This is a genomic window from Hydrogenophaga sp. (assembly GCF_051858985.1).
GTDB lineage: Bacteria > Pseudomonadota > Gammaproteobacteria > Burkholderiales > Burkholderiaceae_C > Hydrogenophaga.
In genome coordinates this window covers 1176522-1282822 of record NZ_JBHYGM010000002.1, presented here as the reverse complement: position 1 = coordinate 1282822, position 106301 = coordinate 1176522, and the positions used below count along the sequence as shown (strand labels likewise).

General features: G+C 66.5%; 100 protein-coding genes and 2 tRNA genes (1 of these 102 only partly in view). 57 read left to right on the top strand and 45 right to left on the bottom strand.

Going from position 1 to position 106301, the window contains the following annotated elements; translation table 11 throughout:
- From ACTIEY_RS12450 to ACTIEY_RS12435, 4 genes are all read right to left on the bottom strand, one after another.
- On the bottom strand, positions 1–1748 hold a 1748-nt coding region (locus ACTIEY_RS12450; RefSeq protein WP_439519412.1), incomplete at its 3' end, for a sigma-70 family RNA polymerase sigma factor.
- A 291-nt stretch (positions 1749–2039) separates the two neighbouring features.
- Positions 2040–3935, bottom strand: a complete 1896-nt coding sequence (dnaG, locus tag ACTIEY_RS12445; protein ID WP_439519411.1) for a DNA primase — start codon at positions 3933–3935, stop codon at positions 2040–2042.
- A 39-nt stretch (positions 3936–3974) separates the two neighbouring features.
- Positions 3975–5756, bottom strand: a complete 1782-nt coding sequence (locus ACTIEY_RS12440) for a gamma-glutamyltransferase family protein (RefSeq protein ID WP_439519410.1) — start codon at positions 5754–5756, stop codon at positions 3975–3977.
- 13 nt (positions 5757–5769) lie between these two features.
- Complete coding sequence (locus ACTIEY_RS12435) at positions 5770–6528, bottom strand: 3-hydroxyacyl-CoA dehydrogenase (protein WP_439519409.1); 759 nt, start codon at positions 6526–6528, stop codon at positions 5770–5772.
- A gap of 139 nt (positions 6529–6667) precedes the next feature.
- On the opposite strand from ACTIEY_RS12435, the gene ppk2 reads away from it, so the two are divergent.
- Positions 6668–7564, top strand: a complete 897-nt coding sequence (gene ppk2 / locus ACTIEY_RS12430) for a polyphosphate kinase 2 (RefSeq protein WP_439519408.1) — start codon at positions 6668–6670, stop codon at positions 7562–7564.
- Positions 7565–7686: 122 nt separating this feature from the next.
- Here ppk2 and ACTIEY_RS12425 read toward each other — a convergent pair whose 3' ends face one another.
- The gene (locus tag ACTIEY_RS12425; protein ID WP_439519450.1) at positions 7687–8736 is read right to left on the bottom strand and encodes an extracellular solute-binding protein; all 1050 of its coding nucleotides are present in this window, start codon (positions 8734–8736) and stop codon (positions 7687–7689) included.
- A gap of 140 nt (positions 8737–8876) precedes the next feature.
- Between ACTIEY_RS12425 and ACTIEY_RS12420 the strand changes: the two genes are divergently transcribed.
- A complete protein-coding gene (locus tag ACTIEY_RS12420) occupies positions 8877–9785 on the top strand; it encodes a patatin-like phospholipase family protein (protein WP_439519407.1) in 909 nt (302 codons plus the stop codon).
- Between the two features lie 133 nt (positions 9786–9918).
- Here the strand turns inward: ACTIEY_RS12420 and ACTIEY_RS12415 are convergent, their stop codons facing one another.
- Positions 9919–10461, bottom strand: coding sequence for a phasin family protein (locus tag ACTIEY_RS12415; protein WP_439519406.1), 543 nt, complete (start codon positions 10459–10461; stop codon positions 9919–9921).
- 265 nt (positions 10462–10726) lie between these two features.
- On the opposite strand from ACTIEY_RS12415, the gene ACTIEY_RS12410 reads away from it, so the two are divergent.
- The 8 genes from ACTIEY_RS12410 to ACTIEY_RS12375 are packed head-to-tail and all read left to right on the top strand — an operon-like array spanning position 10727 to position 18234.
- A complete protein-coding gene (locus ACTIEY_RS12410; protein WP_439519405.1) occupies positions 10727–11704 on the top strand; it encodes a histone deacetylase family protein in 978 nt (325 codons plus the stop codon).
- Complete coding sequence (locus ACTIEY_RS12405) at positions 11701–12156, top strand: acyl-CoA thioesterase (protein ID WP_439519404.1); 456 nt, start codon at positions 11701–11703, stop codon at positions 12154–12156. The genes ACTIEY_RS12410 and ACTIEY_RS12405 overlap by 4 nt, the downstream gene beginning before the upstream one ends.
- On the top strand, positions 12153–12881 hold the full coding sequence (locus ACTIEY_RS12400; protein WP_439519403.1) for a nitroreductase: 729 nt from the start codon (positions 12153–12155) through the stop codon (positions 12879–12881). Before ACTIEY_RS12405 ends, ACTIEY_RS12400 begins: the two co-directional genes overlap by 4 nt.
- Positions 12882–12918: 37 nt before the next feature.
- Entirely contained in the window at positions 12919–13266 is a 348-nt protein-coding gene (locus tag ACTIEY_RS12395; RefSeq protein ID WP_439519402.1) for an FKBP-type peptidyl-prolyl cis-trans isomerase, read from the top strand.
- Between the two features lies 1 nt (position 13267).
- Positions 13268–14665 (top strand): sodium:proton antiporter, encoded by a 1398-nt coding sequence (locus ACTIEY_RS12390; protein ID WP_439519401.1) that lies wholly within the window; start codon positions 13268–13270, stop codon positions 14663–14665.
- A gap of 23 nt (positions 14666–14688) precedes the next feature.
- Positions 14689–15666, top strand: a complete 978-nt coding sequence (locus tag ACTIEY_RS12385) for a 2-hydroxyacid dehydrogenase (protein WP_439519400.1) — start codon at positions 14689–14691, stop codon at positions 15664–15666.
- A 13-nt stretch (positions 15667–15679) separates the two neighbouring features.
- On the top strand, positions 15680–17053 hold the full coding sequence (locus ACTIEY_RS12380) for a DNA recombination protein RmuC (protein WP_439519399.1): 1374 nt from the start codon (positions 15680–15682) through the stop codon (positions 17051–17053).
- Positions 17050–18234 carry an MFS transporter gene (locus ACTIEY_RS12375; protein ID WP_439519398.1) on the top strand — a complete coding sequence of 395 codons (1185 nt, stop codon included), beginning with the start codon at positions 17050–17052 and terminating at the stop codon, positions 18232–18234. The genes ACTIEY_RS12380 and ACTIEY_RS12375 overlap by 4 nt, the downstream gene beginning before the upstream one ends.
- Positions 18235–18240: 6 nt before the next feature.
- Here ACTIEY_RS12375 and ACTIEY_RS12370 read toward each other — a convergent pair whose 3' ends face one another.
- Positions 18241–18894 (bottom strand): TetR family transcriptional regulator, encoded by a 654-nt coding sequence (locus tag ACTIEY_RS12370; RefSeq protein ID WP_439519397.1) that lies wholly within the window; start codon positions 18892–18894, stop codon positions 18241–18243.
- Between the two features lie 170 nt (positions 18895–19064).
- Here ACTIEY_RS12370 and ACTIEY_RS12365 point away from each other — a divergent pair, with 170 nt between their 5' ends.
- The 3 genes from ACTIEY_RS12365 to ACTIEY_RS12355 are packed head-to-tail and all read left to right on the top strand — an operon-like array spanning position 19065 to position 24973.
- A complete protein-coding gene (locus tag ACTIEY_RS12365) occupies positions 19065–20327 on the top strand; it encodes an efflux RND transporter periplasmic adaptor subunit (RefSeq protein WP_439519396.1) in 1263 nt (420 codons plus the stop codon).
- A 13-nt stretch (positions 20328–20340) separates the two neighbouring features.
- Entirely contained in the window at positions 20341–23490 is a 3150-nt protein-coding gene (locus ACTIEY_RS12360) for an efflux RND transporter permease subunit (RefSeq protein ID WP_439519395.1), read from the top strand.
- Positions 23491–23494: 4 nt separating this feature from the next.
- Positions 23495–24973, top strand: coding sequence for an efflux transporter outer membrane subunit (locus tag ACTIEY_RS12355; protein WP_439519394.1), 1479 nt, complete (start codon positions 23495–23497; stop codon positions 24971–24973).
- Here ACTIEY_RS12355 and ACTIEY_RS12350 read toward each other — a convergent pair.
- The 4 genes from ACTIEY_RS12350 to earP form a co-directional block, all read right to left on the bottom strand.
- Positions 24970–25839 (bottom strand): TIGR00730 family Rossman fold protein, encoded by an 870-nt coding sequence (locus tag ACTIEY_RS12350; RefSeq protein WP_439519393.1) that lies wholly within the window; start codon positions 25837–25839, stop codon positions 24970–24972. The two genes, ACTIEY_RS12355 and ACTIEY_RS12350, sit on opposite strands and share 4 nt — an antisense overlap.
- A 27-nt stretch (positions 25840–25866) precedes the next feature.
- Positions 25867–26745: an AEC family transporter gene (locus ACTIEY_RS12345; protein WP_439519392.1), complete on the bottom strand. Its 879-nt coding sequence runs from the start codon at positions 26743–26745 to the stop codon at positions 25867–25869.
- Positions 26746–26834: 89 nt separating this feature from the next.
- Positions 26835–27389 carry an elongation factor P gene (gene efp / locus ACTIEY_RS12340; protein WP_428289644.1) on the bottom strand — a complete coding sequence of 185 codons (555 nt, stop codon included), beginning with the start codon at positions 27387–27389 and terminating at the stop codon, positions 26835–26837.
- 76 nt (positions 27390–27465) lie between these two features.
- Positions 27466–28560 carry an elongation factor P maturation arginine rhamnosyltransferase EarP gene (earP, locus tag ACTIEY_RS12335; RefSeq protein ID WP_439519391.1) on the bottom strand — a complete coding sequence of 365 codons (1095 nt, stop codon included), beginning with the start codon at positions 28558–28560 and terminating at the stop codon, positions 27466–27468.
- A 50-nt stretch (positions 28561–28610) separates the two neighbouring features.
- Here earP and uvrC point away from each other — a divergent pair, with 50 nt between their 5' ends.
- From uvrC to ACTIEY_RS12320, 3 genes are read left to right on the top strand one after another with little or no spacing between them, the layout of a single operon-like run.
- Positions 28611–30668, top strand: coding sequence for an excinuclease ABC subunit UvrC (uvrC, locus tag ACTIEY_RS12330; protein ID WP_439519390.1), 2058 nt, complete (start codon positions 28611–28613; stop codon positions 30666–30668).
- A gap of 23 nt (positions 30669–30691) precedes the next feature.
- The gene (pgsA, locus tag ACTIEY_RS12325) at positions 30692–31261 is read left to right on the top strand and encodes a CDP-diacylglycerol--glycerol-3-phosphate 3-phosphatidyltransferase (RefSeq protein ID WP_439519389.1); all 570 of its coding nucleotides are present in this window, start codon (positions 30692–30694) and stop codon (positions 31259–31261) included.
- A 10-nt stretch (positions 31262–31271) separates the two neighbouring features.
- Positions 31272–32162, top strand: a complete 891-nt coding sequence (locus ACTIEY_RS12320) for a DMT family transporter (RefSeq protein WP_439519388.1) — start codon at positions 31272–31274, stop codon at positions 32160–32162.
- On the opposite strand, the gene ACTIEY_RS12315 is transcribed toward ACTIEY_RS12320, so the two are convergent.
- Positions 32119–33087 carry a LysR family transcriptional regulator gene (locus tag ACTIEY_RS12315; protein ID WP_439519387.1) on the bottom strand — a complete coding sequence of 323 codons (969 nt, stop codon included), beginning with the start codon at positions 33085–33087 and terminating at the stop codon, positions 32119–32121. The two genes, ACTIEY_RS12320 and ACTIEY_RS12315, sit on opposite strands and share 44 nt — an antisense overlap.
- A 65-nt stretch (positions 33088–33152) precedes the next feature.
- Here ACTIEY_RS12315 and ACTIEY_RS12310 point away from each other — a divergent pair, with 65 nt between their 5' ends.
- The 7 genes from ACTIEY_RS12310 (at position 33153) to ACTIEY_RS12280 (ending at position 39333) form a co-directional block, all read left to right on the top strand.
- A complete protein-coding gene (locus ACTIEY_RS12310) occupies positions 33153–34049 on the top strand; it encodes an alpha/beta fold hydrolase (protein ID WP_439519386.1) in 897 nt (298 codons plus the stop codon).
- Complete coding sequence (locus tag ACTIEY_RS12305; protein ID WP_439519385.1) at positions 34046–35137, top strand: tartrate dehydrogenase; 1092 nt, start codon at positions 34046–34048, stop codon at positions 35135–35137. The genes ACTIEY_RS12310 and ACTIEY_RS12305 overlap by 4 nt, the downstream gene beginning before the upstream one ends.
- A gap of 287 nt (positions 35138–35424) precedes the next feature.
- On the top strand, positions 35425–35697 hold the full coding sequence (locus ACTIEY_RS12300; protein ID WP_066158910.1) for an HU family DNA-binding protein: 273 nt from the start codon (positions 35425–35427) through the stop codon (positions 35695–35697).
- A 23-nt stretch (positions 35698–35720) separates the two neighbouring features.
- Positions 35721–35796, top strand: a tRNA-Val gene (locus ACTIEY_RS12295).
- Positions 35797–35888: 92 nt separating this feature from the next.
- A complete protein-coding gene (locus ACTIEY_RS12290) occupies positions 35889–37811 on the top strand; it encodes a SurA N-terminal domain-containing protein (protein ID WP_439519384.1) in 1923 nt (640 codons plus the stop codon).
- A 42-nt stretch (positions 37812–37853) separates the two neighbouring features.
- Positions 37854–37929, top strand: a tRNA-His gene (locus tag ACTIEY_RS12285).
- 72 nt (positions 37930–38001) lie between these two features.
- Positions 38002–39333, top strand: coding sequence for a DUF2254 domain-containing protein (locus tag ACTIEY_RS12280; protein ID WP_439519383.1), 1332 nt, complete (start codon positions 38002–38004; stop codon positions 39331–39333).
- A gap of 14 nt (positions 39334–39347) precedes the next feature.
- Here ACTIEY_RS12280 and ACTIEY_RS12275 read toward each other — a convergent pair whose 3' ends face one another.
- Together ACTIEY_RS12275 and ACTIEY_RS12270 are read right to left on the bottom strand one after the other, a co-directional pair.
- A complete protein-coding gene (locus tag ACTIEY_RS12275; RefSeq protein ID WP_439519382.1) occupies positions 39348–39566 on the bottom strand; it encodes a hypothetical protein in 219 nt (72 codons plus the stop codon).
- Positions 39567–39595: 29 nt separating this feature from the next.
- Positions 39596–40066, bottom strand: a complete 471-nt coding sequence (locus ACTIEY_RS12270; RefSeq protein ID WP_439519381.1) for a hypothetical protein — start codon at positions 40064–40066, stop codon at positions 39596–39598.
- Positions 40067–40078: 12 nt separating this feature from the next.
- On the opposite strand from ACTIEY_RS12270, the gene ACTIEY_RS12265 reads away from it, so the two are divergent.
- Positions 40079–41185 carry a PQQ-dependent sugar dehydrogenase gene (locus ACTIEY_RS12265; protein ID WP_439519380.1) on the top strand — a complete coding sequence of 369 codons (1107 nt, stop codon included), beginning with the start codon at positions 40079–40081 and terminating at the stop codon, positions 41183–41185.
- A 21-nt stretch (positions 41186–41206) separates the two neighbouring features.
- Here the strand turns inward: ACTIEY_RS12265 and ACTIEY_RS12260 are convergent, their stop codons facing one another.
- Positions 41207–43408, bottom strand: a complete 2202-nt coding sequence (locus tag ACTIEY_RS12260; protein ID WP_439519379.1) for an SLC26A/SulP transporter family protein — start codon at positions 43406–43408, stop codon at positions 41207–41209.
- Between the two features lie 121 nt (positions 43409–43529).
- Here ACTIEY_RS12260 and ACTIEY_RS12255 point away from each other — a divergent pair, with 121 nt between their 5' ends.
- Genes ACTIEY_RS12255 through ACTIEY_RS12245 form a run of 3 tightly spaced genes read left to right on the top strand, consistent with a single transcriptional unit; the run spans position 43530 to position 45131 of the window.
- The gene (locus tag ACTIEY_RS12255) at positions 43530–43889 is read left to right on the top strand and encodes a hypothetical protein (RefSeq protein ID WP_439519378.1); all 360 of its coding nucleotides are present in this window, start codon (positions 43530–43532) and stop codon (positions 43887–43889) included.
- Between the two features lie 40 nt (positions 43890–43929).
- Complete coding sequence (locus tag ACTIEY_RS12250; RefSeq protein WP_439519377.1) at positions 43930–44703, top strand: alpha/beta hydrolase; 774 nt, start codon at positions 43930–43932, stop codon at positions 44701–44703.
- On the top strand, positions 44700–45131 hold the full coding sequence (locus ACTIEY_RS12245) for a VOC family protein (protein WP_439519376.1): 432 nt from the start codon (positions 44700–44702) through the stop codon (positions 45129–45131). Before ACTIEY_RS12250 ends, ACTIEY_RS12245 begins: the two co-directional genes overlap by 4 nt.
- Here ACTIEY_RS12245 and ACTIEY_RS12240 read toward each other — a convergent pair.
- The gene (locus ACTIEY_RS12240; protein WP_439519375.1) at positions 45128–45421 is read right to left on the bottom strand and encodes a DUF1330 domain-containing protein; all 294 of its coding nucleotides are present in this window, start codon (positions 45419–45421) and stop codon (positions 45128–45130) included. The genes ACTIEY_RS12245 and ACTIEY_RS12240 overlap by 4 nt on opposite strands.
- Before the next feature lie 119 nt (positions 45422–45540).
- Between ACTIEY_RS12240 and ACTIEY_RS12235 the strand changes: the two genes are divergently transcribed.
- Complete coding sequence (locus tag ACTIEY_RS12235; RefSeq protein ID WP_439519374.1) at positions 45541–45807, top strand: DUF2164 domain-containing protein; 267 nt, start codon at positions 45541–45543, stop codon at positions 45805–45807.
- Between the two features lie 31 nt (positions 45808–45838).
- On the opposite strand, the gene ACTIEY_RS12230 is transcribed toward ACTIEY_RS12235, so the two are convergent.
- From ACTIEY_RS12230 to ACTIEY_RS12170, 13 genes are all read right to left on the bottom strand, one after another.
- A complete protein-coding gene (locus ACTIEY_RS12230) occupies positions 45839–47107 on the bottom strand; it encodes an FCSD flavin-binding domain-containing protein (protein ID WP_439519449.1) in 1269 nt (422 codons plus the stop codon).
- Positions 47108–47134: 27 nt separating this feature from the next.
- Positions 47135–47434, bottom strand: a complete 300-nt coding sequence (locus ACTIEY_RS12225; RefSeq protein ID WP_439519373.1) for a c-type cytochrome — start codon at positions 47432–47434, stop codon at positions 47135–47137.
- A 13-nt stretch (positions 47435–47447) separates the two neighbouring features.
- The gene (locus ACTIEY_RS12220) at positions 47448–47663 is read right to left on the bottom strand and encodes a TOBE domain-containing protein (protein WP_439519372.1); all 216 of its coding nucleotides are present in this window, start codon (positions 47661–47663) and stop codon (positions 47448–47450) included.
- 37 nt (positions 47664–47700) lie between these two features.
- Positions 47701–48510, bottom strand: a complete 810-nt coding sequence (locus ACTIEY_RS12215; protein WP_439519371.1) for an ATP-binding cassette domain-containing protein — start codon at positions 48508–48510, stop codon at positions 47701–47703.
- The gene (gene ssuC, locus ACTIEY_RS12210) at positions 48507–49397 is read right to left on the bottom strand and encodes an aliphatic sulfonate ABC transporter permease SsuC (protein ID WP_439519370.1); all 891 of its coding nucleotides are present in this window, start codon (positions 49395–49397) and stop codon (positions 48507–48509) included. Before ssuC ends, ACTIEY_RS12215 begins: the two co-directional genes overlap by 4 nt.
- Before the next feature lie 13 nt (positions 49398–49410).
- Positions 49411–50574 (bottom strand): FMNH2-dependent alkanesulfonate monooxygenase, encoded by a 1164-nt coding sequence (gene ssuD, locus ACTIEY_RS12205; protein WP_439519369.1) that lies wholly within the window; start codon positions 50572–50574, stop codon positions 49411–49413.
- A complete protein-coding gene (locus ACTIEY_RS12200) occupies positions 50571–51572 on the bottom strand; it encodes a sulfonate ABC transporter substrate-binding protein (RefSeq protein ID WP_439519368.1) in 1002 nt (333 codons plus the stop codon). The genes ssuD and ACTIEY_RS12200 overlap by 4 nt, the downstream gene beginning before the upstream one ends.
- Positions 51573–51597: 25 nt before the next feature.
- Positions 51598–52635 carry a sulfonate ABC transporter substrate-binding protein gene (locus ACTIEY_RS12195; protein ID WP_439519367.1) on the bottom strand — a complete coding sequence of 346 codons (1038 nt, stop codon included), beginning with the start codon at positions 52633–52635 and terminating at the stop codon, positions 51598–51600.
- Between the two features lie 126 nt (positions 52636–52761).
- Positions 52762–53346, bottom strand: coding sequence for an NADPH-dependent FMN reductase (ssuE, locus tag ACTIEY_RS12190; RefSeq protein ID WP_439519366.1), 585 nt, complete (start codon positions 53344–53346; stop codon positions 52762–52764).
- A 21-nt stretch (positions 53347–53367) separates the two neighbouring features.
- Positions 53368–54393, bottom strand: coding sequence for a sulfate ABC transporter substrate-binding protein (locus ACTIEY_RS12185; RefSeq protein ID WP_439519365.1), 1026 nt, complete (start codon positions 54391–54393; stop codon positions 53368–53370).
- Between the two features lie 99 nt (positions 54394–54492).
- Complete coding sequence (locus tag ACTIEY_RS12180; RefSeq protein WP_439519364.1) at positions 54493–55068, bottom strand: retropepsin-like aspartic protease family protein; 576 nt, start codon at positions 55066–55068, stop codon at positions 54493–54495.
- 57 nt (positions 55069–55125) lie between these two features.
- Positions 55126–55767, bottom strand: a complete 642-nt coding sequence (locus tag ACTIEY_RS12175; RefSeq protein ID WP_439519363.1) for a 3-oxoacid CoA-transferase subunit B — start codon at positions 55765–55767, stop codon at positions 55126–55128.
- Positions 55768–55781: 14 nt separating this feature from the next.
- Entirely contained in the window at positions 55782–56498 is a 717-nt protein-coding gene (locus ACTIEY_RS12170; protein ID WP_439519362.1) for a 3-oxoacid CoA-transferase subunit A, read from the bottom strand.
- A 35-nt stretch (positions 56499–56533) separates the two neighbouring features.
- Here ACTIEY_RS12170 and ACTIEY_RS12165 point away from each other — a divergent pair, with 35 nt between their 5' ends.
- From ACTIEY_RS12165 to ligD, 7 genes are all read left to right on the top strand, one after another.
- Complete coding sequence (locus tag ACTIEY_RS12165) at positions 56534–57595, top strand: NAD(P)-dependent oxidoreductase (protein WP_439519448.1); 1062 nt, start codon at positions 56534–56536, stop codon at positions 57593–57595.
- Positions 57596–57605: 10 nt separating this feature from the next.
- On the top strand, positions 57606–58949 hold the full coding sequence (locus ACTIEY_RS12160) for an amidohydrolase family protein (RefSeq protein ID WP_439519361.1): 1344 nt from the start codon (positions 57606–57608) through the stop codon (positions 58947–58949).
- Positions 58950–58998: 49 nt separating this feature from the next.
- The gene (locus tag ACTIEY_RS12155; protein WP_439519360.1) at positions 58999–59988 is read left to right on the top strand and encodes a tripartite tricarboxylate transporter substrate binding protein; all 990 of its coding nucleotides are present in this window, start codon (positions 58999–59001) and stop codon (positions 59986–59988) included.
- Between the two features lie 2 nt (positions 59989–59990).
- Complete coding sequence (locus ACTIEY_RS12150) at positions 59991–60857, top strand: NAD(P)-dependent oxidoreductase (protein WP_439519359.1); 867 nt, start codon at positions 59991–59993, stop codon at positions 60855–60857.
- Positions 60854–61912, top strand: a complete 1059-nt coding sequence (locus tag ACTIEY_RS12145; protein ID WP_439519358.1) for a maleylacetate reductase — start codon at positions 60854–60856, stop codon at positions 61910–61912. The genes ACTIEY_RS12150 and ACTIEY_RS12145 overlap by 4 nt, the downstream gene beginning before the upstream one ends.
- Positions 61913–62002: 90 nt before the next feature.
- Positions 62003–63013, top strand: a complete 1011-nt coding sequence (locus tag ACTIEY_RS12140; protein WP_439519357.1) for a Ku protein — start codon at positions 62003–62005, stop codon at positions 63011–63013.
- 8 nt (positions 63014–63021) lie between these two features.
- On the top strand, positions 63022–65463 hold the full coding sequence (ligD, locus tag ACTIEY_RS12135) for a DNA ligase D (protein WP_439519356.1): 2442 nt from the start codon (positions 63022–63024) through the stop codon (positions 65461–65463).
- On the opposite strand, the gene ACTIEY_RS12130 is transcribed toward ligD, so the two are convergent.
- Positions 65450–66379: a LysR family transcriptional regulator gene (locus ACTIEY_RS12130; protein WP_439519355.1), complete on the bottom strand. Its 930-nt coding sequence runs from the start codon at positions 66377–66379 to the stop codon at positions 65450–65452. The two genes, ligD and ACTIEY_RS12130, sit on opposite strands and share 14 nt — an antisense overlap.
- 123 nt (positions 66380–66502) lie before the next feature.
- Here ACTIEY_RS12130 and ACTIEY_RS12125 point away from each other — a divergent pair, with 123 nt between their 5' ends.
- The 7 genes from ACTIEY_RS12125 to ACTIEY_RS12095 are packed head-to-tail and all read left to right on the top strand — an operon-like array spanning position 66503 to position 71604.
- Positions 66503–67336, top strand: coding sequence for an intradiol ring-cleavage dioxygenase (locus tag ACTIEY_RS12125; protein WP_439519354.1), 834 nt, complete (start codon positions 66503–66505; stop codon positions 67334–67336).
- Between the two features lie 22 nt (positions 67337–67358).
- Positions 67359–68471 (top strand): C4-dicarboxylate TRAP transporter substrate-binding protein, encoded by a 1113-nt coding sequence (locus ACTIEY_RS12120; RefSeq protein WP_439519353.1) that lies wholly within the window; start codon positions 67359–67361, stop codon positions 68469–68471.
- Positions 68472–68477: 6 nt separating this feature from the next.
- Positions 68478–69053 carry a TRAP transporter small permease subunit gene (locus ACTIEY_RS12115; RefSeq protein ID WP_439519352.1) on the top strand — a complete coding sequence of 192 codons (576 nt, stop codon included), beginning with the start codon at positions 68478–68480 and terminating at the stop codon, positions 69051–69053.
- Positions 69046–70368, top strand: coding sequence for a TRAP transporter large permease (locus tag ACTIEY_RS12110; protein WP_439519351.1), 1323 nt, complete (start codon positions 69046–69048; stop codon positions 70366–70368). The genes ACTIEY_RS12115 and ACTIEY_RS12110 overlap by 8 nt, the downstream gene beginning before the upstream one ends.
- Positions 70369–70378: 10 nt before the next feature.
- Entirely contained in the window at positions 70379–70681 is a 303-nt protein-coding gene (locus ACTIEY_RS12105) for a YciI family protein (protein WP_439519350.1), read from the top strand.
- Between the two features lie 11 nt (positions 70682–70692).
- Positions 70693–70995: a Dabb family protein gene (locus ACTIEY_RS12100; protein WP_439519349.1), complete on the top strand. Its 303-nt coding sequence runs from the start codon at positions 70693–70695 to the stop codon at positions 70993–70995.
- Positions 70996–71019: 24 nt separating this feature from the next.
- A complete protein-coding gene (locus tag ACTIEY_RS12095) occupies positions 71020–71604 on the top strand; it encodes a malonic semialdehyde reductase (protein WP_439519348.1) in 585 nt (194 codons plus the stop codon).
- A 91-nt stretch (positions 71605–71695) separates the two neighbouring features.
- Here ACTIEY_RS12095 and ACTIEY_RS12090 read toward each other — a convergent pair whose 3' ends face one another.
- Positions 71696–72571, bottom strand: a complete 876-nt coding sequence (locus ACTIEY_RS12090) for a LysR substrate-binding domain-containing protein (RefSeq protein ID WP_439519347.1) — start codon at positions 72569–72571, stop codon at positions 71696–71698.
- A gap of 110 nt (positions 72572–72681) precedes the next feature.
- Here ACTIEY_RS12090 and ACTIEY_RS12085 point away from each other — a divergent pair, with 110 nt between their 5' ends.
- The 5 genes from ACTIEY_RS12085 to ACTIEY_RS12065 are packed head-to-tail and all read left to right on the top strand — an operon-like array spanning position 72682 to position 77734.
- Positions 72682–73578, top strand: coding sequence for a dioxygenase (locus ACTIEY_RS12085; RefSeq protein ID WP_439519346.1), 897 nt, complete (start codon positions 72682–72684; stop codon positions 73576–73578).
- 39 nt (positions 73579–73617) lie between these two features.
- Positions 73618–74433 carry a citryl-CoA lyase gene (locus ACTIEY_RS12080; protein ID WP_439519345.1) on the top strand — a complete coding sequence of 272 codons (816 nt, stop codon included), beginning with the start codon at positions 73618–73620 and terminating at the stop codon, positions 74431–74433.
- Between the two features lie 10 nt (positions 74434–74443).
- Entirely contained in the window at positions 74444–75613 is a 1170-nt protein-coding gene (locus ACTIEY_RS12075; protein WP_439519344.1) for a CaiB/BaiF CoA transferase family protein, read from the top strand.
- Positions 75610–76605, top strand: coding sequence for a Bug family tripartite tricarboxylate transporter substrate binding protein (locus ACTIEY_RS12070; protein WP_439519343.1), 996 nt, complete (start codon positions 75610–75612; stop codon positions 76603–76605). The genes ACTIEY_RS12075 and ACTIEY_RS12070 overlap by 4 nt, the downstream gene beginning before the upstream one ends.
- A 43-nt stretch (positions 76606–76648) precedes the next feature.
- On the top strand, positions 76649–77734 hold the full coding sequence (locus ACTIEY_RS12065) for a C4-dicarboxylate TRAP transporter substrate-binding protein (protein WP_439519342.1): 1086 nt from the start codon (positions 76649–76651) through the stop codon (positions 77732–77734).
- Here the strand turns inward: ACTIEY_RS12065 and ACTIEY_RS12060 are convergent.
- Positions 77731–79059 carry a type II toxin-antitoxin system HipA family toxin gene (locus tag ACTIEY_RS12060; RefSeq protein WP_439519341.1) on the bottom strand — a complete coding sequence of 443 codons (1329 nt, stop codon included), beginning with the start codon at positions 79057–79059 and terminating at the stop codon, positions 77731–77733. The two genes, ACTIEY_RS12065 and ACTIEY_RS12060, sit on opposite strands and share 4 nt — an antisense overlap.
- Positions 79056–79373 (bottom strand): helix-turn-helix domain-containing protein, encoded by a 318-nt coding sequence (locus ACTIEY_RS12055; protein WP_439519340.1) that lies wholly within the window; start codon positions 79371–79373, stop codon positions 79056–79058. The genes ACTIEY_RS12060 and ACTIEY_RS12055 overlap by 4 nt, the downstream gene beginning before the upstream one ends.
- A gap of 226 nt (positions 79374–79599) precedes the next feature.
- On the opposite strand from ACTIEY_RS12055, the gene imuA reads away from it, so the two are divergent.
- Genes imuA through ACTIEY_RS12035 form a run of 4 tightly spaced genes read left to right on the top strand, consistent with a single transcriptional unit; the run spans position 79600 to position 85657 of the window.
- Complete coding sequence (gene imuA / locus ACTIEY_RS12050; protein ID WP_439519339.1) at positions 79600–80424, top strand: translesion DNA synthesis-associated protein ImuA; 825 nt, start codon at positions 79600–79602, stop codon at positions 80422–80424.
- Positions 80369–81667 (top strand): Y-family DNA polymerase, encoded by a 1299-nt coding sequence (locus ACTIEY_RS12045; protein ID WP_439519338.1) that lies wholly within the window; start codon positions 80369–80371, stop codon positions 81665–81667. The genes imuA and ACTIEY_RS12045 overlap by 56 nt, the downstream gene beginning before the upstream one ends.
- 9 nt (positions 81668–81676) lie before the next feature.
- A complete protein-coding gene (locus ACTIEY_RS12040) occupies positions 81677–84781 on the top strand; it encodes an error-prone DNA polymerase (RefSeq protein ID WP_439519337.1) in 3105 nt (1034 codons plus the stop codon).
- 45 nt (positions 84782–84826) lie between these two features.
- Complete coding sequence (locus tag ACTIEY_RS12035) at positions 84827–85657, top strand: peptidylprolyl isomerase (protein ID WP_439519336.1); 831 nt, start codon at positions 84827–84829, stop codon at positions 85655–85657.
- A 21-nt stretch (positions 85658–85678) separates the two neighbouring features.
- Here ACTIEY_RS12035 and ACTIEY_RS12030 read toward each other — a convergent pair whose 3' ends face one another.
- The 4 genes from ACTIEY_RS12030 to ACTIEY_RS12015 all read right to left on the bottom strand — a co-directional run bounded on the left by ACTIEY_RS12030 (position 85679) and on the right by ACTIEY_RS12015 (position 90313).
- Complete coding sequence (locus ACTIEY_RS12030; RefSeq protein WP_439519335.1) at positions 85679–88024, bottom strand: AI-2E family transporter; 2346 nt, start codon at positions 88022–88024, stop codon at positions 85679–85681.
- 125 nt (positions 88025–88149) lie between these two features.
- Complete coding sequence (locus ACTIEY_RS12025; protein ID WP_439519334.1) at positions 88150–89139, bottom strand: GNAT family N-acetyltransferase; 990 nt, start codon at positions 89137–89139, stop codon at positions 88150–88152.
- A gap of 65 nt (positions 89140–89204) precedes the next feature.
- Positions 89205–89987 (bottom strand): SDR family oxidoreductase, encoded by a 783-nt coding sequence (locus ACTIEY_RS12020; RefSeq protein ID WP_439519333.1) that lies wholly within the window; start codon positions 89985–89987, stop codon positions 89205–89207.
- Positions 89984–90313 carry a nuclear transport factor 2 family protein gene (locus tag ACTIEY_RS12015; protein WP_439519332.1) on the bottom strand — a complete coding sequence of 110 codons (330 nt, stop codon included), beginning with the start codon at positions 90311–90313 and terminating at the stop codon, positions 89984–89986. The genes ACTIEY_RS12020 and ACTIEY_RS12015 overlap by 4 nt, the downstream gene beginning before the upstream one ends.
- Before the next feature lie 100 nt (positions 90314–90413).
- On the opposite strand from ACTIEY_RS12015, the gene ACTIEY_RS12010 reads away from it, so the two are divergent.
- Positions 90414–91322 (top strand): LysR family transcriptional regulator, encoded by a 909-nt coding sequence (locus ACTIEY_RS12010; RefSeq protein WP_439519331.1) that lies wholly within the window; start codon positions 90414–90416, stop codon positions 91320–91322.
- Between the two features lie 216 nt (positions 91323–91538).
- Positions 91539–92990 (top strand): alpha/beta hydrolase, encoded by a 1452-nt coding sequence (locus tag ACTIEY_RS12005; RefSeq protein ID WP_439519330.1) that lies wholly within the window; start codon positions 91539–91541, stop codon positions 92988–92990.
- Between the two features lie 66 nt (positions 92991–93056).
- Here ACTIEY_RS12005 and ACTIEY_RS12000 read toward each other — a convergent pair whose 3' ends face one another.
- From ACTIEY_RS12000 to ACTIEY_RS11980, 5 genes are all read right to left on the bottom strand, one after another.
- A complete protein-coding gene (locus ACTIEY_RS12000; protein ID WP_439519329.1) occupies positions 93057–93527 on the bottom strand; it encodes an EVE domain-containing protein in 471 nt (156 codons plus the stop codon).
- A gap of 71 nt (positions 93528–93598) precedes the next feature.
- Entirely contained in the window at positions 93599–95362 is a 1764-nt protein-coding gene (locus ACTIEY_RS11995; RefSeq protein WP_439519328.1) for a methyl-accepting chemotaxis protein, read from the bottom strand.
- Between the two features lie 19 nt (positions 95363–95381).
- The gene (locus tag ACTIEY_RS11990) at positions 95382–95903 is read right to left on the bottom strand and encodes a chemotaxis protein CheW (protein ID WP_439519327.1); all 522 of its coding nucleotides are present in this window, start codon (positions 95901–95903) and stop codon (positions 95382–95384) included.
- A gap of 63 nt (positions 95904–95966) precedes the next feature.
- Positions 95967–97202 (bottom strand): Fic family protein, encoded by a 1236-nt coding sequence (locus ACTIEY_RS11985; RefSeq protein ID WP_439519326.1) that lies wholly within the window; start codon positions 97200–97202, stop codon positions 95967–95969.
- A 111-nt stretch (positions 97203–97313) separates the two neighbouring features.
- Positions 97314–98612 carry an NAD(P)/FAD-dependent oxidoreductase gene (locus ACTIEY_RS11980; protein WP_439519325.1) on the bottom strand — a complete coding sequence of 433 codons (1299 nt, stop codon included), beginning with the start codon at positions 98610–98612 and terminating at the stop codon, positions 97314–97316.
- Between the two features lie 68 nt (positions 98613–98680).
- Here ACTIEY_RS11980 and ACTIEY_RS11975 point away from each other — a divergent pair, with 68 nt between their 5' ends.
- Positions 98681–99778, top strand: a complete 1098-nt coding sequence (locus ACTIEY_RS11975; protein WP_439519324.1) for a mechanosensitive ion channel family protein — start codon at positions 98681–98683, stop codon at positions 99776–99778.
- On the opposite strand, the gene ACTIEY_RS11970 is transcribed toward ACTIEY_RS11975, so the two are convergent.
- Both ACTIEY_RS11970 and ACTIEY_RS11965 read right to left on the bottom strand, forming a co-directional pair.
- The gene (locus ACTIEY_RS11970) at positions 99727–100548 is read right to left on the bottom strand and encodes a class I SAM-dependent methyltransferase (protein WP_439519323.1); all 822 of its coding nucleotides are present in this window, start codon (positions 100546–100548) and stop codon (positions 99727–99729) included. The two genes, ACTIEY_RS11975 and ACTIEY_RS11970, sit on opposite strands and share 52 nt — an antisense overlap.
- Positions 100549–100553: 5 nt before the next feature.
- Positions 100554–101366: a class I SAM-dependent methyltransferase gene (locus tag ACTIEY_RS11965; RefSeq protein ID WP_439519322.1), complete on the bottom strand. Its 813-nt coding sequence runs from the start codon at positions 101364–101366 to the stop codon at positions 100554–100556.
- Between the two features lie 257 nt (positions 101367–101623).
- Here ACTIEY_RS11965 and ACTIEY_RS11960 point away from each other — a divergent pair, with 257 nt between their 5' ends.
- Positions 101624–102151: an OsmC family protein gene (locus ACTIEY_RS11960; protein ID WP_439519321.1), complete on the top strand. Its 528-nt coding sequence runs from the start codon at positions 101624–101626 to the stop codon at positions 102149–102151.
- Positions 102152–103126 (top strand): AraC family transcriptional regulator, encoded by a 975-nt coding sequence (locus tag ACTIEY_RS11955; protein WP_439519320.1) that lies wholly within the window; start codon positions 102152–102154, stop codon positions 103124–103126. It abuts the gene before it with no gap.
- Here the strand turns inward: ACTIEY_RS11955 and ACTIEY_RS11950 are convergent, their stop codons facing one another.
- The gene (locus ACTIEY_RS11950) at positions 103127–105202 is read right to left on the bottom strand and encodes an AsmA family protein (RefSeq protein ID WP_439519319.1); all 2076 of its coding nucleotides are present in this window, start codon (positions 105200–105202) and stop codon (positions 103127–103129) included.
- Positions 105203–105427: 225 nt separating this feature from the next.
- On the opposite strand from ACTIEY_RS11950, the gene ACTIEY_RS11945 reads away from it, so the two are divergent.
- A protein-coding gene (locus ACTIEY_RS11945; RefSeq protein ID WP_439519318.1) for an MlaE family ABC transporter permease crosses the window boundary here: on the top strand, positions 105428–106301 show its 5' portion. It continues 188 nt past the right edge of the window; 874 of the gene's 1062 nt are visible here — the first part of the coding sequence; it begins with the start codon at positions 105428–105430; its stop codon lies beyond the right edge, outside the window.

The following is a 106301-nucleotide window of genomic DNA, read 5'->3' as shown; positions in this document are numbered from 1 at the left end:
CGATACTCGAACTTGTCCACCGCCTTCATCAGGCCGATGTTGCCTTCCTGGATCAGGTCCAGGAACTGCAGGCCCCGGTTGGTGTACTTCTTCGCGATGGAGATCACCAGGCGCAGGTTGGCCTCGATCATTTCCTTCTTGGCGTCGCGCGAGGTCGACTCGCCCTGGTTCATGCGCTTGTTGATGTCCTTCAGGTGCGCCAGCGGCACGACCACGCTGCTCTGGATGTTCATCAGGCCCTGCTGCAGTTCCTGGATCGGCGGGATGTTGCGCTCCATCACCACGCTCCAGGCCTTGCCGGACGCGGCCTGCTTCTCCACCCATTTCAGGTTGAGCAGGTTGGCCGGGAACTCGGCGATGAATTTCTCCTGCGGCATGCCGCACTTGTCCACGATGATGCGGCGCAGCTCGCGTTCCTTCTTGCGCACTTCATCGACCTGGTTGCGCATGGTGCTGCACAGCTTCTCGATCGCCTTGGCGGTGAAGCGGATCGACATCAGCGTCTCGGTGATGGACTTCTGCGTCTTCAGGTAGGCGGGCGTGCCGTAGCCTTCCTTGTCGTAGGTCTTGTGCAACTTCTCGAACAGCGAGCGCATGGTGTCGAAGCGGATGAGCGCCTCGCGTTTGAGTTCTTCCAGCTTGCGGGTGAGCGCCTTGGAACCGCCCTTGCCATCGTCGTCATCGGCTTCGTCGTAATCGTCAAAGTCTTCTTCGGCCACGTAGTCGTCGGCCTCGTCGGCGTCCGCAAAGCCATCGACCACGGTGGAGATGACCACCTTGCCTTCGCGGATGTCCTCCGCCATCACCAGAATCTCGGCGATGGTGGCGGGGCTCTCGCTGATGGCGGCCATCATGTCATTCAGGCCACCTTCGATGCGCTTGGCGATCTCGATTTCGCCTTCGCGCGTGAGCAGCTCCACCGTGCCCATTTCACGCATGTACATGCGCACCGGGTCGGTGGTGCGGCCGAACTCGCTGTCCACGGTGGAGAGCGCCGCTTCCGCTTCTTCCTCGGCTTCTTCTTCGGTGGCGGCGGTCGGGCCGGTGTTGTTGAGCAGCAGGGTCTCGGCGTCGGGCGTCTGTTCGTAGACGGCCACGCCCATGTCGTTGAGCAGCGACACCACCACTTCCAGCGTCTCGGCTTCCACCAGCTTGTCGGGCAGGTGGTCGTTGATCTCGCCGTGCGTGAGGTAGCCACGCGTCTTGCCCAGCTTGATCAGGGTCTTCAGGCGTTCGCGGCGGTTGCGCGCCTCTTCCTCGGACAGGATCGTCTCGTCCAGGCCGAATTCCTTCATCAGCGCGCGCTCTTTGGCCTTGCTGATCTTCATGCGCAGCGGCTTGACCTTTTCGGTCGTCTGCGCGGTGGTGTCGACCGCCTCGGCTTCGACTTCGCCGGTCAGGTCGTCCTCGATGTCGCTCAAGTCGGCATCGTCCAGGTCTGCATCGGCCTTGCCTTTGCCCTTGGCATCGGCCTTGGGCTTGCGACCTCGCTTGGCGGCGGGCGATTCGGCGACGTCGGCCTTGGCAGGGCGCCCGGCTTTCTTCTTCGCCGTGGTTTCTTCGATCGGATCGGCCTTGACGGCGGATTTCTTGGCGGGCGCGGTCTTGGCCGCAGCCTTGGCGGGGGTCTTCTGGGTCACAGCAGGGGCTTTCTTGGGAGGCGAAGCCGGGGCGGCAGCGCGCGGGCTGGCCTTCTTGGCGGTCTTGGTGCTGGACACGACGGGCGTACTGGATTTCTTCGCGGGCATGAGGACCTCAAAAAAATGTCGAACTGGAACCGGCAGATCACACAAAAACCGCCTGAAGGCCGCGCGACGCGGTCACCCCGGTGATTTTGTCGGGCACATCACCAGCTTCTTGCCGGAAGAAGCTGGGCTGCAAGCTGTGGGGGCGAACATTTGGTGTGCAGTCCTTGCGGGGTTCCGTCAGGACCGGGTGGGTCGCTGAGGTGGCCAGGAGGGTGTCCATATAGCCCCGTCGCTGGGGGCCGGGCCGATGCCGGAGGTGCTGCTGTCGCGCTTGCGGTGCAAAGCCGTGGATTATACCGCGGGATCGCCGATCCTGTGTTCCAGCGCCTTGCGAAGCGCCTGGATCTCCCGGTATCGGTCCAGTTGGCCGGGATCCTGCGCGGACAGGGCAATCGCCTCGCTTTCCATCGCCTTGAGGTGTTCGATGCGCAATCGCGTCATCACCTCCTGCAGTTCCTGCGCTTCCTGCATTTCTGCCTCGGGCTCGGTCGGCATCGCCACCTGATCGGCCTGCGCGCAGGCAAACACCTCGTGCTCGTGGCCGCGCAGAGCCTCGCGCAGCGCTGCCCAGGGCTGAGGACCGTGCTCGTGCAGCTGACCTTCGAGCCAGCTGAACAAGGGGCCGTGGGGAGCGTCCAGGTGGGCCAGCAGCGCATGATCGTCGGCGGAGAGGCTGTCCCAGGCGTGCGCGTTGGCCAGCAAGAGGCCCACGGCACGGTCGGCCCGGCTGGCCACACCCCGCCGGTGGCCGGGGGCGCGTCGGGTCGGGGGCGGCGATGCGTTCCGGCGGGGTGCGCCGGCGTCGGCACCCCGGTTGCGCGGCCGCTGGCTGCTTTCGGCCTGTGCACTGCGCGGCTGTCCGCGCTGGCCACCACCTTGCTGCCAGAGTTGCAGCAGGTCCTGGCTGTCCAGGGCAATGGCGTCGGCGAGTTCGCCGATGAGTTGGCGCTTGAGCGCGCCGTCGGGCAAGGCGCTCCACAGTGGGCGCGCCTGGCTCGCCATGCGCGCGCGACCTTCTGCCGTGGACAGGTCGCATTCGGCGCTGGCGGCTTCGATCAGGAAGCGCGAGAGCGGCACGGCTTCTTTGACGCACTGGGCAAAGGCGGCCTCGCCGTTGGCGCGGATGAAACTGTCCGGATCGTGCTCGGCGGGCAGGAACAGAAACTTCACGCTGCGTGTGTCGGTGGCCAGCGGCAGGGCGGCGTCGAGCGCCTTGCGGGCGGCGCGGCGCCCCGCGCCGTCGCCATCGAAGCTGAAGACCACCGAGTCGGTGAATCGAAACAGCTTTTGAACGTGGTCTGGCGTGCAGGCCGTACCCAGCGTGGCAACGGCATTGGCAAAGCCGAGCTGGGCCAGCGCGACCACGTCCATGTAGCCCTCGGTGACCAGCGCGTAGCCGGCCACGCGAATGGCGGTGCGGCCCTCGAACAGGCCGTAGAGCTCGCGACCCTTGCTGAACACCGGCGTCTCGGGGGAATTCAGGTACTTGGGCTCGCCCTTGTCCAGCACCCGACCGCCAAATCCGATGCACTCGCCCTTGACGTTGCGGATCGGGAACATGATGCGGTCGCGGAATCGGTCGTACCGTTTGGACTGGCCATCGGCGCCTTTCTCGTCCTCGTGCTCAATGACCATGCCGGACTCGACCAGCAGCGGGTCCTGGTAGTCGGGGAACACGCTGGCCAACGAACGCCAGCCTTCAGGCGCGTACCCCAGGCCGAAGGTCTTGGCGATCTGGCCCGAGAGACCGCGCCCCTTGAGGTAGTCCACCGCCCGGGGCGAGGCCTTGAGCTGCTTCGCATAGGCCTGCGCCGCTTTTTCCAGCACGTCGGTGAGCGTGGCCTGCTTCTGGCGTTGCTGCGCGGCCCGCTCGCGGTCCTGCGGCGAGGATTCTTCCTCGGGTACCTGCAGTCCGGTCTGTTGCGCCAGGTCCTTCACGGCCTCGATGAAGCTCATGCCCGCATGTTCCATGAGGAAGCCGATGGCATTGCCGTTGGCCCCGCAGCCGAAGCAGTGGTAGAACTGTTTGGTCGGGCTGACGCTGAAGGAGGGCGACTTCTCGCCATGGAACGGGCACAGGCCCATCAGGTTGGCGCCGCCCTTCTTGAGTTGCACGTAGCGACCCACCACGTCGACCACGTCCACGCGGTTGAGCAGTTCCTGGATGAAGGTCTGGGGGATCGCCACCCAGGTATTCTGACCCACGCCCGAGCCTGGCCGGGCAATCTAGTTGCCAGAGACGATGCCCTCACGTCGCGGGTCGGCGCCACCCAGCCAACGGTTGCCCTGGCGCACCAGCGCCTGTGCGCCGCTGGTCATTTCGATTTCCTGGATCGGGTGGCCCAGCTCACGCAACGCCCCCACCGTGGCCGCTGGAAACCTCTTTTGCTCCAGCAGCAACGGCCCGCCCAGGCTCCCGAAATTCGGGAGGTCCAGTGCCGCCTGCGGGTGCAGGCCCCACTGCAGCACCCCGTGCAGGGCCTTGGCCGTGTAGTGAATGATGAGCGCGCCACCCGGGCTGCCGGTGCTCATGAGCAGTTCTCCGCTGGTGCGGTCGAACACCAGGGTGGGCGCCATGGACGAGCGCGGCCGCTTGCCGGCTTCCACCCGGTTGGCCACCGGCAGGCCGCTGGCGTCGCGCGGGGTGAAGCTGAAATCGGTGAGCTGGTTGTTGAGGAGGAAGCCGCCCGGGCGCGAGGGATCCGTGGTCACCATGCGGCGCGCGCCAAATCCGGCCTCGATGGTGGTGGTCATGGCCACCGCCCGGCCCTGCGCATCGACGATGCTGATGTGGCTGGTGCCGTATTCGGCCTGTTCGGGCATGGGCGCGTAGGACACGGCATCCACGGCGGGTTGGCCGGCGGGCATCTGCTCGGCGCGGCGAGGGCCCATGAGCCGGGCGCGAGCGTCGAGGTAGCGCGGATCGAGCAGGCTGTTCCAGCGTCCGCCCGGCGCGGCGACGAAATCCGGGTCGGCCACGAAGCGGGCCCGATCGGCAAAAGCCAGCCGGGACGCTTCCGTGTAGGCGTGCAGCCAGCTGGCGGATGGCAGGCCTTCCTGCAGGGGCTGCCGGGCTTGCGGCGATCGCGCCAGCAGGCCGAGGATCTGGCCGACCGCCAGGCCTCCGGAACTCGGCGGCGGGAAGCCGCAGATGCGCAAGGCGCGACCCGCCGCCTGATGGTCGTGACACAAGGCATCGCGCTCCCGGGGCTGGTAGCTCTTCAGGTCTTCGGCATTCAGGCTGCCCGGCAGGGGCGGGCGCTGCGTGGCCGCCACGATGGCCTGCGCGACCGGGCCCTCGTGCAGGGCGAGCGGCCCAATGGCGGCGACCTGGCGCAACACCTGCGCGAGTTCCGGATTGCTCAGCAGGTGACCCACCGGACGGGCCGAACCATCGGCGCGGTAGAAGAGGGCGCGCGCGGCGGGGTCTTCCCGCAGCGCCGGGTCGGCCGAGAGCAAGGCGTGCAGGCGCGGGCTGACCGGAAAACCCTGTTCCGCAAGCTCAATGGCGGGCAGGAACAACCGCCCCCAGGGCAGGCGGCCGTGCTGGCGGTGCGCCAGCGCCAGCATCATCAGCGCGCCCGGCACCCCGACCGACCTGCCACTGGTAACCGCCGTGTTGAACGGCAGCGGCTGGCCCTGGGCATCGAGAAACATCGATTCGGTCGCGCCAGCGGGCGCCGTCTCGCGACCATCGAATGCCTGTACACGCCGGCCATCGTAGTGCAGCAGGAACGCACCGCCGCCGATGCCGCTGGACTGCGGCTCCACGAGCGTCAGCACCATCTGCACCGCGATGGCCGCGTCCACCGCGCTGCCACCTTCGCGCAGGATGCGCGCGCCCGCCTCGGTGGCCAGCGGATTGGCGGCCGCCACGGCCTGGCGCTGGAAGGACCACCCCGGTTTGGCCGAGAGACCCGAGGATGCTTCGGGTTGCGACGGCGGTGGAAGCGTCGGGGCGCAGGCGCCCAGCAACACCAGCGCAGCGATCGAGGCGAGCCCCTTCATGTCGAGCAGGCGCTTACTTGGGGGCGAGCCTGATGGCACCGTCCAGGCGAATCACTTCGCCGTTCAGCATGTCGTTCTCGAAGATGTGCCGCGCCAGTCTGGCGTAGTCCTCGGGCGTGCCCAGGCGGCTCGGGAACGGCACGCCGGCCGCAAGTGCGTCCTGCACTTCCTTGGGCATGCCGAACAGCATGGGTGTGCCGAAGATGCCGGGTGCGATCGTCATGTTGCGGATGCCATTGCGCGACAGGTCCCGCGCAATCGGCAGCGTCATGCCCACGATGCCACCCTTGGACGCGGCGTAGGCGGCCTGGCCGATCTGTCCGTCGTAGGCGGCCACGCTGGCGGTGGAAATCAGCACGCCGCGCTCTCCGGTGGCCTCGGGCTCGTTCTTGCTCATGGCCTCGGCCGCAAGGCGGATCATGTTAAAGCTGCCCACCAGGTTGACCATGATGGTCTTGGTGTAGACGCCCAGGTTGTGCGCGCCGTTCTTGCCCACGGTCTTCTCCGCCGGCGCAATGCCCGCGCAGTTCACCAGGCCCATGAGCTTGCCCATGGACACCGCCTTGGCGACGACCGCCTGGCCATCCGCCTCGCTGCTCACGTCGCACTTCACAAAAGCGCCCCCGATGGACGTTGCCACGGCTTCGCCTTTCTCAACCTGCATGTCGGCGATCACGACCTTGCCGCCTTGGGCCGCGAGCATGCGAGCCGTGCCCTCGCCCAGCCCCGACGCGCCGCCGGTGACGATGAAAACCTTGCCTTGAATGTCCATGGGTTGCTCCTGAATGAGGGACTGGATGTGACGTTGACGTAAACGTCAATTCAGCGCGGATTATGCGACACGCTCGCGTCACGACACTGTCATGTGCCGCTTCTAGCCTCGTTGCTTTGTTCCCCTCATTTGAACCGCCATGCTCGACAACGCAGACGACCTCATGCGCCGCATCCACGCCGACCTGATGGACGGCTTCGACGAAGAACTCGAGATGGAACTGGAGGACCGCGAAACCGATGCTGGGGATGCGTCGCAGGCGAAAGAAGCGCGCCGGGTCTACTTCCGTGAGCTGTTCCGCCTGCAGGCCGAACTGGTGAAACTGCAGGACTGGGTCGTGGCCACCGGTCACAAGGTCGTGATTCTTTTCGAGGGCCGTGATGCGGCCGGCAAGGGCGGCGCCATCAAGCGCATCACGCAACGACTGAACCCGCGCGTGTGCCGCGTGGCCGCACTGCCGGCACCCAACGACCGCGAGCGCACGCAGTGGTACTTTCAGCGCTATGCCGCGCACCTGCCCGCAGCCGGCGAGATGGTGCTGTTCGACCGCAGCTGGTACAACCGCGCCGGTGTCGAGCGGGTGATGGGCTTCTGCACCGACGAACAGTACGAGGAATTCTTCCGTTCCGTGCCGGAGTTCGAGCGCATGCTGGTGCGTTCCGGCATCCAGCTCATCAAGTACTGGTTCTCCATCTCGGACGAAGAGCAGCACCTGCGATTCCTCGGCCGCATCCACGACCCGCTCAAGCAGTGGAAGCTCAGCCCCATGGACCTGGAAAGCCGCCGCCGCTGGGAGCTCTACACGCAGGCCAAGGAAGTGATGCATGAACGCACCCACATTCCCGAATCACCCTGGTGGGTGGTGCAGGCCGACGACAAGAAAAAGGCGCGCCTCAACTGCATTCACCACCTGCTCCAGCAGATGCCCTACGGCGAAGTGGAGCGACCCACAATCACGCTGCCAGAGCGCGTGCGCCACGAAGGCTACCGGCGGCATCAGGTGCCCGGCGAGATCCACGTACCGCAAATCTATTGAGGCGCAAAAACCGAGGCCCGCGACAGCGGGCCTCGTTCATCCAGAGATGCCATGGAACCGGCTCCGCCGGGCCACAGGCATCGCCCCCTTGAGGGGGTCGCGCGGAGCGCGGCGGGGGTGTGTTACTTGTACCCAGCGCGGTCCATCATCTGCTGGACCTTGGTCATGTTCTTGGCCACCACGCCCAGCGGCACGGTCTCGGCCTTGAAGTTGTCGCCACCCATGGCCGAGATGGCGGGGTTGTCGATCTTCACGCCCTTGGCGGCCGGGAATTCGTTGTTGCCGTTGGCGAAGTAGTCCTGCGCGAATGGGCTGGCAAGGAATTCCATGAACTGCACCGCGTTGTCGCGGTTCTTGGCATGCTTGGCCACGGCAGCGCCCGCGATGTTCACATGCGTGCCGCTGGTGCCCTGGTTGGGGAACACCACGCGAACCTTTTCCATCACGGCGCGGTCTTCGGGCTTGCTGGATTTGATCAGCCGGGCGACGTAATACGTGTTAGTCAGCGCCACACCGCATTCTCCCGATGCGACGCCCTTGATCTGGTCGGTGTCGCCGCCCTTGGGATCGCGGGCCATGTTGGCCACCACGCCCTTGAGCCAGGCTTCGCCTTTTTCATCGCCCAGGCGTTCGACCACGGTGGCAAACAGGGACAGGTTGTACGGATGCGAGCCCGAACGCGTGCAGACCATGCCCTTGAGCTTGGGGTCGGCGAGCTGCTCATACGTCGCCACATCGGCGGCCTTCAGGCGCATCGGGTCGTACACGATCACGCGAGCCCGGGTGGAGAAGCCGGTCCAGGTCACGCCGTCGGGGGTGGCCGTGGCACGCAGGTTGGCTGGTATCGCGGCATCGAGCCTGGCCGACTTGATGGGCTGGAACAGACCCTGGGAATCCGCGACGGCGAGGCGGGCGGCATCCACGAGCATGATGACGTCGGCGGGCGAGGCAGCTCCTTCGGCGCGCAGGCGCGCAACAATCCCCGCGTCGTCTGCGTCCACGCGGTTGATCTTGATGCCGGTCGTCCTGGTGAAGTTTTCATACATCGCCTCGTCGGTCTGGTAGTGGCGGGCGGAGTACAGGTTGAGCACCTTGTCCTGCGCGTGGGCCGAAACACCCAGCGTGGCGGCAGCAGCGACCGTGGCGGTGATCATCGAGACTTTGGCGAGCATGGTCATGGCGGTCCTTTTTTTGAATGAATTTGCAAGAAGCGTGGGGAATGGAACAAGCCGTTTTTCCCGCTGGAGCGAAGCAGATAATCCAGCGCAAGATGCTAACAGAAACGCGAATGGTTCTTAATAAGTCCTTGCCTTTGAAAGGCCTGATCTTGGCGGTGGCGCTGCTGGCGGGCTGCTCCACCACACCACCGCCACCGCCTGATCCGCCGGTGGTCGTGCCTGTGCCCACGCCGCCCGAGCCTGCCACCCGCGCACCGCGTCTGGGCCTGGCGCTGGGTGGGGGTGCAGCCCGCGGTTTTGCGCACGTGGGCGTGATCCAGGTGCTGGAACAGAACGGTATTCGTCCGGACCTCGTGGTGGGGACGTCCGCCGGCAGCCTGGTTGCCGCGCTCTACGCCAGTGGCAAATCGGCCGCGCAACTGGAAGAGGCGGCGATGGGCATGGAGGAGGCGGCGCTCACCGACTGGGCGCTGCCCATCATGGGGCGCGGGCTCCTGCGCGGAGAGGCGCTCACCCGGTACGTGCGCAAACAAGTCGACGGCAAGTTGCTGGAGAACATGAGCCTGCCGCTGGGCGTGCTCGCCACCGACCTGTCCACCGGGCAGGGCGTGGTGTTTCGCCGTGGCGACACCGCGCAGGCCGTGCGCGCTTCCAGCGCGGTGCCGGGTGTCTTTGCGCCCGTGGCCATTTCCGGGCGTGAATACCTCGATGGCGGGCTGGTGGCACCGGTGCCGGTGCAGCAGGCACGCGACATGGGGGCCGAAGTGGTCCTGGCGGTGGACATTTCCAGCGCGCCGGAAGGCAATTCCGCGGTCGGCAGTCTGCAGGTCTTGCTGCAGACGTTTGCCATCATGGGCCAGAGCATCAACCGGCACGTGCTGGCCGGTGCCGAAGTGGTGGTGCGGCCCGCGCTGGTGGGCGTGGGCAGCGCAGACTTCGCATCGCGCAAGCGATCGATCGAAGCAGGGCGTGCTGCCATGCAGGCGGCCATGCCGATGCTTCGCACGCAACTGGCCAGAAAAAAAGCCCTCACTTCGCAGTGAGGGCTTAAGGGGTCCGATGAAATCGAATTTCGAAAAGGACCCGAGGAGACAACCAGAAAAACCAGTTTGATCCTAGAGGTGGTGCCAGGGCGCGTGACGGTTCAACCGATCAACGGCGCCCGTTCGGCGATGTTCAGCGCTTCTTGGCGGCCGTCTTCGTGGCGTTCACGGCCGAAGCGGTCACGGTGTTGAAGTTGGCTTCGGCCATTTCGGTGGCTTGCTTGACAGCCTTCTGAACGGACTCCATGGCGTTGTTGGCGGCGGACACGGCGCTCTTCATCACGGCCACGGCGGTTTCGGAACCGGCGGGTGCGTTCTTGGCGGCGTTGTCGACGACAGCCAGGAATTTCTTCTGGGTGTCGCTGCCTTGGGCTTCAGCGGCCTTGGCGAACTCGGCGCCGGTGCCCGAAGCGATGTCGTACAGGTGGCGGCTGTAGGCCACGGTCTTTTCGGCCAGGGGCTGCATCAGGTTGGCTTGCAACGTCAGCAGTTCCTGCGCGTCCTTCACGCTCAGCAGGGCCTGGGCGCTGTTGGCGGATTCGGACAGTGCGGCCTTGGTGGCTTGCACGTTCAGCTCGACCAGTTTTTCCATGCCTTCGAAGGCTTTCTGGGTCAGGCCAAAGATGGTTTCGATGTTGGCTTTCTGGGCGGCAACGATTTGTTCAGCGGTCAACATATTCATACTCCTGGAGTTGTCAAAAGATAAGGGCTTAGTTGAGGGCTGCTGGGAACACCGCGCTGTCTTGGACGCTGTTGTTCTCGTTCGCTTTGCTGCACTGCAACATGGGCTCGATTATAGGGAGCCGGAACGATCGCGCAAGCCCTTTTTGTTGCATTGCAGCATTCTAGGGAACCGCTTCTAGAAACCGCCGACCGTGCTGTGGATTGGCCAGCCGGACACAATGGAACACCTCTCACGTCGGCCCGCCGTTCCCACTCCCGTGCAAGCCTTCTACGCCGACCACTTCGTCCTTCCCTTGCCCGATGGCCACCGATTCCCCATGGCCAAGTACGCGCGCTTGCGGGAGCGGCTCGCCGCGGAATTGCCCCAGTTGCAACTGGGGCAGGCGCTGCCGGCCAGCGATGGTGAGCTCGCTCTGGTGCACACGCCGGCCTACATCTCGGCCATCACCACCGGCAGCCTGCCGGCCGCTGCTCAGCGCGAGATCGGCTTTCCCTGGAGCCCGGCCATGGCCGAGCGCGCGCGCCGCTCGGTGGGCGCCACGTTGCAGGCGTGTCGCAGCGCGATGGCGCGCGACGGCCTGGGGGCCAATCTGGCGGGCGGCACGCACCATGCGTATGCGGACAGGGGCAGTGGTTTCTGCGTCTTCAACGACTTCGCCGTCGCGGCACGCCTGATGCAGGCCGAGCACGCCCGGCTGCACCGGGCTCGCGGGCCGTTGCGAGTGGCCATCGTCGACCTTGATGTGCACCAGGGCAATGGCACGGCGCGCATCTTCGCCAGCGACCCTTCGGTCTTTACGCTGTCCCTGCACGGCGCCAGGAACTTTCCATTTCGCAAGGAGCCAAGCGACCTGGACGTGGAACTGCCCGACGGTTGCACCGACAGCCATTACATGGAGGCGCTCGAACTGGCGCTCGACGAGCTCGAACGACGCTTCGAACCGGGTCTGGTGCTGTACCTGGCCGGCGCAGATCCGCATGAGGGCGACAGGCTGGGGCGCCTGAAGCTCACGTTCGACGGGCTGGAAGCGCGTGACCGCCGGGTGATGGACTGGGCGTGGCAGCGGCGCCTGCCGCTGGCCATTGCCATGGGTGGCGGCTACGGCCACGACCTGGACGACACGGTGCAGGTGCAGATCAACACCTACCGCACGGCTTTGGAATACGCGGAACGCTGGCGGCAGCCAGGCGTGGCGGGGGGCGCCTTGCCTCACTGGCACAATGCCGCGGCATGAATACCGCCACCCGTTCACCTGCCGAGCGCCCGCAGGCCCTGCCCCGCAGCGCGTACCGCGTGTTCCGCCCGATCGGCACGCGCTGGAGCGACAACGACGTCTACGGACATGTGAACAACGTGGTGTACTACAGCTGGTTCGACACCGCGGTCAACGCCCATCTGATCGAGCAGGGCGCCCTGGACATCCACGCCGGCCCCGTCATTGGCCTGGTGATCGAGACCCAGTGCAACTACTTCGCCCCGCTGGCGTTTCCGCAGACGGTGTGGGCCGGACTTCGTGTGGCGCACCTGGGCAGTTCCAGCGTGCGTTACGAAGTCGGGCTGTTCGCCGACGGCGCCGATCTCGCCGCCGCCTGTGGTCATTTCGTGCACGTGTACGTCAACCGCGAAAACCGTCGTCCCGTGCCGCTCCCTGACACTCTCAAACGCCTGCTGGAGACCCTTCGATGACCCTCAATCCCCAGGCCGCGGTGGGCGGCATCGACGCCGCCAGCGTCGACGCCGCCATCACCAGCCGGATGTCCGTGCGCGCCTTCCTTCCCACCCCCGTGCCGCGCGAGGACATCGAACACCTGCTCACCCTGGCCAGCCGCGCGCCCTCGGGTACCAACACGCAACCCTGGAAAGCGTACGTGCTGCAGGGGGCCAGCCGCGATGCGCTGGTGGAGAAGGTCTGCGCCGCGCACGACGCGCTGCGCGCCGATCCCTCGCTGGCCAGCCAGTACAAGGAGGCCTATGACTACTACCCTGAAAAATGGGTCAGCCCCTTCATCGACCGGCGTCGTGAAAACGGCTGGGGCCTCTATGGCTTGCTGGGCATCACCAAGGGCGACAAGGACAAGATGCACGCGCAGCACCAGCGCAACTTCCGCTTCTTCGACGCACCGGTGGGCCTCATGTTCACGCTGGACCGCGTGATGGGGCGCGGCTCGCTGGTGGACTACGGCATGTTCATGCAGAACCTCATGATTGCTGCGCGCGGTCACGGGCTTCACACCTGCCCACAAGCAGCCTGGAACGGCTTTGCTCGCATCATCCTTCCCCACATCGGCGCCGGCGACAACGAAATGCTGGTGTGTGGCATGTCGCTGGGCTACGCCGACCCGGACCATGTGGTCAACGGTTTCTACACACCCAGAGAGCCGGCCGCGTCGTTCACGACGTGGCTGGAATAATCGGTCGCCTTTCATTCAATTCCAACAGGAGAACACCATGATCACCACCCCCAGCGGCCTGCAATACGAAGACACCGTGGTCGGCAATGGCGCGACCGCGCAGGCTGGCCGCCCCGTGCAGGTGCACTACACCGGCTGGCTCTACAACGATGGCGTGCAGGGCGCCAAGTTCGATTCGAGCAAGGACCGCGGGCAGCCATTCGAATTTCCTCTCGGTGCCGGTCACGTCATCAAGGGTTGGGACGAAGGCGTGCAGGGCATGGCCGTGGGTGGCACGCGCCGGCTGGTGATTCCGGCGGCGCTGGGCTATGGCGCTCGCGGTGCCGGTGGCGTCATCCCGCCCAACGCGACGCTGCTGTTCGAGGTTGATCTTCTGGCGGTCTGACATGCGCTGGCTCGCTTTCACACTGGCCCTGCTGCCCGGTCTGGCGCAAGCCGCCGACCTCGACGGCAGTCAGCTTTCCGTCTGGTGGGGTGTGCCTTTCGCGGGCGTGCTGCTGTCGATCGCGCTCGTTCCGCTGCTGGCGCCCATCTTCTGGCACCACCATTTCGGCAAGGTGTCGGCCGCGTGGGCGCTGGCGTTTCTGGTGCCGTTCGCCATGTTCGTGGGGCCGGGCGTGACCTGGACCGCCGTGGTGCATGCCATGGTGGCGGAGTACATACCCTTCATCATTCTGTTGACCGCGTTGTTCACGGTGGCCGGTGGCATCTTCCTGCGCGGCAACCTGCACGGGAGTGCCACGCTGAACACGGGTCTGCTCGCGATCGGCGCGGTGCTCGCCAGCTTCATGGGCACCACGGGTGCGTCGATGTTGTTGATCCGGCCGCTGATTCGCGCCAACGACAACCGCAAGCACCAGGTGCACGTGGTGGTCTTCTTCATCTTCATCGTCTCCAACGTGGGTGGCTCGCTGACGCCGTTAGGGGATCCGCCCCTGTTCCTGGGCTTCCTCAAGGGCATCGAGTTCTTCTGGACCTTCAACCACATCTGGGGCGAAACGCTGTTCATGCTGGTCTCGCTGCTGGGCATCTTCTTTGTGCTTGACTGGTGGCTCTACCGCAACCGGGAAGAAGTGCAGCCGAGGGATCCGACGCCGGACACCACACGCATCGGCTTCGACGGCGCCAAGAACTTCCTCCTGCTTGGTGTGGTGGTGGGGCTGGTGCTCATGAGTGGCCTGTGGAAGTCTTCGGTGGTGTTCAATGTGTGGGGCACCGAGGTGGGCCTGCCGGGCCTGCTGCGCGACGCCGGCCTGATCGTCGTCACGCTCATCTCGCTTCGCCTCACGCCTTCCAGCGTTCATGAAAGCAACCAGTTCTCCTGGGGACCGATGCAGGAGGTCGCCAAGCTGTTTGCCGCCATCTTCCTCACCATCATCCCTGTGATCGCCATGCTCAAGGCCGGCGTGGACGGCCCCTTCGGCGCGGTGGTGAGGGCAGTGACCAATGCCGACGGCACCCCCAATCCCGCGATGTACTTCTGGGCCACGGGTCTGTTGAGCTCGTTCCTGGACAACGCGCCGACCTACCTGGTGTTCTTCAACACGGCGGGCGGCGATCCGCAGGTGCTGATGAACGCGCTGGCGCCGACGCTGGCGGCGATTTCTGCCGGCGCCGTGTTCATGGGCGCCAACACGTACATCGGCAATGCGCCCAACCTGATGGTGAAGGCCATCGCCGAGGACCGTGGCGTGCGAATGCCCAGCTTCTTCGGCTACATGCTCTGGTCGGTCGGCATCCTGCTGCCGCTCTTCGCGCTGATCACCTGGATCTGGTTCATCTGACGTCTCCTCTCATCACTGCCCTCATGACCACACGCCCTGCCATCCTGATTGCCCGCAACATCTTTCCGGAGGTGGTCGAACGCCTGCGCGAACACTTCGAGGTCGAGGCCAACGGCACCGATGACGTCTTTTCCCCGCAGGAGCTCGCAGCGAGGCTGCAGGGGAAGGCCGGCGTGCTCACGACCGGCAGTGAAAAGATCGATGCGGCTTTGCTGGCAGCCTGCCCGCAACTCAAGGTGGTGGCCAACATCGCGGTGGGCTACAACAACTTCGACGTGCCTGCCATGACGGCGGCCGGCGTGGTGGCCACCAACACCCCCGATGTGCTGACCGAAACGACCGCCGACTTTGGCTTTGCCCTCTTGATGGCCACGGCGCGCCGCCTCACCGAAAGCGAGCATTTCCTGCGTGCCGGCCAGTGGAATCGATGGGCGCTGGACATGTTCGCCGGCGCCGAAGTCAACGGCAGCACGCTGGGCATCCTGGGCATGGGTCGCATCGGCCAGGCCATTGCGCGGCGCGGCGCGCATGGTTTCGGCATGAACGTGATCTACCACAACCGCTCCCGGCTCGACGCCGCGACCGAGGCCGAATGCAAGGCGCGCTACGTCGACAAGGCCGAGCTGCTGCGGACGGCGGATCACCTGATCCTGGTGTTGCCCTACAGCGCGGAAAGCCATCACGCCATTGGCGCGGCCGAGATCGCTCAGATGAAGCCCACAGCGACGCTGGTGAACATCGCGCGCGGCGGCATTGTGGACGACGCAGCGCTGGCCGCAGCCCTGCGCGAGAAGCGCATCGCCGCAGCGGGCCTGGACGTGTTCGAGGGCGAGCCCAAGGTGCATCCGGACTTGCTTTCCGCGACCAACGTGGTGCTCACGCCGCACATCGCCAGCGCCACCATCGCCACCCGCAAGGCCATGGCAAACCTGGCGGCCGACAACGTGATTGCCTTCCTCACCACCGGGCGTGCTGTCACGCCCATCAACGCCGTGGCGTGACGCTCGTTCAACGATGGTTGACTTCCTGCCCTGGGCACTGCTGATCCTGCTGATCGTCAACCTGTTGCTGGTCGCGTGGTTGTTGCTGCGCAGCCCGCCCGTGGACGCCGACGCCCTCGGACATCGGCAGCAGTTGCTGGGGCAGCTCCAGCAGCAAGGCCAGCGTGTCGAACGGGTGGAGAGCGAGCTGCGCCGTGAAATCAGTGAATCGTCGCGGGGCACTCGCCAGGACATCCAGCACACGCTGGCCACGTTCCAGGAGACGCTGACCGGCCAGGCGGCCGAGACCACGCGCACGCAGAATGCCCAGCTCGACGCGTTTGCGCAGCAGTTGGTCTTGTTGCGCGGCACGCTGGGCGACACGCTCACGAAGCAACTGCAGGACATGAGCGAAGGCAATGCCCGTCGCCTGGCCGAGATCCGCACCACGCTGGATGCGCAGTTGCAGCAACTCCAGCAGGGCAACGCGGCCAAACTCGACGAGATGCGCGCGACCGTCGACGAGAAGCTGCAGAGCACCCTGCAGGCGCGTCTGGGCGAGAGTTTCAAGCAGGTGGCCGACCGGCTGGAGCAGGTGCACAAAGGTCTGGGCGAGATGCAGACGCTGGCCCAGGGAGTGGGTGATCTCAAGCACCTGCTGACCAACGTGAAGACGCGCGGCATGTTCGGCGAGGCCCAGCTCGGCGCGTTGCTCGAGCAGGTGTTTGCGCCCGACCAGTACGCCACGCAGGTGACCACGCGCCCGGGCAGCCGCAACGCGGTGGACTTTGCGATCAAGCTGCCAGGGCGAGGGGACGACGGAGCACCGTGCTGGCTGCCCATCGACGCCAAGTTCCCGAACGAGGACTACGAACGACTGCTTGATGCGCAGCAGCGTGCGGACGTGGAAGGCGCCGAGCTCGCCGCACGCGGGCTCGAACAGCGCATCCGCCTGGAGGCCAGGTCCATGGCCGACAAATACCTGCAGCCGCCGCACACCACCGACTTCGCCATTCTCTTCCTGCCCACGGAAGGGCTCTACGCTGAAGTGCTGCGCCGGCCCGGCCTCATGGAAGTGCTGCAGCGCGAATACCGCGTCACGCTCGCCGGACCCACGACGCTCATGGCCATGCTCAATTCGCTCCAGATGGGCTTTCGCACGCTGGCGCTGGAGAAGCGTTCCAGCGAAGTCTGGCAGGTGCTGGGTGCCGTGAAGACCGAGTTCGGCAAGTTCGGCGACGTGCTCTCGCGCGTGAAGAGCCAGACCCAGACCGTGCTCAACACGCTGGACCAGGCCCAGACGCGGACGAACGTGATGACGAGGGCCCTGCGCAGCGTCGAAGCCCTGCCGCAGGATCAGGCCAGTGCGCTCCTGCCGCTGGATCCCACGGACAACGCCGACGCTTGAACCCGAATCTGCGCACCGACCTCGCGCGACTGATCGCGGCCCAGATCAGCCTGCATGCCTGCATGACGGGCTTTCGGCTCGCAGCGCCTCTCATGGCCCTGCGCGAAGGCTACAGCCCGGCGGCTGTGGGCATCTTGCTGGCCCTGTTTGCACTGGCGCCCGTGTTCATGGCCCTGCCCGCAGGGCGCTACGCCGACCGGCGCGGCCTGCGCAAGCCGGTGGCGATTTCGGTCGGTGTCGCATCGGCCGGCGCGGCACTCGCGGTGGTCTTCCCGGTCTTCATCGTCCTGTGCCTGACGGCGTTGACCTGTGGCGCGGCCACTGGGCTGGCCATGATCGCCCTGCAACGCCATGTGGGTCGGCTGGCGAACGGGCCTACCGAACTGCGGCAGGTCTTCAGCTGGATGTCCATCGGCCCGTCGATCTCCAACTTTCTCGGGCCGTTCCTGGCCGGCGTGATGATCGACAGCTTCGGGTTTCGCGCCGCTTTCCTGTTGCTGGCACTGTTCCCCTGCATGGCCTGGTACTGGGTGCGCCACACGGTGGAGCATGAACCCGTGGCCCCGGAACTGCGCCAGGCCAGCGGATCGTCCTGGAACCTGTTGAAGGACAAAGGCTTCAGGAAGCTCATGGCCATCAACTGGATGCTTTCATCTTGCTGGGACGTGCACACCTTCCTGGTGCCGGTCCTGGGGCATGAGCGGGGCTTGAGTGCCACCGTGATCGGCACGATCCTCGGGGCGTTCGCGCTGGCCGCCACGGCCATTCGCGTGCTCATGCCCTGGCTCGCATCGCGCCTGCGCGAGTCCATGGTGATCGGCTCGGCCATGGCGGCCACGGCCTTGCTGTTCGCGGTCTACCCGCTGGTGAACTCGGCACTGGCCATGGGCGTGTTGTCGGTGTTGCTGGGTTTCGCACTCGGCTCGGTGCAGCCGATGATCATGAGTTCCCTGCACCAGATGACGCCGCACCACCGGCACGGCGAAGCACTGGGCCTGCGTGCGATGGCCATCAATGGGTCGAGCGTGGTCATGCCGCTGCTGTTCGGTTCTGCGGGTGCCCTGGTCGGTGTGGGCGCGGTGTTCTGGCTGGTCGGCGGCGTGGTGGGACTGGGCTCACCGCTGGCCTGGTCGCTGCGCACCACCGCGGCGCCCGAAGCCCCCCAGCGCGTGGAGAGCTGAGGGCATTCAGGCAGGTACAGGGTGGGCGTGTGCGTGGCGAGGCAGCACCTCGAACCCCAGGCCTGCCAGGTAGGCGTCGACGGTTTCACTTCCACTGCGCACGAGATCGAACGCGTGGGGATCGAGCAGCCAGTTCTGGATCAGTCCGTCCATCATCACGTGAAGCCCCAGGGCGGCGGTGGACAGCGGCATGGGCAGTTCGATGTGTTCGCGCTTCACGGCATGGCGCAGCGCTTCTGCGGTCATGGTCATGCACTCGTTGCGAACCCGCAAGTGGCGGTCGCGCACAGCCTGCATCTCGCTGACGTACTCCACCTTGTGGGTAGCGACCTCGAACACGCGCCGGGTCTGCTCGTCGTTCGCGGTCTGACGGAGTGCACTGAGCATCGATTCGCGCAGTGCGAGCAGGGGATCGGCGGCGGCCTGCACAGTGGTGGCCAGCGAGCATTCCAGCGGCATGGTGACGCGTTCCATCATGGCGTTGAACAGGTCGGCCTTGTCCTTGAAGTGCCAGTAGATGGCGCCGCGCGTGGTGCCGGCTTCGGTGGCGATGTCGTTGAGCGAGGTGCGCGAAACGCCACGCGCCTGGAACAGGTGTTCGGCCGCATCCAGCAGGCTGTTGCGCGTTTCGAGCGCTTCGGTTTTGGTCCGTCGAACCATAATGTGTGTCTCCTGTTGGCAAGTCCACCAAGACCCTGGTGCGTCTCTGCCCAAGCACCGGACTATACATACATTCTTGTATGTATGTATACTCCACGGCTTTTGCGACGGGAGCTCCATGCGCTGCGATGCAGCCTCCCGCGCTGCCCCATCTTCACCCGAGGATTCCCATGTCCGCCTTGAGCCAGATCAAGTCCGCGCCCGCCGTGCGCCAGCGATTTCCCTCGATGTCACCCGCTCGCCTCGCGCAGGGGCTGACCGTTTTGTCGCTCGCGGTGCTGCTCAGCGCCTGCGGCAAGCCCGACGCGCCTGCGGCCGCTGCCCCAGGTGGCGGCATGCCGCCACCCGAAGTCGGCGTGGTCACCGTGGCTCCCGGCGACGTGGGTTTGATGACCGAATTGCCCGGACGCCTCGAAGCTTCGCGCGTGGCGCAGGTTCGTGCGCGTGCCGCCGGCATCCTGCAGGAGCGCCTCTTTCGCGAGGGCAGCGAGGTCAAGGCGGGACAGGCGCTGTTCCGCATCGACGCAGCGCCGTACACCGCGGCGGTGCAGAGTGCCCAGGCCAGCCTCGCGCGATCGCAGGCCAATCTGACGCAGGCCACGGCTCTGGCCGAGCGCTATGCGCCGCTGGTCAAGGAAAACGCCGTGAGCCAGCAGGAATTTGCCAGCGCCGTGGCGGCGCAGAAGCAGGCCGAGGCCGACGTGGCCGCTGGCCGCGCGGCGGTGCAGACCGCCAACATCAACCTGGGCTATGCCCGCGTGACCGCTCCCATCTCGGGCCGCATCGGCCGCGCGCTGGTGACCGAGGGTGCGCTGGTCGGTCAGGGCGAAGCCACGCAACTGGCCGTGATCCAGCAGATCAATCCGATGTACGTCAACTTCACGCAGTCGGCCGCCGAGGTCTACCAGCTTCGGAAGGCCATGGAGAGCGGACAGCTCAAGGGCGCGGGTACGGACGCCGCCAGTGTGCAGGTGGTGCTGGAAGACGGGAGCGTGTTCGAGCGACCCGGCCGCCTGCTGTTCTCCGATCTGACGGTCGACAGCACCACGGGCCAGATCACGCTGCGCGCTGAGGTCCCCAACCCCAAGGGCACGCTGTTGCCGGGTCTGTATGTGCGGGTGCGCCTGGAGCAGGCCACGGCAGGCAACGCGATCACGCTGCCGCAGCAGGCCGTGACACGCTCGGCGCAGGGTGACACGGTGTCGGTGGTGGGTGCCGATGGCAAGGTGGCCCAGCGCAAGGTGAAGGTGGGTGGCGAGCAGAACGGGCAGTGGGTCATTGTCGACGGCCTCAAGGCCGGTGAGCAGGTGATGGTCGATGGCTTCCAGAAGCTGCAGATGATGCCGCCCGGCACGCCGGTGAAGGCAGTGCCGTGGCAGAAGCCGGGCAGTACCGCGCCCACCCCGCCATCGGCGCCCGCCGCATCGAGCTGAGGAGCGCCCCGACATGGCGAAATTCTTCATCGACCGGCCCATTTTTGCGTGGGTGATTGCGCTCTTCATCATGGTGATGGGCGGCGTGGCCATCACGCAGTTGCCGATCGCGCAGTACCCGCCGGTGGCACCTCCGGCCATCGTCATCAACGCCACCTATCCGGGCGCGTCCGCTGCCACGCTCGAAGACAGCGTGCTTTCGGTGATCGAGCAGGAAATGAACGGCTCCCCCGGCCTGATCTACATGGAGTCGGTGGCGCAGGCCAACGGCACCGGCAGTATCACGCTGAGCTTCGAGACCGGTACCAACGCCGACCTGGCGCAGGTGGACGTGCAGAACCGGCTATCTCGCGCCTCGCCGCGCCTGCCCTCGGCGGTGACGCAGCAAGGCGTGCGCGTCGACAAGTCCCGCAGCAACTTCCTGCTGTTCACCATGCTGTCCAGCGACGATCCGGCATGGAACCCTGTTGCGCTGGGCGACTACGCCTCGCGCAGTGTGGTGCCCGAACTCCAGCGGGTAGCCGGCGTGGGCCAGGCGCAGCTGTTCGGTACCGAGCGCGCCATGCGCATCTGGATCGACCCTGCCAAGTTGCTGGGTTTCAACATGAGCTCCACCGATGTCACCAACGCCATCCGCGCGCAGAACGCGCAGGTGTCGGCCGGTGAAATCGGCGCGTTGCCCAACGTGGGTGGCCAGAGCATCTCGGCCACCGTGGTGGTCAATGGCCAGCTGGCCGACGTGGAACAGTTCGGCAACATCGTGCTGCGCGCGAGCCCCGACGGCGCCACGGTGCGACTCAAGGACGTGGCCCGCATCGAACTGGGCGCACAGGCCTACTCCACGTCGGCTCGACTGAATGGGCAGCCTGCGGTCGGTATTGGTGTGCAGCTCTCCCCGAGCGGCAACGCGCTGGCCACTGCGGAGGCGGTGCGCGAAAAGATGGCGCAGCTCGAAGCGTTCTTCCCCGCCGGCATGTCCTGGTCGATTCCCTACGACAGTTCGCGCTTCGTGAAGATTTCCATCCAGCAAGTGGCCGTCACACTGGGCGAAGCCATGCTGCTGGTGTTCCTGGTGATGTTCCTGTTCCTGCAGAACTTCCGCTACACCATCATTCCCACCATCGTGGTGCCGGTGGCGCTGCTCGGCACGTTTGCCACGCTGCTGGCGATGGGGTTCTCGATCAACGTGCTCACCATGTTCGGCATGGTCCTGGTAATCGGCATCGTGGTGGACGACGCCATTGTGGTGGTGGAGAACGTCGAACGCATCATGAGCGAAGAGGGCCTGCCGCCACTGGAGGCCACGCGCAAGGCCATGGGCCAGATTTCCGGCGCCATCATCGGCGTGACCGTGGTGCTGATCTCGGTCTTCGTGCCGCTGGCCTTCTTCAGCGGCTCCGTGGGCAACATCTACCGCCAGTTTGCGGCGGTCATGGGCGTGTCCATCGCGTTCTCGGCCTTCATGGCGCTTTCGCTCACGCCCGCGCTGTGCGCCACATTGCTCAAGCAGGTGGAGGCCGGGCACAACCACGAGAAGAAGGGCTTCTTCGGCTGGTTCAACCGGGGCTTCCGCCGCACCGCCAAGCGCTACGAAGGCGGCGTGGCCGCGCTGCTGCCGCGCGCCGGCCGCACGCTCATCATCTACGCCGCGATCGTGGCGGTGGCTGCGGTGGTCTACATGCGCCTGCCGACCTCGTTCCTGCCCAACGAGGACCAGGGCACGATGCTGGTGAACGTGCAGCTGCCGCCCGGCGCCACGCAGGAACGCACGCTGGACGTGATGAAGCAGGTGGAAGGTTTCATCCTCAAACAGCCGGAAGTGCAAGGCATGGTGAGCGTCCTGGGCTTCAGCTTCTCCGGGCAGGGACAGAATGCCGCACTGGCTTTCATCACGCTCAAGGACTGGTCGGAGCGCACCGAACCCAGTAGTTCCGCTTCGGACCTGGCCGGCCGTGCCTTCGGCGCGCTCTCCGGCATTCGCGATGCGTTCATCTTCCCGCTGAGCCCGCCGCCCATTCCCGAACTCGGTGCGTCGTCCGGCTTCAGCTTTCGCCTGCAGGACCGTTCCGGCCAGGGGCGTGAGGCCTTGCTGGCCGCGCGCAACCAGTTGCTGGGCCTTGCCGCGCAAAGCAAGGTCATCACGCAGGTGCGGCCTGACGGTCTGGAAGACGCGCCCCAGTTGCAGATCGATATCGACCGCGACAAGGCGAATGCGCTCGGCGTCGGCTTCGAAGCGATCAATGCGGCGATCGGCACCGCGCTGGGCTCCAGCTACGTGAACGATTTTCCCAATGCCGGGCGTCTGCAGCGCGTCGTCGTGCAGGCGGACGCGCCGGCCCGCATGCAGCCCGACGACCTGCTGCGCCTGAACGTGGTGAACAACCGGTCTCAGGCGGTGCCGCTGTCGGCGTTCGCCACCACGCGCTGGGTCACCGGTCCGATGCAGACCGTGCGCTACAACGGTTACCCCTCCATGCGCATCAGCGGCAGCGCCGCACCCGGTTCCAGCACCGGTGCTGCCATTGCCGAGATGGAGCGGCTTGCCAGCCAGTTGCCGCAGGGCTTCGGCTATGAGTGGACCGGGCAGACGCGCGAGGAAAAGCTGGCCGGCGCGCAGGCCCTGGTGCTCTACGGCTTTGCCATCCTGGCGGTGTTCCTGTGCCTGGCCGCGCTGTACGAGAGCTGGACCATCCCGCTTTCGGTGATCCTGGTGGTGCCGCTGGGCGTGCTCGGCGTGTTGCTGGCGACGTTGGGGCGAAGTTATTCCAACGACGTCTACTTCCAGGTGGGGCTGATCACCATCATCGGCCTCACCGCCAAGAACGCCATCCTGATCATCGAGTTCGCCAAGGACCTGCAGGCGCAGGGCAAGAGCGCGATCGAGGCGGCGCTGGGTGCGGCCCACATCCGGTTCCGACCCATCGTCATGACCTCGATGGCGTTCACGCTGGGTGTGTTGCCGCTGGCCCTGGCCTCGGGCGCGGGCTCGGCCAGTCAGCGCGCCATCGGCACCGGCGTGATCGGCGGCATGATCACCGGCACCGTGCTCGCGGTGATTTTCGTGCCCATCTTCTTCGTGGTGGTCCGCACGCTCTTCAAGGGCAGCAAGCGTCAGCAGATGCACGACGCCGAGCAGGCCCGACACCATGGACATGGAGCCTAAGCCAATGTTTGAGAAGCACCTCTCCCCGATGCGCACTGCGCTCACACTGGTGGCCGCGGCCGTGCTCGCAGGCTGCTCGATGATGCCGACCTACGAGCGCCCGGCGATGCCGGTGGCGCCCGAGTGGCCGGTCGCCACGCCTGCTGCCGCACCCAATGCCGTACCTGCGGCCGATATCGCCTGGAGCGATTTCGTGGGCGATGCGCGCCTGCGTGAACTGATTGCCCTCTCGCTCGCCAACAACCGCGACCTGCGTGTGGCCACGCTCAACATCGAGCAGGTGCGCGCGCAGTACCAGATCCGCAGCGCCGACCAGTTCCCCACCGTGAACCTGGCGGCCAGTGGCACACGCCAGCCTGCGGCCGACGGCAGCGGCGGCATCAGCAACGTCTACAGCGTGGGCCTGGCCCTCAGCGCCTGGGAGATCGATTTCTTCGGCCGCATCGCCAGCCTGAAAGAAGCCGCGCTGGCGCAATACCTGGCCAGCGAGGAAGCGCAGCGCGCGGCGCAGACCAGCCTCGTGGCCGCCGTGACCAGCACCTGGTTGAGCCTGCAGGCCAACGAGGAACTGCTGGCGCTCACCCAGCGCACGCTGGCCACGCGCGAAGATTCCTTGCGGCTGAGCAAGCTTCGCTTTGACAACGGCGCGTCGTCCGCGCTCGATCTGCGGCAGGCCGAATCGTTGACGGCCTCTGCGCAGGTGGCCCAGGCCCAGCAGCGGCGCCTGCGCCTGCTCGATGTGAACGCACTCACCCTGCTGGTGGGCCAGACACTCCCCGCGAACCTGCTGCCCACGGCGGCGCCTGCACCGGCTGCACCAGCCGCGCAAACTTCGCAAGCAGGCACGGCCGTGGCGGTTCCGGCCGCGCCCGCCATGGGGGCGTCCATGTTGCGCGATGTACCGGCCGGGCTGCCGTCAGACCTGCTGACGCGCCGCGCCGACATCCGGCAGGCCGAACAGCAGTTGATCGCCGCCAACGCCAACATCGGCGCCGCGCGCGCTGCGTTTTTCCCGCGCATCTCGCTCACCGCCAGTGCCGGCACCGCCAGCTCCGACCTGTCCGGTCTTTTCAAGAATGGCAGTTGGGGCTTCACGATCGCACCGCAGGCATTGCTGCCCATCTTCGATGCCGGACGCAACCGCGCCAACCTGGATTCCGCCTGGGCCGGCCGCGACATTGCGGTGGCCCAGTACGAGAAGGCCATCCAGACCGCGTTCCGCGAGGTGGCCGACGCCCTCGCGGGCAACGCCACCTGGGGAGACCAGCTCGCGGCCCAGCAGGTACAGGCCACGGCCGAGGCCGACCGCTTCAGGCTGGCCGAACTGCGCTACCGGAACGGCGTGTCGAGCTATCTCGACGTGCTGGATGCGCAGCGTTCCCTGTTTGCCACCCAGCAGGCGCTGGCGCAAACGCGGCTCGCGCAGCAGCAGAGCCAGGTGGCCCTGTACAAAGCCCTGGGCGGCGGCTGGACGCAGCCCTAGACCTTCAGGTCGTAGAACTGGACGATGTGTTCCCAGGCGCTCTGGGGATCGTCCACGTACTTGAACAACTCCAGGTCTTCGGGCGAGATCGTGCATTCCTCGACCAGGACCTCCAGGTTGAGCAGGCGTTTCCAGTAGTCGCTGCCGAAAAGAACGATTGGCACCGGCTTGGACTTCCGGCACTGGACGAGGGTGATGACTTCGAAGAGCTCGTCCAGCGTGCCGAAGCCGCCAGGAAAGGCGACCAGCGCCTTGGCGCGCATCATGAAGTGCATCTTGCGCAGCGCGAAGTAGTGGAACTTGAAGCTGAGCTCGGGTGATACGTACGGATTGGCCGATTGCTCGTGGGGCAGGGCGATGTTCAGGCCGACGTTGAGCGCGCCCTCGTCGTGCGCACCCCGGCTGGCCGCCTCCATGATGCCGGGGCCGCCGCCCGTGCAGATGAAGAGCTGGTCCGCCTGCGGGCACTGCTTGCTGTAGCGCGCCACGATGCGCGCGAATTCGCGGGCATGGTCGTAATAGTGGGCGTTGCGCACCATCGCCGTGGCGGCGCGAATGGCGTGTTCGTTTTCCGTGATCTCGGCCTTGGCGAGCAGTTCGCGCGCGTCGTTCGCCTCCCGGAAGCGTGCGCTGCCAAACACCACCACGGTGTTCTCGATGCCCAGTTCCCGCTGGGCCAGATCGGGCTTGAGCATTTCGAGCTGCAGACGGATACCGCGCGTTTCGCGGCGCAACAGGAATTCAGGATCGGCGAAGGCGAGCCGGTAGGCGTCCGCATGCAGCGCGTTGCCTTCGTTGGAATGGGCCTGCAGCTCGGCCCATGCATCGGCGAGGCGCCGTTCGTTGAGATCTTGGGTGGCTTCCATGTGAGGCTCCTTGTGGTGTGTGACGGCCTAGAGACCCAGTGCCAGCGCGATCGGCACGAAGACCACCGCCAGGGCATTGCCCAGCATGATCATGGCACCGACCTTCTCGGGTTCCTGGTGGTAGCGTTCGGCCAGCATGAACTGCATCACGGCTGGTGGCAGCGCGGCAAACAGCAGCAGTTGCGCGCGAGCAACCCCGTCCAGGCCCAATGCCCAGGCCAGTGGAATGCCGATGGCCAGGCCGAGCAGGGGACGCGCCAGCGCTCCCAGCAGGCCCATGGCCAGGCCGTCGCGCGTCAATGAGGTCAACCGCACGCCCAACGCAAACAGCATCATGGGAATGATGGCGTCGCCCAGCAGCTTGAGGCCGGAGAGCACGACGTCGGGCGGCCTGATGCCGCTCACCGCGCTCGCGAGGCCGAGCAGCGTCGCGATCATCAGCGGGCTTGTCATCAGGTCGCGTGTGCGCGCGATCCGGCTTGTGATGCGCGCACCCACCGAGAAGTGCAGCAGGTTGCTCACGGCAAACAGAGCCACCGCAGCGCCGAACTGTTCGGCGCCGAAGGCGAGCAGCGCCAGCGGAAGGCCGAGGTTGCCGCAGTTGTTGAACATGACCACCGGCACCAGCGTGCGCGGCTGGACGCCAAAGGCGCGCGCCAGCGGCCAGGCAAGCATGCCGCCGCCCAGGATCACCACGGCGCCGCCCAGCAGCAGGGGCAGGTGGTCGGTGATGACGAAGGCCTTTGACGCCATCACCGAGTACATCAGCATGGGCGCCAGCACATCCAGCGCGATGCGGTTGAAGGTGGAGAGATCCGGACGTGCGCGGCGGCCGTAGCCATAGCCGATGGCCACCACCAGGAAGACCGGGATGATGACGTCCGCGATGCGTGAGACCAGGTCCATGGTGGGCGCGCTGTGTGGGATTCGTTTCGATCAAAACGAAGAGGCTCCCGCAGGAGCCTCTTCAGACAAAGGACGCGTCGCGCGCGCCTTCAGACACGCTTGCGGTACTCGCCCGTGCGCGTGTCGATCTCGATGCGGTCGCCTTGTGCCACGAAGAGGGGCACGGACACTTCGAAACCGGTGGCGATCTTGGCAGGCTTGAGCACCTTGCCCGAGGTGTCGCCCTTGACGGCCGGCTCGGTCCAGGTGATCTCACGTTCCACGCTGGTGGGCAGTTCCACCGAGATGGCCTTGCCGTCGTAGAACACCACTTCGACGGTCATGCCGTCTTCGAGGTAGTTCAGGGCGTCGCCCATGTTCTCGGCTTCCACCTCGTACTGGTTGTAGTCGGCGTCCATGCACACGTACATCGGGTCGGCGAAGTAGGAGTAGGTGCACTCCTTCTTGTCCAGAATGATCTGGTCCATCTTGTCGTCGGCCTTGCAGACCACTTCGGTGGCCATGTTGTTGAGCAGGGCCTTGAGCTTGAGGCGCACGGTGGCGGCACCACGGCCACCACGGCTGTATTCGGTCTTGAGGACGATCATCGGGTCCTTGCCGTGCATGATGACGTTGCCGGCGCGGAGTTCTTGAGCGATTTTCATAAGGGTTCCAACGGTTGGTCCGCATGGTGCCGGCTTGGGCTGCGCACCCGACCGGTTTTCCACAAAGCCTCGAATTTTATCGCTTTTCCAGCACGAAGCCGGTCAGCTGGCTGGCCAGGTCTGCCTGGGCCAGCAGCCGCGCGCGCGCTTCGAGCGTGCAGGTGCGCCACTGCAGCAGGGTGGTGCCATCGGGCCAGATGGCAGGGGTGGCATCGATGCCGTTCCAGGCCTGGTGAAAGTCCCGCAGCGATCCCGGGGCCTGCAACCAGTCGAGAAAGGCCGCCAGTTTGGCGTGGTGGGCGCTGTCGTCCTGGGGGTAGATCTGCCACACGAAAGCCTGGCCCGCCCACAGCGCACGCACCAGCGAATCCTCGCCGCGCACGAAGTTGAGGTCGCACGACCACAGCAAATGGTCGAATTCGTGCTGAGTGAGGCGGGGCAGGGCGTGAAGGCGGCAAGCGGGTCCGATCACACCCGGCACGGCCCGCACCGCCTGCGCGGCCCGGCCCGGTGTCACCAGCCAGTCGCTGGCCGTGTCGGCCCGGCCAGCCTGCTGCAGGACGGAGGCCAGCGGCCCAGGTTCGTAGCAGAACAGCGAGACACGAAGCGATGCGCCATTGGCCGCGGGCGAGAGATCGAGCCCCTGCCGCCACGCCGATGCATCGAACGAGGCCTGTCGAGAAAGCAGGTCTTCTTCGCGCAAGAGGCCGCCGGTGTCACCCGTGAAGCCGGGGTAGAAGAACCATTTCGTCAGTCCTCGCGCGGGGCCTGTCATCACGGGCGATGGCAGGCGATGCGAGCGTTCCACGTACGGCTCGGCGCTGAGGTACTCCAGGTTGATCCACACCGGCGCCCGTTGGCCGGCCGCCATCTGGCGGCCGAGTGACTCGATGCACTCCGGCGGCGGATCGCAGCCGAAGGCCTCGATCCAGACGTCAGACAGCGGCAGGTCTTCAAACAGACCGGAAGGCAAAGGCGACGTCCAGTGCAGGACCTCGATGTTCGGCACCCCGCCCTGAAGTGCGCGCGGCGCCATCCACGCCAGCGCATCCGGGTCATCCAGCCAAAGCCGGACCTGCTCGCCGCGGCCCGCCAGCTGGGCGGAAAGCCGCCAGCAGACACCGACGTCGCCGTAGTTGTCGATGACCTTGCAGAAAATGTCCCAGCGCATGGTCGCCATTGTCGGGGCAAGGCTTTCAAGGCCGCGCACAATACGCGCCCATGGCCGACCTGCATTCCGATCAACTGCTCAGTGAAGTGGCCGCGCTGCCGGCGCTGCCGGGCGTGTACCGCTATTTCGATGCGCAGGGCCAGTTGCTCTACGTGGGCAAGGCTCGGAACCTGAAGAAGCGCGTGGCGAGCTATTTCCAGAAGAACCACGATGGCACGCGCATCGGGCACATGGTGGGCAAGATCGTGCGCATGGAAACCACGGTGGTGCGCTCCGAGGCCGAGGCGCTTCTGCTGGAAAACAACCTGATCAAGACGCTCAACCCGCGGTTCAACATCCTGTTTCGCGACGACAAGAGCTATCCCTACCTCAAGATCACCGGCACGCGCGACAAGCCGCTGGCGCGCGCACCATCGCCAGCGCAGGCGTTTCCGCGCATGGCCTACTACCGGGGCGTGGTGGACCGGCGCCACAGCTACTACGGCCCCTATCCCAGCGCCTGGGCGGTCAAGGAATCCATCACCTTGCTGCAGAAGGTGTTTCGCCTTCGGACCTGCGAAGACACCGTGTTCGCCAACCGCACGCGGCCTTGCCTGCTCTACCAGATCAAGCGATGCAGCGGGCCGTGCGTGGACCTGGTCGACCACGAGGTGTATGCGCAGGACGTGCGCGATGCCGAACGTTTCCTGCGCGGCGAGACGCAGGCCGTGCTGGACACGCTGGAGCAGCGCATGCTGGCACACGCAGAAAAACTGGAGTTCGAACAGGCGGCCGAGCTGCGCAACCAGATCAGCGCGCTCTCACGGGTGCTGCACCAGCAGGCGGTGGACAACGTGTCCGACAAGGATGTGGATGTGCTGGCGGTCAAAGTGCAGGGCGGTCGCGCGTGCGTGAACCTGGCGATGATCCGCGGCGGTCGTCACCTTGGCGACCGGCCGTATTTCCCCGCCCATGTGGAGGACGCGACCGCCATCGACAATGCCGTGTCCGACGAGGTGCCTGCGAAAGGTGACCCGGCCGAACGTGTGGCCGTGCAGGTGCTCGAAGCCTTCATCGCCCAGCACTACCTGGGCGTGGCCATGCCGCACACGCTGGTGACCAGCCACGCTGTGGGCAAGCCCTTGCTGGACGCGCTCACCGAGCAGACCGGTGCAAAGGTGCACGCCGTGCATCAGCCGCGCGAGCACCGCCGCATCTGGCTGGAGATGGCGCAGAAGAACGCCGACATCGCCCTGGCGCGCCTTCTCGCCGAAGAGGGCAGCCAGCAAGCCCGCACGCGCGCACTCGCCGACGCCTTGCACCTGCCAGACGACCAGCTCGATACCCTGCGCATCGAGTGCTTCGACATCTCGCACACGGCGGGTGAGTCCACCCAGGCGTCGTGCGTGGTGTTCGAAGGCCACAAGATGCAGAACAGCCAGTACCGCCGCTACCGCATCGAAGGCATCACGCCGGGTGACGACTACGCCGCCATGCGACAGGTGCTGCTGCGCCGTTACGGCCGGATCGCAGAGGCCATGCGGGCCGACGACGCCCCCGTGCCGCCACTCTCCGTGGGCGCGGAGCCCGACGTCACCGTTCAGGCCGAACCCACCGTTCAGGCTGAGCCTGTCGAAGCCCTGGCCATGGAGCCCACGGCGGAATCCGTCGCCGGCCCGCGAATGCCGGACCTCGTGCTCATCGACGGTGGCAAGGGCCAGGTGAGCATGGCGCGCGAGGTGTTCGAGCAGCTCGGTCTCGATCTCTCGCTCATCGTGGGCGTGGAAAAGGGCGAGGGACGCAAGGTGGGGCTGGAAGAACTCGTCTTCGCAGACGGCCGCCAGAAGGTCTACCTGGGCCACGACTCGGCTGCGTTGATGCTGGTGGCGCAGATCCGCGACGAAGCGCACCGCTTCGCCATCACGGGCATGCGGGCGCAGCGCGCCAAGGTGCGCACAGGTGGAAGCCGGCTCGAGGACATTCCGGGTGTGGGACCGAAGAAGCGCGCCAGACTTCTGCAACGCTTTGGAGGCGTGCGTGGCGTGGCTTCGGCCAGCGTGGAGGACCTCAGCACGGTGGAAGGCATCTCGTCCGAACTGGCCGACGCCATCTACAGGGCTCTGCACTAGCCAAGTCCATAATCGGCCCCACTATGTTCTTCAACCTCCCCACCCTGCTCACCTGGGCCCGCATCGTGGCCATTCCGCTGATCGTGGGGGTGTTCTACCTTGAAGGCATGAGCCCGGCGCAGCAGAACCTGGTGGCCACGGTGATGTTCGTGGTGTTCGCCTGGACCGACTGGGCCGACGGGTATCTCGCGCGCAGGCTGAACCAGACGTCTGCCTTTGGCGCCTTCCTTGATCCCGTTGCCGACAAGTTTCTGGTGTGTGCGAGCCTGCTGGTGCTGGTGCACCTGGACCGGGCCGACGTCTTCGTGGCGCTCATCATCATTGGCCGTGAAATCGCCATCTCCTCGCTGCGTGAATGGATGGCCATCATCGGCGCCACCAAGAGCGTGGCCGTGCACATGATCGGCAAAGTCAAGACCACGGTCCAGATGGTGGCGATTCCCTTTCTCCTGTACCACGGCACCCTGTTCGGCCTGATCGACACGCAGCTCTGGGGCACCTGGTTGATCTGGATCTCGGCCGTGCTCACCGTCTGGTCGATGGTGTATTACCTGCAGAAGGCCATTCCCGAGATTCGCGCCAAGTCGCGCTGAAGGCGATTCCATGAACTCGCCTGTGCAAGACAACGCCTGGCTGCGCGCCATGCCCTGGGTGTTCGTGCTGATCTGGAGCACCGGCTTCATCGTGGCGCGCTACGGCATGCCGCATGCGCCGCCCATGAAGTTCCTGGCGGTTCGCTACGCCTTGTCCATCCTGTGTTTCCTGCCCTGGATCTTTCTCGCGGGCGTGAAGTGGCCCACCAGCCGCGCCCAGTGGTTCCACCTGGCGATCACCGGGGTGCTCATGCACGCGGGTTACCTGGGTGGCGTGTGGGCGGCGGTGAAGGCCGGCATGGGTTCAGGCCTCTCGTCGCTCATCGTGGGCCTGCAACCCGTGCTCACCGCCATCTGGCTGTCGGGCACAGGCTCGAAGGTGAGCAAGCGCCAGTGGCTGGGCCTGCTGCTGGGCTTCACCGGTCTGGTGCTGGTGGTGTCGCGCAAGTTTGGCGCCGGCGGTCCGGGCGACCAGGCCAACTGGCTCAACCTCTCCTTTGCGGTGATGGCGTTGTTCGCCATCACGATCGGCACGCTCTACCAGAAGCGCTTTGTCGCCGCCTGCGATGTCCGCACCGCCAACGCGGTGCAACTGCTGGCGGCGCTGCTGGTCACGCTGCCCCTCACGCTGCTCGAAGCCGAGGCCATGAACTGGAACGGCGAGCTCATCGGCGCCATGGCATGGTCGGTGCTGGGGCTCACGCTGGGCGGCAGCTCCCTGCTGTACATGCTCATCCAGCGTGGCGCCGCGGCATCGGTGACCAGCCTCATGTACCTCGTGCCACCCTGCACGGCGCTGATTGCCTGGTTGCTGTTTGCAGAGCCCATCACCGCGGTCACTCTGGCAGGAACGGCGCTCACCGCGTTCGGCGTGGCGCTGGTGGTGCGCTCGGCACGCTGACGCGCTTCCAGGGTTCCTTGCGGAAACTCTCCGCCAGAAAGTCCACCAGCAACCGGATGCGACGAGGCGTCTGAGGCCGGTAGGGTGCCAGCCAGTGGACGTCGGCTTCCGGCATGGCGTAGGACGGCAGCACGCGCACCAGATTTCCACTGGCGAGTTGAGGCGCAATGTCCCACAGGCTGCGCAGCATGATGCCGTGGCCCGCGAGGCACCAGTCGCGCACGAGCTCACCGGAGTTGCTGGACAGCGGCCCACTGACCGGCACATGCTTGACCTGCGCCTCGCCTGCGCGACGCAGTCGCCAGTGATCGAAACGCTGGCCCGGTCCGCCGCCGTTCTCGCGCACGACCAGGCAGATGTGCGCCGCCAAGTCCTGCAGCGTTCTTGGCGTGCCGTGCAGGTCCAGGTACCGCTGTGCGGCCACCAGCACCCGCTGGTTGCTGGCGAGCCGGCGTGCCACCCATTCGGACGCCCGCTCACTGGGTGCGTTCCACAACCAGATGGCACCGTCGAAGCCCTCCACCGCCAGATCGGGCAATTGCTCGGTGAGCTGCAGTTGCACCTGAATGCCGGGATGACGCGCCTGGAATGCAGCCAGTGCCGGCCCCACCCACAGGCGACCGAACCCGAACGTGGCGGCCAGACGGATCGGTCCGGCGGGTTCGGTCTGGCGCTCGCGCAACTCGGCCTCCACCTCGTCGAACGCACGCAACAGGTGGACCGCCCGATCGCAAAGCGTCTCGCCCTCGGGCGTGGGGCTCACGCGCCGCGTGGTGCGCTGGAACAGGCGCAGGCCCAGGCGCGCCTCCAGCGCTGCCAGCCGCTTGGTGACGGCCGACGGCGCGATGCGCAGCGTGCGGGCGGCCAGGACCAGGCTGCCCTGCTGCCGGACCGCCATCACGAGTTCCAGATCAGCTCGGTCCAATTGATTCCCCAGGAGAAATAATGCATTGCCACATTATTGCCGTCTTGCAGGCTATGCTGGAGACCATGTTGACCGGATTGGATTCCCACACCGTGTGTCGCGATGGCGTTGCCCTGCACACGCGCATCGGTGGCAGCGGGCCGCCGCTCTTGCTGCTGCACGGACACCCTCAGACCATGGTCATGTGGCACCGCGTTGCCCCCGTGCTGGCGGAGCATTTCACGCTGGTGCTGATGGATCTGCGCGGTTACGGCGACTCCGCCCGGCCTTCGCCCGATGCCGCCCATGTGCTGCACAGCAAACGAGAGATGGCGCGCGATGCGATGGCCGTCATGGCGCATCACGGCTTTGAACGCTTCGATGTGCTCGCCCATGATCGTGGTGCGCGCGTGGCGCATCGGCTCTGCCAGGACCATCCGGCTGCGGTGCGCCGTCTGATGCTGCTCGACATTGCGCCCACGCTCGCCATGTACGAACTGACTGGAGACGCGTTCGCGCGGGCGTACTGGCACTGGTTCTTCCTGATCCAGCCCCCGCCGCTGCCCGAGGCATTGATCGAATCCGATCCCGCCCGCTACGTGCGCAGCGTGATGGGCAGCCGCCATGCGGGGCTCTCGCCATTTGATGCGGCTGCGCTGGGGGAATATGAGCGCTGCGCAGCGCTGCCCGGGAGCGCGTCATCGATCTGCGAAGACTACCGGGCCAGCGCCACCGTCGACCTGGAGCACGACCGGGCAGACGTCGCGGCCGGGCGCATGCTGCACACCCCATTGCGCGTGCTCTGGGGCGAGCACGGCACGGTGGCCCGCTGTTTTGACGTGCTTTCCCTGTGGCGCGAGCGCGCCGCCAGGGTGAGCGGACACAGCCTGCCTTGTGGCCACTACATCGCAGAAGAGGCGCCTGAGCGCCTCACCCAGGAAGCCCTTTCCTTTTTTCAACCGCTTGCCCAGGAGCAACCATGAGTGCACACCGCATCGCCGTCATTGCCGGAGACGGCATCGGAACCGAAGTCATGCCCGAAGGCCTTCGCGTGCTGGAGGCCATCGCCACGAAACTCGGCATCGGCCTGCAGTTCGATCACTTCGATTTTTCCAGTTGCGATTACTTCGAGCGTCACGGCAAGATGCTGCCCGACGACTGGAAGGAACAGATCGGCGGCCACGACGCGATCTATTTTGGTGCGGTGGGCTGGCCCGACAAGGTTCCGGACCACGTGTCTCTCTGGGGCTCGTTGCTGATGTTTCGCCGCGAGTTCGACCAGTACGTCAACATCCGGCCCGCCAGGCTGATGCCGGGTGTGACGGCGCCCGTGGTGCGGCGCGACGGCAGCCCTCGCGCGCCGGGTGAGATCGACATGGTCATCGTGCGCGAGAACACCGAGGGTGAGTACTCCAGTGTGGGCGGTCGCATGTACGCCGGGACCGAGCGCGAGATCGTGATCCAGGAAACCGTCATGTCCCGGGTGGGCGTGGACCGGGTGTTGCGCTACGCGTTTGAGATGGCACGGTCGCGCCCCAAGAAGCACCTGACCAGTGCGACGAAGTCCAACGGCATCGCCATCACCATGCCCTACTGGGATGAGCGAGTCGCCGAAATGGCCACAGAGTATCCCGACGTGAAGGTGGACAAGTTCCACATCGACATCCTGACCGCGCACTTCGTGCAGCGGCCGGACTTCTTCGATGTGGTGGTGGGCAGCAACCTGTTTGGCGACATCCTGAGCGACCTGGGGCCTGCGTGCACCGGCACCATCGGCATTGCGCCCAGCGCCAACCTCAACCCCACGCGACAACATCCTTCGCTGTTCGAGCCGGTGCACGGTTCGGCGCCCGACATCGCGGGCAAGGGCATTGCCAACCCGATCGGACAGATCTGGTGCGGCGCGATGATGCTCGACTTCCTCGGTCATCGCGATGCGCACGACGCGATCATGCATGCCATCGAGGCGGTGTTGCAGCCTGGAAGCGGCGCACCGCGGACGGCCGATCTTGGCGGCAAGGCCAGCACCATCGACGTCGGCCGTGCCATTGCCGAGGTCATCGCTTCGTAATGCCTGGCGTGCAGCCGGGCGTCGCGATTGCGACATTTTGTAGCCCGCGGTGGGGGTGGAGTTGAAAGCGTCTAGAATCTCGCCTCTTGCGCCGCCACGGATGGAAAGGGCCCCCTCACGTATTGACAGGGGTCGTGCCCAGTGGGTCTAATCACCCAGCGTTTGTCATGATTCTGGCAACGTCCTGCGGTTCAGAGCGATCAGGTTTTTTGCCCGCGGCCCGCCCGCCGTCTCCGGAAAAAACCCGTCATCACGAAACATTCTTTCCATTTCAAGAGGGGCTATTTGTGAATAAAACAGAACTCGTCGAACACATCGCCAAGCACGCTGATATCTCGAAGGCTGCTGCGACGCGTGCGCTGGATTCCACCATCACCGCGATTCGCACCACGTTGAAGAAGGGCGGCACGGTGTCGCTCGTCGGGTTCGGTTCCTTTGCCGTGACCAAGCGCCCCGCTCGCAAGGGCCGCAACCCCCGCACCGGCGCCGAGATTAAAATCAAGGCCGCCAAAGTGCCGAAGTTCCGCCCGGGCAAGGCACTCAAGGATGCGCTGAACTGAATGATCACGCCGGTTTTCCGGTGGGGTGCTTAGCTCAGTCGGTAGAGCGGCGCCCTTACAAGGCGTAGGTCGGCGGTTCGACCCCGTCAGCACCCACCACCATCGAAAAGGCGAACCCGGGTTCGCCTTTTTTGTTGTCTCCGCCGGCACCTCTCCAGGGCGCCGGTTTTTGATGAAGCAGGGCTCAAGGCATGTTCGATACCATCCGCAATCACAAGAAGTACCTCATGGGCTTCTTGATGATCCTGATCATTCCGTCCTTCGTGTTGTTCGGCATCGAGGGTTACACCCGCCTCAACGAAGGTGGTGCCGTGGTGGCCACGGTGGACGGCAAGGACATCACCAAGACCGAATGGGACATGGCCCACCAGCAGGAGTCGCAACGGCTGCGCCAGGCCATGCCTTCGATCGATGCCGCCATGCTCGACAGCGAAGGCGCGCGTTATGCCACGCTGGAACGCCTGGTGCGTGAGCGTCTGCTGGCCGCCGCCGCCGGCAAGCTTCACCTCTACACCAGCAACGAACGGCTGGCTCGCGAGCTGCAGCAGAACGAGACGATCGCCACCCTGCGCCGCCCTGATGGCACGCTCGACGTCGAGGCCTACCGCCAGTTGCTGGCGCGCCAGGGCCTCACGCCTGAAGCTTTCGAAGCGAGCGTTCGCGCCGATCTGTCGCAACGCCAGGTGTCAATGGGCATCCTTGCTTCCGGCTTCACGCCGCTGGCGCAGGCCAATGTGTCGCTCAACGCATTCTTCGAGCGACGCGAAGTACGTCTTGCCCGGTTTGCTGCTCGTGACTTCGCTTCTCAGGTCAAGCCGACCGATGCCGAGATCGAAGCTTTCTACAGCGCGAACGGCGCGATGTTCCAGGCACCCGAACAGGCCGACATCGAATACCTCGTGCTCGACGCAGCAGCCCTGCAGAAAGCCACAGCCCTCAATGAGGCGGACGTGCGCGCCTATTACGACCAGAACGCAGGGCGGCTGGCGGGCACCGAGGAACGGCGCGCGCGGCACATCCTGTTGAGCGTGGCCGCAGGCGCCACGCCGGAACAGAAGGCCGAAGTGCGCCAGCGCGCAGAGGCCCTGCTGGAACAAGTGCGCAAGGCACCGGCCTCCTTTGCCGACGTGGCCAAGGCGCAGTCGCAAGACCCGAGTTCGGCGGCCAACGGTGGTGACCTCGATTTCTTCGCGCGCGGCGCCATGGTCAAGCCCTTCGAAGATGTGGTGTTCTCGCTGAACAAGGGCGACATCTCCGACCTGGTTGAAACCGAATTCGGTTTTCACATCATCCAGCTGAGCGACATCAAGGCGCCGCCCCAGCGGAGCTTCGAGTCCATGCGCGCGGAAATCGAGACCGAGCTGAAGCAGCAGCAGGCGCAGAAGCAATTCGCTGAAGCGGCAGAGACCTTCAGCAACCTGGTGTACGAGCAGGCCGACAGCTTGAAGCCGGCCGCTGAGCGCCTCAAGCTCGAGATCCGCACCGCCAGGGGCGTACAACGGCAGCCGCTGCCGGGCGCCACGGGCGCGCTGGCCAGCGATCGCCTTCTTGGTGCGCTTTTCTCACCCGATGGCATCGAGAAGAAGCGCAACACCGAAGCCATCGAAACGGGTTCCTCGCAGCTCGCCTCGGCGCGCGTCGTGCAGCACATGCCCGCGCGCACGCTTCCGCTGGCGGAGGTGCGTGAACAGGTGCGTGAGCGTCTGGTGGCGCAGCGCGCGACAGAACTGGCGCGCGAGGAGGGCGAGAAGCGCCTGCAGGCGTGGAAGGCCGGTGGCGCAGACACGGGCCTGGGCGCACCGTTGGTGGTCTCTCGTGAAAACCCGCAGGGTTTGATGCAACCCGTGCTCACTGCCGCCCTGAGCACCGATCCCAAATCACTGCCCGCCTGGACCGGCGTGAGCCTGGGCGAGGAGGGCTATGCCGTGGTGAAGGTGGAAAAGGTGCTTGCGCGCGATGCACGCAACGCCCAGCAACTGATGCAGGAAGTGCAGCAGTACAACCAGTGGTGGGCATCCGCCGAGAACGAGGCGTATGTCGAATCGCTCAAGGAGCGCTTCAAGGTGCGCATCCTCGTGCCCGAGCCCGCTGCGGTGAGCACGGCAGCGCGCTGAGCCAGCGGCCTCAATCGATCGGGCTATAATCTCGCACTTGCGGTGGCTGTAGCTCAGTTGGTAGAGTCCAGGATTGTGATTCCTGTTGTCGTGGGTTCGAGTCCCATCAGCCACCCCACCCAGTTCAATGACAAAGCCCGGTTCTCGCCGGGCTTTGTCGCTTCCAGGGCACCCAGATGATCGGGAAGTTTTGAAAGCACTGCTCCTCAAATACTGGGATCGTGTGCGTTCCAGTTTCTGGTTCGTGCCGGCCGCCATGGCGTTAGCCGCCACGGCTCTGGCCCTGGGTGCCGTCGCTCTCGACGAATCCACCACCGAAGACTGGCTGATCGGGTTGGGCTGGAGCTACGGCGGCGGTGCGGAAGGCGCCAGTCTCCTGCTGGGCACGGTGGCCGGTTCGATGATCGCAATTGCCGGCACCGTCTTCTCGATGACGCTGGTGGTGCTGTCGCTGGCGTCCTCGCAACTGGGCCCCCGGCTTCTGCGCAATTTCATGCGAGACACGATCAACCAGGTCGTGCTGGGCACGTTCGTGGCCACCTTCGTTTACTGCCTGCTGGTGTTGCGCACCATCCGTCGCGCTGACGAGACGGCCTTCGTGCCGCATCTCGCGGTGGGTATCGGCGTGCTGCTGGCCATGGTGAGCATGGGCGTGCTCATCTACTTCATCCACCATGTGTCGGTGTCGATTCAGGCCGACGAAGTGGTGGCGCGCGTGGGTACGGAGATCGACGAAGGCATCGACCACTTGTTTCCCGGCCCGCTGGGCAGGCCCGCGCCCGAATCGTCGAGCGCAACGCCAGAGGCGGGCCTGCCACAAGACTTCGATCACCAGGCTCGCGCGGTCGGTTCGGCCGTTGACGGGTACCTCCAGCTCATCGATGCGGATGCGCTGATGACGCTCGCCTGTGAGGAGGACCTGCAGCTCAGGCTGGAGCGCCGACCCGGCCATTACCTCGTGTGGGGACGGGCGATGGTGATGGTCTGGCCGGGCGATCGGGTCAACGACGCGCTGGCCGAGAAGGTGCGCACTGCGTTCGTGGTGGGCAACCAGCGAACGTCGACGCAGGATGTGGAGTTCTCGTTTCTGCAGCTGGTGGAGATCGCCGTGCGCGCCCTGTCTCCAGGCATCAACGACCCCTTCACCGCCATTGCCTGTGTGGATCGCCTCGGTTCGGCGCTTTGCCGCCTGGCACAGCGCGACTTGCCTTCACCCCACCGGCTCGATGCCCAGGGCCGCCTGCGGCTGGTGGCACCAGGGCCCGACTTCCCGGGCATCCTGGATGCGGCGTTCAACCAGATCCGCCAGAACTCGCGCGCCAACCCGGCGGTGTGCATCCGCATGCTGGAGGCCATTGCGCAGGTGGCAAGCCATGTGAGGAACCCCGAAGACATGGCCCGCCTGCAACGCCATGCCGACATGATCGTGTCGGGTGCGCGAGAAGGGGTGCTGGAGGCGAACGATCGCCTCGATGTGGAGGCCAGCTACGGCGAGGCATCCAACGCATGCCGCCGCGCCTGAGCACCTGACGGCTTTCAGCCGCCAATCAGGTCATCCGCATCCAGCGAAGGCGGCCTGACCAGGTCGTCGTCGATGCCCATCACCGCGCTCGCCCGTTCCACGGCCTGCCACAACGGAGGCGGCATTTTCAGGATGTCTTCCGGTGAGTCGGCCCGCGCAATCCAGGCGCTGATGTCGTGGTGCTGCTCGGGTGTGAGCAAGGCCAGGTGCAGCATCTCGTCAATGGTTTTCATCGTGGGGCAGTGGGCTTTGCGGAACAGGGTCAACGGCGCGATGTGAGCCGGGCATAGAGCAGTCCGCCCAGCACCGCGCCACTGGCCATGGCCAGCAGGCCGGGCAGGTGGCGTGTGGCGTCGATGAACACCGGCATGGGGGCCACGGCGTCCACGGCGCGGATGGCCGCCACCATGCCGACGCCCGCCGCCGCGGCCAGCAGCGTCGCCCTGGCTTCAGGCAACCAGCGTGCCAGAAGTGCCGCAAGGGCCAGCGCCGGCAGCCATCCGGCAGCAAGGATGCCGGCGTAGACCGGCGCAAAACCGCCGAGGTCCTGCCAGGTCGTGCGCAGGCGGTCGGTCCAAGGAATCTCCAGGCCCAGCGCGGTCAGGGCGTTCAGGTTCCATTGCGTCTGCACCACGGAACCCCAGAGGGCCGCCAGCAGCAGGGCGAGCAGCAGGGGCATCAGGTGCGACGTCCAGCGGCGACGCGGGCGTTCGATGGCGTTGGTGTCTTTCATAATCGGCAAATTATGTTTTACTTCGCCGCCTTTCTTGCCGTTGCCCTTGCATGCGTGATGCCTGCGCAGGCCGCCAACTACCGGGTCGAGACCGTGGCCAGCGGGCTTGAGCACCCTTGGTCCCTGGCTTTCCTGCCCGGCGGGCGAATGCTGGTCACGGAGCGCCCGGGCCGGCTTCGGCTGATCGAGCCCGGCCCTGATGGCCGTGCGCAACTTCGGCCCGAGCCGGTGGCGGGCGTGCCGCCGGTGCTGGCCCGCGGCCAGGCCGGTCTGTTCGATGTGGTGGTGGACCCTGCTTTTGACACCAATGGCCGGGTGCTGCTGTCGTTTGCGCACGGAACGCCGGAGGCGAACCACCTGCGCGTGGTGAGCGCACGGTTCGATGGCCGGCAGTTGCAGCAGGTCAAGCCCATCTTCACTTCGGAACCGGCCAAGACCGACACCCAGCACTTCGGTGGCCGCATGGCCTGGCTGCCGGACGGCAGCGTGCTGTTCGGCATGGGCGACGGCAACCTTGAACGCACGGACGCGCAGCGGCTTCATACGCACCTGGGCAAGATGATGCGCATCGGGGCCGACGGGAGCGTCCCGAATGACAACCCGTTTCTGGCGCGCAAGGACGCGCGACCCGAGATCTACAGCCAGGGGCACCGCAATCCGCAGGGCATGGTGGTGGTGAACGGCGTGGCCTACTCGCACGAGCACGGCTCCCGCGGCGGCGACGAACTCAACCGCATCGAACCCGGGGCCAACTACGGCTGGCCCGTCACCACCGGCGGGATCGACTACACCTACGCGCGCATCACGCCGTATCAACGCCTGCCGGGCATCCAGCCCCCCCTGGTGGAATGGACGCCCTCCATTGCACCAGCCGGGCTCACCTGGTATGACGGTGCGCTGTTTCCGGCGTGGCGCGGGAGCCTGTTCGTGGCAGCGCTCAAGGAGCGCAGCGTGCGCCGCGTCCCGCTGTCGGGCGGCGCGCCCGGGCCGCAGGCGGTGTTGTTTCTGGAACTCGGCGAACGCATCCGCGATGTGCGCGCCGGACCCGACGGTGCCCTCTACCTGCTCACCGACAGCCCCAGTGGACGGCTCTTGCGCGTGGTGCCGGCAGCGCCCTAGCCACCGCGGCGCGCTGGGTGCTCAACGCTGCAGCGCATCCACCGTGTCGGTGAGACGCAGCGTGCGCTGTGCCAGCAGGCGCAGCAGCAGGCTGCCGAGCGTTCGCGCCAGCAGCGGATCGTCAGCGGTCAACCGCTCCCAGGTCGCTCGGTCCAGCACCCGCACGCGGCTGTCGACATCGGCGATCACATCGGCGCTGCGCTGGCGGTCCAGCACGAAACCGATCTCTCCGATCAGCGCGCCGGCGCACATCGATTCCAGCCGAAGTGGTGGCTGATCGGCCCCTCGCGTGAGGCAGGCCGTCAGCCGCCCGGCCTCGACGATGAACAGCGCGTCGGGCGCATCGCCCTGGCGCAGCAGCGTCTCGCCTGCGTTGAGGGCTCGGGGGGTGGTGTGCAGGAGCAGGGCGTCGACCGCCACGGCATCTGGCAGCACCGCCAGCAGTTGCTCGCGCAGAGACGCCATGGCGGCGTCTGGTGGTGCGGTGTGGCCAGCCTCCGCTTCAAGGAGCAGGCGCTCCTCACACCATTCGATGGCGTGATCGAGGTCCGGGAAGATCGGCAGCGGCGGCCCATCTGTCGCCTGCTTCCAGGGCCGCTCCAGCTGCGGGCTCAATCCCGCCAGCACCAGCTCGGCGCCCAGCAGCTCCGCGCGGCGGCGGAGCTTGGTGAAACAGGTCAGCGCGGTCGAGTCGAGTCCGGACACGTGCTCGAAATCGAGCAGCACGAACCGGGTGCGCGGTGTGAGCTGGCTCCCCAGGCGGTCGACCAGCGCGCTGGCGCTGCCGAAGAAGACGAAGCCTTGAAGCTTGAAGACCCGCAGCCGATGGGCTTGCTGCTGCAGCAGCAGGCGTTGACGCTCGCCGCGCTGCACGCGGCTGTGGGCGCTGCGGCCGTCCAGCGCATGCCGCACGACGTTGATGCGGCTGTAGTTGACGACGAACAGCACCGTGGCGGCCAGCAGGCCGAATGCGATGCCCCACAGGAAGTTGGTGGCGACGATGACCGCAAAGATGGCCAGCATGGCCGCATAGTCGCCGCGCGCCATGCCTCGCCGGGCCTGCAGCAGCCATTCCTGCAGCAGCGCCAGCCCGATGCACACCAGCAGGCCACCCACGACGAAGCGCGGCACGGCGGCGATGGCCGCGGCGCCGAGCAACGCGGTGGCCAGCAGCATCAGGGCGGGCAGCAGGCCAGGCAGGCGGCGCGCAGGAGCCAGCGCATGGCCGATGCTGGTGACGCTGATGGCGGTGTAGCCGATCAGGCCGCCAGCGCAAGCGCACGCGATGTTCGCCATGCCCTGCACGCGCAGCTCATGGTCGGTCGGCAGGTCGCGCTGGATCACGAGTTCGAGTGCGCTGGTGCTCAGCATCAGCGCCAGCGCACCGATGAGGATCGCGGGCGCGGTCGTGGGCAGCGCTGCCATCAGCACACCCCAGTCCACGGTGGCCAGCGTGTGCGGAGCCAGCGGCATGTGCCATTGCAGTTGCTCCGGGAACGGCCCAAGCAACCAGCCGGCCTCTGCCAGCTGCGAGGCCGAGCGATCAAAGCCGAAGCCCATGACGGCGTAGAAGAGCAACGTGGCCAGCACGCTGATCGCAACCAGCAGCGCCCCGTGGCGACCGACCTGCACAGCCATCAGCATCACGGCGCCCAGCACCAGCGCCGGCAGCCAGCGAAAGGCAGCGCCAGGCTCCAGCAGCGACCACCCGAAGCTGGCCTGCGCGGCCACGCCGATTCCGCCGACCACCAGCAGCCATCCCGTGCCGGCCAGGAAGCCGCCGATCACCGGCATCGGCAGGTAGCGCACCAGGGTGCCCAGGCCGAAACTGCCGAGCAGCAGGCACAGGCCGCCGAAGGCGAGGGTCGCCAGCAGCAGCAGGGTCGACACCGTCGCGGCGAGCACATCGGGCGCTGCGGCCGGCATGGCCGCAGCGGCTGCGGCCGCGCCGAGCGCGAGGATCACGCCCGACCCGTCCTGCGTCGTACCGATGGTTCCACCCCAGGCCGCAAAGAGGCTGATGACCGCCACCAGCAGTGCCACGCCCACGAGGATGCCGCCCAGGGCCTGCGGCAGCAGCGTCGCCAGCGGTCCCGCATACACCATGGCCGCGATCGACAGCGTCATGATGCCCACGAGCAGGTAGAGGATGAGGGCAGCGGCGAAACTGCCGAGCAGCTGGCGTGGCGCGAGTTCTGCGGCCAGCAGAGGGGTGAGCGGCATGGCGGGCAAGCTTGAGCCCGCTCGAAGAGGCCGGCCGCTGCGATGGAAGTGGAATTGCGCCGGATCGTACACTGCACTCCGCCAAAGCCCAGGATTTCGCTGACACCCACTTGGAGGAATCATGAAGAAGTTTTTTGCTGCGCTGATGCTCTTGTCCGCCGCCATGCTCGCCCACGCAGCGGAGTTCCCCGAGGGAGCCACGGCACCCACATCCGCCGAACTTCGGCAGTTTCTGGAAGGCAAGGTGTTCACCTCGAAATACGCCAACGGGGTCGGCTTGCGCTACGACTTCAAGTCCAACGGCTACATCTTCGTGAACGTCACCACCGGCGCGAACCTGAGTGGAAAGTGGTCGGTCAAGGATGGTCAGCTCTGCACGGACATCCAAGGCACGGCCACTTGCAACGACGTGCGAATGGCCAACAACATCCTGGTTCTGAAGCGCATCAACGGCGAGATCGTTGCGTTCAATCCCGCGTGAGTGCTGCGCCATGCGACCTTTCTCCAGATTCCTCGCACTGGTGCTGACTGTTTTCCTGCTCGCGGGCTGCGGCGGTGGTGGCGGAGACGGTGACGCGCCCGCCAGGGAGGGAAGCCTTGAGTCCCGGATCATCCGGTCGAGCGCGACCCGGACCGACTACCCGCTCAACATTTACCTGCCGCCCGCCAGCGCCGGGCCTCTCAGTGGCCTGCCCGTGCTCTATGTGCTCGACGGCGAGAGCTGGTTCGACACCCTCGTGGGCATGGCGGAGTCCACACGTCAGCGCGTGATCATTGTCGGCATCGGCACGGCAGGTCAACGCGCGCGGGACTTCGTTCCCGGCAACAGCTGCACGCCCAACGGCGGGGGCAACGCCGCGTACTTCAATTTCATTCGCCAGGAACTGATTCCCTACGTGGAAGGCAACTTCGGGGGCGACCCTGACCAGCGTGCGTTGTTCGGCCACTCGCACGGCGGCAGTTTCGTGCTGTATGCGATGTTCTCCCAAACGCCTGGCCAGCACTCCTTCAAGGCCTACCTGGCGAGCGAATCTTCGATCAGTTGCATGTCGACCACCGCGTTCGCCTGGGAGCGGGATTACGCGGCTGCTCAGAGCGCGTTGCCCGTGCGGCTGCATCTCTCGTACGCCAGCCAGGGCAACTACACATCCAACCTCGACTACGCCGCTGCGATCACGCAGCGCAACTACGCCCATCTGGTGTTCGTGGGTCGTTCCTATTCCGGCACCCACAATGGCATCGTTCCGCAGGTGCTGACGGACGCACTGGGGTTCGCATTCGTGGGTGGCCCATGACAACGGAGCCTCCATTTTCTGTCGAGCGCATCGACCATCTGGTCTTCCGCGTTCGCGATCTGGACGTCAGCGTTGCGTTCTACGAAGCCGTGCTGGGTTGCCAGGTTGCACGGCGCAGACCCGATCTGGGCCTGGTCCACATCCGCGCGGGTGCTTCGATGGTCGACCTGGTGGCGATCGATGGCACGCTGGGGCGCGCGGGTGGCGCCGGGCCCGCTGCAGAAGGTCGCAACGTCGACCACCTTTGCCTGCGCGTGGAGCCGTTCGACGAAGAGGCCATCGTCCGGCATCTCGCCACTCATGGCGTTGTGCCCCGGGGCGCAGCCTCGACGAACTTCGGGGCTGAAGGCGATGGGCTTTCGCTCTACTTCACCGACCCCGACGGCAATGTGATCGAACTCAAAGGTCCGGCGAGCTTGAGCGGTTAGGCCACGCCTTCGACGATGCGGATGTCGCGGTCGGCACCATTCCCCAGCGCATCCAGCGCCGCGTGGTACTCGGGGGTGTCGTGCGCCGCAATCGCCTGCGCCACGCTGTCGAACTCGATCAGCACCGCACGCTGCTGCACGCCGGCCTCGTACACCTGCGCCGGCATGCCGCGCGCCAGGAAACGCCCGCCTGCCGCCTGCAGCGCGGGGCCGGCAAGCTTGGCGTATTCGGCCAGGGCGGCCGGGTCGCTGACGGAACGGTAGGTGGAGATCCAGTAGGCCTTGGGCATGTTGATTCCTGATTGTGGATGGGAGATGGATACAGCGAAGCCGCCGAGTTTGCCTCAGGCGTGCCGCTCGCGCCGAAGCTATAGTGATTTTCACTTTCACATCCTGAGGTCTGATCACGATGACCATCGAACTCACCAAGGAAGACCGAGCCCAGGCGATCGCCTCGATCGAGCGCTACTTCCGCGAAAACATGGAAGAGAAGATCGGCAACGTCGCCGCCAGCGGCCTGCTGGGCTTCGTCCTCGAAGAAATCGGACCGAGCATCTACAACAAGGGTGTCGCCGATGCGCAGGAACGCATCCAGGCCAGGGTCTCTGACCTGGATTTCGAGGTGCACGAAGAGGAGTTTTCTTACTGGCGAAAGTTCGACAAACAGCGTCGGTGAGTGCGAACCCATGGGGATGGGCCGACGCGTTTCACAGCAACGCGTCGGCCCAGATGTTTTTCGCCCAGGATCTCGCGTACTGGCCCTCGAGTGCATTGGCCGTGGGCGTGAGGCCCCCAGCGCCCTGCACCGGCACCAGCGTCTTCTGCTCGGCGTTCCATTTGTGCACCGAGGCCACGTGCACCACATCGGTGTCGCTCACGAAGCTGTAGCAGGTGTTGGCAATGATGGGTTCGGGGTTCACCGCGCGTCCCTGGATGAGCGCTATGACCGCGTCGGCCGCCACCTTGCCGTGGTTGTTGGCCATGAAGCCGGACTTGGGCATGCCGGGCGCAGACGCCGTGGCGTCGCCCAGCACATGGATGCCCGGAACGGCCTGAGATTCGAAGCTCTGGAAGTTCACGCCCACCCAGCGCCCCGTGGGTTGCACGAGGCCAGCCGTGCGCGCGATGCGGCCGGCCTGCTGGGGCGGCACCACGTTGAGCACACCGGCCTTGATCGTCTCGAAGCTGGTCTCGATGCTCAGCGTGGCGGCGTCCACGCGCACCAGTTCGCTGTTGGGCCGGTAGTCGACGATGCCGGGATAGCGGTCCGTCCAGGCTTTGACGAACAGCGCCTTCTTGGAAACGATGTCCGGGTTGGCGTCGAGCACCAGCACCTTGGAGCGCGGCTTGAACTGCTTGAAATACGAGGCGACCTGTGCGGCACGCTCGTAGGGGCCGGGCGGGCAGCGGTACGGGCCCTTGGGAATGTGCAGCGCGTACACGCCACCATCGGGCAGGGCTTCGAGTTGTTTGCGCAGCGCCACGGTCTGCGGGCCCGCCTTCCAGGCATGCAGCACGCGCTGCTGCGCGTCGCTGGTCTGCAGGCCGGGGACCAGGTCGTAGAGAAAGTCCACGCCCGGCGAGAGGATCAGCCGGTCGTATTTCAACGTCTCGCCGCGTGCCAGGCGCAGTTCACGCTTTTCGGCATCGATGGCGGTGGCTTCGTCGCGCACCACGCGCACGCCGTACTTGCTCTGAAGGGTGCCGTAGCCGGTGGTCAGGTTCTCGATCTTCTCGCTGCCGCCCAGCACCAGGTTGCTCAAGGGGCAGGAGACGAAGGCCGCGTCGCGTTCGACCAGCACCACCTCGATCTCGGGCGCCCACTGGCGGATGTACTTGGCGGCAGTGGCACCGCCGAAGCCGCCACCGATCACGACCACGCGGGCCTTGGGTGTGGTGGCGGTGGTGGCGCAGCCGGGCAGGGCCAGGGCCACGGCGGTGCCGCCGGCGGCGGCGAGCAGGCGCCTGCGGTTGATGTGGGTCATGTCCATGTCTCCTGCCCGTTATTCCGGTTGGCGTGAAAAGTGATCGGCCAGGCGTTCCAGCTCGGCATCGCTGTAGCCTTTGGCGTGCTGGTGCATCACGGTGGCCTGCAATTGATCGCGCTTGTAGGCCAGCAGCTTGGTCAGCAGCACCTGCTTGTCCTGGGCGTTGATGGACGGAATGGCGCTGTTGCTCTTGCCGGCGGTGCCATGGCAGGCCGCGCAGGAAGCGGCCCAGGCGCGAGCCTGAAAGTCGGTGGTCTGGGCGTGTGCAGCCCCGCCCAGCAGCAACAGCGCGACGATCCTCAAGTCTGTCGTCATCGTGGTCCCCTCTTCAGAGCTTGGCGATCGAGACTTCGGTGGACTTCACGAGCGCGACCACTTCAGACCCGATCTGCAGATTGAGGTCGGTGACCGAACGCGTGGTGATGACGGAGGTGACGATGCCCCATGGCGTCTCGACATCGACTTCGGAGACCACGTCGCCCCTGATGATTTCCTTGACCTTGCCTTTGAACTGGTTGCGGACATTGATGGCTTGAATGGACACGTGAGTTTCCTTTGTGAAGTTGGGAAGGTGAAGGGGTTCAGATAGCCCAGCGCAAGGCATGGGCGGGAGATGGGGGCCAGGCCGCATCGCTGGACGGCGTGTCGAGGTTGGGCACCTGCAGCACCCGGTCGAGGATGCGTTTCTCGATCGCAGCGAACTCGGCGTCGCCACGAGAGCGGGGGCGTGCCAGCGGCACCCGCTCGTCGAGTGCGACGGCGCCGTCTTCAATGAGGATCACGCGGTCGGCCAGGGCCACGGCTTCCTGCACGTCGTGGGTCACCAGCAGGGCGGTGAATCCGTGGCGCTTCCAGAGGCCTTCAATGAGTTCATGCATCTCGATGCGGGTAAGCGCATCGAGTGCGCCCAGCGGCTCGTCGAGCAGCAGCAGTTGCGGACGATGCACCAGGGCCCGCGCGAGCGATACGCGCTGGCGCTGGCCACCGGAGAGCTTGGCCGGCCAGTCGCCCAGTCGGTCGCCCAGGCCCACCTGGCCCAGCACGGCTTCGGCATCCTTCTTTCCAGCTTTCGGCAGCCCTAATGCAACGTTGTCGAGCACGCGCTTCCAGGGCAGCAGGCGAGCATCCTGGAACATGATGCGGGTGTCATCGTGCAGCCCGTTCACGCGCTGGCCATCCAGCAGCAATTCGCCACCACTGGGCCGCTCCAGTCCAGCGATCAGCCGCAGCAGCGTGCTCTTGCCGCAACCGCTGCGGCCCACAATGGCGACGAATTCGCCGGGCTCGATGGTGAGCTGGTTGTTTCGCAGCACTTCGCGTTCACCGTATCGCTTGCTCAGTTGCTGCAGCTGCACGCGCACGCCAGCCCGGACGTCGGTTCTTGCGTTCATGCCTTGCCTCCCTGGTAGCCCGGGTGCCAGCGCAGCCAATAGGCTTCAAGGCCACGCGCGAACACGTCGGCGAGCTTGCCAAGGGCAGCGTAGAGCAGGATGCCCACGAGCACCACGTCGGTCTGCAGGAACTCGCGCGCGTTCATCGTGAGGTAGCCGATGCCGGCCTGCGCCGAGATGGTCTCGGCCACGATCAGGATCACCCACATCAGGCCGAGGGAAAACCGCAGACCCACGAGGATGGAGGAGAGCGCGCCCGGAAGGATGATCTGCGTGTAAAGGCCCCAGCGTGAGAGGCCGTAGGTGCGGCCCATCTCGATCAGGCCCGGGTCGACGTTTCGGATGCCGTGGAAGGTGTTGAGGTAGATCGGGAAGAACACCGCCACCGAGATCAGGAAGAGCTTGGCGGCCTCGTCGATGCCGAACCAGAGGATCACCAGCGGGATCAGAGCCAGTGCGGGGATGTTGCGCACCATCTGGATGCTGGAATCCAGCAGGGTTTCGAACAACCGAACCGATCCCGTGAGCAGGCCCAGCAGCAAGCCCAAGCCGCCCCCAATGGCCAGTCCCAGCAGGGCGCGGCCTGCGCTCACCTGCACGTGCGTCCACAGTTCGCCAGAGAGTGCGAGCGTCCAGAATGCCGTGACCACTTCCAGCGGTGCGGGCAGCACGCGTGAGGAGAGCCAGCCGAATGTGGACGCCAACTGCCATGAGGACACCAACATCAAGGGGACGAGCCAGGGCAGGGCGCGCTGTGAGACGGCGCGCAGCAAGCGGGTGACTGCACCGCCCCAAACGGGCAGAGGCAGGAAACCCCAACCGGGCGCGTCGATGGTGTCGGGCACCGGCGTCACCGGTGCCTCGCGGAAAGTCTGGGACAAGGTCATAGCGCCAGACTCCTCAGCTTTGCGATACGCGTGGCACGAACACATTGGCCACCGCTTCCCCGAAAGGCCCGCTCAAGGTGGGTCCGGGCAACGTCTGCTGCAGCGCGCGTGGCAGCAACGGGAACACCAGTTCGGCGAAGCGGTAGGCCTCCTCCAGGTGCGGGTAGCCGGAGAAGATGAAGTTCTCCAGCCCCAGTTCGGCGTACTCCTGGATGCGCGCGGCCACGGTCTGCGGATCGCCCACCAGCGCAGTGCCGGCTCCACCGCGCACGAGGCCCACGCCGGCCCACAGGTTGGGGCTGATCTCGAGATCGCCTCGCGTGCGCTTCTTGCCTCCCGCATGCAGGGCAGCCATGCGGCGCTGGCCTTCGGAGTCCATCTTCGAGAATGCGGCCTGCGCGCGGATCACGGTGTCGTCGTCGAGCTTGCTGATGAGTGAGTCGGCGGCCGCCCAGGCTTCGGCGTCGGTCTCGCGCACGATGACGTGCAGGCGGATGCCGAACTTCACCGTTCTTCCATGTCGGGCAGCGCGCGCCTTCACGTCAGCCACCTTCTTCGCCACGTCGGCCGGTGGCTCGCCCCAAGTGAGGTAGGCGTCCACCTGTTCGGCGGCCAGCTCGTGCGCCGCCTCGGAAGAGCCGCCGAAATACACCGGTGGATACGGATGCTGCAGCGGCGGGAAGAACAGCTTGGCGCCTTTCACCTGCAGGTGCTTGCCCTCGAAATCGTAGGGCTCGCCTTCGTGGCTGCGCGCCAGGATCTCGCGCCAGATGCGGATGAACTCGGCCGATTGTTCGTAGCGCTGTTCATGGTCCAGGAACACACCATCGCCTTCGAGCTCGGCCCGGTCGCCACCGGTCACCAGGTTGACCAGCAGGCGCCCTCCCGAGAGTCGATCAAAGCTGGCCGCCATGCGCGCAGCGAGCGCCGGCTGGTGCAGGCCGGGGCGCACGGCCACCAGGAACTTGAGCCGCTGCGTCACGGGCAGCAGGCTGGCGGCTACCACCCATGGGTCTTCGCACGAACGGCCCGTGGGAATCAGAACACCCTCGTAGCCCAGGCTGTCGGCGGCCTGGGCTACCTGCTTGAGATAAGCGTGGCTGAGCGCGCGGGCGCCTTGGGCGGTGCCCAGGTAACGGCTGTCGCCGTGCGTGGGGATGAACCAGAAGATCTTCATGACACGCTCTTTCGCGAGAAGTCGGGCCGCCAGACGATCTCGGCGACCAGAACGGGTTTGGGAATGAGGCCCAGGCGGTGAAAAGCGTCGGCAACGCGTTGCTGGTCTGCCACCGTGGCGGCGCTCAATGGCCCCACTGGCGACGGCGGCCGACGCTGCAGGAACAGACTGACCACACCCGCATCGAGCCCGCTGAAGTCGGCGATCAGCTTGATGGCCTCAGGTCGCTTCTGCTGCACAAAGCGATCGGCCCGCGTGAGCTCCTCGAACAGTGCGAGCAGCGTGGCGGTGTGCTCGGTGGCGAACGCTCGAGAGGCGAGGTAGAACGAGTTGTTGCTGGCCAATTCCCTGCCGGTTGCGAGTACCCGCGGCCGGATGGCGAGTTCGGTGGCGGCGTAGAACGGGTCCCAGATCGCCCACGCGTCCACGCTTCGGCGCTCGAACGCGGCGCGCGCATCGGCAGGCGTGAGGTAGATCGGCTGGATGTCGTTCCATTGCAGGCCGGCCTTGTCCACCGCGCGCACCAGCAGGTAGTGCGCGCTCGATCCCTTCTGCACCGCGATTTTTTTGCCCTTGAGGTCCGGCAGTGTCTTGAGCGGTGAATCGCCCAGCACCAGAAGCGCCGAACTGTCGGGCTTGGGCGGTTCTGCACCCACGTAGAGCAGGTCCTTGCCCGCGGCCTGGGCGAACACCGGCGGCGAGTCACCCGTCAGGCCGAATTCGAGTGCACCCACTGCCAGCGCTTCGAGCAGTTGTGGGCCGGCGGGGAACTCGATCCAGCTCACCTTGGTGTTGGGCAGGCGCTGTTCCAGCCACCCCTGCTGCTTGATGATCACGAGGTTGGCCGCCGACTTCTGGTAGCCGATGCGCAGGAGCGCGGGACCTGGGTTGGTCTGGGCGCGCGCCTGGGTCGCCGCGATGCCCCAGACGGTGGCGGTCACGGCCAGCAGCTTGAAAACGCTGCGGCGAGACACGGACCGTTGGATGGTGTTGGACATGGTGTTTCTCCTTCGTTGGCGTCGATCAGGGCTGCGAAACCACCACCGCTTCACTGACCTTGATCGCCTTGGGGATCAGCTTGAGATCGAAAAAGGTGTCGGCGATCTTTTGCTGGTCGGCGGCCACGGCGGGCGTGATCGGCTTGACGTTGAATTCGTAGCGTTGCAGGGCGAGTTCCACCACCTCCACCGGCAGGCCTTGCAGGGGAGCGATGAGTTCGGCGGCCTGGCGCAGGTTCTTCTTGAGCCAGATGCCTTGCTCCACGGAGTCCGCGAACAGTGCCTCGATGACCTTGGGGTTCCTGGTCACGAAGTTGCGCGCGCCCAGGTAGTACTGGTAGTTGTTGACCACGCCGCCGGTGCCGTCGGCCAGCACGCGGGCTCCGGTGGCCTTCTCGGCGGCGGCCTGGAACGGATCCCAGATCACCCACGCGTCCACGCGCTTGCTCTCGAAGGCGGCACGCCCGTCGGCCGGCGCCAGGTAGACGGGTTCGATGTCGGTGATCTTCAGACCGTGTTTTTCCAGTTGCTTGACCAGCAGGTAGTGCACGTTGCTGCCCTTGTTGAGCGCCACCTTCTTGCCCTTGAGTTCTGCCACCGACTTGATCGGCGAGTCCTTGGTGACCAGGATGGCTTCGGCGCGCGGCGCGGCAGGATCGAAACCAAAGTAGACGAACTGCGCGCCTGCAGCCTGCGCAAAGATGGGTGGTGCTTCACCCACGTAACCGACGTCGACCGCGCCCACATTCAGGCCTTCCAGCAGTTGCGGGCCTGCCGGAAACTCCACCCACTTCACGCTGAAGCCCTGCGGAGCGAGCTTTTTCTCCAGCGTGCCCTGCGCTTTCTGCAGCACGAAGAGGCTGGCCGACTTCTGATAGCCGATGCGCAGCTCGCCGCGCGTCTGTGCGTTCGCGCTGGGCACGGGCAACAGCAGCAGTGCCAGGCCCAGGCCTGCGATGACGGCCGCGAGCAACGCAAGGCCCCAGCGCTTGAAGCGTGAATAGCCAGGTGTGTTGGACTCGCCCGCCTCGGCGTCGGCGAGGTGCTTGATGGATTCGCTCATGACAGATTCCTTTTTGACGAAGCGCAGGCAAAGGCCGTCCAGGCCACCTGCACGTGGCTGAAAAATTTGAAAACCGGGAAATGGGGGGCGCGGGGGATCGGCCGGGTGGTCCCGGCTCGCAGCGGGTCAGACGCTACATCGCACCTGGGCAAACGGGACGGGCGCGAACCCGGTCGCCAGCGGCATTCGCAGGCCTTCGTGAAGCAGGTTGTTCACGGCGTCGTCCAGCCGGGTACCGAGTTCGTCGGCGACGCGGTACTCACCTTCGTCGTCCTTGGGGATCTGCGCGTCGGTGGCGTAGACCCCGGGAAGGATGTGACGGGAGGCCAGCGACTGCAGCACGGGCCGCAACGCGTAGTCGAGCGCCAGCATGTGGTTGGGGCTGCCGCCCGTGGCCAGCGGCAGCACCGCCTTGCCCTTGAAGGCTGATTGCGGCAGCAGGTCTAGGAAGACCTTGAGCACGCCGCTGTAGGCCGCCTTGTAGACCGGCGTGGCCACCACGATGGCCCGCGCGGTCTCCACCTGGGAGATGGCTGCGCGAATGGACTTGTGGCCCACGTCCGCCAGCAGCAGGGCCTGTGGCGACAGATCCCGGATGTGCAGGCGTTCGATCAGCGCATGGCGCAGGCCCAGACGTTGGTGCACCGCGTCGAGCAGCGCGGCCGAGCGGGAATGCTCGGAAGGGCTGCCGGCAAGAAGAAGAATGGACACGGTGCGGATTCCCTGAGCTGGTTATTTCTTGGTGTAGATCTGGTCGAAGGTGCCGTTGTCGGCAAAGTGCACCTTGGCCGCGTTGTCCCAACCGCCGAACGCGTCTTCGATCTTGAAAAGGTTCAGCTTGGGCAACTGCTTGGCGTACTTGGCCTGGGCCTTGGCCGAGGTCGGGCGGTAGAAGTGCTTTCCGATGATGTCCTGCGCTTCCTCGGTGTAGAGGAACTTCAGGTATTCCTCGGCCACAGCGCGGGTGCCTTTCTTGTCCACGTTCTTGTCCACCACGGTCACGGCGGGTTCGGCCAGGATGGAGAGAGACGGGTACACGAAGTCCACCTTGTTGCCGAATTCCTTCTCCAGCAGGTAGGCTTCGTTTTCCCAGGAGATGAACACATCGCCCTGGTTGCGCTGCGCGAAGCTGATGGACGAGCCGCGGGCGCCGGTGTCGAGCACGGGAACGTTGGCGTAGAGCTTGCCCACGAATTCCTTGGCCTTGCTGTCATCACCATTTGGGCTGCCGTATTTGCGCTTGGCGAACTCCCAGGCGGCCAGGTAGTTCCAGCGGGCACCGCCCGAGGTCTTGGGGTTGGGGGTGATGACCTTCACGTCCGGGCGGATCAGGTCGTCCCAGTCCTTGATGTTCTTGGGGTTGCCCGCGCGGGTGACCAGCACGATGGTGGACGTGTAGGGCGAGCTGTTGAGTGGCAGGCGCTTCTGCCAGTCCTTCGGAATCCAGCCGCCGTTGGTGTGCAGCGCGTCGGTGTCACCGGCCAGGGCCAGCGTGGCCACGTCGGCGTCCAGGCCGTCGATGATGGAACGCGCCTGCCTGCCCGAGCCACCGTGGCTCTGCTTGATCGTCACGTCCTGGCCGGTCTTGGCCTTCCAGTGCTTGGCGAAGGCGGCGTTGTATTCCACATACAGCTCACGCGTCGGGTCATAAGACACGTTGAGCAGGGTCACGGGCGCCGGCTGTGCGTGCGCCGAGAGAGCGCTGGCGGACAGGGCGGTGGCGGCGAGGGCCTGGATGAGCTGGCGGCGGGTGGTCATGGTGTTCCTCGGGAGGCGTTGTTAAAGGGATGCCGGATGATCCCGTCAATGCCACGGATGAGGAACGAATGAATTTTTGGTTGCTTATGACTGAAACATCTAACCCGGGGTGCGAAGCCGCAGCACCATCTGGTTGGCCTTGAGCTCGATGTCAAACCGGGAGAGAAAGCTCTGCCCCAGCAAGGCGACGTCATCGTCGCCCGTTTCCAGCCCGATGCCCACCGCGGCACCGCCCAGGGCAAAGGACCCGGCCGTCACCGGCACACTGCGCAGCACCCGGCCGGGCATGGGTCCGTTGGCGGTGCTGAAGGTCACGCTCTGGCCGCCTTCCAGGCCGGCCTGCTGCGCGAACCCCGCGCTCACGGTGACCAGGCTGGCGCCGGTGTCCACCAGAAATCCCACGGGTCGGCCGTTCACGGTGCCAGGCAGGCGGAAGTGCCCGTCCCTGCTGCGCGTGATCACGATCTCGCCTTGTTCGTTGGTGGTGTAGGGCGCCTGCCGGACGGCGCGCTGGCCCTCGAAGTGGGAGAAGCCGGTGTAGAGCGCCGCGCCCATGCCCACCCAGAAGAGCAGCATCCAGAAGGCGCCCCTTCTGGCGGTCGATGCGGTGCTGCGTTGTCCGTTTTCACGATCGCGCTGGGCGTCGCGGTACCAGTCCCTGTCTTCCAATCCCACGGGCTTCCTTTGTCGAGCGAATCCGATGGAGACCCGCTGCGCACAAAGGTTCCTCGGTCACGGGGCGATGGGCAGTCCGATCAGCCGTTCCAGCTCGGCGTGTTCAAGCCCGTCGACCATGTCGATGAGCTTCAGGCCCTGCGGCGTGCAGGCCAGCGTGGCCAGGTCGCTGTAGATGCGCTTGACGCAGCCGATGCCGGTGAGCGGGTAGCTGCATTCGGCCACCACCTTGCTGGCACCTTGTTTGGTGAGCAGGTCCATCATCACCCAGGTCTGCTTGGCACCGATGGCCAGGTCCATGGCGCCACCCACGGCGGGGATGGAGCCCGCCTCGCCGGTGCTCCAGTTGGCCAGGTCGCCGGTGGCCGACACCTGGAACGCGCCCAGCACGCAGATGTCCAGGTGGCCGCCGCGCATCATGGCGAAGCTGTCGGCGTGGTGGAAGTACACGCCACCGGGCAGAAGCGTCACAGGCTGCTTGCCAGCGTTGATCAGGTCGTAGTCCTCATCGCCCTTCGCGGGTGCTGGACCCATGCCCAGGATGCCGTTCTCGCTGTGCAGCACCACCTCGATGCCCTCGGGCAGGTGGTTGGCCACCAGCGTGGGCTGGCCGATGCCCAGGTTCACATAGGCACCGTCGTGGATGTCCTGCGCGACGCGGCGCGCCAGTTCGTCTTTGGTTCTTCTCGTGTAGCTCATGAAGTGCTCTGCTTTCAGGCGGCGGCCTTGAAGCCGCCGGCCTGCGTGGCCACGCGGGGAATCTGGACGATGGCGCTCACGTGGATGCCGGGGGTGACCACGGCTTCGGGGTCGAAGCTGCCGAGTTCGGCGATTTCGTACACGCTGGCCACAGTGCGCTTCGCGGCGGTGGCCATCACCGGGCCGAAGTTGCGCGCGGCCTTGCGGTAGGTGAGGTTGCCCCAGCGGTCGCCGCGCTCGGCCTTGATGAGCGCCACGTCACCGAAGATGGGGTACTCCAGCACATACGGCTTGCCCTGGATCACACGCGTTTCCTTCGGCGTGCCGTCGGCGTTGCGCGCCAGCTCGGTGCCGAAACCCGTGGGCGTGAAGAAGGCCCCAATGCCGGCCCCGGCGGCGCGCAGGCGCTCGGCCAGGTTGCCCTGAGGGACCAGTTCGAGTTCCAGTTGGCCGCTGCGGTAGAGCGCGTCGAAGACATGGCTGTCGGCCTGGCGGGGGAAGCTGCAGATGACCTTGCGCACACGCCCGGTCTTGAGCAGCGCAGCCAGCCCGGTGTCGCCGTTGCCCGCGTTGTTGTTCACCACGGTGAGTTCCCTCGCGCCCTGGTCGATCAGGCCGTCGATGAGTTCACCTGGAATGCCGGCGGTACCGAAGCCGCCGATGAGCACGGTCGCGCCGTCCTGGATGCCGGTGAGCGCCTCGGCGACCGAGGCGGCGATCTTGTTGATCAAACGATGTCTCCTGCGGGGTTCTTGCGGGTGGGGGGATTTTCATCGCCTTTGCAGGGCGTGGGGCCCATGGGCTTTTCCCGAGCCGGAAAACTGATTTTCACCCGGTCCGTTGCGGCCCGCCGTGCCGGGCGACACACTCAGCGGCCATCGACCACAAAGACCTGGAGACAAGCGTGAGCAAGCGAATTGGATGGATCGGCCTCGGCCGCATGGGCGAAGCCATGGTGAAGCGGCTGACCAAGGCCGGCCACACGGTGGAGGTGTGGAACCGAACGCGGAGCAAGGCAGAGCCGCTGGCCGAGTACGGTGCGGTGGTAGTGGACCACAAGCAGGACCTCTCGACCTGCGACACGGTGTTCACCATGGTTTCCACCACGAACGACCTCAAGGACGTGCTGTTCGGCGAAGGCGGCCTGGCGGCCGGCGACCAACGCCCGCGCGTGGTGATCGACAGCTCGTCCATCTCGCAGGAAGGCTCGGCCGAGATCCGCACAAAGCTCGAAGCCCTGGGCATCGCCTACCTCTGTGCCCCGGTCTCCGGCAACGCCAAGGTGGCCAAGGCCGGCAAACTGCTGGTGGTGGCGTCGGGCCCCCGGGACATCTACGAAGAGGCAGAGCCCTACCTGAGCGCCATGTCGCGCAAGGCCATGTGGGTGGGCGAGGGCGAACTCGCCCGCGTGTGGAAGATCGCGCACAACACCATGTTCGGCGTGATCATCCAGAACCTCTGCGAGATCACGGTGCTGGCCGAGAAGGCCGGCATTCCGCGCGATGTGTTCCTGGAGAGCATCAACGACTCGGTGCTGGGCTCCATGTACACCCGGTACAAGACGCCGGTGCTCACCAAGCTCAATTTCGACCAGGTGACCTTCACGCCCAAGCTCCTGCTGAAAGACATGGATCTCGGGCTCGGCGCTGCCAAGGCCCACGGCGTGGCCATGCCGGCGGCAGCCGCCACGCGCGAGAGCATTGCGCGCATGGTGGGGCGGGGCTATGAAGACATCGACTTTGCCGTTCTGCTGCGTGAAACCGCCGCCGACGCCGGGCTGCAGATCCAGCCGCTGGACGTCGACGTCAGCGACGGCCTGAGCAGCTGAGGGCCGGCGCATGGCTGCAGCCCGCACCCTGCTTCGCGGTGGCACCGTCATCACCATGGACGCGCAGGGCGACCTGGCGCGGGGTGACGTGCTCATCAGCGGCGACACCATCACCGCCATCGAGCCGGTGATCGCTGCCGACGACGCCCAGGTGGTTGATGCCACCGGCTGCATCGTCATCCCCGGCCTGGTCAACGCCCACATGCACACCTGGCAGACGGCGTTGCGCGGCGTGGCCGCCAACTGGACGCTGCTGCAGTACTTCAAGAACATGCACGCGGGCCTGGCCACCGTGTTCACGCCAGGCGATCTGCACATCGCCACGCTGGTGGGTGCCCTCAACCAGATCAACTGCGGCACGACCACGCTGGTGGACTGGTGCCACAACAACCCCACGCCAGCGCACAACGACGCCGCCGTGGCCGCGCTGCTGCAGTCCGGCATCCGGGCGGCCTTCTTCCACGGCACGCCCAAGCCCGATCCCAAGCCGGGCGAAACACCGTTCTGGGAGCAGCCGCACCCGCGCGCCGAGGTGGAGCGGCTGCTGCACGCGCACGCGGGTGAACCCTTGTTGAGCGTCCATGCCGCCGTGCTCGGCCCGCATTACTCGACGCTGGAGGTGGCCCTGCACGACTTCCGCATGGCCAAGGAACTCGGACTGATCGCTTCCCTGCACCAGGGCGGCGGCCCGGCGCGCACGCCCGACGGCTGGGAGCGCCTGGAGGAAGCAGGCCTGCTCGGGCAGCACATCAACATCGTGCATGGCCATGCGCTGAGCGACGCCCAGTTGGCGCGCTTCTGCGACCTGGGCATGAGCTTCTCGGCGGCGGCCGAAAGCGAGATGTCGCAAGGTCACGGCCATCCACTCACCGGCCGCTTGCGCGCGCTGGGTCGCGCGCCTTCACTGGGCGTGGACCTGGAAAGCGTGATGAGCGGCGACATGCTCAGCCAGGCGCGCATCGCCCTGGGCATCCAGCGCAGCCTGGACAACTTTGCCTACCGTGAAGCGCACGGCAGCATCCCGCCCACTTCCACCATCACCACGCGCGAGGCGCTGGCCTGGGTCACCGTGGAAGGCGCGCGCATGCTGGGCCAGCAGGATCGCATCGGCAGCCTGGCGCCCGGCAAGCAGGCCGACCTGGTGGTGATCCGCGCCAATACCCTGAACATGCAGCCCGTGCACGACCCGGTGAGCGCCGTGGTGATGCAGGCCTCACTGGCCAACATCGAGAGCGTGATGATCGCCGGCCAGTGGCGCAAGCGCGGCGGCCGCGTGCTGGATGCCGACATCGGCTCGCTGCTGGAGAGCCTGCAGCAGTCGGGCCGCAAGATCACGCAGGCCATGGGCCTCTGAGACCGGCGGATGGGCGTCCCATCCTTATCCCAGCAACGAGGAGACAAGCATGAAGAAAAGAATCTGGATCCAGGCGGTGGCGATCTGGGCGGGTGCCGTGGCGCTGGCCATGCCGCTGCTCACCGGTACCGCCCAGGCTCAGGCCTACCCCAGCAAGCCCATCCGTTTCCTGGTGCCATTCACCGCCGGGAGCGGCACCGATCTGATCGCGCGCACTGTGGGTGATGCGATGTCGCGCAGCATGGGCCAGCCCATCGTGGTGGAGAACCGTCCCGGCGCGGGCGGCTCGCTGGCCACCGCGCAGGTGGCGCGCGGCGAGGCCGATGGCTACACCGTGCTCATTCCCTCGTCCAGCCACGCGGTGAATCCGGCTATCTACACCAACCTCACCTACGACACCGTGCGCGACCTCACCGGCATCACGCCGCTGGCTGCGCTGCCCAATGTGATGGTGGTCTCGCCCGCGCGGGCCTGGAAGACCGTGGCCGACGTGCTCGCCGCCGCGCGCGCCAGGCCGGGTCAGCTCAACTACGCATCGGCCGGGGTGGGCAGCGCCACCCACCTCAACGCCGAGAAGTTCAAGTTGCAGGCCGGGTTCGACGCGCAGCACATCCCGTTCAAGGGCACCCCCGAGGCGCTGGCCGACGTGATGGGAGAGCGCACCGACTGGTACTTCTCACCGCTGTCCTCTGCGTTGCCGCTGATCCGTGAGAACAAGGTGGTCGCGCTGGCCGTGAGCACATCGCAACGCACCAACGCGCTACCCCAGGTGCCGACCACGTTGGAAGCCGGCGTGCCAGGTTCGGACTTCGTGTTCTGGGTCGGCATGATCGTCAACGCCCAGACGCCGCCCGCCATCCAGCAGCGGTTGCATGCCGAAGCCTTGAAAGCCCTGGCCGACCCGGAGGTGAAGGAGCGCCTGGCCCGCCTGGGGGCTGAACCCTACCCCATGCAGCCTGAGGCGTTCAACGCTTTCATCCGCACCGAGATGGACGCGGCAGCGCGCATCGCCAAGGCGGCCAACCTCAAGGGTCAATGACCATGATCCGTGTGCATTTCATCGGCGTTGGCAAGATGGGCCTGCCCATGGCCAGCCACCTGCTGGCCGCCGGCCACGCCGTGACCGTCAGCGACCCGGACCTCTCGCGCCTGGCGCTGGCCGCCGAGCGCGGCCTGACCTCCGGCAGCATGGACGACCTGGCCCGCGCGGAAGTGGTGATGTCTTCCCTGCCGCACGACCAGGCCCTTCGCAGCGTGGGCATGGCGGTGGCGGCTGCGCTGCCACAGGGAGCGGTGTATGTCGACACCAGCACTGTCTCACAGCGTGTGTCGGCTGACGTGGCCGAGGCCTGTGCCCGTTCGGGTGTGCAGTACCTGCGCACCACCGTCTCGGGCAACAACCACATGGCCGAAGCGGCGCAGCTCACGGTGATGGCCTCCGGCCCGCAAGCGGTGCACGAGCGCCTGCTGCCTCTGCTGCGCTGCTGGGGGCCGAACCATTTCTACCTGGGCAGTGGCGAGCAGGCCCGCCTCATGAAGCTGGTGGTGAACCTGCTCATCGCCCAGACCAGCGCCATGCTGGCCGAAGGCCTCACACTCGGCCAGAAGGGCGGGCTGGACTGGGGCGACATGTGGGCCGTGCTCGGTGCCAGTGCCGTCGCATCGCCCATCCTCAAGGCCAAGTCGGCCCAGCTCTCGAAGCGCGACTACGCGCCCACCTTCACCGTGACGCAGATGAACAAGGACCTCGACCTGATCCTCGCTGAAGCCGCCGCCTGCGAGGCCCCGGTTCCGCAGACGGCCGCCACGCGCCAGCTCATGGCGGCCGCGCAGGCGCAGGGCGATGCCGAGCTGGACTACGCGGCCATCATCCGCGTGCTCGAACGCAGTGCGGGGCTGGCCCGATGAAGCGCTTCGTCTACCAGGGCCTGCCGTCGCGCGTGGTGTTCGGCGCGGGTTCGCTGGCTTCGCTGCCCGCGGAGATGGATGCGCTCAAGGCGCAACGCGCGCTGGTGCTGTGCACGCCGGAGCAGCGCGAGTCGGGCGAGCGTGTCGCCGCGCTGCTGGGCGCGCGCTCCGCCGGCATCTTCGACCGCGCGGTGATGCACGTGCCGATCGAGACCGCCCGGGAGGCCCGCGAGGAAGCGCGGCGCCTGGGCGCGGATTGCGCGGTGGCGATCGGCGGCGGCTCCACCACCGGGTTGGGCAAGGCCATCGCACTCGACTCGGGCCTGCCCATCCTGGCCATCCCCACCACCTACGCCGGCTCGGAGATGACGCCCATCTACGGCATCACGGAAGCGGGCCTGAAGAAGACGGGCAAGGACATCCGTGTGCTGCCGCGCACGGTAATCTACGACCCCGAACTTTCCATGACCCTGCCCGTGGGCTTGAGCGTGACCAGCGGCATCAACGCCATTGCCCATGCGGCCGAGGGTCTGTATTCGGTGGAAGGGAATCCGGTCATCGACCTCATGGCCGAAGAAGGCATTGCGGCGCTGGGCCGAGCCCTGCCACGCATCCGGGCGCAGTCTGGCGATGCGGAAGCCCGCTCCGACGCCCTCTATGGCGCCTGGCTGTGCGGCATCGTGCTCGGAACCGTGGGCATGGCCCTGCACCACAAGCTCTGCCACACCCTGGGTGGCAGCTTCAACCTGCCGCACGCGGAGACACACACCGTCGTGCTGCCCCATGCACTGGCCTACAACGCCTCTGCCGCCCCGCAGGCCATGGAGCGGATCCGACGCGCGCTGGGTGGCGCGAGCGCCGCGCAGGCGGTGTACGACCTGGCCCAAGCCAATGGCGCCCCGGTCGCGCTCAGGGACATCGGCATGAAGGCGGACGACCTGGACAAGGCTTGCGACATCGCCATGAGCAACCAGTACCCGAATCCCCGGCCGCTGGAGCGGGAGGCGGTGAGGCAGCTGCTGCAGGACGCCTTCGATGGCCGTCGCCCGGCCTGAGGAAGGCAGGACACTCAACGGGGTGGTGTCCTACACCTGAAGGTGGCGGGCGGTGCTAACTTTCCTTTCCCGCTTGAAAGGAAATCCGCCATGGCTGAACGCAGCAAGAAGACAACGCGGGCGGAGCCGGTCGACGAAGGCCAGGCGCCCACCTCCACCCGCACCATCTGGAAGGGTGCGATCAGCTTCGGGCTGGTGCACATTCCTGTGGGCCTCTACTCGGCCACCATCAGCTCGGGCATCGACTTCGACTGGCTGGACCGCCGCTCCATGGACCCGGTGGGCTACAAGCGCATCAACAAAGTGACCGGCAAGGAAATCGCGAGCGCCGACATCGTCAAGGGCGTGGAATACGAAGATGGCCGCTACGTGCTGCTCTCGCCCGAGGAAATCGCCGCCGCGTTTCCCAAGGTGACGCAGACCATCGAGATCGAGACCTTTGTCGACGCCGACGAGATTCCTTTCGTCTACCTCGAACGCCCTTACTACACCGCACCGCTCAAGCGCGGCGAGAAGGTATACGCCTTGCTGCGCGAAGCGCTGACCAAGAGCAACAAGGTGGGCCTGGCCAAGGTGGTGATCCAGACCAAGCAGCACCTGGCAGTCCTCATCCCCTGTGGTCGGGCGCTCATCCTCAACCTGCTGCGCTGGGGTGGGGAAATCCGTTCGTTCGAACAGCTGGATTTGCCGCCCCTGGGCGTGAAGGCTGCGGGCATCAAGGACGCCGAGTTGACGATGGCGATGCAGCTCATCGAGGACATGACGCAGCCCTGGAAGGCCGACGAATTCCGCAATTCCTTTGCGGATGAAATCAACAAGCTGGTGGAGACCAAGGCCACGAAGGGCGAACTGGCCGACGTGGCCAAGGTGGACAAATCGGAGAGCGCACCCTCGGGCGCGAACGTGCTCGACCTCACCGCGCTGCTCAAGCGCAGCCTGGGCGCGGCGCGCACGCCAAAGGAAAAGCCGGCGTCGGTGACCGAGCTGCCCGGTGCCAAGGCGCCAGCCGGCAAGGCCGCCGCGAAGAAGAAGCCGGCCGCGAAGAAGGCCGCACCTGCGCCCAAGGCGCCCGCCAGGAAGCCCGCGCGGCGCGCTGCCTAGGAGCCGCCGTGGCCGACGCGCTGGCGCTGTACCGCAAGAAGCGAAACTTTGCGCGCACGCCCGAACCGGCCGAAGGCGGCGAGGCCAGTGAAGGCGCGCTTCGCTACGTGATCCAGAAGCACTGGGCGAGCCGCCTGCACTACGACCTGCGGCTGGAACTCGACGGCACCATGAAGAGCTGGGCCGTGCCAAAAGGACCGAGCTTCGATCCCAAGGACAAACGCATGGCGGTTCAGGTGGAAGACCACCCCATGGCGTACAACACCTTTGAAGGCCAGATTCCACCGGGGCAGTACGGCTCGGGCAAGGTGATCGTGTGGGACAAGGGCCACTGGACCCCCATCGGCGACGCAGAGCAGGGCTATCGGGAAGGCAAGCTCAAGTTCGAACTGCACGGCCACAAGCTCAAGGGACGCTGGACGCTGGTGCGCATGCGCGCCGATGCCGGCGGCAAAGGGCCGCCGTGGCTGTTCATCAAGGAACACGACGAGTTCGAGCGGCCGGCCAGCGAATTCAATGTGGTGGAGGAGCAGCCCGACAGCGTCAGCAACCTGCAGACGGCCACGCCGAAGACGGTGACGCCGAAGAAGGTCATGCCGACAAAAGCCGAACTCCCCGTGGAGCTCTCGCCGCAACTGGCCACGCTCGCGAAGGCGCCGCCCGGCGAGGTGGCTGACTGGCTCTGGGAATTGAAGTTCGACGGCTACCGCATGCTGGCCCGCAAACAGGGAAAGACCGTTCGGATGTTCACCCGCAACGGGCACGACTGGACCGCGCGCATGCCGGCACTGGCCCGGGAACTCGCCACACTGCCTCTCAAGTCAGGCTGGCTCGATGGCGAGGTGATGGTGGTGGACGAGGACGGCGTGCCGAATTTCCAGGCATTGCAGAACGCGTTCGACACCGTGGACACGAAGCAACTGGTGTACGTGCTGTTCGACATGCCCTTTGCCGATGGCCTTGACCTTCGAGCGCTGCCGGTGGAAGAGCGCCGCGAACGCCTTCGCGTGCTGATGGATGGCCAACCCAGCGAGTTGCTGCGGTTCAGCGAGAGTTTTGACGCGCCTTCGGCCGACCTGCTCGCTTCGGCCTGCCAGCTGGGCTTCGAAGGCTTGATTGGCAAACGCAAATCGGCGCCCTACGCTTCGCGGCGAAACAGCGACTGGATCAAGCTCAAGTGTGGCCAGCGGCAGGAATTCGTGATCGGCGGCTACACCGATCCCAAGGGCTCGCGCACCGGCATCGGCGCGCTGCTGCTGGGCCTGCACGACGAAGAGGGGGCGTTGAAGTTCGTCGGCCATGTGGGGTCGGGCTTCAACGAACGCACCCTGCAGTCGCTGCACGGCACGCTGAAGAAGCTCGCGACCACCCAGCGCCCGTTTGCCGGCGCCACGAAGATCGAAGGCCAGCCGCACTGGGTGAAGCCCAGCCTGCTGGCCGAAGTGTCCTTTGCCGGCTGGACCGCGGAAGGGCGGTTGCGCCATGGTGTGTTTCTGGGGTTGCGTGGCGACAAGCCGGCCGTGGCCATTTCCCGTGAAGAACCTCAAGCGGTGACCTCCATGAAGATTTCCAACCCCGAACGCGTCATCGACCCCGAGAGCGGCCTCACCAAGCTCGACCTGGTGCGTTACTACGAAACGGTCGCGCCCTTCATGATGGAACACCTCAAGGGGCGCCCCGTGGCACTGGTTCGCGCCCCCGACGGCATCGAAGGCGAGCTGTTCTTCCAGAAGCACCTGGACAAGACCCGCATGGACGGCGTGGCCCTGCTCGACCCTGCGCTGGATGAAGGGCACGATCCCCTGATCGAAGTGGCGAAACCCAAGGGGCTGCTTTCGGCGGCGCAGATGAACGTTATCGAGTTCCACACCTGGAACGCGCGCAAGGACCGCATCGAGCGCCCCGACCGCATGACTTTCGACCTCGACCCCGGTGAAGGCGTGGCCTGGGCGCAGGTGCAGGAGGCGGCGGAACTCGTGCAGGTGTTGCTCAAGGAGCTCGGCCTGCCGGCGTTCCTGAAGACCAGCGGTGGCAAGGGCCTGCACGTGGTGGTGCCCATCAAGCGCCTGCACGGTTGGGATGCCGTGAAGGGCTTTTCGCAGGCGGTGGTGCAGCACCTCGCGCAGACGATTCCGGAGCGTTTCGTGGCCAAGAGCGGGCCGCGCAACCGGGTGGGCAAGATCTTTGCCGACTACCTGCGCAACGGGCGTGGTGCCACCACGGTGAGCGCCTGGTCGGCCCGCTCGCGACCGGGCCTGGGCATCTCTGTGCCGGTGGCGTGGTCGGAGCTGGCGGCGCTCAAGGGCGGTGCGCACTGGACGGTGCGCACCGTGGACCAGCGACTGCGCAAGGGCAACTCGCCCTGGGACGGTTATGAGCAGGCGGCCGTGTCGCTGGCGCCTGCCATGCGCCAGCTTGGCTACCAGCCTGAGAAGGTCAGTAAACCGTGAACTGGCCGGTCCACTTGCGCTCGTAATCCATCTTCTTGAAGTGCGCGGCCATGAAGTCGATGAAGGTGCGCACCTTCGCGCTCAGGTGCTTGCGGCTGGGGTAGGCCAGGTTGATGGTCAGGCGCGGCAGGTCCCAGTCGTCGAGCATCGGCACCAGCCGGCCGGCCACCACGTCGTCGTACACGATGTAGCTGGGCTGGACCAGGATGCCCATGCCGTCCAGCGCGGCGGCGCGCAGGATCTGGCCGTCGTTGCTCTCCAGCAGCCCCTTCACGCTGACCGTGCGCTGCTCGTCCGCGCGCGAGAAGCGCAGCTCGTACGGGTTGTTGGCGTGGGTGTAGATCAGCAGCTTGTGGCGTTGCAGGTCGTCCAGCGCCTGGGGCACGCCGTGGCGCGCTAAGTATCCCGGTGAGGCCACCAGGATGCGCCGCGTCTCCGCCAGGCGGCGGATGGTGATGTTGGAATCGGGCTCGTACTCGCGGTTGCGGATGGCCACGTCGATGTTGTTGTCGATGATGTCGAGGTAGCGGTTGGCGGCCTCCACGTGCACCGTGACATTGGGGTAGCGATCGGTGTACTCGCGCAACAGCGGCGCGATGTGGTGCATGGAAAACGACAACGAGGCAGTCACCCGCAGGACACCCGTGGGGTTGAGGGCGGCAGCGTTGACGGTGGATTCGGCGTCGCGCAGGTCGGACAGGATGGTTCGGGCGCGCTGGAAGAACTCCTGGCCGGTGTCCGTGAGGTAGAGGCGGCGCGTGTTGCGCTCCACCAGGCGCACGCCCAGGCGCTCTTCCAGGGCTGCCAAGTGCCGGCTGGCGCTGGCATTGGAGAGGTCCAGCAACTCGGCGGCCTTGCTCAGGCTGCCGGTTTCGGCCACCTGCACGAACAATTCGATCTCGGTCCAGCGGTCCATGGTCTGCTCTTTGTTGCGCCTGAAGAAAAAGTCATTTTTGCCGCAGGCATTGGTCTGTCTCCCCCAACGCTCTACATTGTGACGGCACTGCGGGCCAACCGCAGGCGATCCGGAGACAAGCGTTTGAGAAACCTCGATCAGTACAACATCACCCAGGCCGTGCTCGCGCGCCTGTCGCAGACGCCCGATGCCCGCCTGAAGGAGATCATGACCAGCCTGGTGCAGCACCTGCACGCCTTCGCGCGCGACGTCAAGCTCACCGAGGCAGAGTGGATGCAGGGCATCCAGTTCCTCACCGCCACCGGGCAGAAGTGCGACGACCAGCGCCAGGAGTTCATCCTGCTCTCGGACACGCTGGGCCTGTCCATGCTGACGGTGGCCATGAACAACGACAAGCCCGCCGGCTGCACGGAAGCCACGGTGTTCGGGCCCTTCCACGTGGAGGGAGCGCCCCGGGTGGAACACGGCGCGGACGTGGCCAACGGCGCCCCGGGAGAACCCTGCCTCGTGCGCGGCAGCGTGCGCGGCCTGGGCGGGGAGGTGGTAGCCGATGCCGAGATCGACGTGTGGCAGGCCGATGCCGACGGGCTCTACGACGTGCAGCGCGAGGGCCTGGAAAGCCCGCAGGGCAGGGCGGTGCTCAAGAGCGGCCCCGACGGGCGCTTCCATTTCCAGAGCGTGGTGGCCGAGCCCTACCCGATTCCGGACGATGGTCCCGTGGGCGACATGTTGCGCGCCACGCGGCGGCACCCCTGGCGGCCGGCGCACCTGCATTTCATGATCCGGGCGCCGGGCTACGAAACCCTGGTGACCCACGTGTTCCGTGCCGGCGACCCGTACCTGGATTCGGACGCCGTGTTCGGCGTGCGCCAGTCGCTGGTGGCCGAATGGGTGAGGCAGCCCGATGGCTCCACCGCGCTGGATTTCGATTTCGTGCTCAACCCCGTGAAGACATAAGCCAACCGCAGGAGACAAGACCATGCTCAATCTGAACAAACGCGCCTTCCACCGCACCGCCCTGGCCGCCGCTGTCGGCGCCACCTTGCTGTCTGCGGGTTTGCCGGTGGCCCACGCACAGCAGACCTTCAAGCTCACCATTGCCTCCAGCCACCCCACCACGCTGCCGTGGGTCGGCCTCATGAGCACGCTCTTCGTGCCCGAGGTCAACAAGCGGGTGGAGGCCCTGGGCAAGGGTTACAAGATCGAATGGAAAGAGGCCTACGGTGGCCAGCTCTACAAGATGAACGCCACGCTCTCCAGCGTGGGCGAGGGCATCGCCGACATCGGCTGGGTGTTCGCCAACCTCGAATCGGCCAAGATGCCGCTGACGCAATACGCCACCGTGACGCCGTTCGCCACCGGCGATGTGCGCATGCTGCTGGAGGTGGCCAACGAGATGAACGAGAAGGTGCCCGCCCTCAAGGCCGAGTGGGATCGCAACAACCTGGTGTTCCTGGGCGCTTCGGGGGTGGACACCTACCACCTGTTCACGAAGATGCCGATCAACACCTACGCCGACCTGAGCGGCAAGAAGATCTCGGCACCCGGCGCGGTGGGCACCTGGTTGCGCGGCTCCGGCGCGGTGGCGGTGGACGGTTCGCTCACCAGCTACTACACCGACATCCAGACCGGCGTGAGCGAGGGCACCATTTCCATCTCCACGGGCATCCTGCCCAACAAGATCTATGAGGTGGCTCCGTATGTGACCACGGTGGACATCGGCGCGCTCTACAACGGCGGCATGGCCATGAACAAGGACAGCTTCAACAAGATGCCCCCCGAGGTGCAGAAGATCATCAAGGACGTGGGGCTGGAGTACTCCAAGACGCTGGGCAACACGCTGATGCAGCGCTACGAGGCCGCCCTCAAGTCCATCCAGACGCAGGGCGCCACGCAGAGCGTGCCGGTGAAGGTGGCGCCCATGGCCCCCGGCGAGCGCGAGAAGTGGGCCACCACCATGCCCAACATCGCGGCCGACTGGGTGAAGGCCAACGCCAGTCGCGGCCCGTCGGCGCTGATCGTCAAGACCTACATGGAAGAGCTCCGCAAGCGCGGTGCCAAGCCGCTGCGCGACTGGGACAAGGGCCTCTGAGTCGCCATGAGCTACGAAGCCAACACCAACCTGGACGAGGCGCCCGCGCCAACCGCTCCCAGCAGCCCGTTCGGCCACCTGGTCGACGGGCTCAACGGCCTGGGCTCCATCGTGATCGGCATGGTCATGGTGCTGATGTGTGCCGACGTGTTCCTGCGCAACGCCTTCAACAAGCCCATCGACGGCGTGGCCGAACTGGTGGCCGCTTCCATCATCGTCATCGTGTTCCTGCAGTTGCCCAGCACGCTGCGCCACGGCCGCATGAGCCGGGCCGACTTGTTCATCGACCCCTTCCTGGTCAAGCGGCCGCGCGCCGGACTGCGCTTGCGGGCGTTGTTCTCGGCCTTCGGCATCTTCGCCTGCGGTGTCATTGCGTACGCCACGCGGCCTCTGCTCGTGAAGGCCTGGAACAACAACGAGTTCATCGGCATCGAGGGCGTGTTCACCTTTCCCACCTGGCCCATGGCCCTGGTGGTGACCACGGGGGCGGCCCTGGCCGCCGTGCAGTACGCGCTGCTGGTCTGGCACGACCTGCGCGACAGTGGTACCGCCCCGGTGCGTGGTGGAGATCACCATGAGTGAGTTGATGATCGGTTTTCTGGCGATCGGCCTCATGCTGGTGGCCATCGTGGTCGGCATGCACATCGGCGTGGCACTCATCGTCACCTCGTTCATCAGCGTATGGCTCCTGAAGTCACCCGAGATCGCAGCGCGTTTCGTGGGGGCTGCGGCCAACGATTCGATTCGCGACTACCTCTTCGGCGTCGTTCCGCTCTTCGTGCTCATGGGCATGTTCGTGAGCGTCTCCGGCGTGGGACGAGACACGTTTGACGTGTTCCAGTGGCTGTTGCGGCGCCTGCGCGGCGGCCTGGGCCTGGCCACCGTGGGCGCCAACGCGGTGTTCGCGGCCATCACCGGCATTTCCATTGCGTCGGCATCCGTGTTCACCAAGGTGGCCACGCCCGAGATGATCCGCCACGGCTACACGCCGCGCTTTGCCGTGGGCGTGGTGGCCGGTTCCTCCGTGCTCGGCATGCTGATCCCGCCATCGCTGCTGATGATCATCTACGGGGTCCTTGCAGAGGAATCGATTGGGCGGATGTTTCTGGCCGGTGTGCTGCCCGGCCTTCTGATGGCTGGTGCATTTGCTGCGCTGATCCTGGCGATGGCCTACTTCCTGCCCCACAAGATCTATGCCAGCGGCGCACCGCAGACGGCGGAACAGGCCGATACCGAGACCTGGGCGAGCGCGGCCGTGAAGTTCTTTCCCATCCTGGCACTGGTGGTGCTGGTGCTGGGCGGGCTCTACAGCGGCTTTTTCACGCCCACCGAGGCCGGTGCCGTTGGCGCGGCAGGCGCCTTCGTCATTGCCCTGGTGCGACGTCGCCTCACCTGGCGCAAGCTGTGGAACGTGCTCACCGAGACGGGCTACGTCTCGGTGTCGGTGCTGTTCCTCATCATCGCGGCGTCGCTCTACAGCCGCATGCTGGCGCTCACCGGCATGCCCGCCGGCATCACCAGCGCCATCACCGACATGGGCCTGGGTCCCTGGGGATTCCTCATCGCCTACCTGGCCATCGTGATCGCACTGGGCTGCATCATCGACTCGGTGTCCATCATGCTGATCATGCTGCCCATCGTGCTGCCCATCGCGACAGCTTTCAACATGGACCTGATCTGGTTTGGCGTGCTCACCGTGGTGGCGGTGGAGGTTGGCCTGCTCACGCCGCCGTTCGGCGTGTCGGTGTACACGGTGAAATCTGCGCTCAATGACCCGCGAATCACCATCCGCGACATCTTCGCGGGCGCATTCCCCTTCGTGCTCACGATGATCGCAGTGCTCGTGGTCCTCGCGATCTTCCCGGCCCTTTCCACCTGGCTGGCGCGCATGCAATGAGACCGACGCCATGATCTACATCTTCCACCTGCTCGACAACCCCGGTGCCGGCGAGCTGAGGCAGCGCATCCGCCCGCAGCACAAGGATTACCTCGGCGCCGTGGCCGACCGCATCGCCTTTGCCGGCCCGTTGATGGCCGACGACGGCCACACCATGGTGGGCAGCCTGCTCGCCATCGACTTCCCTGATCGGGAGGCCGCACGGGCCTGGCTGGCGCAGGAACCGTTCACCCAGGCGGGCGTCTATGCCGGCAGCACCGTGCACGCCTTTTCCAACCTCTGGCCCCAGAAGGCCGGTTTCCCCTCCACCTGATGCGACCGAGCATGATCAAACACATCGTCATGTGGAACATCCTCGGCAGCACCGCGGATGAAAAGGCAGGCAACGTGAGCCGTCTCAAGGCCGCGTTCGAAGGCATGCGCGAGCGCATCCCCGGCCTGCTTCGGCTGGAGATCGGCATCGACGAGAGTCGCGTCGATTACGCCTGCGACGTGGTGCTGTACTCCGAGTTCGAATCGCGGCAGGCGCTGGCCGCCTACAGCGAGCACCCGGAGCACTTGCGCGTGCGGCGCGAACTCGAAGGCCTGCGCATCGCGCGCCACCAGGTGGACTTCGAAGTCTCCTGATTCCAACTCCCACTTCTCCCCGCCATGAACCTCGACGCCCAAGCCCTGGACCTGATCTTTCTGAAGGCGCGCACCGCCAACGGCTTCACCAGCGACCCGGTGCCCGAATCCCTGCTTCGACAGGTGTACGACATCGCCCGCATGGGCCCCACTTCCATGAACACGCAGCCCACGCGCTACGTGTTCCTGAACTCTCCCGAAGCACGGGCGCGTCTGCTGCCCGCCCTGACGCCCGGCAACGTCGACAAGACGCGCGACGCACCGGTCACGGTGATCGTCGCCACCGACACCCAGTTCTTTGAATACATGCCGCAGGTCTGGCACAAGGAAGGCGCCAAGGAAAACTTCGAGAGCAATCCGGCACTCAGCGAGGCCACGGCCACCCGCAACGGCACGCTGGGCGGCGCCTACTTCATCATCGCCGCGCGCGCCCTCGGGCTGGACTGCGGGCCCATGAGCGGCGTGGACCTGGCCAAGGTCAATGCCGAATTCTTCCCCGATGGCCGCTGGCGCGCCAACTTCCTCATCAACCTCGGCCAGGGCGACGACAGCAAGCTGTTCGACCGCAATCCACGCCTGAGCTTCGAGCAGGCCTGCCAGATCCTGTAAACCAGTTGTGGTCGATCCGGCGCCGCGCCGCCCCAAGCCGGATCAGCCCCCTCAAGGGGCAGCGACCCGCGCAGCGGTGGAGCGTGGGGGCTCAGCCAGCCGCCCTGCGGATGACGGAGGCCATGTGCTTCACGATGGGAGAGCGGTTCGCGCCTTTCTTCCACAGAAGGCCTGGCGTGCGGATGGGCGTCGGGTCTTCGATCGGCACCACGCGCAAGTCCACTGCCGGTGTCACGGCGGTCTCGGCAATGATGCCGGCCAGGTCCGTCTGGCGAATCAGTTCGATCATGGGCGCGATCGAATTCAGCTCGGCGATCACCAGCGGTTGGGCGCCGGCGGCTTCAAAACAGTCGTCCAGCAGCTTGCGAGTGGAGAACTGCGCCGGCAGCAGAACCATGCGGCAGTGATGCAGCTCGACCATGCGCACGCGCCGCCGACGCGCGAGCGGGTGCGAGGCGGCCACCACCAGACGCAGTTCCTCGTTGTAGAGCGGTTCGAACCAGAGCTCGGTTCGGTCGTTCGGCCGGTACGACACCCCCAGGTCCAGGTGGCCGCTGACCAGGCGCCGTGCGATCTGCTCGGCCGAGAGTTCTTCCACGCTCACCTTGGTGCCCGGGTGGTGACCCAGAAAGGCGGACACGCACAGAGGCACCAGCCGTGTGTTGAAACTGTGCGTGGCGCCAATGCGCAGTTCGCCCGCCAGCGATTCGGGCGCGTGCTTGAGCGATTGCAAACCGCGGTCGATCTGCTGCAGGGCCGGCATGAGGTGGCTGCGCAGCATCTCGCCGGCCTCGGTCAGCGCCACGCGCTTGTGGGCCCGGTCGAAGAGCACCAGGCCGAGCTCTTCTTCCAGTTGCCGGATCTGGTGCGACAGGGTGGATTGCGTCACGTGCAAGCGCTCGGCCGCTCGCGTGAAGTTCTGGGTTTCCGCCACGGCGTCGAAGTAGCGCAAGTGCCTGAGTTCCATTGCAAGCTCGCTGTTTCAGGTATCGATGTCATCGATCATAGCGGTCGAAAATCATCATTTCCATCGTCATCAACCCACCCCTAGACTCACGCCATAAAAGGAGACAACCCATGGCTCAACTCGAAGCCGGCGACATCACGCAGGCGGTCATCGACCGCCTCGCCGACTGCACCGATCCCCGTTTCAAACAGGTCATGAGCGCGCTGGTGCGCCACGCCCATGCTTTCGTGCGCGAAGTCGAACTGAGCGAAGAGGAATGGATCTCCGCCATCGGCTTCCTCACCGAGACCGGCAAGACCTGCGACGACAAGCGCCAGGAATTCATCCTGCTCTCGGACACGCTGGGCATTTCCATGCTGGTGGTGGCCATCAACCAGCTCAAGGCGGCACGCGCCTTCCAGGACGCTGGCGGCGGCAAGAGCACACCCACCGAGGCCACGGTGCAGGGCCCCTTCTACTGGGAAGGTTCGCCCGAACTCGAGCTGGGCAGCGACATCGGCGAGCAGATGCCCGGCGAGCCGGCCTACTACCACGGCACCGTGACCGACACCCAGGGCAAGCCCATTGCGGGGTGTTGCCTGGACGTGTGGTCGGGCGACGGCGACGGTGTGTACGACATGCAGATGGGCAGTGATGCCGGCATGCGCCTGCGCGCGCGCTTTCGCACCGATGCGAAAGGCCAGTACCGCTTCTGGTCGATCAAGCCTTCGTTCTACCCGGTGCCCGATGATGGCCCGGTGGGCGCCATGCTGCGCCGCATGGGAAGGCACCCCAACCGGCCGGGCCACATCCACATGAAGGTGTACGCGCCAGGCCACCAGACCGTGACCACGCACCTTTTCGTGGCCGACAGCCCCTACCTCGATTCGGACGCCGTGTTCGGCGTGCGCAACAGCCTCATCGTGCCGTTCGATCAGCACCCGCCCGGCACCGCGCCCGATGGCCGCAGCATGAACGTGCCGTACCACAGCGCCACCTACGACTTCCGCCTCGTCCCTGCCGCCTGACCGGCCGGCATTCCCTGTTCCTCTCACTGGAGATCTCTCTTGAAAATCGGCAAGGCCACCGTGCCCGAGTCCGCCATCTGTGCTTCCAACCCCGACACCATCGTGGTGCGCGGCCAGGACCTGTGCCAGGACCTGATCGGGCAGGTGAATTTCGCCGACTACTTCTACCTGCTGCTCACGGGACGCAAGCCCGACGAGCCTGCCAGCGCGGTGCTCAATGCCACGCTGGTGGCCATTGCCGAGCATGGCCTGGTGCCGAGCGTGCAGGCTGCGCGCATGACGCTGGCCGCCGCACCGGATGCGCTGCAGGGCGCGGTGGCGGCCGGCATCCTGGGTTGCGGTTCCGTGATCCTCGGGGCTTCCGAAACCGCAGGCCGCCTGTTCGACGAGATCGACCAGGCCGCGCCCGCACACGGTGGCGACCTGAATGCGGCCGCCCGCACCGTGGTGGGCGAGTGGCGCGCGCGCAAGCAGGCCGTGCCCGGCTATGGGCACCCGCTGCACAAGGCGCGCGATCCGCGTGTGGACGCGCTGTTCCGCGTGTCGAAGCAGGCCGGTGGTGGACAGCGTTTCGTGCAGATCGCCGAAGCGGTGGAAGCCGTGCTGCCCGATGTGATCGGCAAGGAGCTCAAGCTCAACGTTTCTGCTGCCATACCGGCCGTGCTGCTGGGTTTGGGCTTTCCGCTCAATGCCCTCAAGGGGGTGCCCATGCTGGCGCGCTGCGCGGGTCTGATTGCCCACATGAGCGAAGAGCTGGAGACACCCATCGGTTTCGCGCTGTCGTACCAGGCGACGCGCGAACTGCGCTACACCGGCACCGTGCCCGAGGGCTTCGTGCCCGACCAGAAGCTGTGAGGCATTCGACATGACCCAGGTACTCAAAGGCCTTCGTGTGGTGGAACACGGCACCTTCATCACGGGGCCGGCGGCCTCGATGATGCTGGCCGACATGGGGGCCGAGGTGGTGAAGGTGGAACTGCCCGGCACCGGCGACCCGTTCCGCGCCTTCAAGGGCGGGCTCTACAGCCCGCACTACCAGACGTACAACCGCAACAAGCACAGCGTGGCGCTGGACACGCGCAAGCCGGCCGACCTGGAAACCTTCGACCGGCTCATCGAGGGCGCGGACGTCTACATCCAGAATTTCCGCCCCGGCTTTGCTGAACAGATCCACGCCGGTGAGGCGCGCCTGCGCGAACTCAACGATCGCCTGGTGTACTGCGCCATCAGCGGTTTCGGGCAGGACGGCCCGGCCGCCAGCCGGCCGAGCTACGACACCGTGGCGCAAGCGGCGAGCGGCTACCTGCGCCTGCTGGTGAATCCGGCCAACCCGCGCGTGGTGGGCCCGGCCATTGCGGATGCCATGACCGGCTACTACGCGGCCTTCGGCATCCTGGGAGCGTTGTTCGAGCGCCAGAGCACCGGACAGGGCCGCAAGGTGGAGGTTTCGATGTTCGAGGCCATGGCGCATTTCAACCTCGACGCCTTCACCCACCTGTTTTCCGTGGGCGAGGTCATGGGCCCCTACAGCCGGCCCAGCGTGTCGCAGTCGTACGTGCTCGAATGCGCGTGCGGTGGCTGGATCGCGCTGCACATGTCTTCGCCTGAAAAGTTCTGGCAGGGCCTGGCCAACGCCATGGAACGGCCCGACATCTTCGAGGACGAACGCTTCGCCAGCCGGCCTGGCCGCATTGCGAACCAGGACGCGCTCATCGATCTGCTGGGCGGCATCTTCAAGGGCCGCACGCGGGACGACTGGTGCGCCCGCCTGGTGGCCCAGGACGTGCCGCACGCCCCCATGTACCGCACCGACGAAGTGCCCGAGGACGCGCAGGCCAAGCACTTGCAGCTCTTCGTGGACACCCACCATCCCGTGATGGGCGCTTCGCGCACGGTGCGCTCGCCCCTGAGCTTCGACGGCCAGCGCAGCCTGGACGTGGCCCCGCCGCCCACCCTGGGCGAACACAACGCGCTGTACGCGCACGGCTGGCCCGCCAGCACCCTTGATACCCGCCACAAGAAGGAGACCGCATGACCCGATTCCCACGCCAGCCCAGCCGACGCGAAGCCCTGATCGGCTTTGGCGCAACGGCCGCAGGCCTGACGCTGCCACTGAGTGCCTTTGCGCAGGCCTACCCCGACAAACCCGTGCGCCTGATCGTGCCTTTCGGTCCTGGCACCACCACCGACATCATTTCGCGCGTGGTGGGTGAGGGCATGGGGCGCGAGCTCGGCCAGCCGCTGGTGGTGGAGAACCGCGCCGGCGCAGGCGGTTCGGTGGGTTCGCAGCAGGTGGCGCGTGGCGCGGCAGATGGTTACCAGATCGTCATGGGCACCGTGGGCACGCACGCCATCAACGCCACGCTGTTCCGCAGCCTGCCCTACGACCCGCTGAAGGACTTCGCGCCCATCGCGCTGGTGGGCTACACGCCCACGCTGCTGGTGGTCTCGGCCCAGGGGCCGATCAAGACGCTGGCCGACCTCAAGGCGCGTGCCGCCCAGGGGCAGGGCGTGAGCTTTGCTTCGGCCGGCAACGGCACCTCGGGCCACCTCGCGGGCGAGCTGTTGAAGGCGCGCCTGGGCGGCCAGATGCTGCACGTGCCCTACAAGGAAGGCGGCATGGCCATGAACGACGTGATGGGCGGCCGCGCCGACTTCATGTTCTACCACCCCGCCGCCGTGCTGCCGCACATCCAGGGCGGGCGCCTGCGTGCGCTCGGTGCCTCGAGCGTGCAGCGCAGCGCCGCCGCGAAAGACGTGCCGACCATCGCCGAACAGATCAACGCGGACTTCGACCTCGTGGCGTGGTTCATGTTGTATGCACCTGCAGCCACGCCGGCACCGGTGCTGGCGCGCCTGCGCCAGGCCGCCGCCACCGCGCTGGCCAGCCCTGAAGTGGCGCCCAAGCTGGCCGCCCAGGGCGTGGAACAACGCCCGCTGGGTCCCGATGCCATGGCCGAATTCGGCCGCGCCGAGGTGACCAAGTGGGCCGCGCTGGTGCGCCAGTCCGGCGCCCAGGTCGATTGAGTTTTCAGCGTTCGCACACCCAGACCCACAACAGGAGACAAGCATGAAACGTTCGACCTTCGTCCGACTCGCCGCCTCGACCGCCGTCGCCATCAGCCTGCCCATGGCCGCTTCGGCCCAGCAGGTGATCAACCTCACCGTGGCCTCCAGCCACCCCACCACCATTCCGTGGGTGGGTTTCATCCCGCAGGTGTTCATGCCCGAGGTGGACAAGCGCCTGGCCGCAGGCGGCAAGTACAAGGTGCAGTGGAAGGAAGCCTTCGGTGGCCAGCTCTACAAGGCCAACGCCACGCTCACCTCGGTGGAGCAGGGCATCACCGACATTGGCTGGGTGTTCAGCTACCTGGAGCCGGCGAAGATGCCGATCAGCCAGCTCAGCGTGCACACGCCCTTCGTCACCAGCGACACACGCATCGTGCTCGGCGCCATGAACGAACTCATCGAGAAGAACCCGGCGTTCAAGAACGAGTGGGACAAGTACAACCTGGTCTTCCTGGGCGCCACTGGCTCCGACACCTACGACATCTTCACCAAGTTCCCGGTGAAGTCGATCGAGGACCTGCGCGGCAAGAAGATCTCCGCGCCCGGCATCCTGGGCCAGTGGCTGCGCGGCGTGGGCGCCACGCCGGTCGATGGCGCGCTCACCACCTTCTACACCGACATCCAGACCGGTGTGTCCGATGGCGTGGTCTCGCTGGCCACCGGCATCCTGCCGACCAAGATCTACGAAGTGGCGCCGTACATCACCAAGGTGAACATGGGCGTGGTGTTCTCGGGCGGTCTGGCCATCAACAAGGACACCTGGGCCAAGCTGCCACCTGAAGTGCAGGTGGCCATGCGCGAAGCCGGCGCCGAGTACTCGCGCCGCCACGGTGAAGACCTGGTCCAGCGCCACGAAACGGCCATTGCGCGCATGGTCGAGGTGGGCAAGACGCAGAACCCGCCCGTGACGGTGACGCCCATGTCCGAAGCCGACCGCCGCAAGTGGATCGACCAGTTGCCTGCACTCTCGCAGGAATGGGTGAAGAACAACGAAGCGCGCGGTACGCAGGCCAAGGCGCTGCTCTCGCAGTACATCGCCGCCGTCAAGGCGCGCGGTGCGAAGCCCGAGCGCGACTGGGAACGCTAGAGCCGGCCCCGGCGGGATCTCTGGTCCATGGCTTGCACCGCCGGTACCGCCAGGAAATGCGCCAGCAGGCGCTTTTTCTGTTCGGGCATCAGCTCGCTGGCTTCGATCAGGGCCGGCCAGGTGGCCAGCGCACGGGAAACGGTGTCGCGCAGCACGGCGCGCACGCGCGTTTCCAGCAGGCCGCTGGCGTTGCAGAGCTGGCGCACCAGCGCGGGCGTGAGCAGGGCGCGGTCGGGCGCGCCGGGGTAGAACTTCAGCGCGTGGCCGCGCCCGCCCAGGTAGGCGGCGTAGGCCACCACGTCGTAAGCAGGGCTCAACGCTGGCGTGCGGCCATCGGCATAGATCACGCCGAAGTTCTTCACGTGGGCGTCGTAGTTGCCCAGCATCTCGTTGACCATGAGCCGGCGCAGCAGCTCGTGCGTGGCCTCGTCGCCCAGGCCCATGGATTCGCGCAGCGTGAGCAGCAGCGCGGCGTAGTGGGCGCGTTGCTGCGGGTCCTTGTATTTGTCCAGCGGGTCCAGGCCCAGCACCTGGGCGAAGTCTTCGCAGTGAATGTGGCGCGCGCCATCGCGATCGAAGCGTTCCACCGCCAGAAAGTGCGCGCCGGCGTTGAGCACGAAGGGCTGGTCGTGCAGGTCGATGTCGCTCACCGGGCGCAGGCTCGCCTGGCACACCTGCACGCCCGCGGCGTGCGCGAGCTGCAGCGACAGGTGTTCCACCTCGGGCAGCAGGGCGTAGTCCAGCGCGGGCAGCTTGGCGATGATGTGCAGGCCGTCGGAGCGCGCGCGCGTGCGCGCCACGTAGCGGCCCCCCTTTTCCACCAGGCCCAGCTTGGGCTGGATGCCCGAGAGCGACACCGCACCGGCCACGGGGTCATCGACCACGCTGGGTTCCAGCGCGTCCTGATGCTGCGTGACGATGGCGGCGGTGGCCATGCGGCTCTGCGCTGATGGCGTGGCACGCACGGCGCCGGGCAGGTCGTCGCCGCACATGGCCAGCAGGTCGAAATGGTCGTCGGGTGCGCAGCCGCGCAACTGTTCCAGGTGCCGGCGCAGAGGCCCTTCGGGCAGCAGGTTCTGGAAGAAGCGGGGCAGGCGCTCGCCTACGCCATTGAAGAACGGTTGCACGGTGTACTGCGCCACGAAGGCGGCGCGGTCGGTGGGGTCGTTGAAATGGGTGGCCCACGAGAGCACCGGTGCCTGCGCATCGAGCCAGTAGGAAGGTTCGGGTTGCAGCCGCGTGATGGCATCCGCGCCCTGGCCGTACTGGAACAGCACGCCCACCAGGCGCGTGCCGATGAAGACGTCGAGGCTGCGAAACCTCATCGGACGTGCCCTGGTGTGCCCGTGTGGCGCGCCAGCAGCCGCTCCACGTCGCTGAGCACGCGTGGGGTGCTGGCCTGTTCCGCACCGGCGCTGCGCAGCGATGCGGCCATCTCCTTGGGTACCAGCGCAAGTTCAAGCCCGAGTTCGTCGGCCAGCGCCATAAGGTTGTTGGCCCGCAGCGCGGTGCGGCCTTGCAGCGCCTGGCGCACGGCCAGTGGGCTCAGCCCCGTGCGCTCGGCCAGGGTCTTGTAGGGGAGACCGCGTGCGAGACGCGCTGTTTCCAGTTCGGCGGCAAGGGCTTGGAGAGTGTTCATTTGATATACAAAACCATCTTATTTTGATTGGATAAAATTTTAATATTGTTTCTTACGAAATTTAAAATAAGTTAAGTATCTATAGACTAAAAAAAGATAGTTTAATTGTCAAGGCCCAACCTTCAAACTTCTGACTCAAAGACCCTTGCCGATGGACAGTGACAGGGGTTTCGGATACTGTACGTTCATACAGTTTCAGGCTTTCCGTTTCCCACCACCCTACGCCATGCAGCCCGCCATCGACTGGCAGGAGGACGATCCGTCTCCCCCTGCCGTTTCCCCGCCTTCCCGTCTGGTGCAAGCCCCGGGCGGATGGTCGGCCGCCGTGGCCTCGGCCCTGTGGCGCGGGGACCAGCTGGGCACGCCGGTGTCTGCGGTGTGGCCCAGTGGCTTTGCTGCGCTGGACGCGCACTTGCCCGGTGGCGGCTGGCCCGGCCATGGGCTCACCGAAATCCTCACGCCGCACAGCGGCACGCTGGAATGGCGCCTGCTCGGGCCGGCGCTGCGCCAGGTGTGCGCCGCCGGGCAACCGGTGGTGGTGATCGGTCCGCCGCTGGCGCCGCACCTGCCCGGCCTGCGTTTCGAAGGCATCGACGAACGTCGGCTGGTCTGGGTGCAGGCCGATTCCGCTCCCGAGCGTCTGTGGTCGGCCGAGCAGCTCATCAAGGCCCAGGCCTGCGGTGCCTTGCTGGTGTGGCTGCCGCAGGCGCGGGCGACGCAGATCCGCCGACTGCAGGTGCTGGCCGCCAGCTTCGAATCGCCGGTGTTCGTGTGCCGGCCCAGCCGCGCGCTGCGCGAGTCCTCGGCCGCGCCGCTGCGCCTGCAGGTGCGTGTGGGGATCGACTGGGAACTGCACGTGCGCATCGCCAAGCGCAAGGGCCCGCCGCTGGATGAAACCCTGCGCCTGGCCTCGGTGCCAGGCGGCCTGCAAGCCTTCATCACCCCCCGGCTGCGCCAGCCCAGCCGGTGGACGCCCCGCGAAGAAGAGGTCGACCATGTTGTGGTCCGCGCTCCTGCCCAGCCCAGCCGACACCACAGCCCCGCGCACTGAAGCCACGCAGCGCGCGCTGGCCACCTGGGCCCTGCAGTTCACGCCGCGCGTGGCGCTGGTGGACGAGGCCGTGCTCATGGAGGTGCAGGCCAGCGTGCGGCTGTTTGGCGGCAAGCGCGCGCTGCGCGACCGCGTGCTGGGCGAGGCGCGCGAACTGGGCGTGGCTCAACTCGCCTGGGGACCCAACGGGCTGGCCGCGCTGGCGCTGGCGCGCGCCGGCATCGAGAACGGCTTCAAGCGGACGCTCGATGCCCTCCTGGACACCTTGCCCATGGCCACGCTGAGCGCCACACACCCGCACCGGCTCACGCTCGAACACATCGGCTGCCGCACGCTGGGCGACGTGCGCGCGCTGCCACGCGGCGGCATCGCCCGGCGTTTCGACCAGCACCTGCTCAAGGCCCTCGATCAGGCCTACGGCCTCGCGCCCGAGGTGCATGAATGGGTGGCACTGCCCGAGCATTTCGAAGAGCGGCTCGAACTCATGGCGCGCGTGGAACAGGCGCCGGCCCTGCTGTTCGGGGCGCGGCGCCTGTTGCTGATGCTCGGCGGCTGGCTGGCGGCACGGCGCGCGGGGGTCACGGCCTTCACGCTGAAGTGGGCGCACGACGCGATGCGCTCACGCGTGGCGGGCGAGGGCGGCGAAATCACCATCGGTACCGCCGAGCCCACGCGCGACATCGAGCACCTGTGCCGCCTGCTGGCCGAGCACCTGGCGCGGGTGGTCTTGCCCGCACCCGTGGGCGACCTGGTGCTGGTGGCCACCGAGGTGCGGCCGCTGCACGAGGTCAGCGCCTCTTTGCTCCCCGATGCCGTGCGCCAGGGCGAGAAACTGGGCCTGGTGCTGGAGCGCCTGGCGGCCCGCCTGGGGCCACAGCGCGTGCTGCGCCCGGTGCTGCGCGAAGACCACCGCCCTGAATGGATGTGCCACTGGCAGCCCGCTGCGCAGGCCTTGCCCCGGCACGGCGCACCCGCCACCGGTCTGCCGCAACCCGGCTTCGTGCTGCCGGTGCCGCTGCGCCTGCTCGTGCGCGAGCACCGCCCGCTCTACCAGGGTGAACTGGTGCTGCTGCTCGGACCGCAGCGCGTGGAAGGCGGCTGGTGGGACCGCGTGGGCGACGAAGACCGCAACGTGGTGCGCGACTACTGGGTGGCCCTGTCGCCCGAGGCCGGTGTGGTGTGGGTGTTCCAGACGCGGCTGGCCGAGTCGCCGGGCTGGTTCCTGCATGGGCATTTCGCCTGAGGCTGCGCCATGAACGCGCCTGTGCTGCCGGACTACGCCGAACTGCGTTGCCTCTCCAACTTCAGCTTCCTGCGCGGAGCCAGTCACCCCGAGGAACTGGTGGAGCGCGCGAAGAAGCTGGGCTACCAGGCGCTGGCCATGGTCGACGAATGCTCGCTGGCCGGCGTGGTGCGCGCCCACGTGGCGGCCAGGGAACACCAGCTCACGCTGCTGGTCGGCAGCCAGTTCCAGGTGCGGTGCGACGCACCCTTCACGCTGGTGGTGCTGGCCTGCAACCTGAATGGCTACGGCAACCTCTGCGAGTTCATCACGCGCCTGCGGCGCGCCTCGCCCAAGGGCAGCTACCGCCTCACGCTGGACGATGTGCAGGCCGATGCGCTGGCCGACTGCGTGGTGATCGCCGTGCCCGACCGCCACTGCGACCAGGAGGCCCTGGACACGGTGGCGCGCTGGCTGCTGCAGCACTTCACCGGCCGCTGCTGGCTGGGCGTGGAGCAACTGCGCCGTGTGGACGACGAAATGTGCCTGCACCGCCTGCGCCAGAGCAGCGAGCTGACTGCCGTGCCGCTGGTGGCCGTGGGCGACGTGCACATGCACGTGCGCTCGCGCAAGCCCCTGCAGGACGTGCTGACCGCCACGCGCATCGGCAAGCCGCTCACCGAATGCGGCTTTGCGCTGGAGCCCAGCGCCGAACAGCGCCTGCGCCTGCGCTCCACGCTGGCCAACCTGTACCCACCCGAGCTGCTGGCCGAGACGCTGGCGGTGGCCGCGCGCTGCCAGTTCTCGCTCGACGAATTGCGCTACCAGTACCCGAGCGAGGTGATTCCCGAAGGCGAGACGCCGCCCAGCTACCTGCGCCGCCTCACCGATGAAGGCGCGCGCAGGCGCTGGCCGCAAGGCACGCCCGAGAAGTTCGCGCAACAGATCGAGCACGAACTCGCGCTCATCACCGACATGCAGTACGAGCACTACTTTCTCACCGTGCACGACATCGTGGCCTTTGCGCGCTCGAAGGAGATTCTTTGCCAGGGCCGGGGTTCGGCCGCCAACAGCGTGGTGTGCTACTGCCTGGGCATCACCGAAGTGGACCCGGCGCGCGCCACCGTGCTGTTCGAGCGTTTCATCTCGAAAGAGCGCAACGAGCCGCCCGACATCGACGTCGACTTCGAGCACGAGCGGCGCGAGGAAGTGATCCAGTACCTGTATGCCAAATACGGCCGTGAACGCGCCGCGCTCACCGCCGCCGTCATCAGCTACCGGCCGCGCAGCGCGCTGCGCGACGTGGGCAAGGCCCTGGGTTTCGAAGAAGGCCTGCTCGACGCGCTGGCGAAACAGTCGCGCTGGTGGAACGGCCGCGAGATCGCACCCGAGCGCCTGCGCGAGGCCGGCCTGGATCCGGAAAGCCTGAAGGTGCGGCAGTTGCTGGACATCACCGCCGATCTCATGGGTTTTCCGCGCCACCTCTCGCAGCACACCGGTGGCTTCGTGCTCACGCAGATGCCGCTCTCGCGCCTGGTGCCGATCGAGAACGCCACCATGAAAGACCGTACCGTGATCGAGTGGGACAAGGACGACCTCGACGCGCTGGGCCTGCTCAAGGTGGACGTGCTCGCGCTCGGCATGCTCACGGCCCTGCGCAAGGCCATGGCGCTGATCGGCCAGAAGGAAGGCCGCACCTTCACGATGCAGGACATCCCCGACGACGACACGCCCACCTACGACATGGTCTGCGCCGCCGACACCGTGGGTGTGTTCCAGATCGAAAGCCGCGCGCAGATGAGCATGTTGCCGCGCCTGAAACCGCGTCGCTACTACGACCTGGTGATCGAGGTGGCGCTGGTGCGCCCCGGCCCCATCCAGGGCGGCGCGGTGCATCCCTACCTGAACCGGCGGCAAGGCAAGGTGCCGGTCACGTTCCCCGGGCCCGAGGATGGCAAGGCCCTGCGGGAGGCGCTAGGCCGCACCCTGGGTGTGCCCATCTTCCAGGAGCAGTGCATGCAGATCGCCATCCTGTCGGCCGGCTTCACGCCCGGCGAGGCCGACGGCCTGCGCCGCGCCATGGCCGCCTGGAAGCGCCACGGCAACCTGCACAAGTACCAGGAGCGGCTCGTCCAGGGCATGACCGATCGGGGCTACGAACTCGAATTCGCGCAGAGCGTGTTCGAGCAGATCAAGGGCTTCTCCAGCTACGGCTTTCCCGAAAGCCACGCCGCCAGTTTCGCGCTGCTGGTGTATGTGAGCGCGTGGATCAAATGCCATCACCCGGCCGAATTCCTCACCGCGCTGCTCAACAGCCAGCCCATGGGTTTCTACACCCCCAGCCAGCTCGTGCAGGACGCGAAACGCCATGGCGTGGAAGTGAGGCCGATCGACGTCCTGCACAGCCAGTGGGACAGCACCATGGAAGGCGAAGGTGTCCGCCTGGGCCTGCACCTCGTCAACGGCATCCGCAAGGACGCCGCCGAGCGCATCCTCACCACCCGCGCCCGGCAACCGCTGCTCAACGCACAGGACCTCGCCCGCCGGGCCAGCCTGGACCAGTTGCAGATGAAACACCTGGCCGCTGCCGACGCGCTGGCCGGCCTGAGCGGCCACCGCCGCCAGCAGGTGTGGGACGCCGCGGCCCTGCAGGCACCGCCCGCGTTGCTGAAAGGCGCGCCCATTGAAGAAGCCCCGCTGGCCCTGCCCGAAGCGCCCGAAGGCGAGGCCATCGTGTGGGACTACGCCAGCACCGGCCTCACGCTGCGCCGCCATCCGCTGGCGTTGCTGCGAGCCGAACTCGCGAAACGAAGACTCATGAGCGCGGAGCAACTCAAGGACGCACCCAATGGAAGGCTGGTGCGCCACTGCGGCATCGTCACCCTGCGCCAGCAGCCCGGCACCGCATCGGGCGTGGTGTTCGTCAGCCTGGAAGACGAAACCGGCGTGGTGCAGGTCATCGTCTGGCGCCACCTGCGCGAGCGCCAGCGCCACGTGCTGGCCAACTCACGCCTGCTGGCCGTGCGCGGCGTGTGGCAACGCGAAGGCGAAGTCACCAACCTCATCGCCGGCCATCTGGAAGACCTCACGCCCCTGCTGCGGGGCCTGTCGACGGTGAGCCGGGATTTTCATTGAGTCGGGAAGGACTACAGTGGGCCTTCCACCCCGGAGGAACTCCACATGAACGCTCGCCAACACCTCGCTGTGCTCCTGTGCCTCCTCGCCAGCGCGGGCTCCACGGCCCGCGCGCAACAACCTCCACCGCTTGAAGACGTGCGCGACAACACCGCGCTGCTCAAGGCCTTCGTGACCGTCAATGGCCAGGTCATTCCCAACATCCATGCCGACATCCTGGCGCGCGAGCAGATGGGCCAGGGCGCGAGCGATGGTCCTTCGTTGCGCACCAGCATCCGCGACACGCTCATCAACCAGGCGCTGATGGCGCAGGCCGCCCGCGCCGTGGGGCTGGACCGCGCCACGCTGGCGGCGGCGCAGATCGAGCTGGCCACGCAGGCTGCGCTGGTGAAGATGTGGCAGCAGCGCGAGGTGTCGCTGCATCCCGCCAGCGACGAAGACCTTCAGGCGGAATATCTGCGGCAGGTGGCCGGGCTGGGCACTGTGGAATACCAGTTGCGGCACCTGCTGGTGGCCGATGAAGGGTCGGCGCGCCGGCTCATCCGGCTGATCCAGAAGGGCACGCCGATGGTGGACCTGGTGGTGGCGCATTCCACCGACATGGGCACACGCACCACCGGCGGTCTGGCGGGCTGGGTGCCGCGCGGGCAACTGCACGCATCGCTGGCGCAGGCCATGGACGGCCTGCAGCCTGGCGCCATGGCCCTCAAGCCGGTGCGCAGCCCGGCCGGCTGGCATGTGCTGAAGCTGGAGGCCTCGCGTCCGCTGGCGCCGCCCAGCTTCGACGCCATCCGCCCGCAGGTGGGGCGGGTGCTGGCCGAGCGGATGCTCGATGCGCAGCTTCAGGTGTTGCGCGCCAGCGCGAAGATCGAGTGAGCGGCCCCGGGGCGCTCGACTTCAAGCCCGCTCCGGGTCCACGGCGTCCACCTGGGCGTCCGCGCCCTTCGGAGGCGCAGGCGAAACCGTGCGCTTGCGCAGAGGCGCCATGATTTCCTCGGCCAGGGATTCCAGCAGCCTGGCGTCGCGCAGGCTCATGGTGCGGGGTTCGGTGTCGTGCAGGCACAGCGTGCCCAGGACATGGCCTTCGGCGTCGCGCAACGGCGCACCGGCGTAGAAGCGGATCTCGCTCTCCATCAGCACGGGGTTGCCGGCAAAGCGCGGGTCTCGCTGCACATCGGGCACGACCATCACCGCGCCGCCCACCACCACGTGCCCGCACATCGACACACTGCGCTCCGGCCCACGTTCGGGGTCCCCTGTGCCGGTACGCCCCGACTGGGTGGAGTCGCCATGGTTGTATTGCCACTGGTCATCGATCAGCGTGATCATGGCCGTGGGCACGTCGAAGATGTCGGCGGCGCGCCGCGCCGCGCTGTCGAACGTGCCACGCAGCGATGCGTCGAGCATGCCGCTCTCGCGCAGCGCACGCACGCGCTCTTCATCCTCGTCCCTGAATTGGGCGGGAGTCCAGCCCACCGCGCCCACGCGGTCCAGCCGGGCCGAGACCTCGGTCACCAGGGCGTTGATCGAGCCGACGGCTGCGTCCACCCCCCAGTCGGCGATCGGCCATGCCGCGATCTCCGCGCCCTCGACATTCCACAGCGCCAGCACCACCTTGGAGTCTGGCCAGCGGCGCTTGAGCCGGCGGGCGAAATACTGCGCATGTTCCTGCGGCGTGGGACTGAAATAGGACAACACGAACACCTTGGCACCTTCGGAACCCAGCGACGCGATGAGCTCCGCGGTGACGGTGCCTGCCGCCGTGGTTGCGGCCCTTGCGGCCACGCCGTCCAGCGCCAGCGCGTGGGCCGCCATGCCGGCGCCCAGCGTGTCCACGGTCCAGCGGCTGCCAATGCACAGGGCCTCCAGTGGCACCTCGGGCCGCTCAGCGGGAAAGCGTGTGCGCAACTCTTCAATGACCGCTGACATGCCGCTGACCACCCGGTGGCGGTGCTCCGCCGATGCCTCCTGCGAGCGGTGGTCCACCGTGGCCATGCGCAGCACCGGGATGCCGACGTCCTCGTAGAACTGGCGTGGACTCGTCGCATCCACCGCCTCGTCAGCCAGTTCGATGGCATCGGCGCTGTTGCCGGCCAGGAGCCGCTGGTACATGCGGGTGGATGGCTCCAGTGCAGGCCGGCTGCCCAGCATCACGTCCAGGAACGCCAGTTGCGGCAGATGCCGGCCAAACACCAGCAAGCACACCGTCAGCGGTGTCGACAGCGCGAGCCCGACCGGACCCCACAGGGCAGTCCAGAACGTCGCGGCGACGATCAGCGACATGGTGGAAAGACCCGTGCTCGCGCCGTAGAGCCAGGGTTCGATGATGTTGTTGCTGATGAGCTCCAGCACCGCGATCAGCGCCAGCGCCCACAGCAGCATCGACCAGCCCGGATCGACCGCCACGGCCAGCATCAGCGGAAACACGGCGCCCACCAGCGCGCCCACGTAAGGGATGAAGCGCAGCACCGCCGACACCAGCCCCCACAGCAGCGCGCCGGGAACGCCGATCAACCACAGCCCCGCCGCCATGGGAATCGCGTAGCAGAGGTTGACGATCAGTTGCATCGTCAGGTAGCGCGTGACACGCTGGCCCGCATCGTTGAGTGCGTCGGTGGTGCGGTGGACGCTGCCCCCCAGCAACCTCACCAGGCGATCGCGCAGGTCACCCGGATTCAACAGAACCAGCACGAGGTAGATGAGGGTGGTGGCAAAGATCGCAGCGGGCGGGCCGAATCGCTCCAGCCAGAGGCCCACCGTCGCATACGCCCCGGGCGTCACCGGCACCACTTCCACACGGGCCGGGCGGCGCTGGGCAGGCGCCGAGCCTTGCTCCAGTTGCCCCTGCGTCTGGGCGATTTCCGATTCCACCGCGTCGAGCACCCGGCTCGCCTCGCTGAAGACCCCCGGTGCACGCAGGTGCGCCCGCAGTCGGTCGAACTTGGTCGCGATGTTGCTCTGGTAGGTGGGCAGTTCCTTGCCCAGCTCGCGCACCTGCCCGGCCATGAACAGACTCAGCCCCACCAGCGCGCCGAGCGTGACGAGCACCACCGCAATCACCGACACGGCGCGGGGAATCCCGAGACGCCGCATGCCTTCGGAGAGCGGTGCCAGAACAAACGCCAGCAGGGTGGCCAAGGCCAGCGGAATCAGCAGGTCCTGTCCGAAATAGAGCGCAGTGACGACCACGGCCGCCGCCAGCAGCCGTTGGGGCAACGGCAGGGATGTTTCTGATTCCTGCAAACCGCTTCTCCTCGATACGGCACAAAAAGATCCCTGCCCGGTGGCATGGCCTGCCCGCTGCTGCCGATAGCACTATAAGTTGAAGCCCGAGTGCCTGGACATCGCCAGTGCACAGAGGGTTTTCTTCACCGACCCTCGATCTTCTTTCTCACCACCACGTTGCGCTGCGTGACGCGAAACCCGCAGTGTTCATAGAGCCTCGCGGCTTCATGCTCATTGTCGGCGTCCACGCCCAGAACCGACTCGTTCATGCCCGCGTCGCGCTGTGCCCGCAAGGCACGCACGATCAGCGCGCGCGCCAGGCCACGCCTTCGCCAGGGCGCGCCGACGCTGATGAACTCGGTCTCTCCACGCCGCCGGTTCTGGGTCTGGTTCTGCTCTTCGTTGATGAAGGGCTTCACCTGTCCAGCCACCTGGTTGGTTTCAACGTGCCAGGCCACTTGCCACAGGTGGGGCTGGAAGGTGGGCAGGGTGGTCCAGCGTTCGAAATCGCCCGGCCTGGCGGGCGCCACGCCCCAGTGGTCTTGCAGCGCCTCCATGTGCGCGTCGAAGATGGATCGCAGATGGTCGGGCTGCACGCGGCGCAGCTCGAAGCCTTCTGGCAGCGGGAAGTCGGGGATGTCGTCCAGCGTGGCCCGTTCCATGCGCAGAAAGTGACGAGCGGGCGCATAGCCCGCGCCCTGCAGGAAGGCGGCACGACTGGTTTCGCCTTCGGTCACGAACACGTGGTGCACCGACGCGGCTGCGCCTTGCGCCTGCGCCACCTCGCGCTGGCGTGCTTCCACCCAGCGCAGCAACTGGCCGCCCACACCCCGGCGCCGGAACGCCGGGTGCACGAACCCGATCTGCCCCTGCACCAGGATGCCTTTCTCGTCGATCCACTGCGCGGTTCGCACGTAGCCCACCAGGCGGTCATTCACTTCGGCCATGGCGACGTCTCTGGCCGCGTCGAAATTGGTGAAGCTGGCGTAGTCGCGCCGAATGTGTTCGGGCGTGCGCACCCAACCCATCGAGTCCGCGGCAAACACGGCGTTGGCGACCTCGGCCATCGCAGGGAAGTCGCCGTCGCCCGCGAAAGGGCGAAGGCGAAGGCCGGGCAGGGGGCTTTCGATCATGGCGATGGGTGTCTCCTCTTGCGCCCGATTCTGCCTTCATCGAAGCGCCATGCGGTGGCCTGCCGTTACACCGTGGGCACCGTGCCGCCGTCGATCAGGTGCTCCGAACCCGAGATGGAGCCGGCGCGCGGCGAGACCAGAAAGGCAATGAGGTCGGCCACTTCCTGTGGCCGGGCGGGCCGGCCGAGCGGAATGCCACCGAGCGACTGCATGATGATCCGCTGGCCGCCCGCGTAGTCCGTGCCGGCCTGGGCGGCCAGGCGCTCGGCCAGGGCCACCGAGGCGTCGGTCTCGACCCAGCCTGGCGATACCCGCAGCACGCGAACGCCTTGGGGCGTCACTTCTTTCGAGAGTGCCTTGCTGTAGTTGGACAGGGCGGCCTTGGCCGCGGCGTACGCGATGGTGGACTCCGGTAACGGCAGCACGCGCTGGATGGAAGTGACGTGGACGATGACGCCCGAACCCTGCGCCAGCATGGCGGGCAGCAGGGCGCGGTCCAGCCGCACGGCGGGCATGAGGTTCTGGTTCAGCTCCGTGGACCATTGCGCATCGTCCAGCGCCGCGAAACCACCACCCGGCGCGCTGGAACCGCCTACCACGTGGACCACGATGTCAACGCCGCCCCATTGACTCAGCACGGCATGCGACACCGCACCCGCGCCCTCTGGCGTGGAGAGATCGGCGGCGATGTGGAAGATGCCTTCCCTCGGCGATGAAGGCACCGAACGCGCCGTGGTCATCACCTGCACGCCGGCGCCGTGCAAGGCTTGCACCACGGCCGCTCCGACGCCCTTGGTGCCGCCGGTCACGAGGGCACGTTGCCCCTGGAGTTGAAGGTCGAAGCTCATGCGCCGATCTCCAGCGAAGCAATCAGGCCGCGTTCCAGACGAAAGCGGTATTCCAGGTTCACCGGGCTGCCGGGGAAGTTGCCGGCCACCTGGCTGCGGACTTTGTGGACCCCGTCGTCGTGTGAATGAGCGCAGGGCTGCGTGGTGTAGCTGTATTTCCTGGATGCGCCGGTCTTCCACGCCTGGATCGCTTCGCGGCCCACGTGGGTGTGGCCTTCGTCCTTGACGCTGGCTTGCGCCGTGAAGCATCGGGCCAGCAATTCCGGATGCTGCTGGTCTGCCGCGAAGTAGGCGGCAATCGGGTCGGGGAGGTTGAGGATGGTCATGTCGAGGCTCCTTTTTGCTGGGGAGCTCCAAGGATGCGATCCCCAGTGAAATAAGTGAATGACCTAGAATTCGAATGCACTGTTTAGAGAAGGATGCACAATGCGGGGCGCTGAATACGCGGAACTGAAGGCGTTTGCCGCCGTGGTGGAGCGGGGCAGCTTCGCGCGCGCCGCCGAACATCTGGGCCTTTCGCCTTCGGCGCTGAGCCAGACCATCCGCCAGCTCGAAGCGCGCCTGGGAGCACGTCTGTTGAACCGCACCACCCGCAGCGTGGCGCCCACGGCCGCTGGCGAGCGTCTGCATGGCCGCATCGCTCCCTTGTTCAGGGAACTCGCCGATGCCGTGGCCGAAGCCGGCGCGGCCACGGGCGAGATGCGGGGCACGCTGCGCATCAACACGCTGGCCATGGCCGCGCGGCAGGTCATCGCGCCGCGGCTCGGACGGTTTCACCGGGCACACCCCGAAGTGACGCTGGACATCGTGGTCGACGACGCGCTGAGCGATATCGTTGCGGGCCGCTTCGATGCCGGCATCCGCGTGGGCAACCGGGTGGAGAAGGACATGATCGCCGTGCGCCTCACGCCGGACGTGAAGATGATCGCCGTGGCCTCGCCCGACTACCTCGCCATTCGAGGCACGCCGCGATCACCCGCCGACCTTCACCACCACGCCTGCATCAACTGGCGCCTGCAGGTCGACGGGCGCGTCTACCAGTGGCAGTTCGAGAAGCGGGGACGCCGGATCGAGGTGGCCGCCGAAGGTCCGCTGGTCACCAACCACTCGGACGTGGGCGTGGCGGCCGCCCTGCAGGGCCTGGGCATCGCCTACGCGTTCGACCACGAGCGTGTGGATGAACCACTGGCGAAGGGAGCCCTGGTGCAGGTCCTCGCCGACTGGTCCATCACGCGACCTGGGCTCTTCCTCTATTTCTCCAACCGGCGTCACCAGCCAGCGGTGCTGGGCGCGTTCATCGACTGCCTGCTGGATCGGGACCTGGCTGCAAGCTGACGTGTGAGTCTGCGCTCAGCGCGGCCAGTGGCGCATGGTTCTGAAGTGGGCAAACGACATGCCCGTTTTCTGTCTGGAATCCATGCGCGTCGCCTGTGCGACTTCTTTCGGGTTATCCCGCTCCTGCCGTTTTTTTGCTCACCGCATAACCCATGGGTTGCTCGCGCGTGAGTGCGATCAACCATTGGATCGACCTACAACGACTTGGAGACAACCTTGAAAACAGCAAACAGATTTCGCCTGGCGATTCTGGCGGGCGCAGCCTTGCTCGCCGCCTGTGGTGGCGGCGGAGACGACCCGGTGGTCGTTGCGCCACCACCGCCCGTGGTGCCTGAAGAAACGCGCCCGCAGGACAGCCGCACCTTCACCCCGCAAGACCCGAGTGCCACCACCTTCGCCGCCATGTCGGGCGTGATGGTCGGTACCGAGCGGTGGGCCGGCGTGCTCAACGGCGCCGCCTACCGCGTGGAAGTGCCCGCCAGCGGCTGGAACGGCAGGCTGGTGATGTACGCCCACGGCTTTCGTGGCGAGGGTTCCGCGCTGACCGTGTCCAACCCGAGCATTCGCCGCTACCTCATCGAGAACGGCTACGCCTGGGCGGCTTCGAGCTATTCCACCAACTACTACGACGTGCGCACCGGCGTGGAAGACACCAATGCCCTCGCCCTGGCTTTCAACAGCATCGCCGCCGCCAACGGCCGCGTGCTGCCCGCGCCGAGCCGCATCTACATCACCGGCCACTCCATGGGCGGTCATGTCACCGGCGCGGCCATCGAACAGGAGGCCATGGCGACCGCCAAGAACAAGGTGAGCTACCACGGGGCCGTGCCCATGTGCGGCGTGATGGGCGATACCGAACTCTTCAACCGGTTCGCCGGGATGCAGGTCACGGCCCAGGCCCTGGCCGGCGTGCCCAGCTACCCCACCGACAAATGGTCGGAGATCGTGGGGCTGGTCAACAGCACGCTGTTCTCCACCTTCACCGCAGCCAACATCGTGCCCACCGCGCAAGGGGTGAAGTACCTGTCGGTGGTGGAGAACCTCACCGGTGGCGAGCGTCCCATGTTCGACGAGGGCGTGCTGTACGGCCGCAGCTTCCAGTCGGCCTACGGCACCTTCGGCAGCGACGGCACCGTCACCGGCATCCTGAACCGCAACGTCCTGGACACCAACGCGCTGACCTACGTGATCGCAGGCGACGCACCGGGTTCGGCCTCGCTCAACGCGTCGGCGATCAAGCTCACCGCCGCGCCGGACGCCAACCGCCTGAGAAGGGATGGCCTGCGCTGGATTCCAGTGATCAACGGCGAGTTCAAGATTCCGGTGGTGTCCATCCACACGCTGGGCGATCTGTTCGTGCCCTTCAGCATGCAGCAGGTCTACCAGCAGCGCGCGGCCGCCAAGGGCAATGCCGGCTGGCTGGTGCAGCGCGCCATTCGCGGCGCCAGCCATTGCGACTTCACCACGGCCGAGCAGGTCAAGGCCTTCGAGGACATGGTGACCTGGGAGCAGACCGGCGTGAAACCCTTGGGCGACGACGTCATGACCCCGGCCACCGTGGCCAACGCCGCCTACGGCTGCACGTTCACCGACAACACACTCGGCGTGGACGACACCGGCACCGCCGCGTCCTCGTTCCGCCCGATCGCACCTGCCTGCCCTCCCTGATCGCAGCGTTTCACGAGAAAGCCCCGATGCGGTTTCGCGTCGGGGCTTTTTTTGACTCGGAAACTCTCAGTGGCTCGCCAGCTTCTCCTGGATGACCGCCCAGTGTTCCTCACTCACCGGTGTGATCGACAACCGGTTGCCCCGCTTCAACACCACCATGTCCGCCAGTTCGGGGATCTCGCGCAGTTCGGGCAGACCCATCAGGCGCGTCTTCTTCACCGCCTTCACGTCCAGCAGCAGCCAGCGCGGCTCCTCGGGTTTGGAGGCTGGGTCGAAGTAGGGGGACTTCTTGTCGAACTGCGTGGGATCGGGCCGGGTGGCAGACGCCACTTTGGCGATGCCGGCGATGCCCGGCTCGGGGCAGCTCGAGTGGTAGAACAACACGCCGTCGCCGACCTTCATCTGGTCGCGCATGAAGTTGCGGGCCTGGTAGTTGCGCACGCCGGTCCAGGGCACGGTGGCCTTGGGTGCGTTCAGTGCGTCGTCGATCGAGCACTCGTCGGGCTCGGATTTCATCAGCCAGTACTGGTGGGTCATCGCGCCATTCTGCGGATTTTCCCGGGGCTGTCGAGGCCCCGCTGATTTGCGTCAGCGAGGCGTCGTGGGCATCAGAAGGATTCCCAGTCGTCGTTCTGAGCGGCGGCGACCTTCTCCGCCGGTGCCACCCGGGTCTTGAGCGTGGGCGGCGCAACGGCCGGGGCCTGCGCGCGTGCAGCGGTGGGCCTGGCTGCAGCGGTGGGTGCCTTCGGCGAAGATTTCACCGGGGGCGCCTTGCGCGGCTCGGCCGGGCGCAACTGGGTGATGGCGCTTTGCGTGGCGGCGTGGGCATCCACCCGGAACACCTGCACCACTTGCGCCAGGCGGTCGGCTTGGTCGTTCATGCTCGACGCGGCGGCCGCGCTTTCTTCCACCAGCGCGGCGTTCTGCTGCGTGAGCTGGTCCAGGTTGGCCACGGCGGCGTTGATCTGGTTCACGCCATCGGCCTGTTCGCCCGATGCGCTGGCGATCTCGCCGATCATGTCGCGCACGCGCACCACGTTCTCCACGATCTCGCCCATGGTCTGTCCGGCCTGGTTCACCAGCTCGGTGCCCGTGGTCACCTTGTCCACGCTGGCGCCGATCAGCACCTTGATTTCCTTGGCGGCCTGCGCGCTGCGCTGCGCCAGGTTGCGCACCTCGCCTGCCACCACCGCGAAGCCGCGGCCCTGTTCACCTGCACGAGCCGCTTCCACGGCGGCGTTCAGCGCCAGGATGTTGGTCTGGAAGGCAATGCCATCGATCACGCCGATGATGTCGCTGATCTTGCGCGAGGCCTGGTTGATCTCTTCCATGGTGGCCACCACCTGGCTCACCACGGCGCCGCCTTTTTGCGCGCTCTGGCCCGCCACGTCGGCCAGCTGGTTCGCCACGCGGGCCGAATCGGCGGACTGGCGGATCGCGCCGGACATCTGCTCCATGCTCGCCGCGGTCTGCTGCAGGTTGGACGCGGTCTGCTCGGTGCGGGCCGAGAGATCGTTGTTGCCGGTTGCGATCTCGCGCGCGGCCACGTTGATGTTCTCGGTGCCGCGCTTCACATCGGCCACCACATTCACCAGCCGGTCGCGCATGCTGAGCAGGGCTGCGCTCATGGCACCGAACTCGTCCTTGCGGTCGTTGCGAATCTGCGCGGTGAGGTCGCCGCTGGCGATCTGCTCTGCGAAGCCCATGGCTTCGCGAAGCGGGTTGCGGATGTTTCGGATGAGGAAGAACGCACCCGCCACGATGCCGGCGATCAGGATCGCCACCTGGAAGGCGGCAATGGTGAGGCTGGTCGAGCGGCGCTCGGTGAACTCGGCCTGCGCCTGCTGGCGGATGTCGGTCTGCATGCGGGCGAACTCGCGCAGCGCGGCCAGGTACGGCGTCACGGCGCCGTTGAAGTTCGATGAAATTTCCCGCGAGGCGCCCGCGGCATCGCCAGCCTTCTTCATCTCGTTGGCCTTGGCCAGCGAGTCCAGCACAGCCTTGCGCAGGCCTGCGATCTTTTCCAGCTGGGCCTTCTCGGGCGGGCTCATGTCCATGGCCTGCAGTTGCTTCTGCAACTCGGAAATGGAGGCCACGCCGGCGGGAATCAGGTCCTTGTACATCTCGGCGATGGTCGGGTCGGTGCTGGCAATGGACGCCTGCACACGCGTCACGTTGGTTTCAGTCAGGCCCGCCCATTCGGTGGCGATGGTGGTCTTGGCCGCCAGGGTCGAGAGCACGCGCTCGGATTCCTCGTTCAGGCTGGAAGAGCGCGAGCCGGCCGTGGCCACGACCACGAACAGCGCCACGATGATGGCAATGACGCCGGCCCACAGCCTGGCGCCGACGGAGAGGTGTCGGAAGAAGTTCATGACGAAGGGAGAAGGGGATTTACTGAAGGGCAGGAGGCGCGTTCACCAGGCCCAGTTCGGCGCTGCCGACGAGGGCACCGATGTCGGCCAGGATGAGCATGCGTTCGCCGACGTTGGCGATGCCGGTGATGAAGTCGGCGTCCAGCGAAGTGCTGATCTGCGGCACCGGGCGAATCTGGTCCTGCGTGAGTTCGATCACATCGCTCACGGAATCGACCACCAGGCCGATCACGCGGTCGTGCACGCTGATGACGATGGTGACGGTGAAACCGTTGTATTCCACCTTCTCGCAACCGAGCTTGATGCGCATGTCCACCACCGGCACGATCACGCCGCGCAGGTTGACCACGCCCTTGATGAACGACGGCGCGTTCGCAATGCGGGTGGGCTCCTCGAAAGACCGGATCTCCTGCACATGCAGGATGTCGATGCCGTATTCCTCGGCACCCAGTCGAAAGCTCAGGAACTCACCGGCGCTGGCCAGCGCAGGAGCAGGGTGGCGCGTTGCCGCGGCGGCAGAGGGGTGGTTTGGGATGTCCATGGGGGTCCGGGAAGGAGGGTTGATGCCACCGTATCGGCGGTTTCCCGGAAATCTTGAGGGTCCTCAGGACGACGCTTCCGCCTCCGGCCAGAGCCTGGGGAAATAAAAGCGAAGCGCGTGCTGTGGCACACCCAGACGCAACTTGCCATGGGGAGAGTCGGATTCGAGCAGGCCGCGCTTGAGGAGGGCGCTGACCTGTGACGTGGCCAGGCGATCGCCCAGGCCCAGCATGGCCTTGAAGTCGGCGCGATCCATTTCGCCCTGCAGGGCGTACAGATAGTGCAGGGCTCGCAGTGCTTCGATGCGGACACCCTGTCCGACCACTTGTTCCTCAAAGCTCAGACACGCCGCCATGCGGTCCTTCATGGTGTCAAGCGCCAACGCCTTCGCCATGAACGTCACCTGGTCCTGGCAGATCTCCAAAACATAGCCGATCCAGCGTTCGAGTCCGCGCTCGGTGAGGTTGCCGCGCCCGTCGAGTGCTCCCGCACGCGGTGCGTCTGCGGCATCGAGGTGCGCGTAGTAGGCGTCCTGTGTGCGCGCAAATCCCCGCAGAGGGGACCAGAGGCCGTTTGTCAGGCCCAGGTGGCCCAGCACGAGGTGGCTGTGGAGGCGGGCTACACGCCCGTTGCCGTCGCGAAATGGATGAATCCACGCCAGGCGATGGTGGGCCGCCGCCATGGCCACCACCTGTTTTTCGCCCCGTCTGACGCTGCCGTAGAAGTGCGCCCATCGCTGCAGGAAGAGAGCGAGATGTTCTGCCGCAGGCGCGGCATGGCGCCCAACGCTCACCTCGTTGTTGCGCAGGACGCCAGGTTCGAGTGCTTCGGGGCCGGCCTGGGAATCGGTCGATGGCAGCACGCGATCGGCTTCAGGAAGGCGCGCGAAGAGGTCTTGATGAATGTCCTGCACGGTCTGTTGCGACCAGACTCGCTGGCTGTCCCATTCGGGCCAGAGTTCTTCAAGACGTTGTTCAGTCGCCATGTGGGCGAGTGCCAGGCGCTGGCGTCGCGCTTTGTCCGCATCTTTGGCGTAGTCGTCGCGCAGAGCCTGCTCGATCTCCAGAGGCAGCGTGTGTTGCCCTTCAATGCGATTGGAGTAGTAGGAGTTCATGGCCCGCAACAGATGACGCAGGCCCACCAGCGCACCGGGGGGGCACAACCCAGCCAATCGATCGGACTGGCGGATCAGGTCATGCGCCTGTTCCAGCAAGGGCGTCAATCGGTGCTCACCCGGTAGAAGCGGCTCCATGTCCACCGGATCGGTATGAAGCGCGAATTTTTGCGACTTTGAGATCATGCGTAAGTGTATGACTTACATCGATAATTTCAAAGTACCGCGGGAATTTTTGCGACTTGTAATGCGACTTTTAATGCGCGACTTCGACCTTGAATCCCGATGGGGCGATATTCAGTGCAGCTTCACCAGCGGCGTCGCCCGCTTCACCAGAAAGCGCGCCACCGCCAGCACGCCGGTGCGCAGGGTGCCCAGCACCGCCTGGTGGTGCATCAGGTGCAGGCTCACGTACATGGTGCGGGCCAGCAGGCCCTGTACGTACCAGGTGGACTTGAACAGGTTGCCCATGAGGCTGCCCACGGAGGTCTGCGTTCCCAGCGATACCAGCGAACCGTGGTCCCGGTAGACGTAGGGGCGCCGGGGCGCGGGCTTGTCCATGGCGATGCGCAGCAGCGCGTCGTGCAGGTAGCTGGCCTGCTGGTGGGCGGCCTGGGCGCGTGGGGGCACCCAGCCGCCTTCTGCGGTGGGGCAGGCAGCGCAATCGCCCAGGGCGTGGATGTTCGCCTGGCCCTTGACCCGCAGGTGGTCGTCCACCTCCAGTTGGCCCGAACGGTTGGTGGGCAGGCCCAGGTTGCCCAGCACGTCGGGCGCCTTGATGCCGGCGGCCCACACCACGAGGTCGGCCTGAAAGACACGGCCGGTGGCGTCTTCCACCTGCGTGGGTGTGATGCGCGCCACACGGCATTTGGTCTCGATGGTCACGTGGCGTTCTTTCAGCAGCTTCGCGGCGGCCTCGGACACCTTCTCGGGCAACGGCGCCAGGATGCGGTCGGCGCCTTCGAGCAGCGTGAGCTGCACGTCGCGCTGCGGGTCCAGGCGGCGAAAGCCGTAGCGCGAGTGCACCACGCTGGCTTCGCGCAGTTCGGCGGCCAGCTCCACGCCGGTGGCGCCCCCGCCGATGATGACGATGCGCACCTGGCCTTCGTTGCCCGCGCTCTTGCGCAATTCGGCGGCGGTGAGCAGCTTGAGCATGCGAAGGCGGAAGTGCTCGGCATCGGCCGGGCGGTTGAGCGAGAGCGTGTGCTCGGCCGCACCGGGCACGCTGTAGTGGTTGGCGGTGCTGCCCACCGCCATCACCAGCTGGTCATAGGGCAGGGCGCGGGCGGGTACCAGCTCCTCGCCGCGCTCGTCCAGCACGGGCGCCACCTGCACGGTGCTGGCTTGCAGGTCCAGTCCGGTCATGGCGCCAAAGCAGAAGGTGAAGCGGTTGTCGTGTGCCAGCATTTCGTACGACAGGCCTTCCTGGTGGATGTCCAGGGTGCCCGCCGCCACCTCGTGCAGCGAAGGTTTCCAGATGTGGAACAGCTGCTGGTCCACCAGCGTCACCTGTTCGGCGCCGAGCTGGCGGCCGAGCTTGCAGGCCAGTTCCAGCCCCCCGGCGCCGCCGCCCACGATCACGATGCGTGTTTTCATGGCACCACTGTAGTCCACGCGTTCGCCGGCAACGCGCGTGGGTGGCACGGTACTGGCTATGCTGTGGCATGGACTTGTCGAACTGGCTCCCCGAAAACTTCCCTCCTTTCCTCGTCGATTGGCTGCCTGCGCTGCTGGTGGCGGTGCTGCTCATGCTGCTGGCCGAGCTGGTGTACCGCGTGGGCAGGCGCATCGTGCAACGCGCCGGGCGCGACTCGCCCATGATCATCAGCGTGGGCCGGGCCATCGAGGCGCCCGCGCACCTGCTGCTGCAGTTGCTCGCGCTCAACATTGCGTGGCAGCAGGCGCCGCAGGGCATGGCCTGGCTCACCTGGGCCGAGCGGCTCACCACGCTGCTGTTGATCGGCGTCATCACGTGGCTTCTGACCCGCACGGTGCAGGGCGCTGCCAACGGCGTGGCGGCGGCCAACCCGCTGGCGGTGGCCGACAACCTGGTGGCACGGCGCATCCAGACGCAGACCCTGGTGCTTTCGCGCACGGTGCAGGGTCTCATCATCCTGATCGGCGGCGCGCTCATGCTCATGACCTTTCCAGCGGTGCGGCAGGTGGGGGCCAGCCTGCTCGCATCGGCCGGCGTGGTGGGCATCGTGGCGGGTTTCGCGGCGCGGCCGGTGCTCGGCAACCTCATTGCGGGCTTGCAGATCGGGCTGAGCCAGCCCATCCGGATCGACGACGTGGTGATCGTCGAGAACGAATGGGGCGTGATCGAGGAAATCACCGGCACCTACGTGGTGGTGCGCATCTGGGACCAGCGCCGGCTGGTGGTGCCGTTGCAGTACTGGATCGAAAAGCCATTCCAGAACTGGACGCGCCAGACCTCCGAGCTCATGGGCACCGTCTTTCTCTGGGTGGATTACCGCATGCCGCTGGCGCCCCTGCGCGAAGCCCTGCAAAAGGCCGTCGAAAGCAGCCCGCACTGGGACAAGCGCTTTTCCCTGCTGCAGGTAACCGAAGCCGGCGAGCAGGCCCTTCAGTTGCGCTGCCTGGTCACGGCGGCCTCCGCGGGTGCTGCGTGGGATCTGCGCTGCCACGTGCGCGAACAGCTGATCGACTTCATCCAGCGCGAGTACCCGCAATGCCTGCCGCGCCAGCGTCAGGAGGGCGAGGTGGCGGTGGAGATGAGGAACTCCGCGGGCACGGCATAAGTGCTGCCGCAGCGCCAGGGTTCGATGGCCCGCAGGTAGGCCGCGCACACGCGCTCGCGGGCTGTCTGACCCATGCGTGACCAGGCCAACGCCACCGGCCCGCCCGCAAACGCCGCCCGGCAGGCCTCGTCGGCATCGGCGTAGTGCAGGGTGGTGCTGATGCGCTCGGTCCGCACATCGATGAAGCCGGCCTGCGCACACAGCCGCGCCAGTGCATCGCCCTGGCCCAGGCGGAAGAACAGGGGGCAGACCTCGCTGGCCACTTCGGCATCGACGATGGGAAACAGCGCCGACCAACCGCAGCGCGCGCGCTCGCCCCACACTGCCAGCCCGAGGCGTCCGCCCCGGCGCAGCACGCGCCTCAGTTCTTGCAGGGCCCGCTCGGGCTCGGGCAGGTACATCAGGCCGAAGGCACACAGCGCCACGTCAAAGCCGGCATCGGAGAGATCCAGCTGCTCCGCGTCCATGCGCTCGGCTTCGACGTGGTGCAACTTCAGCGCCCGGGCCCGGTGCAGCGTGGCTTGCACCATGCGCCCGGAAAGGTCCACGCCCCGCACCGTGCCGCGCGGCCCCACTGCGCGCGCAGCGGGCAGCGTGATGAGACCCGTGCCGCAGGCCACGTCCAGCACGCGCTCGCCCGGCGCCAGCGCCACCTGCGCCAGCAGCTCGGTTTGCGCGGGTGCGAGCTGCGCCTGCCACAAGGGCTCATAGTCGTCGGCGGCCAGGTCCCAGCCGTAGCGTTGCACACGGCGTTGCAGGCGCGGCTCCATGGCGTTCAGCTGCGCGTGATCACGATTTCCTGGTATTCACTGGGCACCACCAGCGAACCGGGCCCGGCCTGGTTGAGCCCGACCAGCAATGCGGTGAGATCTGCCTCCAGCGCCTGGGCCTTGTCGGCGGGGAGGGCCGCAAAGGCCTTGTGAACCGGGCCGTACCAGGTGCGGAACACGTCGATGAAGTGCGCGGCGGAGCGGTAGCGGAAGTTAAAGGTGCGCGGCGTCACTGCGATCTTCCCGGCGCCCGAGCCGAACAGTTCGCGCAGATGGGCCTCCGTGCCCCACAGCGAAGGCGGTTGCAGGCCTGCCGGTGGAGGCAGTTGCTTGCCCAGCGTCTTGAAGAGCTGGCCGATGAAGCCGGCAGGCGTCCAGTTGGCCATGCCGATGCGCCCGCCGGGGCGGCACACGCGCAGCATCTCGCTGGCCGAGCGTGCATGGTCGGGCGCGAACATCACGCCGAAGGTGGAGAGCACCACGTCGAAGCTGGCGTCCGCGAACGGCAGTTCTTCCACGTCGGCTTCCTGGAAGCTCACGTCGAAACGCTCGGCGCGCGCGCGTTCTGCGCCGCGCGCGAGCAGGCTGCCCACGTAGTCGGTGGACGTCACCTGGCAGCCTCGCCGCGCTGCAGCCAGGGTGGCGTTGCCGTTGCCGGCCGCCACGTCGAGCACGCGCTCGTCCCAGCGCACATCGCAGGCCTCGGCGAGCGACTCCCCGACGATCTGCAGGGTGGTGCCGATCACCGCGTAGTCGCCACTGGCCCAGGCGGTCTGCTGGCGTGCCTTGAGGGCAATGAAGTCGTTGGATGCGTTCATGGTGTTCTCTCCTGATGGGTGGGTGGCAAGGACGGGTGCGCGCCGCAGAGCGCCGGACCCGTCGTGCAGTGGAACGCTGGTGCACCTTGCGTGTCCGGCTCGATCGGCCTGCGCGCCTGTCCGATCGTCCGTTCTGCGACGGCGCGCGCTGCGGGATTGACGCCGCGTCCGCGAGAGTTGACCCTGCGTCCGGTGACCTTCCCGCCAAGGACACACCCGCCCATAATTCGACGCAGGTTCGCACCAGGAGCAGCACCGTGTCCCAGCTTCCACTTGCCCAGGCCCTTCAACGCGTTCAGACCGTGCTCGAGCGGCGCCCGGATACGGGCCTGCACGATGACGCGCCGGCTTCCGTGAGATGGTCTGGCGGCACGCGCATGCTGGCCAGTCACGCCAACGGCACGGTGCTGCCCACCGACATGCCTGCCGAACTGGGCGGCACGGGTGACCAGGTGACGCCGGGCTGGCTTTTTCGCGCGGGGCTGGCGTCGTGCGCCGCCACCTCCATCACCATGGCGGCTGCCGCTCAGGGCATCGAACTCACCTTGCTGGAGGTGAAGGCCAGCAGCCGCTCCGACACGCGGGGACTGCTGGGCATGGCAGATGCGGATGGACAGCCCGTCTACGCCGGTCCTGGCGATGTGGCGCTCGCCGTGCGCATTGCAGCCCCGGGCGCGTCACCCGAACGGCTGTGTGAACTGGTGCAGACCGGCGTGCAGTGTTCGCCGATACCGTCTGCCGTGCGCACGATCACGCCACTCGCCCTGGACATCGAGATCGCCTGAATGGACGCCCTCTCCGAGACCTTGCGCGTGGTGCAACTGGTGGGCGCCATCTTTCTGCAGGCGCGCTTCACCGCGCCCTGGTGCTACCAGTCGCCGCCCGCCGACGCGGCGGCACCGCTGCTGGAGCCCGATGCAGAGCGCGTGGTGATCTTCCACCTCATCACCGAAGGTGAATGCCACGTGGAACTGGATGGCGAGGAACCCATGCGCCTGACCGCCGGCGACGTGATCCTGTTCCCGCAGGGCGACGCCCATCGCATGGGATCGGCGCCGGGACTTCCGCCCGCCCGTGGTACGCCCTTGAAGGAACTGCTGCAGCGCCGGCCGCGCCAGTTGAACTATGGCGGTGGTGGTGCCACCACGCGGCTGCTGTGCGGCTACCTGGCCTGCGACGCGCGTCTGGCGCGCCTGCTGCTCGCGGGGCTGCCGCCATTGGTGCGCGTGAACGTGCGCGGTTCCAACGCGGGCGTGTGGCTGGAGGCCTCGGTGCGCTATGCGCTGGCGGAGGCGCGATCACCGCGGCCGGGTGGCGCGGGCGTGCTGGCCAAGCTGGCCGAGGTGCTGTTCATCGAGGTGCTGCGGCTGTACATCCACGAGCAGAGTGCGGGCCGCACCGGCTGGCTGGCCGGTCTGGGTGACCGCGTCGTGGGCGCCTCCCTGAATGCCTTGCACCGCAAACCCGCCCACGCCTGGACGCTGGACGAGCTCGCGCGCGAAGCGGGCGCTTCGCGATCGGTGCTGGCCGAACGCTTCCAGCTGCTGGTGGGCAGCTCCCCCATGCAGTACCTGACGCAGTGGCGCATGATGCTCGCGGCCAATCTGCTGTGCCGAAGCAAGGCGCCCATGGCGCAGATTGCGCAAGATGTGGGTTACCAGACCGACACTGCGTTCATCCGCGCGTTCCGCCGGGAATACGGCGTTCCGCCGGCCACCTGGCGGCGCAACCGCCACGCGGCCCCCGACACGGTGCACTGATCAGGGCTTCCTGGCGGGAGCGGCAGCCAGCGTCGGGTTGCAGGGGTCCGCACCTTCCTTGCTGCCCTGTTCGATGAGCGGAATCAATGCCGCCAGCGGCCCCACCGTGGCACCCAGCGCCAGCGCACCCAGCACGCGCCCCACCAGTCCCTGCGCCTCGATCCCCACGTCCGGATTTCCGAGCGTGCCGCCCACGGTGATGGGCGTGCGCAGGGACAGTGGTGACCAGTCCTTCGGCCTCGTCACCACGCGCAGGTCCAGCGACTCGTCCTTCAGGTTGATGGGGCCGGTGACCCAGATGGTGCTGTCCGCGTTGTCGGCCACCGCCAGCCGCGGCTCGATCACGCCGTTGCGCGCCACCAGGTCGAAGCGTGCGCAGCGCAGGGGCAACGGTTTGTCGCCGCTGATGACCACGCCCAGCGCCTGGGCCACGTCCAGTCCCATGGCTTCGGTGACGAGGTACGACACAGTGCCATCGCGCAGGTTGATCTGCATGGGGCCGTTCAGGCTGCCCAGGATGGCTGCGGTGGAGTTGCCCGCGCCAGTGACCTTCACGTTGCCCGAGAGCGCGCCGGTGAGGTACGACTGCACGGGTTGGTCGCCGCCCTGGCGGGCTTCATTTCGTTCACGCTTGAGGGCCGTGGTGGCGGTGGCCGCCGGCGGCTTTTCGGTTGCACTGTCCTTCTGCAAGCCGCGCAGCCAGCCCGCCACATCGATGCCGGCGAAATCCAGATCGGCTTCCCACTTCGCGGGGCTGGCGTTGGCGTCGAGCTGCGTCAGGCCCTTGAGCGAGCCACCCGCCACCACCGTCTGGAGCGATTCGAGGCGCAGCACGCCGCCATCCAGCCGCAGCCGCGTCTGCAGCTGACGCAGGGGCGCCATTGATGCGGTGCCGAAGTCCAGTTCGTCGAATTTCATGCGAACGTCCGCATCCATGGCCTTGAGCGAAGGCAGGTCGAACTTGCGCTGCGGCAACACGCGGCCCTCGGGTTGGCGCTGCGCAGGTTGATCGCCCGCGCCATCGGCGCCCACGGCAGGGCCCAGATCGGCGAAGGCCAGACGCGATCCATTCACTTCCCCACTCAGACGGGCCGGGCTCACGGTCTGGTCAAACAGCAGGTCACCGGCCAGCCGGCTGCTGCCGATGTTCGCGCGCGATGCCTGAAGGCGCCACTGCCCACCTTCGTGTTGCAGGTTGCCTTTCAGGTCGAACGGCGGCGTGGTCGGCAGGGTGATGCCCAGCGGCTCGCCCACGGCGGCCAGCGACGGGCCCTTCAACTCCAGCGCACCGCGCAGCCGCGGTGTGCCCAGCAGCGCCGCGGCCTCACCATCGAACAGCAGCCGCGATGAGGCCACCGTGCCTTCGACGCGCACCGGAACCCACGGCGCCTGAGCGGACGCGTCGGGGTCCTGCAGCAGGGGCAGGGTGCCGCCGGCCTTCACAGCCAGCTTCATCGCCATGGCCTGGTAGCGGCCGTTCACCGTGGCCTCGTAACCAGCACCTTGCTGGCTCACGGCCTCGCCTTCGCTGCCGCGCACGGCAATGTCCAGGTCCACATCCTGCACGGCGTCGCGCCAGTCAATCTTCCCGCGCCCCACCATCAAGGTGCCGAAACGCGGCAGGTCGAAGCCATCGGGGTCCGGCTCCTTCGACTGGCTCTGGTCGCCCAGTTGCCAGTTGGCCTGCCCGTCGGGCGTGCGCAGCAGGTGTGCATCCAGGGTCTCTGCCTGCAACGCGTGCACGCGCAACGGCTCGCCCTGGCGCCAGCGCCACACGTCACCCCAGCGCCAGGCCAGCACCACCTGTCGGGCATCCAGCAGGTGGGGCACCTCAAAGCGTGGGTCCGAACCGATATTGAGGTGATCCACCTCCAGCCGGGGCCGCCAGAACAGATGCAGTTTGAAAGGGCCCTGCAGCGTCGAGGGCACGGCCGTGGCGCGTGTCATCGCGCGCTCGATCGGTTGCCGCAGGAACGGCCATCCGGCCACCTCCAGCGCCACCACGCCCAGCAGGAGCGTGGCCGCCACGCCGATCACCGCGTGTCGGAGTCGGAATCGTCTCTTGGGAAGGTCCATGGCTTCAGGGTAGGCGCGAAACGTCGGGTGTGGCGTAGGCGCAGGCCGCGATCCGTGTGCGCGATGTCCTACAGACGGACCCATCGATAGAATCCACACTCCCCTGCATGAATGGACCGCCCCGTGCACCGTGCCCACCCTGGACATGCCTCTTCGAACGTCATGGAGGCGCATGACGAGGCGCACGCCCCCGAGGCGCGGTGGGATACACAGGGAGATGCATGGGTGCTGCATCTCAGCGGCGACTGGCAGGGCAACGCGGGCACCTTTGCGGTGCCGCCCGAGGGCGACGCGCGCCAGGTGCGAATTGATGCCCAGTTTCTCGGCACCTGGGACGCGGCCCTGGCCTCCGTCCTCTGGACGCAACTCCAACCCTTCGCACAGCGCGAAGTCCCGGTCGATCTCCAGGGCTTGCCCGAAGGACTGCAGGAGATCGTCTCGCTTGCGCTGAAGGGCACGCCGCCGCTGGCGCCTGCGCCGTCCACCAGCTCACCGGGGCGCGTCACGCGGCTGGGCGCCCGCACCGCCGCCTGGTGGGTGGACAAACGCAAGGCACTGACGTTTTTCGGCGAGGTGCTGCTGTCGGTGGGCCGGCTGGTCCGCGGCAAGAGCGACATGCGGGCGTCCGACCTTCTGTGGCAGATCGAACAGACAGGCCCGCGCAGCCTGCCCATCATCGCGCTCGTGAGTTTCCTGGTGGGGCTGATCGTGGCCTACATGGGCGCTGCACAACTCCAGCGTTTCGGCGCGCAGACGTACATCGCCGATCTCGTCACCGTGGGCGTGGTGCGCGAAGTGGCCGCGCTGCTGGTGGGCATTGTGCTGGCCGGTCGCGTGGGCGCTGCCTTTGCGGCGCAGATCGGCAGCATGCGCGCCAACGAAGAGGTGGACGCGCTCGCCACCATGGGCGTGAACCCGGTGGATTTCCTGGTGCTGCCGCGCGTGCTCGCCCTGCTCATCGTCGGCCCCATGCTCACCGCATTCGGTGCGCTGGTGGGCATGGCGGTGGGCTGGCTGGTGGCGGTGGGCATCTATGGTGTGACGCCGCTGGAGTATGTGTATTCCAGCGTGCAGGCGCTGACCCTGCCGCACGTGCTGG

Bases quoted from the DNA above. Each gene is read 5' to 3' on its own strand.
- ACTIEY_RS12405 (WP_439519404.1), top strand. From the start codon at position 11,701: ATGAATACCGCCACCCGTTCACCTGCCGAGCGCCCGCAGGCCCTGCCC.
- ACTIEY_RS12155 (WP_439519360.1), top strand. From the start codon at position 58,999: ATGAAGAAAAGAATCTGGATCCAGGCGGTGGCGATCTGGGCGGGTGCC.
- ACTIEY_RS11995 (WP_439519328.1), bottom strand. From the start codon at position 95,362: ATGAACTTCTTCCGACACCTCTCCGTCGGCGCCAGGCTGTGGGCCGGC.
- ACTIEY_RS12015 (WP_439519332.1), bottom strand. From the start codon at position 90,313: ATGACCATCCTCAACCTCCCCGACCCGATTGCCGCCTACTTCGCGGCA.
- ACTIEY_RS12085 (WP_439519346.1), top strand. From the start codon at position 72,682: ATGGCTCAACTCGAAGCCGGCGACATCACGCAGGCGGTCATCGACCGC.
- ACTIEY_RS12175 (WP_439519363.1), bottom strand. From the start codon at position 55,767: ATGAGCTACACGAGAAGAACCAAAGACGAACTGGCGCGCCGCGTCGCG.
- ACTIEY_RS12415 (WP_439519406.1), bottom strand. From the start codon at position 10,461: ATGTTGACCGCTGAACAAATCGTTGCCGCCCAGAAAGCCAACATCGAA.
- ACTIEY_RS12060 (WP_439519341.1), bottom strand. From the start codon at position 79,059: ATGAGGTTTCGCAGCCTCGACGTCTTCATCGGCACGCGCCTGGTGGGC.
- ACTIEY_RS12200 (WP_439519368.1), bottom strand. From the start codon at position 51,572: ATGTCCAACACCATCCAACGGTCCGTGTCTCGCCGCAGCGTTTTCAAG.
- ssuC (WP_439519370.1), bottom strand. From the start codon at position 49,397: ATGACCTTGTCCCAGACTTTCCGCGAGGCACCGGTGACGCCGGTGCCC.
- ACTIEY_RS12390 (WP_439519401.1), top strand. From the start codon at position 13,268: ATGCGCTGGCTCGCTTTCACACTGGCCCTGCTGCCCGGTCTGGCGCAA.
- efp (WP_428289644.1), bottom strand. From the start codon at position 27,389: ATGAAAATCGCTCAAGAACTCCGCGCCGGCAACGTCATCATGCACGGC.
- ACTIEY_RS12345 (WP_439519392.1), bottom strand. From the start codon at position 26,745: ATGGACCTGGTCTCACGCATCGCGGACGTCATCATCCCGGTCTTCCTG.
- ACTIEY_RS12425 (WP_439519450.1), bottom strand. From the start codon at position 8,736: ATGCTCGCCAAAGTCTCGATGATCACCGCCACGGTCGCTGCTGCCGCC.
- ACTIEY_RS11990 (WP_439519327.1), bottom strand. From the start codon at position 95,903: ATGGACATCCCAAACCACCCCTCTGCCGCCGCGGCAACGCGCCACCCT.
- ACTIEY_RS12290 (WP_439519384.1), top strand. From the start codon at position 35,889: ATGTTCGATACCATCCGCAATCACAAGAAGTACCTCATGGGCTTCTTG.
- ACTIEY_RS12385 (WP_439519400.1), top strand. From the start codon at position 14,689: ATGACCACACGCCCTGCCATCCTGATTGCCCGCAACATCTTTCCGGAG.
- ACTIEY_RS12010 (WP_439519331.1), top strand. From the start codon at position 90,414: ATGCGGGGCGCTGAATACGCGGAACTGAAGGCGTTTGCCGCCGTGGTG.
- pgsA (WP_439519389.1), top strand. From the start codon at position 30,692: ATGTTCTTCAACCTCCCCACCCTGCTCACCTGGGCCCGCATCGTGGCC.
- ACTIEY_RS12040 (WP_439519337.1), top strand. From the start codon at position 81,677: ATGAACGCGCCTGTGCTGCCGGACTACGCCGAACTGCGTTGCCTCTCC.
- ACTIEY_RS12435 (WP_439519409.1), bottom strand. From the start codon at position 6,528: ATGGACATTCAAGGCAAGGTTTTCATCGTCACCGGCGGCGCGTCGGGG.
- ACTIEY_RS12045 (WP_439519338.1), top strand. From the start codon at position 80,369: ATGTTGTGGTCCGCGCTCCTGCCCAGCCCAGCCGACACCACAGCCCCG.
- ACTIEY_RS12305 (WP_439519385.1), top strand. From the start codon at position 34,046: ATGAGTGCACACCGCATCGCCGTCATTGCCGGAGACGGCATCGGAACC.
- ACTIEY_RS12055 (WP_439519340.1), bottom strand. From the start codon at position 79,373: ATGAACACTCTCCAAGCCCTTGCCGCCGAACTGGAAACAGCGCGTCTC.
- ACTIEY_RS12075 (WP_439519344.1), top strand. From the start codon at position 74,444: ATGACCCAGGTACTCAAAGGCCTTCGTGTGGTGGAACACGGCACCTTC.
- ACTIEY_RS12360 (WP_439519395.1), top strand. From the start codon at position 20,341: ATGGCGAAATTCTTCATCGACCGGCCCATTTTTGCGTGGGTGATTGCG.
- ACTIEY_RS12110 (WP_439519351.1), top strand. From the start codon at position 69,046: ATGAGTGAGTTGATGATCGGTTTTCTGGCGATCGGCCTCATGCTGGTG.
- ACTIEY_RS12215 (WP_439519371.1), bottom strand. From the start codon at position 48,510: ATGAACGCAAGAACCGACGTCCGGGCTGGCGTGCGCGTGCAGCTGCAG.
- ACTIEY_RS12365 (WP_439519396.1), top strand. From the start codon at position 19,065: ATGTCCGCCTTGAGCCAGATCAAGTCCGCGCCCGCCGTGCGCCAGCGA.
- ACTIEY_RS12275 (WP_439519382.1), bottom strand. From the start codon at position 39,566: ATGAAAACCATTGACGAGATGCTGCACCTGGCCTTGCTCACACCCGAG.
- ACTIEY_RS12355 (WP_439519394.1), top strand. From the start codon at position 23,495: ATGTTTGAGAAGCACCTCTCCCCGATGCGCACTGCGCTCACACTGGTG.
- ppk2 (WP_439519408.1), top strand. From the start codon at position 6,668: ATGCTCGACAACGCAGACGACCTCATGCGCCGCATCCACGCCGACCTG.
- ACTIEY_RS12095 (WP_439519348.1), top strand. From the start codon at position 71,020: ATGAACCTCGACGCCCAAGCCCTGGACCTGATCTTTCTGAAGGCGCGC.
- imuA (WP_439519339.1), top strand. From the start codon at position 79,600: ATGCAGCCCGCCATCGACTGGCAGGAGGACGATCCGTCTCCCCCTGCC.
- ACTIEY_RS12395 (WP_439519402.1), top strand. From the start codon at position 12,919: ATGATCACCACCCCCAGCGGCCTGCAATACGAAGACACCGTGGTCGGC.
- ACTIEY_RS12245 (WP_439519376.1), top strand. From the start codon at position 44,700: ATGACAACGGAGCCTCCATTTTCTGTCGAGCGCATCGACCATCTGGTC.
- ACTIEY_RS12140 (WP_439519357.1), top strand. From the start codon at position 62,003: ATGGCTGAACGCAGCAAGAAGACAACGCGGGCGGAGCCGGTCGACGAA.
- ACTIEY_RS12350 (WP_439519393.1), bottom strand. From the start codon at position 25,839: ATGGAAGCCACCCAAGATCTCAACGAACGGCGCCTCGCCGATGCATGG.
- ACTIEY_RS12255 (WP_439519378.1), top strand. From the start codon at position 43,530: ATGAAGAAGTTTTTTGCTGCGCTGATGCTCTTGTCCGCCGCCATGCTC.
- uvrC (WP_439519390.1), top strand. From the start codon at position 28,611: ATGGCCGACCTGCATTCCGATCAACTGCTCAGTGAAGTGGCCGCGCTG.
- ACTIEY_RS12025 (WP_439519334.1), bottom strand. From the start codon at position 89,139: ATGATCGAAAGCCCCCTGCCCGGCCTTCGCCTTCGCCCTTTCGCGGGC.
- ACTIEY_RS12090 (WP_439519347.1), bottom strand. From the start codon at position 72,571: ATGGAACTCAGGCACTTGCGCTACTTCGACGCCGTGGCGGAAACCCAG.
- ACTIEY_RS12185 (WP_439519365.1), bottom strand. From the start codon at position 54,393: ATGACCACCCGCCGCCAGCTCATCCAGGCCCTCGCCGCCACCGCCCTG.
- ACTIEY_RS12440 (WP_439519410.1), bottom strand. From the start codon at position 5,756: ATGAAGGGGCTCGCCTCGATCGCTGCGCTGGTGTTGCTGGGCGCCTGC.
- ACTIEY_RS12070 (WP_439519343.1), top strand. From the start codon at position 75,610: ATGACCCGATTCCCACGCCAGCCCAGCCGACGCGAAGCCCTGATCGGC.
- ACTIEY_RS12020 (WP_439519333.1), bottom strand. From the start codon at position 89,987: ATGAGCTTCGACCTTCAACTCCAGGGGCAACGTGCCCTCGTGACCGGC.
- ACTIEY_RS12225 (WP_439519373.1), bottom strand. From the start codon at position 47,434: ATGACGACAGACTTGAGGATCGTCGCGCTGTTGCTGCTGGGCGGGGCT.
- ACTIEY_RS11965 (WP_439519322.1), bottom strand. From the start codon at position 101,366: ATGAACGCATCCAACGACTTCATTGCCCTCAAGGCACGCCAGCAGACC.
- ACTIEY_RS12400 (WP_439519403.1), top strand. From the start codon at position 12,153: ATGACCCTCAATCCCCAGGCCGCGGTGGGCGGCATCGACGCCGCCAGC.
- ACTIEY_RS11970 (WP_439519323.1), bottom strand. From the start codon at position 100,548: ATGGAGCCGCGCCTGCAACGCCGTGTGCAACGCTACGGCTGGGACCTG.
- ACTIEY_RS12235 (WP_439519374.1), top strand. From the start codon at position 45,541: ATGACCATCGAACTCACCAAGGAAGACCGAGCCCAGGCGATCGCCTCG.
- ACTIEY_RS12195 (WP_439519367.1), bottom strand. From the start codon at position 52,635: ATGAGCGAATCCATCAAGCACCTCGCCGACGCCGAGGCGGGCGAGTCC.
- ssuD (WP_439519369.1), bottom strand. From the start codon at position 50,574: ATGAAGATCTTCTGGTTCATCCCCACGCACGGCGACAGCCGTTACCTG.
- ACTIEY_RS11950 (WP_439519319.1), bottom strand. From the start codon at position 105,202: ATGGACCTTCCCAAGAGACGATTCCGACTCCGACACGCGGTGATCGGC.
- ACTIEY_RS12270 (WP_439519381.1), bottom strand. From the start codon at position 40,066: ATGAAAGACACCAACGCCATCGAACGCCCGCGTCGCCGCTGGACGTCG.
- earP (WP_439519391.1), bottom strand. From the start codon at position 28,560: ATGCGCTGGGACATTTTCTGCAAGGTCATCGACAACTACGGCGACGTC.
- ACTIEY_RS12150 (WP_439519359.1), top strand. From the start codon at position 59,991: ATGATCCGTGTGCATTTCATCGGCGTTGGCAAGATGGGCCTGCCCATG.
- ACTIEY_RS12035 (WP_439519336.1), top strand. From the start codon at position 84,827: ATGAACGCTCGCCAACACCTCGCTGTGCTCCTGTGCCTCCTCGCCAGC.
- ACTIEY_RS12065 (WP_439519342.1), top strand. From the start codon at position 76,649: ATGAAACGTTCGACCTTCGTCCGACTCGCCGCCTCGACCGCCGTCGCC.
- ACTIEY_RS12240 (WP_439519375.1), bottom strand. From the start codon at position 45,421: ATGCCCAAGGCCTACTGGATCTCCACCTACCGTTCCGTCAGCGACCCG.
- ACTIEY_RS11980 (WP_439519325.1), bottom strand. From the start codon at position 98,612: ATGAAAACACGCATCGTGATCGTGGGCGGCGGCGCCGGGGGGCTGGAA.
- ACTIEY_RS12115 (WP_439519352.1), top strand. From the start codon at position 68,478: ATGAGCTACGAAGCCAACACCAACCTGGACGAGGCGCCCGCGCCAACC.
- ACTIEY_RS12320 (WP_439519388.1), top strand. From the start codon at position 31,272: ATGAACTCGCCTGTGCAAGACAACGCCTGGCTGCGCGCCATGCCCTGG.
- ACTIEY_RS12260 (WP_439519379.1), bottom strand. From the start codon at position 43,408: ATGCCGCTCACCCCTCTGCTGGCCGCAGAACTCGCGCCACGCCAGCTG.
- ACTIEY_RS11985 (WP_439519326.1), bottom strand. From the start codon at position 97,202: ATGATCTCAAAGTCGCAAAAATTCGCGCTTCATACCGATCCGGTGGAC.
- ACTIEY_RS12380 (WP_439519399.1), top strand. From the start codon at position 15,680: ATGGTTGACTTCCTGCCCTGGGCACTGCTGATCCTGCTGATCGTCAAC.
- ACTIEY_RS12265 (WP_439519380.1), top strand. From the start codon at position 40,079: ATGTTTTACTTCGCCGCCTTTCTTGCCGTTGCCCTTGCATGCGTGATG.
- ACTIEY_RS12370 (WP_439519397.1), bottom strand. From the start codon at position 18,894: ATGGTTCGACGGACCAAAACCGAAGCGCTCGAAACGCGCAACAGCCTG.
- ACTIEY_RS12310 (WP_439519386.1), top strand. From the start codon at position 33,153: ATGTTGACCGGATTGGATTCCCACACCGTGTGTCGCGATGGCGTTGCC.
- ACTIEY_RS12130 (WP_439519355.1), bottom strand. From the start codon at position 66,379: ATGGACCGCTGGACCGAGATCGAATTGTTCGTGCAGGTGGCCGAAACC.
- ACTIEY_RS12160 (WP_439519361.1), top strand. From the start codon at position 57,606: ATGGCTGCAGCCCGCACCCTGCTTCGCGGTGGCACCGTCATCACCATG.
- ACTIEY_RS12120 (WP_439519353.1), top strand. From the start codon at position 67,359: ATGCTCAATCTGAACAAACGCGCCTTCCACCGCACCGCCCTGGCCGCC.
- ACTIEY_RS12105 (WP_439519350.1), top strand. From the start codon at position 70,379: ATGATCTACATCTTCCACCTGCTCGACAACCCCGGTGCCGGCGAGCTG.
- ACTIEY_RS12100 (WP_439519349.1), top strand. From the start codon at position 70,693: ATGATCAAACACATCGTCATGTGGAACATCCTCGGCAGCACCGCGGAT.
- ACTIEY_RS12000 (WP_439519329.1), bottom strand. From the start codon at position 93,527: ATGACCCACCAGTACTGGCTGATGAAATCCGAGCCCGACGAGTGCTCG.
- ACTIEY_RS11975 (WP_439519324.1), top strand. From the start codon at position 98,681: ATGGACTTGTCGAACTGGCTCCCCGAAAACTTCCCTCCTTTCCTCGTC.
- ACTIEY_RS12145 (WP_439519358.1), top strand. From the start codon at position 60,854: ATGAAGCGCTTCGTCTACCAGGGCCTGCCGTCGCGCGTGGTGTTCGGC.
- ACTIEY_RS11955 (WP_439519320.1), top strand. From the start codon at position 102,152: ATGGACGCCCTCTCCGAGACCTTGCGCGTGGTGCAACTGGTGGGCGCC.